The sequence below is a fragment of the Anabaena sp. WA102 genome (assembly GCF_001277295.1).
In the GTDB taxonomy this organism is placed as follows: Bacteria; Cyanobacteriota; Cyanobacteriia; order Cyanobacteriales; family Nostocaceae; genus Dolichospermum; species Dolichospermum heterosporum.
Genome location: NZ_CP011456.1, coordinates 403,701 through 519,043, shown reverse-complemented (window position 1 = coordinate 519,043; position 115,343 = coordinate 403,701). Strand labels below are relative to the sequence as shown.

Below are 115,343 nucleotides of genomic sequence, written 5' to 3'. Positions count from 1 at the left end.
GTGCATAAGATTCACCTAATAAAAGTGCATTTAAAGATTTTGATTGCAGCACAGCAATTAATAAACCTACACAAATAACTGGAGTTAAAATAGCTAATTGTTGCCAAGTTACCGCAGTGAAACTTCCAAAAGTCCACATTATATAACTTTGAATCCGTTCTTGTGAACTAAATTGCAACAAAATACTTACCATTGCACTAGTCGCATATCCAAATAATAAACCTAAAATTAATAAAGTCATTGTATCTTGTACACGACGAGAAACAACTAACATCAATCCTAATACTGAAGCTGCACCAAAACTTGCCGCTATGACTAAACTAAAATCACCAATCATTCCTAAATCAGTTAATAACGTCGGTACAGTCAAACTTGCTGTCAGTAAAACCAACGCTACTCCTAAACTTGCACCGGAACTAATTCCTAATACAAAAGGACCCGCTAAAGGATTTTTAAATAGAGTTTGCATTTGCAAGCCACTTACCCCTAAAGCTGCACCGGCTAACGTTGCAGTTAAGGCTTTAGGTAGACGAAATTTGAGAATAATATTTGTCCATGTTGTCTTTTCTGCTTCTTGTCCCAGCAAGATATTCATAACCTCATGAATGGGAATATTCACAGCCCCAAATCCTAAATCCAGCAAAAATGCCAAAATTAAACAGATTAGTAAAATTGAAAAAATCAAATATTTCTTATTAATAAATTTCCATAGTAAAAATTTATTAGTAACCTCATGCTTTTTAATTAACATTATTTATTCACTTTTTGATAGTAAAATAGGTTATAATTGGGTAATATTTCTGGATGAAATATTTTAATTAAATCAGATAAAACTACATCAGGGTTACTAATCCCACTTTGCCAATAATCATTACCACCATTGGCACTGAGGCGAGCATTATTATTATAGAGATTGCCTTTTTTGAAAGCATGAAAATCACCATAACGATTATCTTCAGTCACAACATCTTTTAAACTGTTCCAAGATTGTCTAAGATTCAACCAATAATCAGCATTAGCAGCCCGTTCAAAAACAGCTTCAAAAGATATAGGTAAACTACCAGAAGATTTATCCTCACTCCAGAGGTAATTTGCACCTGCGTCGGCTAGATATTTAGCCACATAACTATTACCACCTGGTGTATACCAAGTCCCTTTAAAATTGAAGCCTAAAAACACAGTTGGACGATTTTTAACAGCTTTAGCTTTAGTAGCAATATCTTCGTATTTCTTAGCAATTTTAGCAAATATTTTTTCCGCCTCTTCCTCCTTATTAAAAAATAAAGCAGTAAACTTTAACCATTCACTTCTTCCCAATGGAGTATCTTCCATATATTCAGCATTTATCGCCACCTTTAACCCAGCTTCCAACAACTTAGGAAAACTATCAGTTTGTTGATTTCCAGTCCCAAAAGTGGTAACTAACTCAGGATTAAGTTCTAAAACTTTCTCCACATTCACAGTAGAATTATTCCCAACAGATACCACCTTACCAGCCTTGATTCTGTCAATAAAATCTGGTGTAGTTACTTGTTTAATATCGCTAACACCGATTAAGTTATCAACAACATTTAACTTAGAAAAATGTGGTAAATGAGTTGTAGAAAGAGAAATCACAGAATTTACAGGTGTAGTAAATACTTGGGATTTCTCAAACCCTGGTGGTAGCGGCGTACCGCATTGAACCAAAACATATTTAAAACCTGTTTTAGCATCTTTCCAGGGATTTTTAATCGTCACGACTTTGTAGTTTTTATAATATTCAACTGCAAAGCCGATAGCATGATTAACCTTCACCTTATTGGGAAAATAATCAACATTAGAATCATACTTTTGAACACAGCCATTATCAACTGAACTAACAACCGGACTATTCTGAGAACCTTGACAAGAAACAACCAAAACAGCAACTAAAAACAACTGACATAAAAAGATAATAATCTTAGACTTGCCAAAAATCATCTTCCATATTCCTCTTTGCGCCTCTGCGTGAAAAAATCACCCTACCCAAACACCAACTAAGGATATATATATTCAACAACCTTATTCCCCTCAACCAAATGTTCCTGTACAATTCTTTCTGCAACTTCCGGTTTAACACGACTGTACCAAGTTCTATCAGTAGAATGATAAACAACAGGACCTAACTTACAAACCTGTAAACAACCACTTGTTCTCACTTCCAAATCTAATTCTGCCTTCTCAACAGCAGCCTTTAAAGCCTCAAAAGTAGGTTGCCATTTTCGAGAAGGATAACAACGTCCAGAAGTACAAACTGCAATGTAGGCACATTTGAGAGGATTTTTAGTAAAAGGAATGGGCTTTTTACCTAATACATAAATATCTCTAAGTTCCTGATAAAAATCCAACTTTTTAAAATCAGCCTTACCTTCAGGAAGCAAATTTTCATCTTCCACATAAGGATTAGGTAAAAATATCGTCATAGCCTTTTCACCAGCACCATTCCAAAATTGAATACCCCAACTTCTGGGTTCTCCTTCGGGATTTATCCTTCTATAAAATGCACCCTTATTAATCAAACGTTGCTGTCTTACTTCGATAGAAGTTTCAGCATTAGGACCACCTAAAGTTTCCTCAATACATAAATGAAAATGCCAATCTCTAGTAATAACAGTTAAATATCCATCATAGAGAACGCATTTTTTAGGTGCTTCGTGAAACTCCAACTCTAAAACACTACCTTGTTCCAAATGTCCTAAACCAACTTGATGCCAATTTTCCTGAAATAAAGTATAAGCTAAACAAGCCAGAACATCACCTTGACAATCAAAAAACTCATATTCAATTTGCCAATCATTTCCCGTAGCTTCAATTGTTTTTTCATTTACTGGTGTTACCCAACAATTAAAATCAGCCATAAAAAACTCTCCTTGTATTAAAACGTAGAACTCAAACCAACTTGAAAACCTCTCCCTCCGTCAGGAAAACCAGGAAACAACTGATAACGCTGATTCAAGAGATTTTCCAGGCTACCTGTAACCACCAGTTTATCATTTAAAGGTACACGCAGTTTAAAATCAAATGTGGTATAACCAGATAAAAATTCTGTATTTGTATTATTAGTAGGATATCCATTTAAGGAATTCATTAATAAACCCAAATACAAACCTTGAGGATTTTCATAAGAAACTCCCAAATTTAATTTATCCGCACCAGCAAAGCGCAGTTCTTTGTCAATTTCCGCCGCATTAGAACTTTTCAGAATACGTGGATCATTTGCCGTGTAATTAACAAAAGTATAAACGTTTTTGGCCAGTTGCAAATTCAAACTAGCCTCAATTCCTGTAGTTTCCACCAGTCCGATATTTTCCCAAGTTCCTGTATTACCATTTACTGGTGGTGTCAGTCTCTTAAAGGCAATTGTATCAGATACGCTATTTTTGAAAAAGGTTAATCTTAGTAAACCAATATCACCAAGTTTTTGATCAATGCCAATATCAAAACTATCACCTCTTTCTGGTTTAAGTTCTGGGTTGCCAATATTGCTAGGATTGACATTAAATAAATTAGCAATAGTAGGAACTCGGAAATTTTTGATATAATTTGCTCTCAAGGTAGTTGAATCAGAGACAGCAAATTTTGTTCCTACAGATGGAGATGTAACAGAACCATTTACTAAGCTACTAAAGTCTTGACGTAACCCTAAATTAATAGTCAACTTAGGAATTAATGCTACTTCATATTTGCCAAATAATGCCCCTTGATTAATATCATTATCATAGTTCAATCTTTCTACATTAGTAGCATAACTAAAAGAAGTATTTCGGACATTAACAGTCCGATAATCAAAACCGTAAACTAAACTTTGATTTTTAGCAAAATTCCAACTGTGTGTGGTTTGAATTCCGTAGGAAGTTTGGTTGGTTTCAAAGCGACTTGAACCACTAGGATCAAAACGAGTATTCAAAAGATCACCATAGACTCTTGCTGTTAATAAAGAATCATCCCCACTTCCTAATTTTGAATTCCAGGTTAAATCAGTTAAAACTTGATCTGTGTATTTGCGATTTTTATCTGTAAGTGAATTAAAAAAACCTTGTCCATTTACAGGGAAAGGAATTGGAACTCCTCCTGGTGTTCCTTGTTCTTTATTTAAGTATAAAGTCGAGAAACTGAGAGTATTTCGTTTTCCTAAATCTGCTTCTAATTTGACATTAAAATTATTATAAAGTGCATCATTATTTTTTCGAGTTCCTGAAAAATTAGCTTCAGGAATAGAAAAAGGATAATTATTTTCAGCTTGGGTACGGTTATAACCTACAACCCAAGAAATATCACCTTTTTTACCGCTATTTTGAATACTCTGTTGATTGAGTCCGTAAGCACCAAAATTGACTTTTGCTTCTGTGGTAATTTTCTCTGTAGGACGACGGGTGATAATATTAATTACTCCCCCAATTGCATCAGAACCATACAGAGTTGAACCTCCTCCTGGTAATACTTCAATTCTTTGAATATTATTAGTTGTAAATTCGGAAAGATCAAAACCACCACTTCCAGCATTATTAATTGGTCTACCATCAAGTAATATTAATACTTGACCAGTATTAGAACCACGAATTAATTGACCACTTAAAGCATTAACTTCTGTTCCTACTGTACCATCACCTAATATACCAGGCAGAAATTTAAGTGCTTCTCTGATAGTTCTCGCACCTTGCGCTTCCATTTCTTCACCCGTAATTACATAAATTGGCCGGGTAGAATCTTTCACTGTTCCTTCCTGACGAAAGGGTGAAAAAACAGGTTCATTTAATAACTTCTCAATGACATCTATTTCAATATCAGCTTCTTTTTCTTCAATATCTGCTGGTGTATTTTGAGTAATTTTCTCTGTGACTGGTTCTTCATGTTGGGGAATTTCTACTCCTATAACTTTGTAATTCTCACACCACATTCCCAAAGTCACACTAGACGCAATAATTTGAATTCCCAGTTTCGCAACTAAATTAGTAGACATTTTTTACCTAAACACCTGTATAACTAAAAATTTGACCAAGGTAAAAGTTGCAGTCTTTTTCGTTAACTAGCACGGTAATTTACTCAATTACACGGTAAAAAAGACTGCGACAATAAAGAAAAAAGCCGCACTGCACTTGAATGAGAATTATAATCATTATCACACAAATGGTAAAAATTGCAATAGCGGCTTGGCATCAATTTAACTAGTCACCAACAGCAAAATACTTTTTATACTGATATCTAGTGAACAATTAACAATAGTTGACGTTTAACTTTGCCACTTATTTTAGTGCAGGTATTTTCGCTAAAATACCTTTTTTCAATGGTTCTGGGCGTTCTGACCAAGGTAGCAAACCATCCGCTTTAGCATAGTATAGACTGGCACATTTTAGTATAGCAAATGTACTATTATCTACGGGTAAATCACCAAAGAGATAGGTTGATTTTCCTGCTGCTGCAAAAGCAACGACACAGGAATGACTGCAAGCACTCATACATTCAACCCCCTGAATGGAGAATTGATTGTGCAATTCACTGTCTGCTGCAAGTTGTTGAAGCTGTTTTAGTAGTTGTTCACCTTTACTTTCACCAACTCGCTTACCGTCTTCCCACTTACCACCACAAGTTGTGCAGACAAATAGATTATGTTTTTGATTGAGCATTGATTTAGAAATGTGTAAGAATCAGTTAAAAATGCAGACATGAAAGTTTTTACAGCAGCAACTTCTCCTGTAAATAAATAATGTTTGAAATCATTCCTTCCCAAGTTAAAAAAGGGCTGATATCAATTGGTGTATTTGATTGAATGGCAAACTGCTATGTCTATTTGAAATTGCCAGAAATCTATTGAAGATAGCAGTAAGCGTCAGTCATATACGCTTCCCGTTTTCTTGAATAAAAGGTTGTAAAAAATTAAATTGACTGTTGATTGTCTCAGAGTCATAGACAATCTGTAGAGAATCTCTGAAGCTAAAATGATTACTTTTGATGGAAATATTCATGATTTTACTCATCTGTACCACGCAGATGGATATGAGTTGATTTTACTTTCGGCGGGCATTCTGACTTAGAGAGATAAATCTCATTACAGCTGCGGGACAGCGTTGGATTTACACCAAACTTTCCCCCTTGCGTTTAATGGTTTTTGCCATTAAAACCGACGTTGAGGACAAACATACAATAATTATCGTTTATTGTCAATGGGAGTGGTAGGATAATTTTATTGAAGTCTTGCTGAATTGAACTGCAATTACAAAAGATTGTCGTTAAATATAGCAATTACGACATTTTTATTAACATCAAACTTGGTAAAAATGACTTTTGAGGCATTCAAATTACTACAAGTTGATGGTTTTTGAATTCCCTCAATTGCTTGACAACAAGTGCTACCTAAATGAATCGAGAAACCCTGAGATTTTTCACTTTTTTCACCATGCTTTACCTGAGAATCGTGAGTTTGGGTTTTCCAATCCAAACGAGCAAATTTATAACCAAATAGCCAATTCCACCATAAAGAAGTCAGATTTAATGGAGATGGTGCAGTGACAGAATCAGCATGATTAAGATTGACAGGAACACCTAAAGTAAATTGTAAGCCTTGATAAGGTTGTTTACCCACTCTTCCTTGAAAATTAATTGTTACTTCTTGGGTATTAGTAGTTTGAGCTACAGTTTTGGTAACACCACCAAAATTTCCAGCCAGAATAATTCCTGCTATTGTGGCAGATGTTAATAATAATTGCCGTTTCATGGTTATTTGTATAAATACACGAATTTAGTCTGAAGTAGTCGTACCTTTACCAGACTCAATTTTCAGTTAAATAAATCACTAAGTCAAAAGACAAGTTGTCAAACTTGATTTTTAATATGATTGGTTGCTATAAATTACTGAATCTTTAAATCAAAAGAAGTCTTAGTTTCAAAAACCAAGACTCCATTTGAGATTACTTAATATTTTCCTAATTTAATTGATGTTTTATCTGTTGATTCAAGAACTGATTTACAGGCTTGTCAACCATCCAATCAAGCCATTTCCTGTAATCGCTTCTACAGCTATGAGTGAGACAAAGCCAATCATGGCTAAACGTCCATTCAGCTTTTCTGCGTATTCTGTGAAACCTACTCTTGGTGTTTGGTCTACTTTCATGATTTTCCTACTTTAATTAATGTTTTGTCTGTTGATTCAAGAACTGATTTACAGGCTTGTCAACCATCCAATCAAGCCATTTCCTGTAATCGCTTCTACAGCTATGAGTGAGACAAAGCCAATCATGGCTAAACGTCCATTCAGCTTTTCTGCGTATTCTGTGAAACCTACCCTTGGTGTTTGGTCTACATATACTTTGGGTTCAATCGCAAAGCTGTTGAGTTGACCTAGTTCGTTGGTGGTAAAGCCTTTAACTGTCATGTTTTTTCTTTATTGTTCTCTTATGTAAACTAATATAACATTTTGTAAATATTTTTGACAAGGGCTTGACACTACAAAAAAGTACGTTAACCCGTACTTAAATCTATTGGGTATACCGTATAATCAAGTTGAATTAGGGCTAAAAGGTAGAAATTTTTGATTTGTAGAGGTCAACAAAGCCGTTGAGGAAATTACAGCACTTCCCTGTGTTATGGGTGCAAGAAACCCACCCCCCAACCCCTCCCTCACAAGGGTAGGTTTTTAATATTGTCTGTGAAGGCAAGACTGGGAAGACTTGGAGGGAACGTAGACAAGGAAGATTTTATCCGCACAATAGTCTTTTAACGGTGTGTTATTGTTGCCAAAAAACATCATCCTGTAGGGTTTTCCTCCCTTGTCACCTTGTCCACCTTGTCGCCCAAGTCTTGCCCTCACCAGAATGTAAAAAACCTAAACCTGTCAGCGGGTTGGGGGTGGGGTTCTTGTTCCAGGTTTGATGACAATTTGCTGTAAATTACCAAAAGATGGAGAAAACATCAAACGACCTATTGTCAAACCTTAAACGACCTATTGTCGAACCTTTCAAAGGTTAAAAATTTTGGAAGTAATACTCTATAAACAAATATTATTGTATATGATAAACATATATTTAATCGTTTTGCGTAACTCCTTCAAAGAGTATGGAAATTTTATCTAATACCCTAGCTTTATCACGGTTGCAATTTGCATTTACAGCAATTTTTCACATGATTTGGCCTGTCCTGACCACAGGTATGTCTATCTACTTAATTGTCGTAGAAGGACTATGGTTAAAAACCAAAAATCCCACTTATTATCATCACGCTCGTTTCTGGTCAAAACTGTATTTACTAAACTTTGGAATCGGAGTTGCATCAGGTTTACCAATGGGTTTTCAGTTTGGGACTAACTGGGCACCATTATCGGAAGCCGTGGGAGATTTCTTAGGTAGTATTCTGGGATTTGAAGGGTCAATGGCCTTTATGCTAGAGGCTTCTTTTCTAGGAATTATGATGTTTGGTTGGGAACGAGTTCCCCCTGTAATTCACTATTTAGCGACTATTCTCGTGGCTTTTGGGGCGAATCTTTCCACATTCTGGATTTTGGTTGCTAATTCATGGTTTCAAACTCCTAGTGGTGGACAAATGGTGAATGGTAAATTTATTGTTGATGACTATTTTCAAGCAATTTTAAATCCCTTCATGGTGAATAGTGTTCTCCATATGTTCTTAGCAACTTTGGAGACTTCTTTATTTGTCATTGGTGGTATTAGTGCTTGGTATATTCTCAATAATCGCCATTCAGAATTTTTCAGCAAATCATTTAAAATAGTTTTAGCAATATCTATTTTTGTTGCTCCCTTACAGGTCTACATTGGTCATGCTAGTGGTGATCAAGTTTATCACTATCAACCAACTAAATTAGCCGCAATTGAAGCCCAATGGGAAACAGTACCCGCTGGTGAATCTGCCAAATGGAATATATTAGCAATTCCGAATAGAAAAGCTGAGAAAAATGACTGGGAAATTTCTATTCCTAATGGTTTAAGTTACATTTTAGAACTCAAACCCAAACTTTCTGAACCAGTATTGGGACTGAAAGAATGGAAACCAGAAGACCGTCCCCCAATGATTCCTTTGATTTTTTATTCCTTCCGAATCATGGCAGGAATCGGCTTTTTCTTAGTAGGATTAATGCTGTGGAGTATCCTGCAATGGCTCAGGGGTAAACTGAGTTCGCACAACTTAACTCAACAAAAATGGTTGTTACGGGCTTGGATTCTAGCTGCACCTTTGGGCTATATTGCGATTGAATCAGGCTGGATTGTTCGCTGTGTGGGAAGACAACCTTGGACTGTATACGGGCAAATTCGTACTACTGATGCAGCTTCTCATTTAGAACCAAGTGAAGTGTTATTTTCACTCACGGTTATTGCCCTTCTTTACAGTGTTTTGTTTGTCTCAGCCATGTTTTTTGGTAGCCGCATTATTCGCAAGGGACCAGATTTAACTTTACCAATACCTGGAGGTGATATCAAAACAGTCATTGTCACTGAATCTGTAAGTCATATTCCCGATAGTCGTCCTCTGGAAACGCCACAATAGGAACAATTATATGGAAGCTTTATTGCATTTTTTACCACAAGTTTGGTTTGTAATTCTAGGGCTTTTTCTGTTCCTGTATGTGCTTTTAGATGGCTTTGATTTAGGCGTTGGTATCCTCTCTTTGACTTCTTCTGATGAAAAACGCCGTAGCCTATTAATGACCAGTTTAGGTAATGTTTGGGATGCTAACGAAACTTGGTTAGTTTTAATGGCAGGGGCATTATTTGGGGCTTTTCCTTTGGCTTATGGAACAATTCTCACTGCCCTTTATTTACCTTTGATGGTGATGGTTGTAGGGTTGATTCTACGGGCTGTTGCTTTTGAATTTCGGGAACATTCTGATAATAAAAGTTTTTGGAATTTTGCCTTTGGAATCGGCAGTTTTATTGCTTCTTTATTTCAAGGATTTGCATTAGGTGGTGTATTAGCAGGAATCAAAGTTGATGCTGCTGGGCATTTTATAGGTGGAATATGGGATTGGTTAAGTTGGCAATCATTATTAACAGCATTGACACTTGTACAAGGTTATGTGTTGATTGGTTCAACTTACTTAATTTTAAAGACTGAAGGCACATTACAAGAAACTCATTTTCGCACAGCAAAATTAGCAGCTTGGACAACTTTTATTGGGGCAATTTTAATTACAATTAGTACACCAATTGTCTATGAAAATGCCAGAAACAGGCTATTTCATCAACCAGAGGTTTATATTTTTGCCCTGATTCCTTTATTGGGTATGCTGTTGATTTGGTTGCTACTGAAAAGTTTAGATAGAAAAGAGGAAATTGCCTCATTTGTTTACACGGCATTAATATTTCTACTAACGTTTATTGGTTTAGGGTTTATTGCCTTTCCTTTCATTATTCCCCCATCTATTACCATTTATCAAGCTGCCTCTTCTGCCTCTTCAATGGTCTTTATGATTACTTTCATTGGGTTTTTGATTCCAATTATGTTGTTTTACAACATCTACAATTACTTTGTCTTTCGGGGTAAGGTAGTCATTAGTGAAGAGGGGGATTGACATTTTCAGAGAGAAAACCACACTCGTTGCTGCGGACAGAATTAAATTAATTTAATTCTCGCTACTTTTTGGGTAAATCTTAATTTATGCTTAATAAAGATAACTCTGTTGAGTTTCAATTTTGGTTTAACACAACTTTTAATTGTTTGTAATGTCTTATTCCTCTGAAGTTTCTATCAACCCAAACATTTGGGCAACTACCACTGATTTAACTACTCTCCGTCAAAAGTTACTAGATTTATTTTGCCGACTTGCGTATCAAGAAGGTGATTTTGTTCTTTCCTCTGGACAACATAGTTCTTACTATATTAATGGTAAACAGGTAACACTTGACCCCCAAGGTGCTTTGGCTATGGCTAGATTATTATTACCAATGTTACCTAAAGATACTCAAGCTGTAGCAGGTTTAACTTTGGGGGCTGATCCTATTGTATCAGCAGTTAGTGTAGTTTCTGTGTACGAAAATAGACCGATACCAGCTTTAATTATTCGCAAGGAAGCCAAGGGACACGGAACAATGGCTTATATTGAAGGTCCCAGTTTACCCCAGGGGGCAAAAGTCGTGGTTTTGGAAGATGTGGTAACAACTGGACAATCTGCGCTCAAGGCTGTGGAGAGGCTACAGGCGGCTGGTTATACGGTAGATAGGGTAATTTCCCTCATAGATAGATTGCAGGGCGGTGGGGAGCTATATGAGTCGGCTGGGTTGCAGTTTGAGGCTTTATTTACGATTGAGGATCTTCAAAAACACTATCGAGAAATTAAGTAGGGGCGGGGTTTCCCCCTCCAGGAGTTCAGGAGTATGGCTAACGCCACGCTGCGCTATCAGGAGGTAGGGGCGCAGGGCCTGCGCCCATTCAGGAGTTCAGGAGAAAGAAGAAAGAAGAAAGAAGAAAGAAATTTCTCCCCTACTCCCCTACTCCCCTACCCCCCCTACTCCCCTACCCCCCCTACTCCCCTACCCCCCCTACTCCCCTACCCCCCCTACTCCCCTACCCCCCCTACTCCCCTACCCCCCCTACTCCCCTACCCCCCTACCCCCCTACCCCCTATTCAAGACTGAGACATTCTGGAAATCAGATTGGTAATCTCCTGATAATACCGCGTATTTCCTGACTGAGAATAGAGATCAGCAGATTTACGAAAATCGGCGATCGCATCTAATTGATTACCCAAATGTTTATGGATATCTGCTCTGACTAAATAAGCTAAAGGATAACGGGGCTGTAATTGTATCGCTTGGTTTAAATCTGCTAATGCGGTATTTAATTCTCCAACCAGAAAGCGACTCCGACCTCGATTAAACCAATCTTCAGCTAAACTAGGGTTAATGCTGATAGCTTGAGTATAATCTGATATAGCTTTTTGATATTCTTTCAGGGCATAACGAGCATTAGCGCGATCGCTATAAAATACAGCAGACTGGGGATTCAAGCGTAAAGCCTCTGTGAAATCACTAACTGCACCAGCAAAATCCTTAACTGCATAACGACTATTACCTCGATGATAATAAGCAGCTAAAAAATCTGTATCTATTAGTAAGGCTTGATTATAGTCTTGAATAGCCATTTGTATATTACTTAACAACTTATGAGCATCACCTCGCTTACAATAAGCCGGGGCAAATTCTGGAGACACTTTTATAGCTTGAGTATAATCTGTAACTGCATTAACAAAGTCTTGCATAGCCTCTCGTACCATTCCCCGTCCATAATACGCTGTAGCTAAATGGGGATTGATTTGTAATGCTTGGTTATAATCTTGAATAGCATTTTCATAATTTCCTAATTGATGATGTGCATTAGCTCGAAAACCATATACTAAAGCTAATGTGGGATTGATTTGTAATGCTTGATTATAATCTTGAATAGCACTTTCATAATCTCCCAAATTGCTATAGACTAAACCTCTTTCAGAGTATGCTTGAATATCATCAGGGACTATTTTTAATGCTTGATTAAAGTTAGCGATCGCTTGGTGATATTCTTGAATACGAGCATAAACTAAACCGCGATTGTAGTAAGCTGCACCAAATTTAGGATTAATTTCTAGAGAAAAATTATAATTAGAAAGCGCATTTTCATATTCTTGCAAAGCATAATAGCTATTACCAAGATTATGATAGGCTTCCGCAAAATTAGGATTTATTTTTATACATTGATTATAATCAGCAATAGCTTTTTCATAATTCCCTAAAATATGAAAAATATTACCTCGATTAATATAAGCTATCGAAAAATCAGGGTATAATTCCAAAACTGTATCAAAATTAGCGATCGCTTGTTGATAATTACCATCCTGATAATGATCTAAACCCTGTTGGTGCAAAGCATTAACAACATCAAAATTGATATTTTTATTCATTTTGTCACTTGTAGGCGCACAAACTAGATTCTACCACAGATCCCCGACTTCTCAAAGAAGTCGGGGATCTGTTTTTTTGGTCAACTTATCAACACAGTTTCATACTGAGACTTCCTAGATAAATCCACTATTTCTCGTTCCATATTATGTAAAGAAGTTAACATCAAATCATCACGATGTTGCCAAACTGCAAATATTTTATTTCTACCATCATTGAGAGTTTCTAAATCAATTTTATAACCATCATTGACTTGTTGCAACTTCAAACCCAACAAACTTAAAAGTCTGTTTAATAACTTAATTCCCGCAACAGATTCCTTACCTCTAACTAAATCAATTCCTAAAGCGCGTTTAATATGTCTACTACTTTGTATGGCCACATTTTTCAACCAAATTAAGTCAGCATCATTTTCAGTAAATACCCTTTCTATTTCCAAAAATTGCATTATTCCCAAAGCCCGCATAGCTTCCACTTTGAGCGTATAAGTTCTTAAATCTGGCAGAAAAACCTTACCCTCACCCCACAATAATTGCTGACTCCATTCTTGTTGATCTTTAACATGAAAATATTCACTTTCATGAGTTAAATAATAATGAATTAACAATTGCCCATAATATCCTTTTTCGTCTTGTAATTTCAGTTGAGGAGTAACTACAATTCCATACCTTTGTCTGAGAATATATTTATTAACTTGATGACGTTCTGCATTACTGAGAGAATGTTTAGTCAATAGTTGTTCATATTCTACATAGTTAATATCTTTGGCTGTAGCTACAGAATTGGCTGCTGCTAATTGATTCTGCTGCTTAATGTCCTTGATTTTGCGTTTAATTTCTTTAGCTTTTTGACGACTTTGCGCCCAATCTTTTTGCACTTTCACAATTTCGACAATTAACCGTTGACGATTTTCTAAATCACTAGGTTCAGTGGCGAAAAAGGCTAAACGTAAATCACGGAGAATATTGTTTTGTACTTCATTACTTCGCATTTGAATATAATGACCATCAGCTATCAATCCATCTTGCATAGATTGCCGATAAAGACGAATAGAGGCATTTACCCTAGCAGATAATTTTGCCCAAGTGCGTAAATGAATGGGATCATAAACTAAAGGTAAATCTACATCTATTTTGTGTAAAGGACTTAATAAAGCCAAATTTTCTTTTTGATTTTCTTGATACCAATGAGATAGTAACCGATAATTTGTACTACCGCTACCAATTAAGCCAATACCGCGTTTAGCACACCAAATTACACGGGGAACATTATCTCTAACTCTTGCTAAAGCTTGACGGGCTTCTGAGTCAGGAATTACTCCTTGAAAAATACCATAAACTCGGTCAAAATGTTGGACATCAATACTAATTCCTGTTCCCAAACTAGGGGTAACAAAAACAGTGTCATAATCAGTAATTTTTTGATTTATTGCTGCTATTAAATTAACGGCTGCATGGCCAGGTGTATTTGTAGTATGACTGCTAACTACCAAGGTTTCAGGAAATTCTCTTCTGAGCTTTTGTAAACGTTCTCTTAAATAACGTTCAATGGTTTCACAACTGTAACGTCCAGAACGACTATCGGTAGTTACATAACATCTTCGCCCAGCAATTAAATCTAATTCCAATTGATGAATTAAGGGTGTAGGATTGGGTGAATCATAAAAAGTGGTATCCCAACCTTTTGCTGGTTTCCATTCATTAACAACTACCCAAGGTGTTAATTTAATTCCTGATAAAGTCTGTAAATATTCTAAAGATACATCTGATAAATCAGCATCTTGGGCAATGATTAATCCTCCAGTTGTGAGAATTGTAGAAACTAGTTGTTGAAAAATGCGGAGAATTTTAACTCGTTTTTGTTTACAGGTATTGCTATTGAGTAAATGCCATAAAGATTGTTCAACTTCGTCTAAAATTAATATTGCACCATGCCAATCTTCAGGTTTTAATTTCCAAATTGAATCTACACATAATCCTAAAGATGGGGTAATTGCTAAAGGATAAGTAACAGGTACTTCATCAGCTTCTATACTCCATGCTTCCTGTTCAAAACCCCATTTAATGCCGATTTTATCACATAAAAACCGTCCTAAGATGATTCTATGGGTAATTAACAAAACTGGTTGATTATTGTTTTTTGATTGTTGAAAAATGCTTTGTAGGGCTGTGGTTTTACCTGTACCTTTTGCTGATTTAACTCCCACTAAACCAGAGGTAGGAAAGGCAATATTTCCCAAATAAGGACGGTTAATAGTCAGTGTTGCCGGAATTGTTAACTCTGTGTGAGGTTTAGTTTGGGCAATATAAATATCTAAATCTAGACTTTGACGATAAGTTTTATCAAAGGCTGTTGCACCTTTGGCAATGATAAATTCATCAACTCCTTTTTCTTTTCCTGGAAGTTCGACAACTTTAACAGGGCAGTTTTGTTGTTGAAATAAATAACCGAGTTGGGAAATAGCATTATTGACAGCGGCAATTTTTTTGGCTTGGGTTTCAAAATCAAAACAAATATAAAAATCGCGTTTTGTATTTGTAAATGCGGCTAAATCAGGGATTAATTGCCGACGGGTAACTTTGCCAAATTCATCTTTAATGACCCGATAACCGCTATTAATGCCGGGAATCGCAATCGCAACATATCCCTGACTTAAAAGGGCTGCGGCTTTTTTCACACCTTCACAAATAACAATAGCTATTTTATTTTTAATTACCCATGACCAAAAACCTTCGGCTTCACCATCATGATTAATGGTGATATTTTCCGGTAAACTTAAGTTGTAACGTTGTCCAACTTCTTGCCAAATTTGTAAGGATATGCGTAAACAAAATATGCGTGTGGGTGTACTGGGAGGATGTTCATATTTGATGGATTTACCTTTTTGATTTTGTCGCGGTTGGTTGGGCTTAAAACATCCCCATTCCATATTGTGCCAATTGTTGAGGGGGTCTAGTCCCGAACACCACCAACCACCTGCGGTAACATGATGATAACGCTGCAACCAAGCATTTCTAATCATCCCTGTATTGGTGCGAGGGAGTTGGTCAGAAATTAGCAAATATTCATAAGCACTGATGCCCTGAAGCGATTTAAAGTTTAAAAGAATTAAGTCTAAGTTTATACCACTGTTCTTGACTAATTCTTCAAGGTGTTGTGGATGTAAAGAAGGCAGATACATAAGCTGAAGCAGCTAAGGAAGATAACAAGATCAAAACTTTAGCACGCCTCGGCTGATTTTTTATAAAAGAAATTTCTGTTTTTAAGTGTTATCTTTTTTACTTTGTTTTGATAAATACTTCTGTGAATATATCAATGTGTGGTTAGGGCTGTGCAACCGTAAATATAATAAATTTGTATTGTGATATTTATATATATATAATTTTTGGTTATAGGTATTAGCTGTGAGGCTAGTTCATAATTAACCTATCTATGAGTCATTTTCTTTAAAGTCTATTAAAGCCCTCTTAAGGTGGGCATTACCCACTTTACAATACTTAAATTTTTATGTAGATTATGGAACAACTTGAACCGAACCAAACTGACGAAAATGGTAATCAAACGCAAATGCTTTCATAATTCCCAGCTTTTCCATGACAACTTTACTACTAGAATCCGTAAAACTCCATTCTTTATCAGAATAATCACGAAATAGTTGCCAAGTTAAATGGATATCTTCCTCTGTTAAATAATAGATGGTTGCTAATTTACCTGAAAAGAAAGCTTCACCTAAAATAATAGATCGTTTTGTTTCTCCTCTTGCTCTTAATAAAGTCAATGTTTCATCAATTACGTAGTCAGTCGTTAATAAAGTTTCTTTGTTATTAGTTAACCATAAAATAGCATTTTGATGCTCGGAATCAGCAGGAACAATACTAGCAAACCAAGCACCCGTATCAACAAAAATCATAAACTATTTGGAATATAAAACTTGATCATGATCTAAACCTGAGAAAGTATCTGTTTTTCCTTCTAAAGGCAGTTCAGCAATCTCTTGTAAAATTTCTAAGGGGTTTTTATGTTGAGAATAAGATTCTAGAGGAATAATAATTACTTGTACTTTACTTCCTTCTGGTAGTGTTATTGGTTCTGATAACCTCAATGTTCCTTGTTCATAAATAGCTTCTACTGGCATAGAATTTATCCTGGAATTTGATTACTTAAATTATAGCATCATCTCGGAGGGATTTTCCGCATTTGGCAACGGAAGCATCCCTACGGTAATATAGCGGTTATCGCGCTTGATGCAATATAATTAAGGGCGGGGAAACCTAAGTAGGTGAACACAATAAAACCAAACTGTGTAAAGAAACGTAAAATCGCCCAAACCCTCTTCACTCTTGCCTCTTGCCTCTTGCCTTTTGCCTTGCCATAACGACAATTTTCAACGCCAACCTACTTACAGGTTTTGCGATTTATGTATCTCACAAAGAGTGCATACGGCTAAGTAGGTGAACACAATAAAACCAAACTGTGTAAAGAAACGTAAAATCGCCCAAACCCTCTTCACTCTTGCCTCTTGCCTCTTGCCTTTTGCCTTGCCATAACGACAATTTTCAATGCTAACCTACTTGTAGCAACTTTATCTATTAATTAATGTTGCTACGAATCTTAAACCAAATTCTTCTTCAAAAACTCCTTTTTTGTAATCTAAACTCCACATTTCTAAGGCACATTCATCATCAATGGTAGATGGAAATATGGACATCTTAAATTCTTTGAAGTTGGGAATATAGTCACATTGAACATGAGAAATAGCTCCTATTTGTCTTCTGTCTAAAGCCACAGCTAATCTTAAGATGGCGCTGAGTTGATTAACCATTGTCCGATGTTCTTTGTGCAGTAGATTTCGATAGCTGTCGTGCTTTTTCTTGGGTGGAGATTTGCGGTGATAACGGGCTATGTTGGCGATGATTTCGATTTCGGTTTCGTTATAACCGAGTAATTCACTATTTCTAATTAAGTAGTATGAATGTTTGTGGTGTGATGAATGGCTGATATAATGACCACAATTGTGTAAAATGGCAGCAGCCCATAGTAATTGGCGTTGATCTGCATTCCAATAATGTAGTTGTCCTTTGGTTTGGTCAAATATATCTAACGCAAAAGCGGTAACGCGAGCGCTATGTTCTAAGTTAGTTTGGTATTTTTTGGCAGTTTTTAATACACTGCGTTCTCGAATGGAACTTTGAAACCGTAGTCTGTTGTCAATGAAGCCATGAGTCAGCATCCAGTCTACAATTACGCCTTCTCGAAGAGAACGTTCACAGACTGTTAAGGATTCGACTCCTAATAAGGTCATTGCTTCCTGTAAAATTACTGCTCCTGAAAGTATCACTTCTGGCCTCTTTTCTGGCATTCCGGCGATCGCCGCCCGTTCTACATTGGTCATTTTGCGGAGGCGATTTACCCAGGTTCGCAAGTCTTGGAGACTGAATTGATAGCCGTTGAGGGTGGTGGGAATAAGACCTAATTTTTCCCGTGCATGGATGGTGGCAATGGTTTCTATTGTCCCAGATGTGCCGATTAACTGGGGAGAATCGCCAATTTTGAGTTTTCTTTGGACTTCTTCTACAGAACGTTCTAGCATTCCTCTAGCGTAAGCCTGGAGGTATTGAAATTCGGTTTCGGTGATGGGATCTGAGTTGACTAATTCTCCGGTGAGGCGGACTGCACCGATTTTGGTACTGGTGAGACTACGGGGTTCTTCGCTGTCTCCTAAAATTAATTCTGTTGAACCACCACCAATGTCAATGATGATGTGGGGTTTGTTGTTAAATTCCATCCCCGACAAGACACCTAAGTAGATGCGACGGGCTTCTTCAGGTCCAGAAATCAAGTCAACAATTAAGCCAACTTCTATTTCGATTTGATGAAGAAATTCTTTACCATTGGGAGATTCACGGACTGCACTTGTCGCTACAGCTACAATGCTACTTGTTCCTAAGCTTTCAGCAAGGGTTTTGAATCTGCCTAAACAGGCGATCGCTTTACTCATAACTTCTGGTTTTAAGTCGCCAGTAATTAAATTGCGATCGCCTAATCTCACCGTTTCCTTTTCTCTGGCAATAATGGTAAAAGATGGTAAAGTTGCTTCAATTTTTACCACCACCATGTGCAAAGAATTTGTACCAATATCAATGGCTGCAATCATCTGATTTTCTGGAACTGATTGACTGGGTGTGTTCTCCCAATTAGCCGAGACGGAATTTACCATTTTTTGTGCTTGCGAATAGGGACTGGAGGAGAAATAGCAAATAAGGATATTCTATAAATGTAAAGATATGTTAAATGACCAAATATGTTGGAGACACCAAAAACCAACCAAGAACCATTATGGCTTGTAATTATCCGGCTGTTAAGGTGGAATAAACCGGAAGGTAGGTTAATTCTGATGATACCCGCATTATGGGCTGTATTCTTAGCCGCTGGCGGTAAACCGCCTATCCCCCTAGTAGGAGTAATTATTTGCGGTAGTATGGCGACCAGTGCGGCTGGTTGTGTGGTTAATGATTTATGGGACAGAGATATTGATCCCCAAGTTGAGAGAACACGCGATCGCCCCCTGGCATCTCGCGCCCTTTCCGTTAAAATTGGGATTGTGGTGGGGATAGTCTCCCTCGCCTGTGCCGCAGTTATCGCCTTCTATCTTAATCCATTAAGCTTCTGGTTGTCTGTGGCCGCCGTTCCGGTGATCGTCCTTTATCCTGGCGCAAAACGGGTATTTCCTGTTCCTCAATTGGTGCTTTCCATAGCTTGGGGTTTTGCGGTTTTAATTAGTTGGAGTGCAGTTACAGCCAATATTACAGCACCGACGTGGTTACTTTGGGGGGCAACGGTACTATGGACATTAGGATTTGATACAATCTATGCGATGAGCGATCGCATAGACGATAAACGTATAGGTATTAATTCTAGTGCTATATTCTTTGGTAAATATGCCCCTACAGCGATCGCTATTTTCCTCATGGGGACAGTTATTCTCCTAGCTGGAGTAGGTGTATTAGTTCACTTAAAGACAGCATTTTGGATCAGTTTAATCTTCGCCACCATCGGTTGGATTTGGCAAATTACGCGCTTACAACAGCCAAAAATACCTCACTCTGCCTATGGGGAAATGTTTCGTCAAAACGTCTGGATTGGTTTTTTAATTTTGGCAGGAATGATCATTGGTTCTTTTTAAATTTGTCATCAATTTAACCAAATCAAAATTTTCCTGTCAATCTAACTCAGGCTAGATTAAAAACTATCAGGACTACTGTTTTAAAGGTTGGGATAGTAATCTACCAGCTAGATGCAACCCAACCAAATGAATCAATCTATTTTAGTTAAACTCGCTACAATAATTCTACTGTCCCTGGGTAGTTTTGGTCTAGTTATTGGCGGTTTCCTAATTAATAAAGCTACTACTAAAACCAAACAACTACAGCCAATTACTGATACATCACAATATCAGGAAATTCGTCATCACAAATGGGCTGATCTTCAACAAATTCAACATTTTCCCGGACAAATTCCTAGTGATGCTCAAGTTTTACAAATGGCTTATTCTCCCGGAATTACACCCGAAAGTAGTTCTTTACAAATTCGTCTCAAAGAACCACAAACAAAAATCAAAAACCTGCTGAAACAATACAAAAAAATCTCTCAGCATCAATACCAGGGTGGGAATACAAATAATCATAGTAACCAACCCAACGGCGTACCGACAACATTCTTTTATACTAGCGATTCAGAAACAGAAACTTTTCCTAGCAGTTATGAAATATTGGTATTAAAAGCTGAAGATAAAAGCCAACCCGGTACAAAATGGAATCATGGTAATAGTCATGGAGTCGCAATTGATATTGCATCTTCAGAAATTATCTACTGGGCGGAAAAATGGTAAAAGCATGAGGAAATTTAAGCACTGAAAAATAGAATTTATATTTGATTTGTGTTAGCGTAGAGTCCCGTAGGGATACATTGCAAAATTCAGATCCCCGACTTCTTAAAGAAGTCGGGGATCTTGTTTTATGTAGCCTTTAGATTTCCCTCCTCAACGAAGATGTCAGAAAGTAATACCAAAATTATAAACTGCTTATGATGATGGAACTTTGAAAGATTTAACTTGGGGTTATTCTGAAGCTGAAAATGATCCTGATGTAGAATTAAAAGCTTTTACTGCGGTGTTAAATGGTGACAGTGACGCTTCCAAAGCATTTCAAAATTCTTCTTTTGCGGTCAAAAACGGTAGTAATTTAACTTGTACTGTTGATATTTTCAAGGTATTTAAAGCCAGGGAATAAATTCCCTGTCTGAAAGCTAAAGTCGGTTGAAACCGACTGAATGGAAGAATTTTTTAGTCCGTTTTAACGGACTTGGGCTATTAGACTGGGAATTTATTCCCAGACGAGTTATGAAACAAACCAAAAATTAACCAATTACCAAATTATCAAATAACAGGAGTATCATCTATGAAATTACACAAATTATCCCATTTATTATTATTATTTGTTCTCTTATTTCCCGATTCTCCGATTATTATCACTGGTTGTATTTCTTCCCTATTCGCACGCAAACCAGGGATATTATCAGAATCAGAATTAAAGAATGTCTTAAAAGAAATTACAGTTAAAGTCCTAGTTGATGATAAGGAAACTGCATCAGGAACGATTATTAAAAAACAAAACGGTTTTTATACTGTTCTCATTAATTATCATGTGAGAGGATGTTTGAAAAGTATCAGAATTAATCGAGATCCCCCCAACCCTCCTTTGTAAGGGGGGCTAAATTCCTCAAAGTCCCCCTTTTTAAGGGGGATTTAGGGGGATCTGCGGGTGTCAGATCCCACACGAAAAAGTTTTCAAACAACCTCTGAGAGAAAATGGTAAATTTAACCGCAATGCTAACTCTAAATAAACCTACATTTATCTTTATTACCTAGTGATCCGATTACCATATCTGGTAAAGATGGAGATGATGCTAAACTATATATAGAAAAAGAAGTTACCGAAAAATTAGCAAAATTAGGCGTTGCTGAATCGAGGTATGAAATTCCCAAATTGAATCTTTAAAACTCAAACCTCAGTGCGTCTTTGCGCCTTTGCGTGAGACTAAAATTCATACCCTTAATCAGCAACGCCCAAAATTAAAATCAATTCAAGAAGAGGAGTCAGAAGAATGAATTTACATTACACAATTATTATTCAATGGAGTAGTGAAGATAAATGTTATTTAGTTCATTTACCAGAATTTCCTACTCAAAAATATCATACTCATGGTAATACTTATGAAGAAGCTATTAAAAATGCTCAGGAAGTTATAGAAATGCTAATTGCCGAATATCAAGAAGATGGTAAACCTTTACCTGTAGTTAAATCTTTGGAACAATTAATGAATGTGGCTTAATATTCAATAACATTAAAATATATTAGCAGGGTTTATCATTACTAAACCCTTACCATCTGTTATAAATTTTCCATAATCGCTGTAACTTGTCTTTTTAAATCAGATAAATTCTGTTCAATAATTTGCCAAACTAAATTAAGATTTACCTTTAAATAATCATGAATTAAAACATCTCGTAAACCTGCCATTTGCTGCCAAGGAACATCAGAATATTTACTTCTCAACTCAGGTGATAATCTTTTTGTTGCTTCCCCAATGATTTCAAAATTGCGAATTACAGCATCTTGAATCATCTTGGTTTGCATAAATTCTTCCTTACCACCTTTTGTATATTCTTCTATTCGTTCAATACATTCTTTAATATTACTTAAATATAAACGCTCATCTTTCATAACGGTACAGCTTCACCTAATACTTTATCTCTAATTAACTCATGTAAATTATCAGGTTCAGCAATATCCACTTTTCGTCCTAGCAATGCTGCTAAATCTTGCATTAAACCAATATAATCAAATAAACTACTTTGTGGTTTTAATTCTACTAAAAAATCTATATCACTATCTGGTGTTGCTTCACCTCTAGCAACAGAACCAAAAACCCGCAAATTATCAGCACCATATTTAGTGGCAATCTTTAATATTTCTTCTCGAAATGGTAGTAATAATTCTCCAATTCCCATAATTTATTTTTGATAAACCTTAACCCTCTCTATTCTATTAGATTACATCAGGAGTTGTCAATATAAAGAGAAAATTCAGCCATTGATAAATGAGAATAATACCGGAATATTATCAAAAAAATACTGAATATGTTTGATATTATGTCAGGGTAAAGCAAAAGCTAAACCCCTACTTCTGAATTCTTTTATAGCAGTATGCACTTGAATCATAAGCCCCCTCCTCGCACCCCCCTCATTCCCCCCGCAGCGGGGGGAAGAAAAGGATAAACTTTTGATATTGGAGGGGGTTGGGGGTGGGGTTCTTGTATTTCACCCAACCAATAACCGCTATATCTACATCCTTTCTAAAACCTTAATTCCCAACAAAGATAATCCCAACTTCAGCGTTTTTGCAGTTAAATCACATAACATTAACCGCGAAGTTCTAGCAGGTTCTTCAGATTTGAGAACAGGACAATTTTCATAGAACTTATTAAACTTATCGCTGAGTTGATACAAATAATCACACAAACGATTTGGTAATAAATCTTGTTCTACTTCCTTAATTACCTCATCAAGTTGCAGCAGATGTTTAGCTAAAGTTAATTCTGCATCTTCTCTTAGCAAGATTTGGCGATTTATTCCCAAGTTGGTAAAATCAATATTCCCTTGACGACTAATACCTTGAATTCTCACATAAGCATAGAGAAGATAAGGGGCTGTATTGCCTTTGAGAGATAACATTTTGTCATAACTAAAGACATAACTACTGGTGCGATTTTGGCTTAAATCAGCATATTTAACCGCACTAATCCCCACTACTTCAGCGACATTTTGAATAAACGCTTCTGTTTCTGTCCGTTCATCTTCTTGTAATCTCTTTTCTATGTCTGCACGGGCGCGGTTAATAGCTTCATCTAACAAATCCCGTAAGCGCACAGTATCCCCAGAACGAGTTTTGAATTTTTTGCCATCTTCACCTAATACTAAACCAAAAGGAACATGAACTAATTCCACATCATCAGGAATCCAATTTGCTTTTCTTGCGACTTGGAAAAATTGGGCAAAATGGTTAGATTGTCCTTCGTCTGTCACATAAACAATCCGCTTGGCTTTATCTTCTTGAATCCGATAACCTAAAGCTGCTAAATCTGTAGTTGCGTAGTTATAACCACCGTCAGTTTTTTGGACAATTAAGGGTAAAGGATTACCTTCTCTATTAGTAAAACCATCTAAGAAAACACATTTTGCCCCTTGACTTGATTCTAATAATCCCGTTGCTGCTAAATCTTCCACAACCTTTGGTAATAAGGGATTATAAAAAGATTCACCTCTTTCTATTAATTTGATATTCAGTAAATCATAAATGATTTTAAATTCTTGTCGAGATTGTTCACATAACAATTTCCACGCATGAAGTGTATCTTCCGCACCAGCTTGTAATCTCACAACTTCTTGACGGGAAGTTTCTTGAAAAACTGGATCTTCATCAAATCGCTGTTTAGCTTTGCGATAAAAATTAACTAAATCTCCAATATCTAAAGCGTTTGCAGTAGTAAGTGCTTGTGGATAAACTTCCCGCAAATAGGTAATTAACATCCCAAATTGCGTACCCCAATCACCAACATGATTTAATCGCAAAACATCATGACCACAAAATTCTAAAATCCGGGCAATAGAATCACCAATAATAGTCGAACGTAAATGTCCGACGTGCATTTCTTTGGCAATATTTGGACTAGAAAAATCAACAATTTGCTTTTGGGGATTTGTTGCTTTAGGTATTCCCAATCTAGCATCTACTTGAATCGCGTTAAGTTGTGCTTCCAAGTAAGATGTTTGTAATTTGAGGTTGATAAAACCAGGACCTGCAATTTCTGGAGGTTCACAAATATCAGATACATCTAGTTTACTGACAATTTCCCCAGCGATAATTCTCGGTTGCTTTCCTAACTTTTTACTTAAAGACAAAGCCACATTAGCCTGATAGTCACCAAATTTAGGATTACTTGCAGAAACCAAAATTGGATCTGTATTGGTATAATCTGTACCAAAAGCAGCCACTAAAGCCTGTGTTAATTTGAGTTTTAGTTGTTCTTGTGTAGCGTTCATTATGTAAATTGTATCTATGTCAAAAGTGCTGTAATGCTTGATTTTAGCTTAAAAATATAGTTATACCAAATTAAGATCAAGCTGCACAGAATCATAAAATCCATGAATTCATCGATCTTTATCTGCGTTTATCTGCGTTTATCTGCGTTTAATTTTTATTAATAATTTATGGCTTTTGAGTATTTATGTCCTCTCGTTGTGCTTGCAGTTTTAGCATGATTTCTGCGTGCATTTCGCGGGTAATGGGATAGAAGTAGACTAAAACCAAACCTGCAATTAAACAAACAGTTGGTATGGGTCCAACAGCGATACGAATGGCTAAAAGTGCTGATTCCGGTTGTATGGGTAAAGAACTTTGTCCAGCCACAGCTTCTTTAAAACCATAGGCTTGTAAAGTATTACCGACTAAAAATAGCCCAAAAGCTAAACCAAATTTTTGTAATAAAACCATGAAACCATAGAAAATACCTTCCCGTCGTTGTCCAGTTTGCAATTCATCTAATTCAATTACATCAGGTATCATAGACCAAGGAATTAGATAAGCTGTGGAAACTCCCACACCTGCCATTATAGCCATAACATACATCAAACCAATTTGATTTGGCTGTAGGAAAAATAATCCAGCAGCAGCAATAATCCAGGAACTCATTCCTAAGAAATAAACGATTTTTTTGCCAATCTTTTTACTTAAATAACTCCAAATAAATAACATAAACAAAGCCGTTCCCTGAACTGCAATCATGACTGTGGGAACATCTCCCTCTTTCAGTTTCATGCAGTTAACGACAAAATAAGGAATAATGCTGGCTGTGATTTGCACACCTAACCAAGAAAAAAGATAAATAGCAATAACAAACAGAAAAGGTTTATTACTAAAGACAATTTTTAGCTGTTCCAGAAAGGGAATTTCGGCTTCTTGTGGCAAAGAAATCCGTTTCGCTTCAAAAGCCAAAATGCGATCGCGCACCCCATAAACGCACCAATACAAGGATAAAACCGAAATCACGGTACACACAGCCGCTAAAACTAAATATTGTTGTTGGCGATCGCCAATTTGTGAGAAAATAATTTTTGATAAAATCAACGATAAAATACTGCCACCAATGGAAAACGTAAACCGAAAACTATTTAAACTAGTCCGTTCATCGTAATCCTGAGTTAATTCAGGAGTCATGGCTGTATAGGGCAAATTCACAACAGTAAAAAATGCCTGAGAGACAATGCCAATTACTACATAATACCAAAATAAACACCAAATATTAACACTTTTATCGGCAGTAAATTGGGGGACAATCCACTGCAAGAAAAAGAAAAAACCAAAAGGAATTGCCCCATATAAAAGCCAAGGTAAACGACGACCCCAGCGGCGGGATTGGGTTTTATCAGTCAGCATTCCCACCATAGGATCATTGATACCATCCCAAATTTTGCCAATCATCAAAATACTACCTGCCAAACCTGCCGGAATTCCTGCCACATTGGTAAAGAAAACCATCATGTAAAATACAGCAATATTTGCAGTAATCGCAGGACCCAAATCTCCTGCACCATAAGCTAATTTAGTTTTAAAATCTAATTTTTCACTGGACAGAGATTTGTGAAAATCGTTATTATCAGAATTATCTTTAACCATAAATTACACCCTTATGAATTGACAATTGACAACAGATAATTAACAATTATTAACACACTTATTTTAGTCTTATGTCAGACCTTTACATTTCTTGGTCAGATTATCACCACAAAATTGAACAACTGGCTGTAAAGATTTATCAATCAGGTTGGGAATTTAACCAAATCGTCTGTTTAGCCAGAGGGGGACTGCGAGTAGGAGATATTCTCTCCCGCATATACAATCAACCATTAGCAATTTTATCTACCTCATCTTATAATGGCGCGGGGACATATAAAAGAAGTAATTTAATTATTTCTCGTCAATTAACCATGACTAGCGAAAATTTAGGTTCACGGATTTTGCTAGTAGATGATTTAGTAGACTCTGGTATCACTATTCAACAAACAGTTCCCTGGCTACAGAAACATGATGATTTTCCCATTCAAGAAATTCGCACCGCTGTAATTTGGTATAAAGCTTGTTCGGTTGTTGTTCCTGACTACTACGTTGATTATCTGGCTGATAATCCTTGGATTCATCAACCTTTTGAACATTACGAATCTATTAGTCCTTCCGAACTGGAAAAAAAGATGAGTCAACGATAATAATTCTTATTATCTGTCATTTTGTTTGAAAGCGATAGCTGCGCTCGCCGAAGGCATCGCCTAATCCTTTGAGTGTCATATTTTGGGCGATCGCATCATGGGGTATCAACACATAAACCCAAGGCTTACCATTGTGTTGTAGCATATAGTCAGACGCATTTTGACACCATTTAACAGCTACATCTTTCTTAGCAACCACTTGAGGATTATCTATTTCATCTCGATTTTTGGGTTCAAGCATATAGATAATTTCTGCTGTTTCTGCTACAAAATCGGGTTGATATTCTAAATAATTTCCATCCCATTTGTAATAAATCTGAAATTGTCCTCTTGCTGGTTTAAACCATTTTATTGCATCTCGTTCCAAAATTATAGATAATACTCTTTCTGCTTCTGATTCAAATTTTTGTTCTGTATAGAGGCATTTAGAAAACCCTGTAAACAGATATTTGGACATATTGCTTTTATCTGGAGGCGAGGTTCTATAATCTAAGTAATGCTTCGTATTTGTGGTATATGCACTCTCTTTTAAGGATGTAAAACCTTTGCTAATTTCGTATTTGTACTCAACCTTATCATCTTCCCAGAAATGTTTTATCATCTGGTTATGGACAAAGTTAGCAATTTCGATTTGGTTATCAGATAAAACTTTCTGTGTCTCTTCTTCTGATAAGTAAGTGAGAAAATGACTAATAACCTGACTTGCTAAATCATAAAGTAAATCAGCATTTTCATCATAACAAATATCATCAAAATTGACTAAATTTTTGACAATATAGTTTTCTAACTGAAATTCTTCAGAATTGTCTGTTTTGATTTCTAAAGATGTAGAATCATCCGTTGCTAAAGATTGGATATATAATTCTTTTTTGGATGGAACACGATAATTCAAACCTGTCATATCTAAAGCAAAAGACCTAAAACCTGATTTTACTTCCCCTTGAGGAACAAAAATAATTTTGGGAATATCAATGGTTCGTTGAATAACTAAATCAGTGGTTTTAGCCACAATATCTGCAATATTTGGTGGTGTAGTTACCCCTTCAATTTCCAGTTGTTCTGGCTGATATTCTCTAGCTACAGCTTCCCGCACTATTGCTTGAACTTTTGGTGTTGAAAGATAAGATGCAGTTGGTACTTTTTCCGGCTGATTTTCTAATTTTTGAATTTCTTGACGAGTAAGAAATGTTATTTTCGCTTCTATTGGTGATTCAACTATAAATGGTTGAAGATTTTCGATCTCTGTTTCGAGCAAGTTGATAGTTTCTTCAGTCGTGATTCCTAAATATTTATCTAGTTTTGACTGTGAAACTACTGTTTTAGTTTTTTGTTCTAACTCTTCAGGTGTGAGAATAATTTGTTGTAATCTAATTTCTGATTCTGGGCGTTTTGCTTCTTCCACAATTTCTTGAAATTTGTCATGGGCAACAATATTTAAACGATCTACAATGGTGACACCTGTACGCTTTCCATAAGGTAAACGTAATCCCCTACCAATTGATTGTTTAATCAAAATCTCCGAATTTGCCGCTCTTAATGGTACAATTGTATAAAGGTTAGTAACATCCCAACCTTCTTTTAACATATTCACATGAATAACTATTTCTGTTGGTTCATCTGGATGTTCTACTTTTAGCAATCTTTCTACCATTTCATCTTCTTGAGTGCCTGTTTTACTAGAATCAACTTGAATGACTTTATCTTTGTAAAACCCTGCTGCAAATTCATCAGATTTAATCAATTCTAAAAGTTGTGTAGCATGGGTAGTGTCACGGGCAATAACCAGCATAAATGGCTTAACAATTGGCTTTCCTGTTTGGAGAGCATAAATTTTTAATTCAGCCTTAATATTTTCGTGTAAATAAATTCCATCTTCTAATTTGATTTGTTCAATTGCTGCTGGTGATAAACTGGCAGGATTAAAATCTTTACGAGTAACAACAGCAGGATCTTTAACAAAACCATCTGTAATTGCCTTTCCTAAAGAATATTCATAAATAACATTTTTAAAATATACTGGTTTTTTACTTGTTTCTATAGAAGGTGTAGCTGTGAGTTCTAAACCCATTAACGGTTTTAATTCATTAATTGCTCGAATACCTGCTGAGGCTCGATATCGGTGGGATTCGTCCATTAAAATTACTAGGTCTTTTAACTGGGAAAGATAATCAAAATAACTTTCACCAATATATTCAGATAGTCGTTTAATTTTAGGGGTTTTGCCACCGCGTACTTCAGAATTAATTTTTGAAATATTAAAAATATTGATTTTGCAGGTAATTTGTGGATCTAAAATTGTTCTCGCATTGGTTTCATAGTTTTCACCTGTGATAATAATTGGTGAATTGATTGCAAATTCAGAAATACCTGTAAATACATATTTGGGATTATTAGGTGTAAAATCTGTAATTAATTTATTATAAATTGTTAAATTAGGTGCTAAAACAAAGAAATTTTTGATGTCATAAGCTAGATGTAAATAACTAATAAAAGCCCCCATTAATCGAGTTTTACCAACACCTGTAGCTAGTGCAAAACATAGTGATGGAAATTCCCTTTCAAAATCTGTAACTGTGGGGAATTGTTGATTAATTTTCGCTAAACTTGTTTCTATATCTGATTGTCCATTGAGCGGCAAAATTTCACAAACCCGATCTAAAATTTCTAATGATTGTCTTTGCGGAGGGCGCAGACTGAGACGATTAGTAATGTTATTAACGATGTTATTCATTGTATGTTATCTATTTAAAATAGTGATTGTTGTATATGCTGTTGTTGTGGTTTTTGTGGTGATGGTTGTTCAATTTTTGGAGGTGTTTTAGGCAGATTTTCGGTTTTTAAACTGTAATCGTCGTGTCCCCATTCACAGCGTGAAAGTATTTGTTGAGGAATTTTTTTAATTGTCAGATTTGGGAATGTATCAACTTTGCCACGAAAAGCACTACATAAAACTAATAATGTGCGTTCTTGTCCTACTTCATCAGCAAGTTGAGATAATTGTTCATGACTGAGATTTTGGGTAGTGACATAAATAAAATCTCGTTCGGTGGAATAACCATGTTGCCAATAAAATGTATCTGATGGTGCATAAGTGAAGCCTTCAATTTTGCAGAGTGCTTCTGCTAACATAGCAGGGTTATATTCTTTATTAATAATCCAGTTACCCCATTTGTCTTTTTCTAACAATGATGGTGCAAGGCAATAATAACGAAATCCGCCGCCACCTTTCCAGTTTACTGCTTTGCTAATGCCACCTTGATCTTCGCCATCAATTACTTTTTTGAGTCGGGGAATGATATGGGTATGACAATGTTCTCCTAATTCTATCATGATCCAGCGTCTTCCCATTTTGTGTGCAACTGCGCCTGTTGTTCCTGAACCTGCGAAGGAATCAATAACAAAGTCATTAGGTTTTGTAGCTAATTCTAAAATTCTCTTTATTAGCTTTTCAGGTTTTGGAGTCGCAAATACTTCTTTAGAATTAAACATCATTACTTCTTTTTTTGCGTCTTGATTATCACTAACCTCAGTCCGAAGCCAAATTGTTTTTGCAACACTTCCTTCTTGTACTTCTGAAAGAAAACGCTTTAGAGCAGGGATATTATTTCCACCTTCCCCAAACCAAATACGATTATCTGTCAGTAATTCTTGAAATTTTTCGTAAGAAGCTGCCCAGCATCTTCCATTTGCAGGCATAACTTTACGCCCTGAAGGTGTTGTAATTTCGTATATATTAGCGGAAAATCCAGTCTTAGCAAATTGAGCGCCACGCTGTCCACCAGTAAGACTAATAGTAAAATCACTAGCTTTCCAATATCCACGTACATCATTATCAGGATTCTTGTAACGGTCATTCATTTCTTGACTGCGTGGAAGGGGATACGGTCGCCAGATATTTTTATTTTTTGCAAAGGCAAGTATATGATCATGACTATCTGAAAGCCATACAGCGTTATTCTGTGGTGAATATTTTTTCTGCCAAATTACATTGGCGATAAAATTTGAACGCCCAAAAATCTCATCACACATTACTTTTAAATAATGTGCTTCATTATCATCAATCGTAATCCACAAAGAACCATCCTCTGATAACAAATTACGAATAATTTCTAAACGATCTCTCATTAAAGAAAGCCAGATAGAATGCTCACGTCCATCATCATAATGTTCAAAAGCCGAACCTGTATTATAGGGAGGATCAATAAAAATACATTTAACTTTTCCTGTAAATTCCTGTTCTAAAGCCTTAAGAGCTAATAAGTTATCCCCAAAAATCAAACGATTATCAAAAATATCATTTTCACTGACTCGATGTGCAGCATGATAAGATTTTTCAGTATCTTCTAATAAAATTCGCGGTTCTAATTTGGGGCGAATTTCTTTACCAATCCATGTAAGTTCTAGTCTCTGTTTTTTAGTCATAATTAGTTTAGCTTTTATCTCAAATGTTAAATATTAAAAAACCTCTCCCTTACCCTCTCCTACAAGGAGAGGGAAAAAGAATAAAAATGAATACTCAATATTTTTTGGTAATCCCCCTTCCCTTGTAGGGAAGGGGGGTAGGGGGGTTAGGTTTTTCATATCTACTAATTTCCCAACATCTTCTAAGCATCCCTGTTAGCCAATTCTTGCATCACCGCACTGGTTAAATACTTAACATCAGTTAAACTTCTAAAAATAGCAAGATAGCCTTTTTCATCACTAGCAAACTGGGATTCAGCAAGAGTATAAATTAACTCAGCAATTTCTATACCAATTCTGGAAAACTCAGTCAAGTCATCTTGAGATAAATTAACTTCTGGTTTATTGATTAGAGATTTATAGCGTCTTGATAAAATATCTAATATAAACAATCTACCATGTTGATAGAAATTTTTACGCCGAGTTTCTGTTTCTGCTTTTCGAGAATCTTCAAAAATCTGATCAAGATATTCAAATATACGCACATAGCGACAAAGTGTAATTCCTGAAAGCTCATTACTAAAAAGTTTTGAATAATAACGCTTATAAAGCTGACTAATATCTTTCTTTGCGGCCACAATTATTTCAGGATTACTGCTAAAACAAGCCAGGGCTATTGCAGCTTGTTCAATGGTGATAGCACCCTGATTATCTGCTGATGGACGATATTGATAGACAATATTTGATACCATACATTCTTGCCGCAACCGTTCCTGATTGGGATCTAATGCTGCAAAATAAATATCACGGACTGTATTTTGTGTATTTCTCGCTTTGGTAATTTCTATACCTATAGTATCTGATTGTGTCCCTAATTCAATGATGGTAACTAATAATTTTGCATTGGTAGAAATAGAACCATTAGCATTAAATACAGATGCAATAGATCCCACTGTTTGCGCTCCATTGACTATCGAAAACCCCTCTAAAGTAAATTGAGTTGAGTCCTGATTGTGTCCAGATGGTAAACTAACCTTTGCACAAGTAATGGTTAATCCATTATTGAGATAAAAAAGTTCTGATGGTTGTTCTTCTACAGTTTCAGCAATTGCTAAGTTAACATCTTCTGTACCCAGATAATAACGGATATTATTCTCAAATAATAATTTATTATGCTGGTTATATAAATTAGCTAGTTCAGCAGCATTCACTAATCCATAAAAAGCTTTTCTGGGCTGTTCTAAACAATGCCATTTTTCTAAGGTTAATTTAACCTCAATAGGTGCATTTTCTTGTTTCGCTGTCAACCATCCATGAATATTTTTAATATTTAAATCTTGCCATTGAAAACGCGAATCAAACTTATTTAGTTCATTTTTTAATTGATTCAGATCATTAACTACATGAGAACCCAAGCTGCTTTCTAAATATATATTACAGCCAACTATAATTACGCCATTTTTGTCTAAAGCATCTTCAATATCTTGCTGCAACCGGGAAAAACTATAATTAAATTTTTGAAACCGTTTATGGACAAGATCCCTAATTCCATCACAAAATTTTTTATTATCACCCATGTCGGGCGCATTTCCCGCTTTAGCCTGTACTAACCAAAGCCGATTATTAACCCGATCAAAATAAATTGCGTCAATACCATTATCATCTCCTCCATTGATAATCGAATGAGCAGCTTGAGGGGGAGTAAGATCAGCAAGATTAGCGATCGCAAATGCAGCCAAAGAACGACTTAAACGATTTTTATAATGTTGTTCTGGTTTGTAATTTATCTGAAGTTGAGGGATCATCGGAAAATAATCCCGTGTCAAAATTTCAATGATTTGAGTCTTTTGGGCTGTGGTATTCGGCTTAGGCATTGAGCGATTAGAATTGTTTTTAATACATCATCCCAGAGTTGGGTACAGGTAAGATACTTATTTTCAAAACAACCATAACCAAACAGGAAGAGTAAACAACAAAACTATCATCCCTACAGCTAACGCAGTAACAGCCAAATCTCTATCCAAATCAAAGGTTTCTGCTATTACCAATGTAGCCAAAGCTGGAGGCATACCCATTTGCAAAACTATCACCTGTGCTGCATTACCTGTCACCCCAAACAGCGACAGCATACTGCCGAAAATCATCGGCACTAACAGCATTTTAATGAAGACACTACTCCCTGCTTCTGGTAATTTCCGCCAAGATTTTAGTTGGGAAAGTCTCATACCAATTAACATCAAAGATAAGGCAACTGCACCCCAAGCCAATTTCTCCAAACAAAATACCACTGGGGAGGGAAGGGTAACTTGATGCAATAATAAGCCAAATCCAAAACTCCATAAAGCCGGATTAATCAAAATTACCTTCGCTATTTGCATCTGATTTTGGATATTATTACCAAACTTAGCAGCAAGAAACACACCTAAACCATAAGCTCCAAACAGCGAACCCAACATATCGTAAAATAAAGCCCAGGCAAAATATTCTTTACCTACCATTGCTAAAGTAATGGGAAAACCCAGATAACCTGTATTACCTACCATTGCTGCTAGAATCAAACTACCTTGAGTTGTAGTGGGGGGAACTGAATGAGTAAAATAGGCTTGGGCTTTGATTCTTAACCAAGCTAACAATGCCCCCAAAAAGATTGCCAAGTGAGCTATTATCGGTGCAATCCAAATCTGTCCTGATAAATCTGTTTGTATTAAAAAACCAATAATACTGATAGGTACTCCCACCCAATAGAGAAACTGACCTACGTAAGTAGAAGTATTGTTAGGTAATTTACGTCCCAGTATAAATCCCACTAGGATTAATCCCACTAACTTGATATATAGTTCTAAAAGATTTATCAAAATTACACCATAATTCAAAATTAAGAATTAAAAAAACTCATTTCTTCTCTAACTAACTATTAAACACAAACAGGAGCAAAAACTTGAATAAAGCTGGGTTTCCTAAAAAACCGCACAATTCCTACCCTCTCTCTGGTGATGATATACCAGTGGCTTTACGTGATACAGATGATGCAGGAAGTAAGATCAAAGTCCAACCTGTGATTTTAATTATAGGTGGATTAACAGGATTTTTGCTACTGGCTATCACCAGTGGTTTTTTGTTCTCGTTGACGGCACCTAAGCCAACTGCTAATTCTGTAGCTACACCAATTAGTTCTACACCTGTAGCTACCAATACCCCAGTTAGCAATAATGATAATGATACAGTATTGGGACATTTTCCATACTCAGAAGCACCAGCATCAGAATTAGCACCAATTACGAGTGACGGCAGAATCAGAATGCGAAAAACTGCCGCTGTTCAATTTCAAGCAATGGTACAAGCGGCGAGAAGTGCAGGTGTAATTTTAGTACCAATTTCTGGGTTTCGGTCTGTACAGGAGCAAAAGCAGTTATTTTTTGGTGTAAGCGCACAGCGTAATCAAACTCCGGCGGAAAGGGCTGCCCTCAGCGCACCACCAAATCATAGTGAACATCATACAGGTTATGCGGTAGATGTTGGCGATCGCACAGTCCCAGGAACTAATCTCCAAGCCAACTTTGATAATACCAAAGCTTATCAGTGGTTACAAGCCAATGCGGCTAAGTTTAGTTTTGAAATTTCCTTTCCTAAAAATAATCTTCAAGGCGTGAGTTATGAACCTTGGCATTGGCGTTTTGTCGGTGATACTGATAGTTTAGAAACATTTTATAAAGCCAAAAATATCAAACCTGTAAAAACACCATAATGATAGTCAGAGAATATCCGATATCTGACACTGAAGCAATAATGAGACTGTTTTATGATGTTTATGGAATGAAAAGCCGACCTACTCCCAAATAATTATCAATATCTATGATAATCTCAACTATACGATCAACACATTGTTCTCGATAATCATATTCGTCAATGCGATCAAGATTCCCAATTGTAATCACAGGAAATGAAGTTGGTGTATTTTCTTCACGCATTACTTGTTCTAATGAATCCTCACCTTTCATATTCCGATTAGCGGTGAGGATCATCATTTGATTTGCTTGAGCATAACACCAAACTGCGCGGTCATTACTATCCATTGATAAATCCGCTTCTCGAAATGTGACAAAACGAATAGATAGTAACTCAAGCCAACCGTTTTTCGCCAAGATTCCCAGCAAAACTACAGCGTATCCATCAAGATTGTAATCCACTAAAAATATCATGGCTTTATTGAGGTACGTTGGGCTTTCTGCTCCTCAAGTTTCGCCCAAAGAGCCTGTTTTTCGGGCTTTTGTGGTTTTGCTGCCATTTTTGCAAAGTGTTCGCGGTTACGTTCTTCCCAGTATTGATAAATTTCTTCTCTAGTTTGTAGAACTTCTTGATATTCAGCTTCTACCTGAGTATGATTTGTGTCAATGTAAGATAAAGCTGCACTAATTTGTTCATCTGTGAGATTGAATTTATCTCGAATTAACTTCGGAGGATACTGAGCCTTGATCAAATCTATTACATCATAAAGGGTGATGCGCGTTCCCGCAATTGTGAGTCCTCGCTCAGTCCGAATAATAAATGCTTTTTCACTTGATAAGATGGTCTTCATATCTAAATTTATTTACCAACTACTATTCGTATTCTAATATTAATTAGATAACAATACCCTGTTTGAGATTGATCAGCCAAATACAAGCATTCAGCTTAATCAACAAAATCGGTGCAGTTTTCCCACACCGATTTACATAATTTAACTCTAATTTTCCGTGCCATATTCCTTAGGCTAATGCGGAAGCTTGGGGTTTGGCAAAAATCATCCTTCCAGCAGAAGTTTGTAAAGCACTGGTAACTACTACTCGCAATTCACCACCGACATAACCTCTACCTTCTTCAACTACTACCATTGTGCCATCATCTAAATAGCCAATTCCTTGAGTTGGTTCTTTTCCTTCTTTGAGAATTTTCAAATCAAGATTATCACCCGGTAAATAGGTCGGACGGACGGCATTTACTAAATCGTGAACATTCAAAACTGGGACTTTTTGTACACTGGCGACTTTAGATAAATTGTAATCATTGGTAAGTAATGTGCCATTGATTTCTTGAGCAAAACGGACTAATTTAGCATCAACAGTAGAAGTGTCTTCATAGTCTACAGGGTTAATTAAAATCCGTTCTGGGTAAGTTTCTCGAATGCGGTTAAGAATTTCTAGTCCTCTTCTTCCTCTCACCCGTTTTTGGTCTTTACTAGCATCAGCTACTTGTTGTAATTCTTGTAAAACAAATTGGGGGACAAGAATTAACCCTTCTAGAAATCCCGTTTCTAGTAATGTTTCAATCCGTCCGTCTATAATACAGCTAGTATCTAAAACTTTGGTGTTGGCAGGTTTGAGAGTTCCTTCCACAACCATGCTTTCGACAGTACTGGGGTTAATTAATCTTAACAAACCTCGTCCGTGAGTATCTGCCAAATTCATCCCTGTAACAGAGAGGATAATACTACCAACAACGGCGACAAGAGGTTTAATAAAACCAAAATCTGTGGGAATGGGTAATAAAAATAGCGGGGCTAACATCAGATTGGCAAGTAGTAGCCCAATTACTAAGCCAATAGCACGGGTTAAGATGACTTCTAGGGGCATTTCCCGGACTTGTGACTCTAGACGGCGGTATGTAGTCTGGAAACTCACCCCGACTGCACCACCAATAATGGCAGCAAAGACGGCTAGAATTAAGCGTAAGGCATCTAAATTGGTAACTCCAGTGAGAGTACCTGGTGGGAGTAGGTCGGTGCTGAAATAACCTATCCCCGCCGCTGCCAAGATAAATGAGAGAATAATAATGACATCCAGCATGGTTGTGTTGTGTTCCTACAACGATATTTATTCGATAGAGTAAAGTATGCTTGTTTGAGTCCTTTTTAGTGATGGAATGATCTTAGCTGTTTAGGCAGACAGAATATGCCAACATTATAACTAAAGGGTTTTTATCGCATATTATTTTTATTTTTAGGGAAAAAGGATAAAAAGTTGTAAACCAACTCCTCATTTTCATTATTTTTAACAGTCAAATCAAATTAACTTCACTATTGATCAGAATGATTCAAAAAGACGTTGGTTGGGGGATTCCCAGTTCTGCTTATGTACATATTCCCTTTTGTCGGCGACGATGTTTTTATTGCGATTTTCCGGTATTTGTAGTGGGCGATCGCTCACGGGGTGAAAATTCTGGGACAATTGCCGAATATGTTGAAGTTTTATGTCAGGAAATCAGAATTGCGCCAATTTATGGTCAACCTTTAGAAACAATTTTTTTTGGTGGTGGTACTCCTTCGTTATTATCTACAGCACAGTTGCAATCTATATTGACAACCTTAGAACAGCGATTTGGCATTGCCTCTAAGGTAGAGATCTCCATGGAAATTGACCCAGGGACGTTTGATTTCGCACATATCGCTGGTTATCGCAGTTTAGGAGTAAATCGTGTTAGTTTGGGTGTCCAAGCTTTCCAAGAAGAATTGTTAAAAACTGCTGGGCGATCGCATTCCCTTGTAGATATTTTTACAGCTATAGAGTTAATCCACAAGGTCGAGATTCCCGAATTTAGCTTAGACTTGATTTCTGGCTTACCGCATCAATCTTTAGAACAATGGCAAGATTCCCTAACCCAAGCAGTAGCAGCCACACCAACTCACATTTCCATCTATGACCTGACCATTGAACCAGGAACAGCCTTCAATCGTTATTACAAACCGGGAGATCATCCCTTACCCACAGATGAAACCACAGTCAAAATGTATCAATTGGGGCAAAAAACCTTAACTGATGCCGGGTACGAACATTACGAAATTTCCAATTATGCCCAACCAGGACATCAATGCCAGCATAATCGAGTTTATTGGCAAAATCGCCCCTATTATGGCTTTGGTATGGGTGCAGCCAGCTATATTTATGGTAAACGCTTCACCCGTCCCCGCAAAACCCAGGAATATTACCAATGGTTAAAAAACGGTGCTGTGATTGATTGTGAAGTCACACCAAAGGCAGATGTTTTGTTAGAAACTCTCATGTTAGGGTTACGGTTAGCCGAAGGAATCAGTTTAAATTCCTTAGCAACAAACTTTGGCAACCATCAAGTTGAGAGAATTCAAAGCTGTTTGCAACCATACTTTGCTCAGGGTTGGGTAAAGATTGTTGGGGATAGGTTGCATTTTAGCGATCCCGATGGTTTTATATTTTCTAATGTGATGTTAGCGAAGTTGTTTGAAAAGTTGGGAGAGTCAGTAACCCAGCCCTAAAGGGACTGGGCTTGCAAGAGTAATCAAGCAAGCCGTACTGACCAGACCACCCTAAGCTTAGTCTAAGGGTAGCCGTTATTTGAGTCACGACACCCACCGAATGCGTAGCCAGTTCCCTGCTCTGTCGCTTGTGATTAAACAGTTCTAAGGTCACTGGAACAGTGTTGCAAGCCTAACAAGCTCTTATAACAGGTCGAGGCTAACATTACCCCAGAAATGGGAGTTGGTTTCCAGATTCCAATCAAAAATCTGGTTTCAATTTTAATATCCACAGTGGTTAAAACCGCTCGTGTCGTTTCCCTCTCAGGGCTAAAGCCAGTGAGTTTCCCACTTACCGAGTATTCTTATGAATATGTCTCACGCAAAGGCGCAAAGGCGCAAAGAATTAAGGTTGCAAAGGTTAAATTTTCCAATTTCATACTTTATTCAGCAACGCTCGACTCCGTTTTAATGATTGATATTCCCACTTGAGTAAATGTCCAATTAAAACACTCAGACGATTTCTCAATTCTTGGCGTTCCTTTCTCCCCAAAGATTCAACTTCGTCAATTAAATTATCTAAATCAACTTGATGCCATTGCTGATAAAGTAATAAATTAGCCTGTTGTTGAGTCCAGGCGTAAAAATCAGTTTCATAAAGATGATCATTCAGGTTTACAGCGGATTCTTTCGCCTTTTGTGTCTGCATAATTAAAACCTAGTAACCTTGGATTAATTATAACTTCTTTCTTCCTTTGCGCCTTTGCGCCTTTGCGTGAGCCATAAAACCTAAAAAGTCACCACACTCCGAATAGATTCCCCCCTATGCATCAAATCAAAAGCATCATTAATCCTTTCAATCGGCATCACATGAGTAATTAAATCATCAATATTAATCTTTCCATCCATATACCAATCTACTATTTTCGGTACATCTGTCCGCCCTCTTGCACCACCAAAAGCCGAACCTTTCCAAACTCTTCCAGTTACTAATTGAAAGGGACGAGTGCTGATTTCTTTACCCGCACCAGCCACACCAATAATCACACTCACACCCCAACCTTTATGACAACATTCTAATGCTTGACGCATGGTATTAACGTTACCAATACATTCAAAGGAATAATCAGCACCACCTTTTGTTAAATCTACCAAATAAGGAACTAAATCACCTGCAACTTCTTGAGGATTGACAAAATGTGTCATCCCAAATTTTTCAGCTAGTTCGCGTTTTTTGGGATTAATATCCACACCAATAATCTTATTTGCGCCCACCATTCGCGCTCCTTGGATCACATTTAAACCAATTCCACCCAAACCGAAAACTACCACGTTTGCGCCTGGTTCTACTTTAGCTGTATATATAACTGCACCAATTCCTGTTGTCACACCACAACCGATATAACAAACTTTATCGAAAGGCGCATCTTCCCGAATTTTGGCAACGGCGATTTCTGGCAATACCGTATAATTAGCGAAGGTGGATGTACCCATATAATGGTGAATCCTGTCGCCACCAATACTAAAACGGCTAGTACCATCAGGCATTAAACCCTGTCCTTGTGTGCCGCGAATTGCTTGACAGAGATTGGTTTTGAAGCTTAAGCAATAATCACATTGCCGACATTCAGGCGTGTATAAAGGAATTACATGATCTCCAGGTTTAAGACTTTTGACATCAGCCCCCACTTCAATAACTATACCAGCGCCTTCATGTCCTAAGATTGCCGGAAATAAGCCTTCAGGATCATCACCGGAAAGGGTAAAAGCATCAGTATGACAAACCCCACTGGCTTTAATCTCAATTAATACTTCCCCTGCTTGTGGTGGTGCTAATTGTACGGTTTCAATTGTCAGGGGTTTACCTGGGGTGTAAGCTACTGCTGCTTTGACTTCCATTTGGTTCTCCTTTGGGAATTTAGGTAATTTTATCTCACGCAGAGGCGCAGAGTCGCTACAGAGGAGAATTTTTAATTACTTGTCAAATTATTCTCTGTATAGTACATTAGTATCTATCACATGAGAAACCCCCCACTTTCATCGGTGGGGCTTTATTAACTATCAGATTTTGTTAAAATCGCATTCATTAGTTTAGATTGGTTAAAGGTATTCGCTGTTTTGGCAACTATAATAAATTTTGTCTTAGCTGCAACCACCCAATCACTTATCCACTTTTGCGATTAATTCAGTCTATAACAAACATGATAAAACCTGCCCTTACGAAAATTGGCGCTCAAATGTCCAACTTAACTGGCGTAAGAGCGATTATGAAAGATATTAACGAAACCCTCAGAGCTAGTAAGGGACAGGAATTATATAATTTAAGCGCTGGCAATCCGTTGATTTTACCAGAGGTAGAACAGTTATGGCGGGATTGTACGGCAGATTTATTAGCTAGTTCTGAATATGGTGAAGTTGTTTGTCGTTATGGTTCTAGTCAAGGTTATTCACCACTAATTGAGGCGATTGTTCAGGATTTTAACCAGCGTTATGGGTTAAGTTTAACTGAGCGGAATATTTTAATTACTGCGGGTAGTCAAACTATCTATTTTTATGCCGCTAACGCTTTTGGTGGCTATACTGAAAATGGCGGTTTGAAGGAAATTGTCCTGCCCTTAAGTCCAGATTATACTGGTTACGGTGGTGTTTGTTTATTTCCAGAGGCTTTGGTTGCTTATAAGCCTACTCTAGATATTGATGCAGCCGCACACAGATTTAAATATCGCCCTGATTTTAACCAACTCTCGATTACAGAGAATACTGGTTGTGTGATCTTTTCCCGTCCCTGTAATCCAACAGGTAATGTTTTAACTAATGATGAAGTGAATAAAATCACGGATTTAGCAGCACCGCATCATGTACCTGTGTTAATAGACTCGGCTTATGCACCTCCTTTCCCAGCTTTGAATTTTACAGAAATGACTCCGGTATTTGGGGAAAATATTCTCCACTGTATGAGTTTATCAAAAGCAGGTTTGCCTGGAGAACGGATTGGGGTAGCCATTGGAGATGAAAACCTAATTCAAGTTTTGGAATGTTTCCAAACTAATGTGGGAATTCATTCTTCTCGATATGGTCAAGCGATCGCAGCAAGAGCGATAGAATCAGGTACATTAGCAAATATCGCGGAAAATGTGATTCGTCCTTTCTATCAGCAAAAGTTTGATGTCTTAGAAAGTACCCTAGAAGCAGCAATGCCTAAGAATATACCCTGGTTCTTACATCGTGGTGAAGGGGCGATTTTTGGCTGGTTGTGGTTGCAAGATTTACCCATGACTGATTGGGAATTTTACCAGGAATTAAAGAAAGTGGGTGTGATTGTTGTTCCTGGTAGTAGTTTCTTCCCTGGTTTAAAGGAGGACTGGGAACACAAACACCAATGTCTGCGAATCAGTTTAACTGGTAGTGATGAGGAAATTACTATTGGTATGCAGCGTTTAGCAAAAGTTGCTGAACGGGTTTATCAAGTTGCGGCTGTGAGTGTGTAAGAAAATGAACCACGAAGACGCAAAGAACACGAAGAAGAAGCAAGGGAGCAGGGAGCAGGGAGCAGGGGGAAAAAGTCAAAAATCACCTGTCCCCAGTCCCCAGTCCCCAGTCCCCAGTCCCCAGTCCCCAATTCCCAATCTCGATGATTGGTTGGAAATTGGCAAAATTGTCTCACCTCAAGGTTTAACTGGGGAGTTGCGGGTTTATCCTAATACGGATTTTCCTGAACGCTTTGAAGAACCGGGAAAACGCTGGTTGTTACGTCCTGGGGAAACGGAACTTGAAACTGTGGAGTTATTAAATGGGCGATATATTGAGAATAAGAATCTTTATGTGATTAAATTAAAGGGAGTGAGCGATCGCCATCAAGCTGAAAATATGCGTGATTGTCGGTTTTTCGTGCCTGTGAGCGATCGCCCGGAATTGGCAGAAGGTGAATTTCATGTGTTAGATTTGCTAGGGTTGCAAGTCTTTATGCAATCCTCTGGGGAATTTGTAGGAACGGTGGTGGACATCTTACCTTCAGGTCATGATTTATTAGAAGTTAAATTTGATCCTGATTTTGTCACTAACCATGAAGAATTTAAAACTGATAAAGAACAAAAAACAGTTTTAATTCCTTTTGTGATGGCAATTGTCCCTATTGTTGATCTAGCAACCCGTCGAGTTGAAATTACTCCTCCCCCCGGTTTATTGTCAGTTAATAATTAGGGCTTGCTGATAGCGTAGCGTGGCGTTAGCCATATAAACCTAAAACCATCTATTAACAAAGGGTTTCGCGGATTTTTACCACAAAAAAATGCCAGGTTTTGGCTAATGGTGTCTCAAAATCAATACCTTGTCCATTTTTTGTAGGTCGGGTTAAGCGACAGCGCAACCCGACGCATTGCCCTGACAGACAAGAATTTTCAGAGGGAACAGGGAACGGGCAACAGGGAACACTTCGACAAGCTCAGTGCATCGCAGGAAAAACTCATGTTTAAAAACATGAGATTGAAATAATGACACTGTTTTTTGAGATGCGTAGCACGAAAAAAACATCCTTTTTTTGACTGAGCTTTAAACTCAGAACTAAAGTTTCTTATTTGCTCCCTGTTCCCTGTTCCCTTATTTTATGAATTATTTGGTCAATATCTTGTAATCTTATCTCTAATGGTGAAGCTGTCATGCTGCCAAAATACGATATTTTGTAATTACTACGGTGTGAGCTTGTGCAATAGCTTCGCTCGCCGTAGGCATCGCACCAGAGGCAAAAACTTCTAAATTTAGAACTATGAAAGCAGTCGGTATTGATTTAGGAACAACAAATTCCGAAGTAGCAATTGTCGAAAACGGACAGGTGCGGGTATTGCCAGGGGAAGATGGCGATCTGATTTTACCTTCCTGTGTAGGATTTAGCGATACGGGTAAAGTGCTAGTGGGACGAGAAGCACTGCGTCAATATGCTGCGGCTCCCGAACGCACCGTGAAGTCAATTAAACGGTGGATGGGAACTGACCACAAAACCACTTTAGGAGATAAAGAATACTTACCTCATGAAGTTTCCGCTATTATTCTCCGCGCCCTCAAACAACGGGCTGAAAATGCTTTAGGAGAAACAATTACCCAAGCAGTAATTACAGTTCCCGCTTACTTTACGGATGCTCAACGACAAGCAACCAAAACCGCTGGAGAGATTGCTGGTTTCGAGGTACTGCAAATTATCAACGAACCAACAGCAGCCGCTTTAGCTTATGATTTGCGTTCCGAAGAGACAGAACGGGTTTTGGTTTATGATTTGGGAGGTGGTACTTTTGATGTGTCGGTAGTGGAAATTACAGGCGAAGTCACAGAAGTATTAGCAACTCATGGTAACAATCGCTTGGGTGGAGACGATTTTGACAGGCTGTTGCAACTTTATCTAGTGGATCTATTTCGTAAACAGCATGGTGTGGATGTTCCAGATGATGCTGTCACCCAAGCGCGTCTTTTACGAGCAGCCGAGCAGTTAAAAATTGATTTGAGTTCCCATGCTTTCGCCACAGTTCGAGAAGCCTTTTTAGGTAGTAAGGGCAAGACTGCACTCCATCTAGAAACAGAAGTAGCGCGAGCAGATTTGGAAAAGTTGATTCGCCCCCTATTAACAGAAACCTTAGAGGCTATTGACCGCGCTCTCACCGATGCAGACCTATTACCCGGTGATATTGACCGAATTATCTTAGTTGGTGGTTCAACACGCATTCCCCTAGCCCAACAAATGATATCAGAACATCTGGGACAGAATCCCAGTGATGGTATTCAACCCGACCTTTGTGTGGCCTTGGGAGCAGCCTTACAAGCTGGGGTGTTGGTAGGTGAATCTGTAGATGCCATTCTTGTAGATGTAATTCCCCATTCCTTGGGTATTGCTGCGGCGGTGTCTACACCAATGGGGATTATGCCCGGTTTCTTCAGTGTGATTATTCCCCGTAACAGCGTTGTTCCCGTTTCTCGCTCTCAGGTTTATTACACCGTGTCTGATGAACAAGAAGCCGTAGAAATTGAAGTTTTTCAGGGAGAAAATACCATCGCTGAAGAAAATGTGCCTTTAGGTGATTTTAGAGTCGAGAACTTACCACCCAAACCAGCAGGGGGTATTCAAGTTGAGGTTCACTTTGACTTTGACGTGAATGGCATTCTCACTGTTACCACTACTGAAAAAGGCAAAGGACAACAGGGAACGCTAGTAGTCAATAATGCAGGGATTGAGAAGCTTTCTAGCCATGAATTGAAGCAAGCAAGGGCAGATTTAGATGCCTTGTTTGAAGTTGATGAAACTATCGAAATCTCCACAGAAGAGACAATCTCAGTAGTAGAAATAGCTCCAGAATTAGCAGCACTTTTAGACCGCGCTCAACAAACACTGCCCACACTAGATTCTGAACAAGCAGAGGAATTACAAGACTTATTAGCCCAGATTGAAAATGCCAGTGCTAACAAGAGTGCAGAATTATCCCAGTTACAAGAAGAACTCTCAGATTTTCTGTACTACGCTAGTACGAATGATGAATAGGAAATAGAGAGTAGTAATTATGAAATGTCCTGTTTGTGGAGCAATTTATCGTCCGACAAGGGCAGTAGGGACGCAAGGGGGAGAAACTGACAGCCAGACTTCTCCATTGCCTCCCCACTCTCCAACTTGTAGACGCTGTAAAGCCGATTTATCCGACTTGATTACTCTCCATGACCAAGCTATCTGGTATCACAGACAAGCCCTGGATCTGTTTTCAAAAAAGCGTTATCCAGAAGCAGCAATGCACAACAATCAAGCTTTAGCTTTGTATTATAGTCATGCAGACTTTCATGCCTTAGCGGGGAAATTATCGGCATTGCAGGGAGAATGGAGAGAAGCGATCGCATCTTGGCAACAAGCACTCAAATTTGACCCAAAAAAATGCGATAGCGAAGCGCGACCTAGGAATCCCTTGTGATTGTCTATGATCAAGCTAAATTTAATTATCTGATTCAAACACTTCAACTTTTTAGTGTCTACTGTTAAAATTAAACCAATATGATTAGGTCAACAGAAAAAATTAAGGGTATGTGAAGAAAGGTAAAATCGCTCAAAACTTCTTCACTCTTGCATGAGTGTCTATTGCCTCTTGCCATAACGACAATTTTTAACGCCAACCTACTTACATCCTGGAGTTACTATGGAAACCACTCAAGCAGTGATTAATCCCACTACTCCCCCAAGTCAAGACATTCACACCAATAAATTCACATTACCAGATCATACGCAACTACCAGATTCAGACGGAACTTTCGTGAAAAATTTCCAGGAGCATCCACAAAGTATAGTCTTAACCAGTTCCATTGAGCCAGTATTACAGAAACTACATCCAGATGGAAACTACTGTATTGGTCAAGATAGCGGTATTTATTGGCGTTTAACTGAACCACCTGAAAAAGGTGCAGAAGCTCCTGATTGGTTTTATGTGCCTAATGTACCACCATTTCTCAATGGAGAATATCGTCGTTCCTATGTATTATGGAAAGAGTTTGTCGCACCATTAATTGCCATTGAGTTTGTTTCGGGAAATGGTTCAGAAGAAAGAGACGCAACTCCTCCGAGTGAAACAGAAAAAGCTGGTAAATTCTGGGTTTATGAACAAGCAATTCATATTCCTTTTTATGCAATTTTTGAAGCGAGAAAAGCATTACTGGAAGTTTATCGCTTAGTTGATGGGCGTTATGAAAAGATGCAACCAAACGAGCGTAATCATTTTCCAATTTATCCTATGGGTGTGGAATTAGGTTTAATAGAAAATGATGGTTTACCGTGGGTTCGTTGGTGGGATGATGTGGGAAATTTGCTATTAACTGGTGATGAAAGGGCTATTGTTGAAAGACAAGCTCGTTTACAAGCAGAAGACGCAAGACAACAAGCAACTTTAGCCCAACAACAAGCAGAGGAAATTGCCCAACAAGCAACTTTAGCCCAACAACAAGCAGAGGAAATTGCCCAACAAGCAACTTTAGCCCAACAACAAGCAGAGGAAATGGCTGAACAAGAACGACAACAAAAGGAGAAATTAGCAACTTACTTAAGATCATTAGGTATCAATCCTGATGATATTTGAACTGTAGGTGTGTGATTTCTGCACTTATTGTGGACATCACATCCCACATTCAAAAAACCCAGGTGTGTAGGAGTCTTAAAGAATGGTACAAACTGCGGCTAGAACGGCGATCGCCCTTGGTAGTAACATAGGTAACTCCCTAGCCATTTTCACAGGAGCTTTAGAAACCTTAGCCCAAACATCAGGCATAAGCATACAAGCCCAATCTCATTGGTATCGTACCAAAGCCATAGGCCCAACTCAACCAGACTACTTAAATGGTTGCGCGATATTATCAGTGCAGATTTCACCACAAGCCTTATTAGCACAATTACTCACCATTGAACAAAAGTTTGGGCGTGTGCGTCAGGAACACTGGGGTCCACGTACCTTAGATTTAGACTTATTATTATATGATGACTTAATTTTACAGCAACCAAATCTACAAATTCCCCATCCTCGCATGGCTGAACGAGCCTTTGTTTTAGTCCCTCTGGCAGAAATTGCTCCAGATTGGATAGACCCTATATCTCAACGAGTAATTCAAGATTTACTACTAGAGATCAACACAAATGATGTACATTTATTGTAGTGGGTAAAAAAATTACCATTTTTATAACCCAAAAAGAACTGATAACAACAGAAAACCCCCGTATAAGTTCTCTGTATTCACAGACGGTAGAATTTACTATGCCATTAGGTAGAGAATTACCACAGTTGCTCAAGCAACGCTTGTTTTATAAAGGACGCAAGTTTAACTTTGAAGTTAACCGCTTGCGTTTACCCAACAAAGCCGAAGGGGAATGGGAATGTATTCGTCATCCCGGTGGCGCTCTGGTTATACCCATAACCGCAGACGGTAAACTGGTACTTGTGCGTCAATATCGGTTTGCAGTGCAGGGAAGATTATTGGAATTTCCGGCGGGAACTGTAGAACCCAATGAAGATCCTTTAGAAACAGTCAAACGGGAAATTGCAGAAGAAACTGGCTATCATGCTCGTCAGTGGGATAAATTAGGAGAATTTTTCCTTGCTCCTGGCTATTCTGATGAAATTATCTATGCTTTTATTGCCAGAGATTTAGAAAAGCTAGAAACACCACCAGCACAAGACGAAGACGAAGATATTGAGACAGTATTACTAACTCCTGAAGAATTGGAAAAAGCCATTTTGGTAGGAGAACCTGTAGATGCTAAATCCATTGCTAGTTTTTTCCTGCTGCGTTCATTTTTAAAATAGGGAACAGGGAACGGGGAACAGGGAACAGGGAATTGGTAATTGGTAAATAATTTTCTTCTTCCTGACTCCTGGTATAGTTACCGGGAATAACTGGTCGCATAATCGCGGGTACGATAATCTGTAGCTTGAGCTAAGACTTTTTTTGTTGATGCAAACTCTCTTAATCGTCCCACATGATTCTGATTGTATTGAAATAAAGCCGTGAAATCAGCCAGACGAGAGACTTGTTGGATGTTTTGAGAGATAAAGATAATTGTCAATTCAGAACGCAAACACTCAATGAGTTCTTCAATTTTTGTGGTAGTGATGGGATCAAGTCCACTGCAAAGCTCATCCATGAGAATAACTTGGGGTTTTACAGCCAAAGCGCGGGCAATACACAGTCGTTGTTGTTGACCACAAGATAGTTCTAAAGCCGGCTTATAGAGCTTGTTTTTGACCTCTTCCCAAATATCCGCAGATTTAAGAGCTAACTCCACAACTTCATCTAATTCTGGTTTTGGTCGCCAACCAACTAATTTAATCCCGTAAGCAACGTTATCATAGATACTCATGGGAAAAAGATTAGGTTTGGAATAAATTGTACTAATTTGACGACGGAGACGATTGAGATTAATCCGTCTCTCATAAATATTTTGCCCAAAAAACTCTACTTTCCCTTCTGTGTGGACTTCTCCCTCCAAATCGCTCATGCGGTTGAGAGACTTTAAAAAAGTAGATTTCCCACAGCCACTAGGTCCCATAATAGCAATAATTTTATTTTGGGGAATATCCATTGACAGACTTTCCAGGATTTTTTGCTTGCTGTAGTAAAAACTAAAGTTTTTCACACTAATTGCCGGAATTATTTTACTCATATTAATTAAGAAAGGAGTCAGTAGTCAGGAGGAATAAGGCTGAATAACAGGAAGAAGAAGAAGAAATAAATAAAAAGTTAGTAAATCAGAATACTTGAAAAGCTTGATATTTGCTTATAACCTAAATTAAGTCATCTCATAACCTGCAATGCTGCGTTTAATTAGTGTAATAAAGGTAAACTCACCATGCTACAGCGTTTTATTTTCATCATTACCACTATTATTGTGTGGCATTTGTGTATTTTTAGCACCCTTGCCCAGGAAAAAAAGTTGAAAATATGGATAAGTTTCCTCCCAATCCCCTAGAAATGATTTTACCTGATCCACTGTTACCAAATTTACCAGATAAACGCCAATTAACATTAACAGAATTGCAAAAATTAAGGACAGATTTAGATGGGTTAAATCAAGAGGCACAGGTGACACTACAAGGAGGAGACAGAAAGAAAGCCTTTGAGGTTTGGAATCGTGAACTACGATTAAGACGTTATTTAGGTACATTGGCTGAGATAGAAGCGTTATCAGGGGTGGGAGAAATCGCCTGGAATCAAAATGAACGGGACGAGGTGCGATATATTAGTCAGCGATTACAAGTAATTCAAAAGGAGATAGGACAACAAAAAAGCGCGGATTTACAATTATGGCAACTCCTGGGTAAAGCTTATCAAAAAATCCGTCTTCCTAAATTGGGAATATTGGCTTATGAACAGGTTTTAATCTTAGTTAAACAACAAAAAGATTCAGTGGGAGAAATAGAGACTTTAAAGAATATTGGAGAATTATATTTAAGTTGGTTTGATTATGACCAAGCTGCCAATACTTACCAAAAACTATTAAATTTGGCAGTTAATCAGGGTGATAAAACTAATGAATTGGAATATTTACAACAGTTAGCTTATATCTATGGGCGAGGAAAACAACCCCAATCAGCAATAGATATATTAAATAAATTAGTCCTTCTTTATACTCGTGATCAAAATCTCGGTGAAATTCCCGCTTTAAAATTAGCCATAGCAGCAAATTATGAATATCTAGCCCAAAAAAATCCCACATTAAAACAACAGGCTTTCGATAATTATCAAGCAGCTTATACTACAGCATGGCAATTAGAGCAATACGCTAGGGCTGGAGAAGCACTAGAGAAATTAGTTGCTTTTTATCGGTCACAAAAACAAGTAGATGCAGCCTTGCAAACTGGCGCAATTCTTTTGGAAACACAAACATTAGCTCACAATTTTTATGGTTTAATGTCAGCCTATGACCAAATTGGCAACTTATATATAGAACGGCGAGAATATAACCAAGCATTAACAGCATTTCAGAAGGGATTAGCAATAGCACAACAACTTAAACATCAAGAATCATACTTTAATCAACAAATTGAAAAGTTAAAAACTGAGATAAAAATGTAAAAAATATCCAGATAAATAAAAAAGTCCGCGCAAGCGGACTCTAGATATTGGATAAGGTTAAGTTGTCACCAAGAGAGCCTACAAGATGTTAGACTTATTTGTATTTTTACGAATTAATTTCAGAAAATCAAGTGGTTTGATCTAAAAGTTAGGACATAATTTCTATATTTATGTCTGAGAAAAAGGGGATTTATTGATGATGATTGCTACAGGTGAATGTCTCCCGTTGCTTGAAGAGGTGGTAAATCTGGGAAATTGCGGACATAACTCAGATTGTTTTGTCTAGGATTTTCTCATAAATAGGGCAGGCTGAGTAAAGCTAAACCATTTAGAGAACTCCACAAAAAAAATGATCCAATTTTGTGGGATGGGCATCCTTGCCCGTCCTTGATGATTAGCGGGCAAGACTTGTACTGAGCTTGTCGATAGCGTAGCGTGGCGTTAGCCATAGTATGCCCGCACCACAAGAAATTTTGGGATATTTTTTTGATTGGAAGTCTCTAATAAACCTGTGCTGCATGAGTTGTCATTGCGAGTGAAAGGAAGCAATCTCTTGACAACCGATAAACCACCTAACGCAAAAATCCCTCAAACCCTTATTCCTCTGTGTCCTCTGCGCCTCCGTGGTTCGTTAATCAGGATAATTTATTTCTTGGAAGTCCCTTATTACAGCGATTTCCAATCTTATGAGGTACATCTTAGCCCCCTCATCGCTTGCGGGGAGGGGGTTGGGGGCGGGGTTCTTGTTCCGGGTTTGATGACAATTTGCTGTAATAAGGGTTTCGCGGATTTTTATCACAAAAAAGTACAAGGCTTTGGAATATCCGACTCAAAGCACTCAGAACCAACAATAAAGGAGTTAACCAATCACCCCAACGCACATATAAAGTCCGAGTTTGACGGGGATAAATAGTTTCTGCGTGGGTTTGATAGGTATTATAAGCCGATTTCCAGAGAGTTTGCCCATGGGGATTAATAAATGCCGAATAGCCTGTATTTGTTGCCCTCACCGCCCATCTATCAGTTTCAATTGCCCGCATGATATCCTGGGCATGATGTTGATCTGCCATTGCTGCCGTATAATGGGCATCATTCGACGAACTGAGAATAAATTTCCCACCCATAGAAGCTTGATAACGAAAATTTTCCGCAAAAGCAGATTCGTAACAAATACCAACAATTACCTTACCAAAAGGAGTATCAAAAATTTGCTGGGCTTTACCCGCAACTTGATGTGCTTCTAGGGGTGATAACCGTTGAATCAGTCCACCTAAAATATTTTCAAAAGGAATATATTCTCCTAATGGTACAAGTTTAGATTTATCATAACGGCTGGTAACTTCCCCATTACCAAGAACTGTAAATAAACTATTTGTATAACTATTTCCTCTTTCACCAAATGCACCTATCCAAGCTATTACACCCTTTTCTCGAATAGCAGCTAACAAAGGAGTTTGAAGTAAATCACGAGAAAAAATAGGTATAGAAGCCTCCGGGGTAAGAACAGCTTGCACACCTTGATTAGTTAAATTTAAATATCCTTCAGTATAACCAGTAATCGCCCGACGTAAACCTTGAGGAAGAACCTTAATTTTATTAGGAATATTACCTTGAATAACACCAATTTTTAAAGCCGTACTTGAGGTTAGATTTAGGGGTGCAGTGTAGAGAATAAAGCCGATAAAATGAGAAATAATTAATAAGGAAACAGCCAAAATTAAATAACCATTAACAAAACCTTTCCCTAAACTCCCCTCTTCCTTTGCGCCTTTGCGCCTTTGCGTGAGATATTCCGCAATTAACCCATTAAACGCCACAATTACCGCCGTGACAGAATTCGGACCAGAAAGCTGTCCTAAATGTAAAATTACCAGATTTTGCGGTGATTGAGTGTAAGCCAAAGAACTCCACCACAGAGGACTAGCGCTCCAGAGACTTTCTAACCCACACCATAAGGCTGTACCAAAGAGAACACGCAACCAAGGATTTCCCCTATCTAGACGCACCATTAAAGCCGCCCAAACAGTAACTAATATTCCTCCCCACAGGCTAATAAATGCCCAACAAAGGAGGGTAATAGTTAAACTAGGCAACCAAGGAACACCTAACCAATCCATAGGATGAATCCCTGTAATCCATGACAGAGCAACTCCGTGATAACCGATACCCCAAAGCAGGGCAAGGGGCAGGGGGCGGGGGGCAGGGGGATCTGTTTTGGATGTATAGTTAATAACTAATATCCACAAGGGAACAAGGGCAATCCAGGCCAAGAACCATGCACCAATAGGGGCTACGGTTACTCCCATGAGTATGCCACCGAGGAGAGATAAGGTATAATATATGATGGATTTGGATATCTTTTGCTGTCCGAGTTTGCTCATCTCCTTGTGTCCTAAAGCACCTAAAGGAATTCAGATCCCCGACTTCTTAGAGAAGTCGGGGATCTTGTTAATTGTCTATTCGGCTTCTTCTAGTTCTCCATTATCACCCGTGTCAGGGGGAACAATAGCAACTCCAGTAATGGCATCATCTTCGTCCAGACGCTGCACTTTAACTCCAGTAGCTGATCTTGATTGAATAGAAATGGCATTGACGGCTTGACGAATAATAATACCACGATTGGTGGCCATCATGATTTCGTCGTCGCTGTTAACAATTCTTAAGGTGGCGAGTTTGTCTTTGGTTTTGCGGTTTTTGAATTTGGTAGCCATTAAACCTTGTCCAGCACGGTTTTGCAGTCGGAATTGGGAAACGGGAACGCGCTTACCATAACCGCCCATGGTAATGACTAATACCCAGGGTCCAATACTGTTGGTGTTGGTGACTTCTACGATTTCTTCACTATTTTCGATTTCGGCAATTTCTGCGGTTTCTACAATTTCTGCGGTTTCTTCGCTATTTTCGATTTCTACAGTTTCTTCGATTTCTGCTTCTGTACCTGTGTCCAAGGTGTCGAGAATAGCTGCTGGCAGGATATCCATGCCGATGAGTTCGTCTTTGTTTTTGAGTTTCATGGATTTTACACCACGAGTGGCTCTCCCCAGGGGACGCAGTTGATCATGGGTGCAGCGGAAGTGAATAGCCATACCTTGACGTGAGCCGATAATTATGCTGTCTTCTACTCTGGCTCTTCTGACCCAGCGCAGTTGGTCGCCTTCTTCTAAGGATATGGCAATTAATCCGTTGGCGCGAATATGGCTAAATGCTTCTAGGACGGTTTTTTTGATGTTACCGCCTTTGGTGAGCATGACGAGATATTCTTCGCTGCTAAATTCGTCTACGGGGACAATGGAGGTAATTTTTTCTTCTTTGGGAATGGGCAACATTTGCACAATGGGTGTGCCGCGACTGGTGCGCGAACTCACGGGAATTTGATATGCTCTCAGGCAGTAGACGACTCCGCGATCGCTAAAGAATAAAATACTATCATGGTCGCAGCAGGTGAGGAAATGCTCGATGGTATCATCATCTTTGACTTTCGCACCGGCTTTGCCTCTGGTGGCACGGCTTTGAGATTCAAAGGTGTTAACGGGCATCCGTTTGATGTAACCTTGTTCGGTGACAAGAATAATTGCTTTTTCATTAGCAATTAAGTCAATATCATCTATATCTCCTTCCCCATGAGTAATTACTGTTCTCCGGGGTGTGGCGAAACTGGTTTTAATTTGACTGATTTCCGTTTCAATGATTTCTAGCACCCGTTCCCGTCTGGCTAAAATATCCTCTAAATCGCCAATTTTAACTTGTAAATCGTCGTGTTCCAGGCGAATTTTATCGGCTTCTAGCGCTGTTAGTCGCCGTAATTGCATTTGCAAAATTGCGTCTGCTTGCACTTCTGACAGTCCGTAAGTGGTGATTAATTCCCCTTTGGCTGTGGGTGCGTCCGGTGCATGACGAATTAAAACAATAATTGCATCTAATCGTGACAGGGCAATTAATAAGCCTTGTAATAGGTGATCTCGTTCCTGGGCTTTCCTGAGTTCGTAGCGAGTCCGGCGTTCAATGGAGAGAATACGGAAATCTAGGAAGACGCTGAGGAAACGTTTGAGGTTTAGGGTTTGGGGTTCACTGTTGACCAGTGCCAACATATTCGCCCCAAAGTTAGACTGTAAAGGGGTTTGTTTATAAAGATTGTTTAAAACGACGCGGGGATAGGCATCACGTTTTAATTCTATGACAATTCTCATGCCGTCGCGATCGCTCTCGTCCCGGATATCGGAAATACCATCAATGCGTTTATCATTCACCAATTCGGCAATTTTTTCGATTAATGCCGCTTTATTGGTTTGGTAAGGCAATTCGGTAATGATGATTGCTTCCCGTTCTGGACGGTTGCGTTGGGTAAGGGTTTCAATATTAGCCACACCCCGCATGGTAATTGAACCGCGTCCAGTGGTGTAAGCTTCTTTAATGCCACTCACCCCCAAAATCTGCGCCCCGGTCGGGAAGTCGGGACCGTGAATATACTGCATTAGCTGCATATCAGTGATTTCGGGATTGTGAATTAGGGCTACTAATCCATCAATCAATTCTCCCAAGTTATGTGGGGGAATATTTGTCGCCATTCCCACAGCAATTCCCGAAGAACCATTTAACAGCAGTTGGGGAATGCGGGAGGGTAAAACTGTGGGTTCTTGTTGAGAACCATCGAAGTTATCGGCAAAGTCTACGGTTTCGGCTTCAATATCTTGGAGGAGGGCAACACTGGTTAAGGCGTGCAGACGACATTCTGTGTACCGCATTGCTGCCGGCGGATCATTGTCCACTGAACCAAAGTTACCATGTCCACTGATGAGAGGCGATCGCATGGAAAAATCCTGCGCCATCCGCACCAGGGCATCATACACTGCCGTGTCACCGTGAGGGTGATATTTACCCAGCACTTCCCCGACCACACGGGCGCATTTCCTGAAGGGGCGATCATGTAGTAAACCCAGTTCGTGCATGGCATAGAGGATGCGACGATGCACAGGTTTGAGTCCATCCCTAGCATCTGGTAGCGCCCGACCTACAATGACGCTCATGGCGTATTCTAGATAAGACCGCGACATTTCACCTCGCAAATCCGTCGGGATAATCCTCTCCTGTGAGGTTGTCATAAACTCGAAAACTCCAAAAAAATGTAGATTTTAGGCTTCAACTTGACAAAAGACAAAATTATGTCAAATTAACTTTGAATAGTTGTCATATTTTGCTATAATTCTAACATATTCTCCCACAATTCACACAAATACTATCCAATCTCCAAAAATAGTCAATTTACAACTTACATAAACAGACTAGATAATTGACGACAATTTACAAATCTGATTAATTAATTGCATCTAAAAATAACTTTCTTTAAAATAGAAATATCTAAAATATTTTATAGATGCAATTGAAAAAATGGCGTTGCTGAATTGAGGTATGAAATTCCCAAATTGAACCTTTAAAACTCAAACCTCAGTGCGTCTTTGCGCCTTTGCGTGAGACTAAAATTCATACCCTTAATCAGCAACGCCGAAAAAATCAACTTAAACCTCTAACTGCAATCATTGGTAAATCCTGCCATTGGCTTGTCAATCTCACTTCAAAATTCGGATAGTAGATATGTTAATTGGCAGAGGAAATTTCATCTAGAAAAACTTTGGTGATACTATCTTCTGCTCTAGTATAAACATAGGTTTCTGGCTCTTTAATTTTCTGAGTCTTGAAAATTTTTTCAGCCCGCTCCCATAAATCAACGTCCTCTCCGTAAGCAATATTATTAAATCCCTTTAATTCAAAAAATATGCGTCTTTCTCCAAAAAATGTTCCCCCCGCAATACACTCTCTAATGCTAATTACCTGATCAGGTTGGAAATAATCAGCAACAAAAAATTCTTCTGCAATTTCAAATCCACCTACAATCAAATCAATCTCTGGATTAGCTTGCATAAATTCCAACCGTGACTGTAGATGATTGGGTTTATAGGTATCGTCACTGTCAAGAAATGTGATATACTTGCCAAAAGATGCTTGAATACCCGCATTCCTGGCATAAGCTAATTTCCGATTTTGATGTTTAAGATAACGGATATGATTAAATTTTCGTAAGTAATCATTGACAATTTCAAAAGTATGATCTTGGCTACCATCATCAACTACAATTAATTCAAAATCCTGAAAAGTTTGTTGAAGTACACTGTTTATGCAATCATTTAAGTATTCTGCTCGATTGTAAGTAGATAGAATAATCGAGATTGTAGGCTTAGGGTCAAAATTTATACTAGACATTTTTGAAGTTGAACAAAAGTTCCCTGAAATTAGGTATAACTCGCATATTATAACGCTTGGTTCGCCTATTTTTAACCTTCAAGATTTACAGCAGGAGTCAGGATAAACCCACCCTTACTCATAGTGAGATGTAAGCAAGGACGCTTTAGGGACTTCCAATTAAAAAAATACCCAAAAATTTCTCGTGGTGCGGGACGAGAAGCCTGCTAATCATCAAGGACAGGCAGGATGCCCATCCCACAAAATTGGGTAATTTATTTTTTGGTGTTCCCTTAGATTTAAATTCTGAAACTTTAGGTTCTTATCTGTTCCCTGCGATGCACTGAGCTTGTCGAAGTGTTCCCTGTTCCCTTGCCATAACGACAATTTTTAACGCCAACTTACTGAAGTGTATTAGTTAAAAACAATGAAAAAAAATATCATGTTTGTTTCCCTACCATTAAGGGGACACACCAATCAAATGATAGCGATCGCCCAAGAACTAGTTGAACGAGGATATCCAGTTAAATTTGTTATTTCTGAAGTTGCCAAGAACTGGATAGCTACAACTGGTGCTGAATTTATTCCTTGGGAAATCAGGCTAACTGAAACAGAAAATAACAATGATAATCAACCAGAAAATTTCTGGGGAAATGTTTCTCAAGAGAAAAACAATTTACGTGGTGAAAATATGATGTGGCAACACTTTATCAAGTTATATTCTCCCATGTATAAAAGTTTAATTCCTATTTTTGAAAAATATCATCCTGATCTATTAATTATTGATCGGGCTGTGATTCCAGCAATGGATTTAGCCCAACAAATGAATATACCTTATGTTATTCAAACTAGATTTTTAGGCAATTTTGTCAAAAAAAGTAGCAAAGATCCACAGTTTGGGACATCTTATTCTATGAACATGAACTTATGGGAACGCTGTCTTAATTTTCTCAGTCCAATTTTATCCCTACCTGATGTTATAATTAATACCAATAAACAGAATCAAGTGCGCCAAAGTTATACTAATAATAAAAAGTTAAATAATCTTTACGATAAAAATTTAATCATAGTCGGGACATCTTTTGGCATTGAAATTTCTAGAGAATTACCTTCTTGGGTACAAATGGTAGGGCCAATTTTTCCGAAAACACCTCCATCTCTTAGTTCTTCTTTAAGTCAATGGTTAGACGATAAACAAGGAACAAATGGCATTATATATGTTGCTTTTGGTACGCTTGTAAATATTGAAAAATGGCAGTTTCAAGCCTTATTAACGGGGTTGAAAAATACTAAATTAAAAGTTTTATGGTCATTACCAGCAAACCAACATCATCATATTTCTAATTTGCCAGATTCTTTTCGTATCGAAAATTTTGTTCCTCAACAAGCAGTTCTTTCCCATGCCAACGTTGTACTTTTTGTGAGTCATTGTGGTATGAATAGTATTAACGAATCTTTGTATTTTTCTAAACCAATATTAGCTCTACCTTTTTTTGGAGATCAACATTATAATGCGGCTCGTCTTGTAGATATTGGAGTTGCTTTAAGGTTAAACAAACAAAAATTTGATAGTAATGAAGTAACGAGAAAAATTAATAGTTTACTTGCTGATTCTACTTATCAAGAAGCCACGAATCGGATATCACATACTTTAAAAAACAGCGGTGGTTTAAAAAAAGCGGCTGATATTATCGAAACAATGTCGGTAGAAGGCATAAATTACTTCATAAAATCCTAGAAAAACCCAAAAATTTTCAGATTTGGCGTTGCTGAATCGAGGTATGAAATTCCCAAATTGAATCTTTGAAACTCTTACCTTTGCGTCTTTGCGCCTTTGCGTGAGACTAAAATTCATACCCTTAATCAGCAACGCCCAGATTTAATATTATTCTTGCGTCACTCTAATTCTTCCTTCTGACTTGCTGAGAAAGGGCGCAGGCCCTGCGCCCCTACCTCCTCTACCTCCCCTACCTCCTCTACCTCCCCTACCTCCTCTACCTCCCCTACCTCCTCTACCTCCCCTACCTCCTCTACCTCCCCAACCTCCTCTACCTCCCCAACCTCCCCTGCTTGCCTTCACCCCTCATTTTCGGGTTGACAGACTACTAGCTCAATATCCCATTGTCTCCATCTAGGGTTACTTTTATACCCACAGGTAAAGCAGCATTGGGGCTATCATGACCAAAGGGGAGGTTAGAAACTATGGGAATACCCAAATCACCCAAGCGATCGCGCAAAACTTCCTCTATAGTAAAACTAGGTATGTGAGGTGGGGCTTCACACTTGGTAAACCCTCCCAAAGCAATACCACGAACTTTAGATAAAGCCCTGCTCAACCGCCACTGTGTCAACATTCTATCAATGCGATAAGGTGTTTCTGTGACATCTTCCCAGGCTAAGATGACACCATCAAGGTTGGGTAAAATCGGTGTTCCTAAAAGATGGGTAGCGACTGTGAGATTACCAGGAAGTAAGATTCCTGTAGTTGTACCACCACCCCAACCACAACCTTTTAAAGGTGCGATCGCCCGACCTTCTACTATGTCCAATAACCGCTTGATTGACCATTCTGGCTCATTGGTTAGGGTAGTCATGACGGGACCATGTACACTGGCAATTCCGGCGTTGTAGAGACTCCAAAGCAGGGCTGTGATATCAGAAAAGCCAATTAACCATTTAGGGGTAATGGTATTTTCTTGCCAAGTCCAATCTTCTAAAATCCGGGTGCTACCAAAACCACCTCTCGCGCAGAGGATTCCCTGACATTCGGGATCTTGCCATGCTGTGGCTAATTGTTGACGACGGTGGGCATCTGTACCAGCTAGATAACCATGTCTATCATTGAGATTGTCGCCAATTTTAATCCGATAGCCGTGCGACTTCCAAATTTCCACACCTTGATTAAAAGCTTCAACTTCTCGCAATGCACCACTGGGGGCAATGACGCGCAGTAAATCACCGGGTTTGAGGGGTGGGGGTAGGAGGGTAGATTTGAGATTTTGAATGTTAGACATCAAGAGAATTACTGGCGGTTGTTAAATTCTGAGTAGATGTGGTATTTGTATCGGTGATAGTAGGTTTCTGATTTCCGCCGATATTTTCCCGTTGGTTAATTAAATAAATACTGATTAAGGTAAGAAAAACCCCAAACCATTGAATAGTAGTCAGGACTTCATTGAGAAAAATATAACCAAATATTAAAGCAAAAACGGGTGTGAGAAAAGTCAGAGAACTTAAACTGGTGAGATTACCACTAGAGGCAAAGTAGAAAAATAATCCGTAAGCGATCGCACTGCCAAATACAGTAGCATAACCTAATCCCATCCAGTCCGATAGGACAAGATTTTCCCACTGTTGAGATTCTAATACTGAAGAAATTCCCCACAAAGGCAAGCCACCGATAATCATGTGCCATCCTGTAGCCGTTACCGGATCTGCATAGCGGCAAACAAACCGAATCATCACTGTTCCCACAGCCATTGATAAAGCGGCGAGTAACATTAATAACTCACCACTATTAAATAACTCTTGCCAATTATCTATGGAAGTAGTGATCCCCGCCTCAAAAAGATGGAAAATCCACTCTTGGGGTAAACCAATCAGACTAATTCCTGTAATTCCCAAACCTAACCCCAACCATCCCCATAAACCAATATGTTCTTGAAATAGCCAGAGTGAAAGTAAAGCGACTGCTAAGGGTTGGGAGTCTATCATCACCGAACCTAAGCCGGCATTGGTTCTGACTAAACCTTCGGCTAAAAAGCCTTGAAATAATGTACCATCAACCAAAGCAAATATAATAATCCACAACCATCCTAACCAACTTTGAGGTTGGGGTTTACCCATGAATGCAGCCACTATGAGAATTAATACTCCCGCAGGTATCAATCTGACTCCAGCCATAAATAGGGGTGTAGTATGAGGAATTACGCCTTTCATTGCCACCATTGCTGTACCCCAAAGGAAAAAAGGAGCAATTAATAGCAGATACGCAAGGGGATTTTTAGATCCACTGAGTTGCACTTGCATGAGATAATTGTGGTTTTTATGAATAGTTGAAAAAATTAGTTTAACTGATTTTACGGTTTTTAAACTACCCACACTATAAACTTATAGAATAATTATTAAACGCAGATAAACGCAGATAAACGCGGATGAATAAATTTGAGGATTTTTATGAGGAGAATGTATGATTACAACTAAACCCAGGGTTGAAGATAGTTTTGGGATTACATTAGCTCCATTGTCTGTGGAAGAAATCTACAGTAAAGCAGATAATCCTGCTAATGGTGCTGTGGTGCTGATGAGTGGTATGGTTCGTAATCAAACTGATGGTAAGTCTGTGGTAGCTTTGGAATATCAGGTTTATGAACCGATGGCTTTACAGGTATTTTATCAAATTGCTGATGATATTCGCCATCAATGGTCTGATGTGAGTCGGGTGGTAATATATCATCGCATTGGCAGATTATTAGTTGGGGAAATTAGTGTGGTTGTGGCTGTGGGTTGTCCCCATCGTGGTGAGGCTTTTGCCGCTTGTGAGTATGCTATTGATACACTCAAACATAATGCGCCAATTTGGAAAAAGGAACACTACAGCTTGCTAGGTGAAGATGGTTCTCCCATAGCAGACTCTAGTTGGGTATCTATTAAAAACTGTAACCATTAAATAGGGGCAGAAGTTTGAGAACCTCCACCCCTACCAAACCCGTTACCTGTTAAGTAGGTAGACAAAATTAATGATACAGAAAAATTGGATTTAGTGTAGGGGTAGCACCCCCGTGCCTACCGCGATATTTGGGGCTTAATTAAAGGTTTTTACTGATGTCCGCAATTAATTGATCTAGTTCGCTGATTTCAACTAATATATCAGGGTCACTGAAGGATTTCAGAGCATCGGCTGTTCTTTGTATGATAAAAAAGTCCAGCTTCTAGCCGTTTTAAGTATAACATCCGTCAACCCAACTTACGAAATGAGATTATTCACCAATCATGGCAATAATAATAGATAAAGGCACATGAAAAAAATAATCTTGTTGAAATTGTTCTTCTCTGACTGCGGCTAAAAATTTGTTAATAACATGATCTGCTGGTTGGTAATGATATGTGGAATCCCAGATTATTTGTAGATGATTATCTTGACGTTGGATGATAAATCCTAAATGTTTTAATGCTTGAAAACCCAAATATAGGGTTTGATCACTAATACCTAGTTTCTCTAAAAGTTGGACTTGGGTAACAGGTTGATTTTTTCGACTCAGGTATTTAGAAATGCCTAATAAAGTTAACCAAATGTCCTTGGGAGTTAAATTATGGGGTTTTTTCCAAGCAATAACTAATTGTTTTTTCTGATTTAGTGATTGCTTTACCCACAAACGTAAATTATCCCAATTAGTAGGGCAATCTTGCATAATTAATAATGATTTTTCTGAGGTTAGTTCGGTTAAATTTTCCTGATTTCGCCAATCTAAAATTAATGCTGAATTTTTGGTTTTTAATTCACTTTCCGTATTAGGACGGACGGCGATTAATCTAATTTCATAACGTTTTTTAAAGCTGTTAAAATCAATTTCGGCAATACAATCACATCTACCAATAGGCAATTCTTCTTTATAGTGTCCCCACCAAATCCCCGGAAACGGATTGTTGGTAGAATTATCTCGAATATTGAAGTCAGTTTTAATATATTGGATTTTATTTCCTTTTAAATCTTCTTGATTTTTATGCCAAGAATTTTCAAACCAACAGTTTTTGATTAATAATTTGGGGATAGGATTGCCCATTCCACAGGGTTCTAATAGTTTTAATTCTAAAAATAAATCTTTGCCTAAATCGGCAACTGTCACCACCAAATCAGCTTGCACTGTTGGAGTGAGATTTATTCCTCCTAAAGATTGACGTAATTTCTGGTTAATGGCGGCTGTAAATAGGGGAATATTTTCTACTAATAAACTCAAACCCGCAGCAAAGGGATGTCCTCCAAAACGATGTAATAAATGGGCTTGTTCTTGAACTAATTGATATAAATCAACGGAGTTAATGGAACGGGCAGAACCTCGTGCTAGAGATGGGCTAGAATCCGTCTTATTTTCTTTTGCTTCTGTACTTAACAAAATTGTCGGTCGCCCTGTTTCTTGGGCAATTTGTCCGGCAACCAGACCTAAAACACCACCTGCCCATTGAGGATCTTCTAAAACGATGACGCTGGTGGTTGATAAGTCTAATTGACTGAGTTTTTTAGTAACTTGGACTTGGACATCTTTTTGTAAAGATTTGCGACGGGAATTAGCTAATTCTGTTTCTTCTGCAAGTTGTTGACAACGCTGCATATCTCTACTGGTTAATAATTCTATACAGAAACTAGCATCACCATGAATGCGACTAACGGCGTTAATGCGGGGTCCCAAACCAAAGGAAATATCTGTGGGGCGATCGCCACTTTTCTGGCATAATTCTAATAATTTCCCCACTCCTGGTCTTCTTCTGGCTGATGGGATTTTTTTAAAGTCTGTGTGTAATTGTTGAATTCCCAACTGTGCCAAATAGCGACAATCACCACTTAATTGGACTAAATCGGCAATTAATCCTACTGCTACTAAATCTAATAAATCTGTTAATGGATGTTCGGGAATATCTGGCAAACTTATATATAATGCTTCCACCAATTTATAAGCAACTGCCACACCAGAAAGATGATATAAAGGATGTTCTTTTGCTAAATAACGCGGGTTAATAATGGCGACAACCGGGGGGCGTTCTGGTGGTAATGTATGATGGTCAGTCACAATTACATCTATCCCTAAATTTTGGGCATAGATGATTTCTGAAATATTTGTACTGCCTGTATCACAAGTAATAATTAATTTACAACCTTGGGCGGCTAAATTATCAATTCCTGGCTGATTTAAACCATGAGATTCTATTAAACGATTGGGAATATAATAACTTAATTGACGATGTTGCTGAAAAAATTCACCTAAACCATCCCATAATACCGCAGTCGAGGTAATTCCATCGGCATCAAAATCTCCCCAAATAACAATTTTTTCTCCTGTTTTCCCCGCAGTTATTAACCGTTGTACAGCCAAATTCATTTCTTGTCCAAATTCAAAAGAATTGGCAGGTTGATAACTTTGATAATTAATAAAAGCCGCTAACTTTTCTTGATCTTGAATTCCCCGTTGCCAAAATAATTGAGCAGCAAAGTTACCACCTGTTGTTGGTACGTATTTTTTCACTAATTCGATAAACCAATCAGGAGGTTGTTCCGTTCCTGTTAAAATCCATTCCATTTTAAACCACATTCTAACTTCTGTATTTCTTTCTTTGCGCCTTTGCGCCTTTGCGTGAGACAATCTTATTCATTAATTTAAAGTGATACTTCAGCAATATTTTCTAAATTAGGAAATTGCTGGTTAATATCTTCTGTTGCTTGTGTGATTTTTTGACGTTGACACCTCATGGCATATTGACAAGATTCACATATTTTCTGGGATTTGGCAATTTGGGGTAATGATATATTATTCTGATAATCTTTTACCCATTGTGTGAGATTGTTTAATAGTTGATTTAATTCCTGTGCTGTTTTCTGATGTTCTTTCTCATTATAACAAAATTTAATATGTTTAGTTTGCTCTTTTGATTGCACAAACCAGTAGGTTAGGGAAATATTTTCTAATAAATAGTTGCTAGTTTCTGCCATGACGTACAGATAAAGTTTTGTTTGCCAATTTTCAGCTAATGTTGCTCTTTTTGGTGGTTGGGGATAGGTTTTCCAGTCGAGAATTTGAGATTGATTTTGGTCAGCAATTAATAAATCATAAATGACAGTCAGGAGATAATTACCAATTTGTAATGTTCGATAATGTTCGCTTTCTCGAAAAGTTTGATTATGAATATTAGTTATAAATATTTCTGGAGCAATTTTGCTAAAGTCAGTCATCCAATTTTGTAATTGAGGATCTGCTTGTAGTAATTTATTAATAGGTAAATCCATTTCTCGCTGCTGCATAAGCAAGTGAAACCGACTACCTAAAATTTGATATTCTTCGTGTTTAGGATCTAGAGGAGTATTTAGTTGTTCTAAGTAGCTATGTTGGAATCTACGGGGACAAGCTGCGAGTAAGTTTAGATGTCCTTGGGAAAGTCGGAGTATGGGGGTAGAAGTTGGTAGCATGATTCTATTTTATTGATCTAAATCCAAAAATAAAGATTCTATGTCCTGACTTGCCCCTACAGATAGAATATACTCCATTATTTTTTATTCTCACGAGCAATTCTAATTTTTTCTTGTAATCTAGCCATAACAACATCACTACTAACCACTTCACCTCGGTCAATTTGGGCAAGTCCTACAGCGACTTTTTTGCGTGTTCCTTCCATTCCTGATCCTCTTTTTTCCACTCCGATAACACTTTAAGTGCTTTAATTATCACATCGTCGGCATTGGTATAATGACCTGTGGCAATATAGGACTGGATCAGTTCTTCAGTTTCTGGTTTTAGTTGAATTTTCATGATTTATAATCATCAATTACTTAGTAAAAAATAAAAGGTAAAAGGGTGAAGTGTGCATTCCTCATTCATCCTCTTACCTTTTTCATATACCTGATGCTTATCCTATATTATCTCGTGCATCCCTCACTGCGGCAATAAAAAAGAATACGGTGAGAGGAATGCTCAAAGCTAGGATAATGGCAGTGGTTGGGACACCAAAATCTGGTTCTCCATAACTCAATTCAAAAACTGAACCAACAGCGGCGATCGCTGCAACACAAGCACCACCTAAAAATAAACCGCTTTTTGGAGTTAAATACACTACTAGACCACCCTATACTACTGGTTTCACTGCCTGATACGAGAAGCCATTTTTAGATAACTCTTCGTTTAAAGTCAAGGAATTTTCTACACGATCTACAAATACCACACCATTAAGGTGATCCAATTCGTGAAGAATACAGCGACCGAGTAAATCACCTGCTGTTAATGTTTGGGGACGACCATATTCGTCTTTATAGGCGATTGTTACCACTTCTGGACGTTTTACATCTAGAAAGACATTAGGAATACTTAAGCACCCTTCCTGAGCCACACAGAGCTTACTGCTAACCTGTTTAATGGTAGGGTTAATTAACACTAATGGCGGATGATTGGGTTGATCTGGTTCGCAGTCAATAACGATAAGTTGTTTATTGATGCCAACTTGAGGTGCAGCCAAACCAATGCCATCTGAGCTATACATAGTTTGCAGCATTTCGCGCACTAGTTGGCGGAGTTCGTCATCTATTTTAGTAACCCGCTTTGCCGGTTGACGCAAAACGCGATCGCCTAAGTAGTGCATTTGCAAAGGTGGATTTTTTAATTTTTTCTTCTCGACAGCAATATCAGACGGCATGGTTTTTGATGGCTTGATAGTGAACAATATATTTTAATTCTATCGTTAGTGGGGAGTGGGGGGGTGGGGGAGTTGGGGAGTGGGGGGAGTGGGGGGAGTGGGGGGAGTTGGGGAGTGGGGGGAGTTGGGGGAGTGGGGGGAGTGGGGGGAGTGGGGGGAGTTGGGGAGTGGGGGAGTTGGGGGAGTGGGGGGAGTGGGGGGAGTGGGGGGAGTTGGGGGGAGTTGGGGTAGGGAGCCTTTTGCACAGGTTAATTTATTCATGTAGATGTGTATTTTTGTTTTTATTTTTATCCCATCCCCCTGGATAGGATATTATGCTACAAATTGATAGAGATAATCTAGTAATTGTCTAGGCTTGTCTCTCTGTTTTGGTTATCTTGAGGAACTCATTGTGGTTGCAACCCCCGAAAAACTGCACGCTACCCATAGCCACGATCATCTACCCAGTAAAGACCGTGTAGCCGTGTTACTTATGGGCTATGGCGAAGTTGAAAGCTATGAAGATTTTGCTAACTATAACGAACAAGCTTTAAATTTACTGACGGCTAAATTCGCTCCTGTTCCCACTTGGATTTATCCCCCTTTAGCAAAGCTTTTGGCATTATTCGATCGTCATGAATGGGGACACACACATCATGATTTTATTTCCCCTCATAATGCCATTTTTGAAAGACAAAGAGCGGGTATTGAACACGAATTACAACATAAATGGGGTAATGGTGTTCAAGTTTTTAAAGCTTTTAACTTCTGCGCTCCTTTTTTACCAAACCAAGTTTTAGCCGAAATTAAAGATCAAGGCTTTAGCAAACTGCTGATTTATCCATTATTGGTTGTTGATTCCATTTTTACCAGTGGTATTGCGATTGAACAGGTGAATAATGCTCTGGTAGAATTAGCTGATGGTGATGAACATTGGATTAAAGCCCAAAAATACATTCCCTCGTTCTACAATGAGCCAAAATATATTGATTTAATGGCGCATTTGGTAGAAGAAAAAATTCATACTGATTTGGCTACAGGTTATTTACCTTCGCAAATTGGGATTATCTTGATGAATCATGGTTGTCCCCACAAAGCGAAAGGCTTTACCTCTGGGATTGATGAAAGTCAAGCCATGTATGAGTTAGTCAGAAGTAAGTTAATTAACAATTACCCATTAATTTCTGTGGGTTGGTTGAACCACGATACCCCATTAATTGAATGGACTCAACCAAATGCTACCCAAGCTGCTCAAAATTTGATTCAATTGGGTGCAAAGGCATTGCTATTTATGCCTATTGGTTTTGCTACAGAAAATCATGAAACTTTGTTAGATGTACATCACATTATTCATGATTTGGAAAAACAACATCCAGATGTAGATTATTTACAAATGGCTTGTGTTAATGATGATCCACAATTTTTAGCGATGGTTGCTGAATGGGCAAATTCACATATTGCAGAGTTGATGGAAACTGAAGGTATGGCTGTTAATTCCCAATCAGCTATTACTCACCACCATCACCATCATTAGGTAATTAGGGCGGTTAGAAACCGCGTCTACACAGGCAAAACCCACCTGCGTGGGTTGAAAATATTTAATTTTTTATTAGTCCATTTCGGTGGACTTTTTTTGTAGTGTAGCAATGTCAGACTTTGGCGTGGGTTTTAGTTGGGTTATGTCAGTTGGGAATCATAGAGTAAGAAGACGATAATACCTTTTAGTTTTATGGAATTCCCACATCATTCAAGCATTCATCAACTAAAGGAGTTTGCATCCGAATAGCAATATACCAGTAGTCCCTAAGTCCAGGTTGTATTTGTCTTCCATTAACCCGAACCTTTTCATCCTGAGTACGCCAACGCTTTTCTCTCATTCTATTTTCAAAAGGTTCTCTTTTAGAAACGTCTCCATCTAAAGAATAAAGATGAATAATTCGTAAAGCGCATTTAAGTCTCACAGAAAACATACTTGTTGAAGTGCCAGTCCAGCAGTGATCTATTACTTTTATTACATCTAGAATTGCTGTGGCGCAGTGCATTGGATCAATGGTTGATGCTGCACTCGCGTGTTGCATATTATTTCTTGTATTGCGATAACCTACAACTCGTATTTTTAAATCTGCGGGTAAAAGGACACCTGGTGCAGTACAAGCATCATGAAAGTTACAGGCCATATTAAATCTATAATCATCCTGTTTTGCCTTTGTCTTGCACGTCATCTCTACAAGATTATCGCAAAGGATAAAAGCAGCCCTTTCTCGATGTCGAACTCCTGAAAAGTAAATTTCTAAAACTGATTCAAGAGCATCAATGATTTCAGGAGGTGTAGACATTTTGAAATTTAACCCCCTAATATTATTTGTTCAACTTGGTGTTTGGCTTGTTCTAACAAACTTTTAGCTTCTTTTAGAGTTTTTTCGGCGGCTCTTATCTTTGCTTCAACTTCATTTTGTAAATCAAGAGATACTATTGGGATAATAATCTTCTCCAGACAATAATAAGGTAGAGCATCACGAGTTGCACCGTATGATTCTCTATCAGTTTGTAAAAGTCCGGCTTTAGAGTTGAGAAATACTGATAAATAGTATGGATTAATTTGATTATTATGTATTCGTAATCGAACACTGTGTTGATTCATATTAGCATCTATAAGACTATCAGGGATAACAGCAGCAGTTCCAATCCGCCCAGTAATTGTTATCAAAACATCTCCTGGTTGAAGTTGAGAACGTTTAAGGATGCGATTATGAATTTTTTTATCAATGTAGACAACATCATCAAGATTTAAAAGATTTTTACCTATATTTTGAATTCGTAAAAAAGGAATTCCTTTTTCTAAATATTTTGCTCCAGTGGGAGTAGCACCGTTAGAAAAACTTGCGATATAACCTAATTTACTGTGAGGGATATTGTGAAGATAATTTATTAAAACTGTATATTTGGGATTATAATATTCAGCATCTAAGCGATCGCTCTCTACAGTCTCACTAAAATTTGCTACATAACTTTTCTGTGTAGAGAGGTCGAGGTTATCTAATCCAAGTTCATGAAGTAATAAAGCCTCAGCTTGAGCATAAATTTTTTCACTATCTTTATAACGATTGAGTGCCGCAAGCACTTTTTCTTTAACTTTTCTTTGAAGAATAGATGAAATAAATGGTATCTTCAGCCTTTTTAGTCCTTCTAAATTAATTCTCTGCTGTATTCCTCCTTGACTTTCACGTTCTCTTAAGGCAATACCTATTTTGGACTCAAGATAAGCTGCTATGAAATATGGATCAAATGCTGACTCTTCTTGAAATCTAATAATTGCTACTGCTCGATTTGCTGTCATTATTTCAGAGTTTTCAGGCACAATAGCAATATTACCAATTGTTCCCATTATTGATAATAAGATGTCATTTGGTTTAATATGTGAACGTTGAATAGTTTGAAAATACTCTTCAGAGATATATATAGAATCAGAATTATCAATCTGAAAATTTTGCAAATCTTTAGCCCGTAAATATCTTTTTCCTGAATCAAAAAGTTCAGGCATTACAGCATGATCACCATCAGAAATTAAAGCAACAGAACCTAGCTCAACATAGTTTTGCTTCTCTAAAGATGAAGAAATCTGTAGATAGAAAGGTTGATAATATTCTGGATCTAGCCGAGTAGAACCTTCCAGTTTCGATTTGAGAACCACACTCCAAACTGCCAAAATTTAACCTTCCTTTTGCTGAAACTGGTTTAATAACCAAGCGCCAACTTCAGATTGACTCATTTCACGACTACGGCGTAAAGCTTCCTCTAAAATTGCAATTACTAAACCAGGAAATACCTGTGATTCTCGAATACGTTTACTACCTTGATCTGCCATAGCATAAGCGATGATTTGGGCATTTTGGACATCTACCACCCAATATTCAGCAACACCTAAATCTTCGTAGAGAGTTCGCTTTGTCCCCAAGTCATCAAGGAGAGAAGATTTAGCAATCTCAATCACCAAATCGGGTGCAGGATATAGATCAAGTTTGATAATACCTGTACCAGTGGGGATAGATTGGGCGCGTTCTCGCAAGTAATAGGCCACATCAGGCTGACAGTCCTGAATACCAGTTTTACGAAAGGTAGTAGTGTCTAAACCTGTAGCTAGAATCCCTCTAATTGTCGCAAATAGAGTTACTGCAAAAATAATTACAACATGGTCTTTACCATGATCAAAACTAACTGGTGCCATTTCCAGCCTCATATACCCTTTATAGTAGTAACTCTTCGCTTTTTCGTTGAGCAAATTGATAATTATCTGCTCATAATCTGCCCAAGAAGTGTAAATCCATGTATCTGTGGGTAACTGGGTTTGTAACTCAATCATTTTCTAACCCTCCCGCCAAAACGAAAATTTTTGTTTCTTTGCAAAATCTATAAATGCACTTCCAATCTCATCCAAATCATGATCAATAATCATGTGTCCATGATCATCAATCCTTGGTCTGCCGTCTTTCCCTGGTTTGTAAATATACTCACCAGAGTTATCTTTACCACTATTTTCGCTGGTGGCAAAAAATATAGGATAGTCCTTAATTTTAGGACAGTAATGTTTAGAATTAGGATCATCATCCCACTTTTGGAGAAATAAAACACTGGTTTTTGTGCCAGTATGTGGCTTAAAAGTATTTACGTGCAGTCCTACCACTGCTAAAATTCTGGCTCGCTCACTAATCCAAGTCCGCACATGAGCATCAGTAATATTATTAAACCGTCCTTGAGGAAGAACAATTGCCATTCGTCCCCCTGGACATAAAAATTCTAAATTACGCTCAATAAATAAAACATCTCGACTTTGTTTCGTTTGCCAATTTCCTGAATCTTCATAGCGTTTACTCTCAATAGCACCAGCTTGTCTTTCCCGTTCTTCTGGATCAGCTAAAGCATCAACATCAATCGCTTTCCACTTTTTAGCAAGTTGATATTGATACAAAATTTTACTATCTACAATATCTCCTGCAAATGGTGGATTAGTCATCAGCACATCAAAATTGAAGTTGCGGAAATTTTTCTGATTCCAGTCATCATCTGTACGATTATCAAATCTTTTTAAATGGCGGCGTAGTGCAACTCGTATTTCGTCACTCCAATTTCTTGGATCAAGGGTATTGGCTCGATAAACATTAGTTTTGCCATCACCCGCAATCAAATTCAGTGCTTTAGCAACCTTTACACTCCGAGCATCAAAATCAATACCATATACCATTTCACTCGCATATTCTGCTTGATCTTTAGTGGGTCCATCTGATGTCATTTCCCCACCCCAAACGTGAAAAATAGTATGAACTGTAAACCCACAACTGCCAGCAGCCGTATCAATCATATACTCTTCCCATTTAGGATTGAGCATTTTCACACACATATCAATCACATGACGGGGAGTAAAATATTGCCCTTTTGCTCCCTTGTAAACTTGCGTTACCAAATATTCAAAGGCTTCATCAATGACTTGTAAGTTGGAATTAAACAGTTTAATGTCTTGCAAAAACGAAACACACACAGCTAAATGATCGGGTGTTAAATCAATGTTTTCTCCTGGTAGAAAAACACCTTGCCATTTTTCCCTAGCTGCATGAAATAGGTTATTAATTTTGTCATATAATTCTTGACGAGTTTCACCAGCAGCGCGAAATTCTACAACTTTACCTGGTCGTCTTTTTGCTTGTGCTTCATCGTAAAGCTTGGCATAAATTAATTTAAATACTTCTTCAAATTGATCAACCCCAGCGTTTGCTAAAACTAGGTTTTCCAAATCTAAAATTACATCACGTAAAGATAGGCGTTCTACAACCAGTTTGTTACGTTTCTCAAGCTCTTGGAGGGTGACACGCTCGTTGATGACTTCAGCTAGTGTTTGGTTTGCATGAGGTAAATCAGAAATACTGCGGTAAATATTTGGATCTTCCCGATGTAAAATAACAATTTCACTGCCATTTGTCCAAACTGCAATAGGCGCACCTTCAGCATTACAGTAAGATTTTAGTTGTTCTAGACCATCTCGACGCTTTGGCTTCTTAACTTCAATAATAATATATGCTGTATTGGGATGATCCTTTTCAGAAATGACGATATCTGCTCGCTTATCCCCCACGCTAGAGCCAAAATATACACCCTTTTCTACGGCAATTCTAGCGGTAGGATAACCATAGGTATGAATTAAGCGATATAGAAACAGTTGGCGGACAATTTCCTCTGGTTTAGCTGGACGTTCCTTAGCATCTACGAAATCGCGCAGATACGGTTTCCCTTTTTTGTCAAAAATTTGAAGTGCTGGAATTTCTTTATCTTTATCAAAGATATCGAGAGCATAATCAGTAGATTTGAGGATATCAATTAATGTATAAGTTGGATTAGTTTTATCTGTCATGAATGTTAATTTTGAGCGTCAAAGTCTCCTTATTATTAACCCTAAGCACTGAATTATTAACTCAAAAGCTTTAGTTTCAATGCTCACAGTAAGACAAGAATCATAACATAAGTTACATCTCTTTTAACTCAAGTATCTAGCTTTTCACTGAATTTCTTAACCTTGTGTTCATATTTTCAGTACGAAACGCTACATTAATTGTAAGATAGCGATCTGCTTGTAGCAGCGCTAGTTCCCTCCGAGACGCTCCGCGAACGCTATCGCTCTTTTTTTCCTAAATCATTTTCTTCTTCTTCAATCTGGGAAGAAGTCAGATTTTATCACCATATCAACATCAAAGAGACATTCAACCGGAAAAACACCAAGAGATAAACCAGTTTCCGATGATGCTAAATCTCTAGCTTTTTGATAACATTCATTAAATACTTCTAAAAAATAATTCTTTAAACTAGGACTATCAGCAAAATCATCCTCTAAGCGGTTGCGATGTTCCTTAATGGTTGTACGCCAACTGTTTGTATGTTTGTCTGGTTGATACTGCCATTTTAACAGGTGCATCAACAAAATTCGTAAATTACTTTTAATTGATTTCTTATCATTATTTCCCATACTTGCTACTTCAGCAATTAGATTTTTAATATCTAATTCATCAAATCTTTTTTGTTGCAATAATTCAATGGTTGAATTAACCCATGAATTAAAATCTTCATCATAGAGAACAGGAGATGAGGTGGTTAATGTCGTTTTCACAAATGCCTCGTGTTTCTCACATAAATTACAAATTGGGGTAATTCATCAATTACTCCAATTTTCCTTATTATACGCTAAGTCCACATCAATTCCCTACCAATGGTGCATTTAAAGTCTTCTCAATGCGATCGCGTGTTTCTAATAAGAAAGCCTGAGTATATTCATCTTCAGAATTTACCCGTTTTAATTTACTATTTAACTGCTTGAGTTTATACCAAGCTAAAGTTCGGGCATCTTCAGGAACAGATTCCTTTCGCAAGACCATTCCCATCATTATTTCCAGGTATTCCCGTTGTAAACCTCTCCGCAAACTAGAAATTTGTAATTTACCTTGGGGTTGCAGAACTTCCGACCAAATCCCAGATTGTAAAGTATCAAATAATTCTGGCAAGGTGAGAGATTTTCCTGGTTCACTTTTTAATTCTAAATCCTTGAGACGAGTGAGGCGATCGCTTGCCAATAAATCCCGCAACACGGCAGTCTGCACCAACAACACTAAATCATGAATCGGATAATCTAACCGTCCTTGCTGAATACTAGTCCCCCAATGTAACCACCGCGAAGGTACTAACTTATTCAGTAATTCCGGGGGAAATTTCAAAGCATCTTCCGCAAAAACATAATTTTGCATTGTCATCAATGCTTGTCGCTGTTGTTCTACCGACACAGGAACAAATGGTAATTGTCCTTTAGTATCACTTGGTTTAACTCGGTAAAAAGACTGACCACCAATATATTTACTGGTATAGTATAAATTCCGTAAATAATTCCTCAAAATACTATTGAAACGCTCTTCTACATCGCTGGAACTCTCTTCATCTATAGTATATCCCTGATTTAATCGTTCCCACATCCGCCGCGCATTAGCCAATTGTGACTGAGAATAAACCAATACATTACCACTATGATCCCAAGGATTCACAGTGGGATCACTATTAGATAAATCCTCATCAGGAGCATAACTCAATTCCCGTTGATTAGATTGTCCTGCAATTGCCGCTAAAAACGACTTTTCTCCCAGGGTAGTTGTTGCTTGACTAGGACTATAACCATACTCAATTGCCCATTCATCATAAGGTCCCACCTGATTGGGAAAATAATCTCCCTGCTTGACACCATCAGGAGCAATATTAGGAGGAATATAATCCATAACCGATGCTGTCATCCCTTTAGTCCGGGTAATTTCTGAATTATTCATCTCAACAGGAGAGAGTAAGGTACTACCCCGGAAATTATGCCGTAAACCCAAAGTATGACCAACTTCATGGGTAATAATTAAACGTAAATATTGATGGATATAATCTTTTAACTCCTTTGGACTTGGTGGACTATTTCCTAACATAGAGATTGCCAAAGAACCAAAAGCTAACTGATTAGATGCTTCCATGCCGTAGCATAAATCATAATTTGTCGCCAGTTTAGACAAATTGCCTAATGATTTGGGAGATTTTTGATTACCTTTGTCACACAAACGCCCATTGTTAACTAATGCTGATAAAGAAGTGCGAGTTTGTGAATTTTGAGGTTGAATAATTTGCCGATAATCATTTTTTAACAACCGGACAAAACTACCATCAATCAAAATATCTGCATCTAGAATTTCCCCAGTTAAGGGATTAACACGGGATGGACCCATCGCAAAAAAACCATCCACAGTATTAATCCAACGGATAGTATTATAGCGAATATCTGCCGGGTCCCAAGTAGCATTATCGGGCATTTGTTGGACTTGAATAGCATCCTTAAATCCCGCTTTCAAAAAGGCTTGATTCCACATCAAAACTCCCTCTTTGATAGCATCACGATATTCTAGAGGCACAGCATTATCAATCCAAAAAACAATCGGTTTTTTCGGTGGAGAAATTGCGGCTGTAGGATCTTGTTTTTCTAAATTCCAGCGATTAATATAACGAACAAAAGGATCTCTCCGTTCATCTTTAGATAAATCTTGATAAGCTGTGAGGAAATAACCTACTCGTTCATCAGCTAACCGAGGTTGATATTTACTTTTTGGTAATTCCGATAAACTATAATGCACCTTTAAGGTAAAACCGCGACTATCAGGTAAAACATCCGAATTATTGCCTTCATACTTACCCGCATTAGCAAAATTGAAAATCGCTTCGAGTTCTAAATTACCGGGAAATACTTTCGCATTACCAAGATAAGCTTGTTCGGGACTAGCAGCTAATTCTAAATTACTAGCTAATCCGGCTAAGTCTGTAAGTAATAAATCACCTAAATCAATAATAATGGTTTTTCTTTCTGAATGAATACTTTTAATAGGAATAGTGTAAAGCACGGAATCACTAAATGATCTAGCTACTGATTTGGCTTGGGGATCTCCTTCACGAGTCCGAAAATTGACATTACGAACCACAAACTGGATTTGATTATCTATCTTTTGAAAATAGAATAAGAAGTCTTGTAATGGCATTCCACTATAAATACCCTTTTCACCAATTCCTGATTCTAAAGTTGAAGTTGCAAGAAAGTTTTTTTGGAGTTGTTCTGGTTTAATTTCTAGATAAATTTTATTTTTATGCTGATGACGATAAATAGTAAAGATTCCCTCTGACTTTTGAGTATCTTTGATAACCTCTGCAAAATCTTCCAATTCATCTTCTTTCGGTGATTTAGCATTAGATTCAGGCTTAGTTTTCGGTTTCTCTGTTTCCTTCTTAACTTGGAGAAATGGCTGTTTACCAACTTCCTTTAAATCCTTAAATACCCAAACAAAATTTTGTTGTTTGACCTGATGATTCTGATCAATAACTGCTATTTTTGAATGTGGCAGTTTTAATTGTTGGGAAATTTCATCCACATTAGGGGTTTTTCTTTCTATTCCTATATCTGAATTACGATGATTATTTATTAATGATTGAGCGTTAGCAGTTCCTATAGATACAAATAGACTATTTAAAAAAATGAGAGATAAAGTAAATTTATTCATTCCCAAAGTTCCTAATAATTATTACTTGATAGAGGGATGAAATTCAAACTCTTACTCTCTGCGACTCTGCGCCTCTGCGTGAGAGATTATTTGAAAAGTTTTTGGCGAATATAATACAACTGCGCCACGCCAAAGGCGAACGCCTTAATTTGTAACCGATTGGGCTTCCTGATACATAATTTCTTGGAAATGAATCATATCTTTTTGGGGATCAGCCAAACTAACTTTCACTAATAAATTTTCTCCCAAACTGACAGAACGCCGGAAGGACATAGGCAACTGTAACCCCAAATCTTCTAGTAAAATTAGTGCTAAATTGCTATCCTCTCGTAACCACATTAATACTGTCACCTGCCAAACTTGTTCAGGATGACGACGTAAATATTCTAAGGCGTAATATCTATTAGTTTGTCGTTCCACCATTGTTGCTTCTTGGGTGGTACTCATGACTGTCATCATCACTTCTTTGAGTTGTTCAGCAGAGAAAGGTAAACCTTCACCGCGTAAATGTGCTTTCAGTTGGAAGTGGGTGAGTAAGTCGCTATAACGACGAATGGGAGAGGTTGCTTGAGTGTAGGTATCTAAACCCAGCCCAGCGTGACGCATCGGTGTAATGCTCATTTCACTCTTAGGCATACAGCGACGCATGGCACAGGAACGCACAAAACCAGCGGGGAGTTGCAGTAATTCCTCGTCTGGGGGTAATTCTGGTTGGGGTTGACCACGAAAGGGGAGAGGGATATTATGGGTTTGACCATAACGCGCTGCTACTTCGCCAGCAAGAATCATCATTTCTGCGACTAATTGGCGGGATGAAGAATCATCTAAAACATCAATATTAATATTATCGTCTTTGACTTTGATCATGGCTTCGGGCATATTGATACTGATAGCGCCTTGACCATAACGCCAATTTTTGCGGATTTTTGCCCAATTAGCGATCGCCTCAATTTCCGGTTCAGCCTGTACTCCCAACTCCAACATCTCATCAACATCCTCGTAGGTAAGACGATAGGTAGGCTTGATCAAACCAGCGTGGATACAATAATCTTCAACCGCCCCAACTTCATCTAAAATCACCCCAAAGCTGAGGGCGCAACAGACCTTCCCCTGTACCAAACTCATGGGACCTGTAGCCAACACCTCTGGAAACATAGGAATCATCCCCGTCGGTAAATAAACCGTACTCCCCCGTTTTCTGGCTTCCAAATCCAACTCATCATCCGGTATTAGTAACCGGGTGGGGTCAGCAATATGTACCCATAACCGTTGCTTACCATCTGGTAATACCTCCCAACTCAAACCATCGTCTATTTCCGTAGTGCTTTCATCATCAATGGTGTACACCTTGAGATGTGTAAGATCAAGACGGTTTGTGTCCAAATCTGTAGGAGGAAAATCCCAACGTTTTTGCGCCACTTCTAATACCTTTTGCGGAAATTGAACGGAGATTGATGAACGGCGCAGAAACAGATTCTCATGGGAAGTCCACCAACCCAAATCTATCAAAAGTTGAAATGCCGCCTGGGGCGTAGCAGAACGTCCCAGCATATTCATAGTTTCTAATACTGGGGCTGAAGGCGGACAAGCACGAGCTAAAGAGTCGTAATTTACCTTGAGCATGACAACATCAGCTAACAAAGTCGCATACTTTTCTATGGCTTCTAAGCGTTGGCGGTCTAGTCGTTGCCATTCTACTACTTGTCCCTGAAGTGCCTGTTCTACACGGGCTAAAAATTCCTGCTGTCCCCTGGCTTTTTGGGATTCTACTTCAATCTGGTGTTTGCGTTCTGCTACTTGTGCCGTGCTGCGGGGTTCGTAAGCGTCTCCTTTTTGTTTGAAATAGAGTTTATCCTCCGATAACAAATAATGGGCTGCATAACACTGAGGAAGCGTGGATTCCGAAAATAATATATTTGCCAATTGGCTAGGAGTGACAGTTTCTCCATCTTCAATGAGTAGTTCCCACGCTATCTCTAGACTTGATGGATCTAGATAAGGTTGGACTTGACTTAAGAAATCAGCGATTTCGCCTGGTTTATAGGTTTGTCCATTCACTGTGTAGGTAAATTGGCGAGGTGCAAGACTGTGGGATTGACCACGTTCATCTACTACAAACCAACGAGTTTTACCGTCTGGACGATCCACCACTCCTAGACGGCGATCGCTTTGAACCCTAAATTCAACTAACGTCCCCTTATCCACAACTGTCGCACTTTAATATTTTTAGATTTTTAGACTGGAGATTGCGGATTAAATAACGGGTATTTAATCCTTTATTTAATAATTTGCTATGAAGAATGCTATCACCTTTGACAATTTCATTCTCAAATTTAGCGATATCGTACCATTTTTGAGAATGAATTAATTAAATGTTTTTGGCAATTTCCTAACATTAAATATTAAATTTTAGATTTTGGACCCAAAGTAACCAGGCAATATCCATGCAAATGCTACTTTTTTTGGACAATCCAAAATCCAAAATCCAAAATATTCTGGTAGAGTCGAGGGGGAATATTATTTCCCGCCCCTCTCTGTTAAATCTGGGCGTGCGACTTTCACCGCACCCAGCTTCCGATGTTCTTAGCTTGCGCTTTTGCTCATGTGTATGTAATCGTGGCAGCTTTCGTGGATTGCTAGAAGGTTTTTAGTTTTCCAGCTTTGGTGGTTTCCATCTATATGATGTAAATGTACCTTCTCGTCACTAAGCATTTTTAGTCCACAATGACCACATTTATGGCTTTGCCGTTTGAGGGCTTTAGAGGTATGGTTGTCATAGAGCTTGCTGTTACGTTCGCTCCAGTAACTTAAATCTCCGTCGTAGGGTGATTTCTCACCTTTGACATTGATGTGTTTGTTTTCGGAGTAAGGGACTGATGGAAACGCCTTATCTAGTAATTGTTTACTAGAGTAGCGTTTTTGTTTTGATTCCTTGTTGAATACCCTGAAAGCTCTTGTTTCGATGTGGAATAACGAGTTTCTAGACCCGTCCATCTTGCAGAAGCGGTGGTAATTCCTCCAACCTCTAACTACAGGGGCTAATTTCTCCGCCTTTGTGGTAGCGCCATAATTCGAGTTGTTGACGATGAATTTTACTTTCTTGCGAAAAGCTTTAAAGTTGTCCGCTGATGGGGCGCATCTAAACTTCCCGTTTTTCTGGACTTTGAAATGCCAGCCGAGGAAATCAAACCCATCTGTCGCGGCGGTTAGCTTTGTCTTTTTCTCACTGACTTTCATTCCCCGCTCTGCTAGGAACTGACTGATTTTGTCAAGTATTTCGGTGGCATCATCTTGGAGTCGGAGTATTATCACCATGTCATCCGCGTAACGGATTGTTGGCTCAATAATATGTTCCTTTGGGGTTTTGTCTGTGATTCTGTAACCTTGATTATGGTATCTATGAATACTTTCAATCCCATTTAAGGCGATGTTAGCTAATAGTGGACTTACCACCCCGCCTTGAGGTGTTCCTTGTTCGGGGAACTCTGGATTGACTCCGGCTTTGAGACATCGGAAGATTCCTTGTCTTATACTCTTGGGGGCGATGAGTTTATCAATGATTGCGGTGTGGTTTATCCTATCAAAGCATTTTTCGATATCGAGTTCTATAACTCGTTTATCTTTTCCATTGCAAAATGAGCGTAAGTTGAGGAACAGGATTTTCTGTGCGTCATGAGCCGAGCGTCCCGTTCTAAACCCATAGCTATTTGCATGGAAGGTTGCTTCGTGGGCTGGTTCTAATGCGTATTTGATAAGGCATTGATATGCTCTATCTGCAATAGTGGGGACTTTCAACATCCTGTTAGTACCGTCCTTTTTGGGGATGGGTATTTCTCTTAGCTCCTGGTGTTTCCAGTTGCTAACGGATGCCTTTAGCAGTTCATTAAGCTCAAAGCGTTCCTTAAAGTTAAGGGACTTTTTGCCGTCAATTCCTGCGGTCTTTTTCCCAGCATTTAGCTGTGTTACTTGACGGATAGCCAGTAATCTTGCTGCGGTTGATTTCAGAATCAGCTTTTGTAGGGACTTAGCTTTACGCTTGTCGCCAACTTGAACCGCTTTATACACTCGTTTTTGTAGGCAGAATATGTTGCGGCGAAATTTCTTCCAGGGCAACGTCTTCCAGGATTCACTAGAGTTTTCTCTGTGTCTAATCATGCTCTGCTCCAATTTGTGTATTCTGAACACCTCAGACCAATTACGGTCTGTCCTACCCGAATTGAAGGAATTACGCTGCTCGTCCAGCCTACTTATAGGGTTCGACCGCCCTTAGACCCTCAATCCGTTTTTATTCGTTCCCTCGGTTGATTGTTAGTTCCGTTAGGTGTAGCCAATTCAACCACTGGATTCCCTAGACTCTTGCCGCTATCAGGTTAAGATGCGGCGGGTATTAACTCCAGTGAGGTCAGGTTTTGCTGTTGTGTCCTGCCTCGCCGTAGGTTGCTTTTCTAGGCTCTGTTTCACCATAGGAACTCCCCGTTAACGCCAAGTGTCATCCCACAACGGATGTCTGATTGCGTCCTGTTCCCAGCTTCGACCTCCCGAAACCGAGTCGGGTCATCGTGGGCAGTTAGGGAGTCATACCTGAGTCTGGTAGATGGGACTTTCACCCATATCAGACCGAGAGTTCAACCTTTCTCCATGATTGGATTGGGTTGGTTAGCTTATGTACGGACTGATTACCGTGATTCAGCTAACAACGAATCGCACTAACCTTCGGCGTTAATGAAGGGTAACAAAGCCACAATCCGGGCGCGTTTAATGGCTAAAGTCAGGGCGCGTTGTTGCTGACAGGTTAAACCAGTGATTCTCCGAGGCAAAATTTTACCACGTTCGGTAAGAAACTTCCGCAACAAATCTACATCTTTGTAATCAATGGCATCTCCGGGCTTAATTGGAGAAAGGCGACGACGATAGTAACTCATTCTTACTTAATTTCCTTGTGAACTGTGTGTTTATTGCAGTGGGTACAGAACTTTTTCAGTTCTAAACGGTTGGTTGTGTTCCTACGGTTCTTGGTACTGGTATAACGAGATACGCCAGGGGAACGTTTATCTGGATTTGTCCGACACTCGGTGCATTCTAGTGTCACTATTATGCGCGCACCTTTACTTTTAGCCATAATCTTACAAACTGTAAAGCCTGGAGGATAATTAACACAAATGGTTATTATCTCATATTTCGGGGAAATTTTTCAACCAACCGTTTAATTTTTATATCTAATGAATAACCCCGACGGGAAGAAACTATAACCGTCCGAAAAAAGCGGTCATGGAAAGCCTGACGCATCTGAGTATCAGATAAAGCCGCACCCCCGTCAATGATTAAGGGAAGCAATAATACAACAGCAGCGGGGTTGAGGATGATATTCCCCAGGAAAATGGATAATAATAAGCTAGAAAAGCAAATAATCCCTTCTCGCAGTAATAATGTCTGAAATTGCGGGATTCTGTTGACTATTTCCCCATTTACGACTTCTAGGATCTTTAAATCAAACGCCCAACGTCCTAAACTTTGTCCCTGATTGTTGTAAACTACGACTACGCGAAAAATTAACCAAGCAAAAATAAACACAAAGATTTGGGCAAATTGAATACCAATTTCATTACTTCTCACTATAGAACTCAGTAACCATGCACCGAAAAAGTCCATAGCTAAAGCCATTCCTCGACGAGTAAGATCCCCTTTGGGGTAGTGTCTTTGATTTGCTTTAACAAGAGTCATCCTCTTTACCTCGCTAGTGGTAGAATTTAAATTTATTTAAATCTGTGTAGACTTACAGCATATTTCTTTGTCGGATCTGGAAAATTGAGGATATGCAGATAGTTGAAACTGTTCCCTCCCTTCACAGAAGGTATTTAAAGGATCTGTATCAATTTTTATTCCCTGAAATAAACAATACAACAAATAGTTGATTCTGATACGGCATTTATATTTATATTAAGAGATAATAATTAAATCAGATTGCAGATTAATAAGGTACAGGATCTAAATTCAAAACCAGACAGCAAACTCTTTTTACTTCTGACTCCTGACTCCTGACTCCTGACTCCTAAATTCTGCTGTAAATCTTCACTCAATCTTGATGACCATCTGACACAAAATTAACAATTAGTTTCATAACTAATAACTAATAACTAATTAGGTCTTGTTCTGATGTCAAATATTTACAATACCCAAGAGTTAATTCAGATTTTGGCAATCGAACGCCAAGCTTGCTTAAAAGGAGAAAGGTTAAAGTTAGATATAACTGTTGCTAGTAATCCTGTCATAGATCCGTTTATTAAAACCGACGGAGTACAAAGATTCACAGCTTACCAAGATTTTAAAGCCTCTATTCATGAATATCAACGAGAAAATCAAGTTTCTGGCATTATCTGGAAAGATATTCAAGTGAAAGGCAAAAATCTTCATTATCCAGAAATTGATCCAGAATTGATTGCCTTAGAAAGCGATTTAGAAATCTTGAAACCTGCCAAAGATTCTCTTTTGGAATTTTGGTATCTGGTGACAGAAGACATGGATTTATATTTAAGTCTTAGTAATGGTAAACAACATCAAAAAGTAAACACAGTAGATGTAGAAAGAATTGTCCAAAGAACAGAATGGGCAACTTTATTAAAGTGGGAAAATCCGAACTTTCTAGAAATTATTTTACAACTAGGTTGGGGACAACCGCAAGAAGCAGCTTATAAACGGGGAAGACCATTAGCCGGTAGTGAATTTATCCATGCCGTCAATCCGGGATGTTATCCTATCGGTTAATACAGCAGGAGTTAAGAGTCAGGAGTCCGTCAGATGTTTGGCTTGTTAACCATACTGTAGTTTCTGTATTAGAATCATAACAGAAGTATATTAACTTGAATTGGAAGGTTCTCTCTATGCTTAACCCTAAAATCAGTGGTGAAGAAATTACCAACCGGGGCAAAGAAATCTATGAAAAAATCATTCGTCCTTTAGCAGAGAAAACAGAGAACATTGGCAAAATTATTTCAATTAATGTAGAAACTGGTGAATATGAAATTGGTGATGATTTAATTATTACAAGTCGCCGATTGCAAGCAAAACAACCTGATGCCCCAATTTGGGCAGGAAGAATCGGCTTTAATGCAGTTTATGCTGTTGGTGGTACATTAATTAGGACAACATAGTGATACATGGAAACGTATTTGGGCTTCAAGCTCGAATTAATTTGATTATTTGTTTATCAGAACCTGCAAATATAGAAATTGAATGTGTTGTTGATACGGGTTTTGAAGGTTTTTTAACTTTACCCCCAGTTGTAATTACAGAACTTGGGCTGCCATACATTGCTCGAATTGATGCAAATTTGGCTGATAATTCCAGTATTGGAGTCAATGTTCATTTGGCAACTATTCTCTGGCAAGGTATAGAACGCGAGATTGCAGTATTGGCAATGGGTAGTCGTCCTCTGATTGGAACTGCGCTACTTGCAGATTATCATCTCAGTATAGATTTCTGTGATGGTGGTACGGTTATCGTTGATGATATTTTGTAACTTTGAGTATGTCTCATCAAGTAACCGACTCTTGCGCTTCCCGATACAATCTTTTCGCTATCCGAAATAATTCTTGTCCTGTGTGCAAATAACGATCATCATAGCTTAATGGGAAGTAGGCTAACTCCTCTATTCCATCTGCCACTTGACTCATACAATAGTAAATATGGGCTGCTGCGGCTGCAAAACTAGTAGGATTTGGCAAAGAACGAAACTTAATTTGTGCGTCTCGTAAATCTTCCCGACAGGATGCTAAATAATCTTGAAATTCGTCTAAAAGATCATCATCAAAAGGATCTGCGGCTAATTCGTCAATTTGTGATTCTAAAGAATTGAGAATTGTCGAAAGTATCCGATTTACTGGTTTATAAACTAAACGTAACCATTCTTCGACGTTTTCATCAACATCTTTTCTCGTTTTCCTAGTTGCTTTGTGGTGCTGTTGGGCAGACTCGGCACGTTTTTGGCGAACTTGATGAAATTGTTGCTGACTGTGACGGAGTTTTTCATCATAATTAAAACGACTTTTACTGTCACTTAAAACCTCATAGGCAGCATTAACACGAATAATTTGTTCATTGTCTGTGATTTCTTGATTACTATCAGGATGAAAAATTTTCACCAAGCGGCGATAAGCTTGTTTAATCTCCGCAAGACTTGCATTGTTACTAACTTTTAGGAATGTGGATTAAATAACTTACAATTCTAAATGTTGTTGTGGTTTAGCAGTATAGTTCCACTGTGGCAAAAAATCATCAAAGAAAATCTCCATTGTTTCTTTAAAACCCTCAGCAACTTTCTTACCGGTTTGGTAGGCTTTATCAATGATGGTCGTAAAAACCTGTAACCCTTTCTGAGTAGTAGCTTTTGCCATCAGTTTAGCTACAGTGTTAACACTGTCGAAAATAACACCTTTACAAGCCCGACTTAGATGTGGAAACAGCCGATGCTCAATCGGATTGTACTTAGATGTATAAGGAGGATAGTGAGCAATGCGAATTTCAATTCCAATTTCATTCACCAAAGCTTGTAATGCTTCTTTGAATACATAGTAACGAGAACTGTTGCTACCACCACCATCACATAACAGTAGTATAGAGGTAGCCAATTGGTAGCGGTTTTTGCCATAATTATTCCACCAATAACGGATTGAATCACAGGCAAATTCGCTGGTGTCATGGCTAGTACCAATTTGTATAAAACCAATGTTATCCTTTAAATCATATAACCCATGTGGAATTGCTATTCCTGTTGCCAAAGATGGAAAGTCGTGGTCTAATACCTTGATTGGAGCATCAGTATAAATACTTCCTTCTCTATATAAATTGCCAATTAACTCTTTTTTTTACTGTCCATACTAATCACTGGGTTACCCTCAGCAAAATACTGGGTTTTAAGGCTTTCAATCTTCTCAAACTGCTCATTACGATTTTCGCTACTTCCACACGCAATCATTTTCACTGCTTTGCGTTTACGAAATTTATGTTCCCAGAGTAATTGGTCTACAACTGTAACACTGATATTTATGCCTTTTTCGGCTAATAAGTCTGCTATTTGTTGACGAGTTAAGTTTGTCCATTTAATATCCTCGTCCATTGGCGAACCTGCTGTGTGTGTTTCTATTACCGTCAGGAATGCTTCATTGATTCCAGGTATCGTTAACAGTGCTTTTTTTCTTCCTCCTCCTGGACGGCGAATTCTTGGACTGCTGGTTTTACTCGGCTGTTCCAGATCCTCCATCCCTCTATTGATTGTTCTGTAGTTACATCCCAACAATTTACTTATGTATCCAATCCCCCCGTACCCAAGCTTTTTTGCTTCAATCGCTGCATACCGCCTACGGTCTTTCTCCGATAGAGATTCATAGTAATCTTGCATCTGCTTTTCTAGCATTGGAGAGTAGATTTCTATCACGATATTGTTCCCTAATACCTACTTCTTTAGTCTACTATACCCCTGTCACAACTTCTGCATTTTATTTAATCCACATTCCTTAGGGTGTCGTAGTGGTTAAAATCGGACATGAATCCAATAGATTGTTAACTGACGCTAGTTGCTGTTTTGGCTTCTAGGTCTTGGAATAAAGGTGTACTTAAATATCTCTCACCGAAACTAGGCTGAATCATCACTATTAAGCGTCCCTGATTCTCTGGACGTTGGGCAACACGCACCGCTGCACAGAGGGCTGCACCACTGGAAATGCCCGATAGTAGCCCTTCCTCCCTGGCTAATTTGCGACCAAAGGCGATCGCCTCCTCATCTGTCACCGTAATTACCTCATCAATCAATTCTACCTTTAAGACTTGGGGAATAAAACCCGCCCCAATGCCCTGAATTTTATGGGGACCCGGTTTACCTCCCGATAATATCGGGCTATTAGCTGGTTCGACAGCGATCGCCTGAAAACTCGGTTTCCGGGCCTTCAAAACTTCCGCCACCCCAGTAATCGTCCCCCCAGTCCCCACACCCGCCACAATCATATCCACCAATCCATCCGTATCCTCCCAAATTTCCTCCGCCGTAGTTTCCCGGTGAATTTGGGCATTAGCCGGATTGCGGAACTGTTGCAACATATAAGAGTATGGTGTTCTATCCACAATCTCCTGCGCCCGCCGAATCGCCCCACTCATCCCCGCAATTCCCGGAGTGAGTTCCAATTGGGCCCCATAAGCCCTTAACATCGCCCGCCGTTCCGCACTCATCGTTTCCGGCATAGTTAAAATTAATTGATACCCCTTAGCCGCCGCTGCCATAGCCAAAGCAATCCCAGTATTTCCCGATGTTGGTTCTACCAGAATCGTCTTCCCAGGGGCAATTAATCCTTCCTTTTCCGCCGCCATAATCATACTTACCCCAATGCGGTCTTTTACCGATGACGAAGGGTTCATACTTTCCAATTTCACGAGAATTGTAGCCACACAACCTAATTCTTGAGGAATCCGGTTTAACTTAACTAGAGGTGTCCGTCCCACCAATTCCGTAATATTTTCAACAATCCGCATCATAAAATTTTCTATCTTCAAATGTAGTACATGATATCCAACTGCTTCCGGGAATCCCGTTTTTCACAAAGATCCTGAAGCGAATAATTTTGTAACACTGAATTTGCCGCCTGACGTGCTTCTTGCCAAATTTCTGACACCACAGAATTATCTAAACTTGTGGGGTTAGTATTTTGTTCACCAGTCTGCACATCTAAACCTTCCAAACATTCTAAAATCTCAAAGATACTAATTTTCCGAGGTTCTCGCGCCAATAAATAGCCGCCTTTTGAACCCCGTTGACTTTTAACTATACCCCCCCGCCGCAAAGTTGCTAACAGTTGTTCTAAATAGCGATCAGGTATCTTTTGTTGCAGAGCGATTTGCCGAATTTGCATCGGTTCACCGTTTTCATAATGAGTAGCCATCTCTAATAACGCCAAAATTGCGTATTCAGATTTACATGATAATTCCACAAGCAGTAGTCCAAGATCAAAATTGAAGGATGAAAATGAGCAAAACCTCACAGTTAGAGACTTCCAAGAAATAAATTATCCTAAGAAACGAACCACAGAGGCACAGAGTACACAGAGAGAGAATTTCTGCATCAGTTTTGGGACATTTTTTTATTTGGAAGTCTCTTAAGCTCTTTTCCAGTATACTCCGGTTCTTAACTGGGGTTTTTCTCTCCACAAAAAAACCCCGCCATGAGGCAGGGTCAAATCACGTTGAAACTTATCAACAAACTTTTAACTATTTAGAAGCTAAAAGTTGTTCTGAGTGTACCAACAAAGGCATCATTACTGGTATTATTTTGTCCAGGAGATGTCATCCAAATAACTCCAGGAGTTACGGATACATTTTCAGAAACGCGATACTTATAGAAGCCTTCTACTTGGTATGGAGTCTCTCTACCAGTCGCACCTAGTGAGTAAGGTTGAGCGCCACCGAAGATACCCAAGACGTTACCTTTCTTACCAAAATCAGGTAAAGCTAAACCTGCACCATAGCTCCAAGCTTCTTTATCATCATTAGCTCCAAAGCCTGTAACATCATGGTAGGAAACGAAACCACTCAAAGACAGTTTATCGCTAGGCTTGATAGCTGCGGAAATACCGTAGGAGTTGCTGGAAGAGGCACTAGCAGCACCTGTTGCCGAATTAACGCCTAAAGTATTCGCTTGTGCAGTGCCTACTAAAGCACCACCACCAAGTCCTGAATCAAACAATGTGCTACCTGCTTTTTGATAACCATGTACATAGGTGGCAGCCAAAGCAACGCGATTACCAACGTTAAAGTTTAACTGACCTAAAGCTGCATAGTTGCCATCAAACAAGCCATTGCTGGGACTGGGATCATTAGCGTTTGCAGCTAAGTAACCTAATGTGAGAGAACTTGGTTTCAAGAAACTATCACCGGGTTTCCCAAAGGGTACATTCAAGGCAATACCAGAACCACCACCAATCCGGTAGATAGGGTTTTCAGATGCGAAGGTACTTAAAGCCCCTTTACCACCATCTGTTTTATCAAAAAAGTAAGGATTGTTAACAGCGGCATAATCACTATGTTGCCCACCACTAGCTGAAAGATAAACTCTTGCAGGTCCTACAGGTGCTTCATAGGTTAACTTGTCAATTTTAACGCTGTTAGCTGGGTTAGTTGCACCAACTTCAAAGGTTTGTTTGCCAACTCCACCAGCAGCAATAGGATTATTCGCATTATCTCGGAGATTAAAGCCTGTGGCATTACCAGCAGCCAAACGGGTGGTTAATATATCTCTACCTGTAAAGCTGGTTTCTAAACCTAAGCGCACTCTATCCTGGAAAACTGCCCGGTTAGCTTTGCCTGTTTCACCACCAAAAACGTCGGTGACAGCAAAAATAGCTTCACCTTTTAACTTAGTGGTAGTGGAGAATTGATTGGCTTCTAGTTCAGCAGTCCGCCCTTCTAAAGCATCTACTCGACCGCGTAAAGTTGCCAATTCAGCAGAAAATTCTTCTTGCAAACGCTGCAATGTTGCTAAATCCTGCTTTGTTACCATATCAGCAGTTGCTGTGGCAATCAATTCGTTTACACGATCTAAACAAGAATTTAAACCAGCGGCAAATTCGTAACGGCTTAAAGCCCGATTACCGCGATATGTGCCATTGGGATAACCTGCAATACAGCCATAGCGCTCTACCAAAGATTGCAAAGCTTGGAATGCCCAATCTGTAGGTTGCACGTCAGAGAATTGGGAAACTGATGTTACCTGATTTAAAGAAGTATTGTTTTCGTTGCTGTAGCGGTTAACCTGAGCCAAAACTTGGGCTTCTTTGGTTTCTGTTGCCAATGTTGTTGGCTTTTGAGAAACTTCTGTTGTAGAGGAAGTTTCTATTGCCGATGCGTCCTTGCTGGTACTGGGTGCGGCGATCGCTGTTGAAGATACTAACAGTGCTGCTCCCAAAATTGCTGGGCTAACCACCAAGGATTTCCACAAAATATTAGACATTTTTCCTTTTCTCCTCACACCTTTATATGGATAACTTGAGTTCGCTGTAACCAACTGGTTACAAATGCGAAGTCTTGTTGAAACCTGTGTAATAGGCATGGCTGCCACTATTACCACAATCATAGCTTTCACAAGGCTAACAATTGATTAACTAATTGTTAAACTTTAATGCAATTAACTTATGCAAAAACTTTTAACTATATCCTGTGGTTATATTATCACTTTTTCTAATAACCAACATAAGATTTTCTGTTCAAGTACGTATGTATACTAAACACGGGTGAGATTTAAACTTTTGCCAAATGACAAACAACCCAGATGTGTAGGGGTAAAGCAAGAGCTTCATTGGTGTCAACTTAAGCTCAAATCCCTACCACATCTCGTTCCTAGTCTCTGACTAGGAATGCAGTTGATGAGGCTCTGCCTCTAATATCATTGAAGGCAGAGCCTTCTAGAATTCATTCCCAGTCAGAGACTGGGAATGAGATGAACTTAAGCTCAAATCCCTACCACACCTCGTTCCTAGTCTCTGACTAGGAATGCAGTTGATGAGGCTCTGCCTCTAATATCATTGAAGGCAGAGCCTTCTAGAATTCATTCCCAGTCAGAGACTGGGAATGAGATGAATGAGATGATTAAAAAGCCTATACTGTCTTCGTTTTGACTTTTGACTGGTTACTGAGCTTGTCGAAGTATTGACTTTTGACTTCCGCCCTGCGGTACTAGTTCCTTCCGGGACTTATTAGATATCCTATTCTTTGCTCCAAAAAAAATTGTAGAGCCGAGAATCCCTACCCATGGAACGTCTCTACAAGGGTTTCAGCTTAAGGATCTTTAATTTCTGGAGATGTCCGTTGATCGGAAGTTAATCGCCAAAAGCCTGAAACAACGGATTTTTTTAACTTCGCTGTGTACCGATCTAAAAAACACCCTTAAAAACTATCCGCCCTGATTTAGATTAGATAATCTAAGTCAGGGCGGTCTAGCGGGTCTTCAAGTTGCAACCAGACTGCCGGAAGGAACTCCGATGTTAAGCCTAGTTAGTTGAGCTAACTTAGTATCTCAAGAGAACTAAAGCTAACTTTTAGAGAACAGCCCCGGCACACAGCCGGCTAACTGCAACTTGATGACCCATGCGTATACTACTTTCTATCATGGGCATCACCTCCTTGTTGCCTAAATGGTCTTAGTTTCAAAAGGGGCAAAGCAAAATGCTTTGGGTTTCTAACCTGGGACTACTATAACACAACTGCGAAAATTTGCAATACCCTGATTTCAATTTCTGCCACAAAAAAACCCTCACCAATGAGGTAAGGGCTAACTAACAAAGATAAATTCAGGGTAAATTCCAGAGTTAGAGAGCGTTACCACGTGGTAATACTTCTTCTGGGAATACGAACTGTTCGTGGGGTTGATCTTGAGGAGCCATCCAAGCGCGGATACCCTCGTTCAGTAAAATGTTTTTGGTATAGAAAGTTTCAAACTCTGGGTCTTCTGCTGCCCGTAATTCTTGAGAAACGAAGTCATAAGCCCGCAGGTTTAATGCTAAACCAACGATACCGATAGAACTCATCCACAAGCCTGTCACAGGGACAAACAACATGAAGAAGTGTAACCAACGTTTGTTGGAGAAAGCAACTCCGAAAATCTGTGACCAGAAACGGTTTGCTGTCACCATGGAGTAGGTTTCTTCAGCTTGGGTGGGGTTGAAGGCGCGGAAAGTGTTTGAACCTTCACCGTCTTCAAATAGGGTGTTTTCTACTGTGGCACCGTGAATGGCACAAAGTAAAGCTCCACCTAAGATTCCCGCTACACCCATCATGTGGAAGGGGTTAAGTGTCCAGTTGTGGAAACCTTGGAGGAATAAGAGGAAACGGAAAATTGCGGCTACTCCAAAGCTGGGGGCAAAGAACCAGCTAGATTGTCCCAAAGGATACATCAGGAACACGCTGACGAATACGGCGATAGGACCGGAGAAAGCAAGAGCGTTATAAGGACGCAGACCGACAAGACGGGCTACTTCAAATTGGCGTAACATGAAGCCAATCAAACCGAATGCGCCATGTAGGGCGACGAAAGGCCACAAACCACCAAGTTGAATCCAACGGGTGAAGTCACCTTGAGCTTCAGGACCCCACAGGAACAACAGGGAATGTCCCATGCTGTTTGCTGGTGTGGATACTGCTACTGTTAAAAAGTTAGCTCCTTCTAAGTAAGAAGATGCTAGTCCGTGGGTGTACCAGGAGGTGACGAAGGTTGTACCGGTTAGCCAACCGCCTAATGCGAGGAAGGCACAGGGGAATAGTAATATTCCTGACCAACCTACGAATACAAAGCGATCGCGCTTTAGCCAGTCGTCTAATACGTCAAACCACCCTCTACTGGGGGCGCGTCCAACTGCGATGGTCATGAGAGCAAATCTCCAAAATGTTTTATAAGTACGGATTTTATGCGTTTATGGCAGGCGAATATTATCCATCTACACAAATCTAACCAGATTGTCAACCTAGTTTACAATTTTTTACGCTTTCTATCATAATAGGTGAAAATCTCTAATTTTGCTAGTGGGCTAAGAAAAAAATTTTATTTGGGGATGATTATAGAGACGTTCTAGTAACTCGTTGAGAGAGGGAACAGGGAACAGGGAACAGGGAATAGGGAATAGGGAACAGGGAATAGGGAACAGGGAATAGGGAATAGGGAACAGGGAACAGGGAATAGGGAATAGGGAACAGGGAATAGGGAATAGGGAATAGGGAATAGGGAATAGGGATACTGAAAACGGTTCATAGTTTAACCAAATATGAAACCCCTCTCCAAACCTCTCCCCGCAACGGGGAGAGGCTTTGAACTTGTTCCGGGTTTGATGACAATTTGCCAGATGTAAAAAAGTAAAATCCATCAAAACCTATTGCCTATTGCCTATTGCCTATTGCCTATTGCCTATTGCCTATTGCCTATTGCCTATTGCCTATTGCCTATTGCCTATTGCCTATTGCCTATTGCCTATTGCCTATTGCCTATTGCCTATTGCCTATTGCCTATTGCCTATTGCCTATTGCCTATTGCCTATTGCCTATTGCCTCTTGCCTTGCTATAACGACAATTTTTAACGCCAACCTACTTAGAAAACTTATGTCCAACTAGATAAAGAGGGAACTTGCATCAATTCCTGACTGAGTTTTTTGTGAATATGACCGTTAGTAGCCAGAATTCTCCCCGAATCAATGTTTATCGGAGTTCCATCATAGGCAGTGACGTTACCTCCCGCTTCCTGAACCAATATTATTCCAGCCACAACATCCCAAGGTGCAATTCCCCTTTCCCAATAACCATCAACTCTCCCACAGGCTACATAAGCTAAATCCAAGGCTGCTGCACCATCACGTCTGACACCTTGGGTAAGATGGGTAAGATGACAAAACTCTGCATAATTGTTGTCAGCAGTTTCCCGGCGATCATAAGCAAATCCACTAACTAACAAGCTTTTACCTAATTCCGCTGTTTGGGAGACCTGAATAGGGCGACGGTTACGAGTTGCACCTAAGCCAGCAGCAGCCCGAAATAATTCATCACGAAAAGGGTCATAAATTACCCCTACCTTGGGGACACCGTGAATCAGCAACCCAATGGAAACAGCGAAACAGGGGTATTGATGGGCGTAATTAGTCGTACCATCGAGAGGGTCAATAGCCCAGAGAAATTCATTATCTTGGTTCCCCAGTTTTCCCGACTCTTCAGCGAGGATGGAATGCTGGGGAAAATGACGACGCAATACTTCTAAAATTACCTGTTCAGAAGCTTTATCAGCAGCGGTAACTAAATCACCAGGACGACCTTTTTCGGTGATTACGTTTTCTAATTTACCTAAATAATCTTGTAAAACTACACCTGCGGCTAAAGCTGCTTCTGTAGCAATATCTAGAAAAATTTGCATATTTGTTAGTTGTTAGTTGTCAGTTGTGCAATAGATGGCATAGCAAACCTTTACGTCTACGTCCTATCTCTAACTCTACATTTAACGAGAGAGACGGCGAAATTCTCCAGGAGTCACCCGCATGGGTTTATCTGTATTCCAAATGCCTTTTCCCATGATTCTCGCCCATTGTTGAGCGTGTTCTAGCCGTTGGTCGTATTTGTGATTAGGCGATCGCGCTACAAATAAAGCATATCCTTGTTTGACAACTTCTTCATTTAACAACAGTTTATCTTTCCATACATAAGCCAAGGTTCGGTTAAATTTATCCTTAGCTTCTAAGTCAAATTCCAGATTAACAGCCTGATTTGCACCGCCAATTAAACTTTCAACAAATTGTTTAGCATCCTCACCCCAAGGAATTTGGCGGATATCAGGTGCATCTAAACCAATTAACCGCACCGGGGAAATTAAATTCGGTTGTGACTCCATTCCCAATACTTCCAAACTTTGTCCACTCACAACCCGTGCTACCCTGACACTAGCGGGAGTTATTGAAGAGTTGCTTTGGCTTTGACAACTCACCAAAAGTGAAAAACTAGCCAATATAATTATTTTTGGCACAAAAACGCGAAGATTGACCACTACAGCAGTCATCCTCGCCATCAAATTCATTAACCTAAACACACAAAAAATATTAGTCCTCATCTAAGGGTAAACCTGCTTTAACTTTGCCCTTACCAAAAAACCGCCCAAACTGAAGTTCATAAACCTCATCTTCATCTTGTGTTTCCACTTCCAAATCAGAACGAGCATAACTTACGCATAATAAAGCGTAACCTTGACGGCGTAAATCTGGAGACAGACCAATGGCTTCCGGTTGGTGAATTTCTCCTGATATAACTCTGACAGCGCAAGTTGTACAAGCCCCATTCCGACAAGAAAAGGGGAGTTCCGTCCCGTTATGTTCAGCCGTGTGTAAAATATAACGGTCTTCAGGAACTTCCAGAGTATGTGATGTCCCAGTTTGGCGATTGTAAACTTTAATTTTGTGGGTTTGAACCATCTTAATTTTCAGATTTGCGGATTTGGAGTTTCACACCTAATTATAAGAAGATTGTTGGAAAACTTCGTATTTTCAGGTCAGGAAGTGGTGATAGCCCAGCGTAGCCCTAGTAGTCTGTCAACCCGAAAATGACGGGTGAAGGCAAGCAGGGGGTAGGGGATGTAGGGGATGTAGGGGGGTAGGGGGGTAGGGGATGTAGGGGAGGTAGGGGATGTAGGGGATGTAGGGGAGGTAGGGGATGTAGGGAGGGAAGAACAGAAGTTTTCATTACCCGTCAAAATAAATTTGACGAACTACTAGCCATAAAAAATCTCTTTTCTAAAAAGGTTGCCTTTTTTTTAATTCTGTTATAAGATTGCAAAGCGAGACAACTGGAGAGATGGCCGAGTGGTTGAAGGCGCAGACCTGGAAAGTCTGTTATGCAGAAATGTATACGAGGGTTCGAATCCCTCTCTCTCCATTTACCAATAATAATTAAGTTTGATTTAACAATCCTTGCTTTTAGGCGCACAGAGTAGATTTTACCAACGAAACTCAAGGACAATTTCTGGATATACAGCGATTTCCAATCATATAAGGTACATCTTAACCCCCTCCCCGCAAGCGATGAGGGGGTTGGGGGTGGGGTTCTTGTTCCGGGTTTGATGACAATTTGCTGTAAATAGTAAATTTCGCCTAAAGGTGTGCATATTGTGTAAAGTATATGCAGGTAGACGGACAAATATCATATTCACCTAGAAGAAATTGGCTAAAATCTAGCTTATAGGTATTAATTCAACCAAGGCAGTATCAAGAAATTAGTTAAAATTTAGCTATTATCAATTTACTTACAACAACATCCCCACTTTAATATTTAGAGGTATCAATGCAGTTTGAAAATTTTAGCAAGAAAACAAACGAATATAAAGAACTTAAAGAAAAACCTCATTGGCAAGGTCCCGCAACCAAAGGCAATATTAAGCCTAAAGAACCTAATCCAGCTAATAATACTGGCTTTAATGAGGATGACAATCGTGGTCGGGTAGCAATTTTTATTGATGGATTAAATCTATTTCATGCCGCATTACAACTGGGAATTGAAATTGATTATGTTAAATTGCTTTGTCGTTTAACGAAAACTTCTCGATTACTACGTGCCTTCTTTTACACAGGAATGGACAGTGGCAATGAAAAACAACAGGGATTTCTCTTATGGATGCGTCGTAACGGCTATCGTGTAGTTACTAAAGATATGAGTGTAGTTGTAGATAATTACAAAAAACCAAATCTGAATGTCGAAATTGCCGTTGATATGATTACTTTAGCGCCCTATTATGATACCGCTGTCTTAGTCAGTGGAGATGGAGATTTAGCCTATGCTGTTCATGCAGTTAGTAATGTAGGCGCTAGAGTAGAAGTAATTGGTTTGCAAACAACTACTAGCGACAGTGAAGCGCGGTCTAGAAATCATCTGATTGATGTGGCTGATGAATTTATAGATTTTGACAGTATTAAACAACACATTCAAAAAGATGCTGCTATCGGTTATAGTTATCGGACTTCTGCAAATTACCATCTGCAAATTCCCAATATATAACTCCCGGTTCGCCTATTTTAAATTGAGTTAGAAAAAACCTGAACGATTTAATAGGGGTTTTAGCCTGTAATTCAAATGTACTATGACGTAGGCGATAGCGAAGCGCTGCTGCAAGCAGTTCGCATAAAAATAGAGTTTTTAGCACCGAGGGTAGTTCAAGCTAAATTTCGGGAAATCGCTAAAACCATTACGAAACCTAGATTTTCTATTTTTTTGGCAATTTCTCGAACTCCAAAAAAAATGAGCGAACCGGGAGATATAAATCAATGGTTTTGGGAATATTCAATGTTGACACCATCAAAAATTGGCGTTGCTGATTAAGAGTATGATTTTATTATGCCTACGGCACGCTGCGCGAACATGCAGAGGCGCAGAGTCTCAGAGAGTAAGAGTTTCATTTTTTTGATTTTCCAATTTCATACCTCAATTCAGCAACTCCCAAAATTAATAGCTATTCCCTCAACAATTTTAGCCGTGAATTTGCTCAGAAATGATCTAATTTGAGCGATCGCAAAAATTTCCTATTGACAAATTGACAAAAAAGTGATAGTAAACCTATCAATGTTATTAATTTTAGTGATATTTAGGGTTTGCTGATAGCGTGGCGTTAGCCATAGTATGCCCGCGCCACAAGAAATTTTTGGGTATTTTTTTAATTGGAAGTCCCTTAGCCATATTCCTGAATGGGCGCAAGCCCTGCGCCCCTACCTCCTGATAGCCTAGCGTGTCGATAGCTTGCGTAGCGACGCAGGAGTATTAAATGCTGCATTCTATTTGGCACTTTTTTCATATCTATGCTATATCAGTGTGGAACTAGCTAATTAATATCAATAAGTATACAGCATATGACAGATTAATGAGGTACAGGATCTAAATTCAAAGCCAGACAGCAAGCCAGTTTTACTCCTGACTCGGTAACTCCTGAATTATGCTGTAGCTACCATACTTCAAAATTCAGATTTGAATCAAGTATGATTGCTTGTTAATTTATTTTTAGCATTCACTTAAAATGTATCTGAAATAGCTATTTTTTTAAGAAATTAAATCATTGAAGGAGTAGGTGTAGTGAATCAAATCCAGTCAACTTTAGTTATTAGCTATGTCTTAATGACTGGCTATTTTCTTACCAATTGGTTAACATTTTCTCTCCGTAACCCTACATCTTCTCCAGCGGATAAATTTCTATCTTTTGTCATGGTCATTATTACTACTATTTTATGGCCTGTAGTTATCGTTATCTATTGCTTAGAAATATTAAAAAAAGGCAAGTTAGAATTTACTACGGTAGTTCCTGTACTTTTGGCAATATTTGCATTTAGTATTTCCTACTATTTGAGTTCTTTACATGAACATTGGTTGTGTTATTACGATCTATTTTGCCATATTTAAATTCGGCGTTGCTGAATTGGCGTATGATTTTTGGAGGTAGAGACGTTCCATGGAACGTCTCTACAAAAGTCTTGAACGTATGCAAAATTATTTTCATCCCTAAAATCAGCAACGCCTTAAATTCCTATCAGCAGCAGGTTTAAATTTTGCAATTTTTTCGGCAACCGTTCTATAAAACTTACCCAAAATTACCAAAATCTAGACACATCTGGACAGCGATAATTTTGGTGTTTACTTTCTGCTTCATCGTGGTCTTAGAATGACTTCTAAGAGGTTTTTCCACTCGACAGACAATCTCGGTAGAACTTACCGTTTCTGACCGTAGTTCCTAAAAGGAACCGCTACGCTACAGGGATAAAAATATCCGCAAACCATCGGTCAATGTTCCGCGCTGCATTTAAGTCCCTATCGGCTTTATAGCCACAATCAGGACAAACATAAACGCGGTTTTTTAATGGCATTTTATGACGATGATTCCCACAGTTAGAGCATATTTGAGAACTAGGGAAGAACCTATCCACAAGGATTAATTCACTCCCGAACTTCTCGGTTTTATACTCTAACTGTCGTTTGAACTCATACATCCCACAATCGGCGATAGCACCCGCTAATTTGTGGTTCTTCAAAAATGCCTTAACGTGCAAATCCTCTAGGTAGAGTCGAGGAGGGATATTATTCCCTGCCCCTCTCTGTTAAATCTGGGCGTGCAACTTTCACTGCACCCAGCTTCCGATGTTCTTAGCTTTCGCTTTTGCTGATATGAATATAATCGTGGCAGCTTTCATGAATTGCTAGAAGGTTTTTAGGTTTACCATTCTTATGGTTTCCATCTATATGATGTAAATGTACCTTCTCATCACTGAGCATTTTTAAACCACAATGACCACATTTATGGCTTTGCCGTTTGAGGGCTTTAGAGGTATGGTTGTCATAGAGCTTGCTGTTACGCTCGCTCCAATAACTCAAATCTCCGTCATAGGGTGATTTCTCACCTTTAACGTTGATGTATTTGTTTTCGGAGTAAGGAACTGATGGAAACGCTTTATCTAGTAATTCCTTGCTAGTGTAGCGATTCTGTTTGGTTTCCTTGTTGAATACCCTGTAAGCTCTGTGTTGAATGTGGAATAACGAGTTGCGTGACCCTTTCATCTTACAAAAGCGGTGGTAGTTCCTCCAACCTCTAACTACAGGGGCTAATTTCTCAGCCTTAGTGATAGCACCATAATTCGAGTTGTTGACGATGTGTTTTACTTTCTTGCGAAAAGCTTTGAAGTTATCCACTGATGGAACGCATTTAAACTTCCCGTTTTTCTGGACTTTAAAGTGCCAGCCGAGGAAATCAAACCCACCTGTCGCGGCGGTTAGCTTGGTCTTTTTCTCACTGACTTTCATTCCCCGCTCTGCTAGGAACTGACTGATTTTGTCAAGTATAACGGTAGCATCGTCTTGAGGTCTAAGTATTATCACCATGTCATCCGCATATCGGACTGATGGTTCTATTACGTTGTTTCCGGCATCTTTATATCTGTGGATACTTTCGATGCCGTTTAAGGCGATGTTAGCTAATAGTGGACTTACTACCCCGCCTTGAGGTGTTCCCTGTTCTGGGAATTGAGGATTAACTCCGGCTTTGAGACAGCGGAATATTCCCTGTCTTATGCTATAAGGAGCGATGAGTCTATCCATGATGGCGGTGTGGTTTATCCTGTCGAAGCATTTTTCGATATCGAGTTCTATAACTCGTTTATCTATTCCTTTTCGTGTAGAGCATAGGTTGTTGTACAGGTATTTCTGTGCGTCATGCGCTGAACGACCCGTCCTAAACCCGTAGCTCCTGGCGTGAAAGGTTGCTTCGTGTGCTGGTTCTAATGCGTATTTGACAAGGCATTGGTAAGCTCTGTCTGCAATAGTGGGGATTTTCAGCATCCTCATAGTACCGTCCTTTTTGGGGATTGGTATTTCTCTTAATTCCTGGTGTTTCCAGTTGCTAACAGATGCTTTTAGCAGTTCATTAAGCTCGAAGCGTTCCTTAAAGGTAAGGGACTTTTTGCCATCAATTCCTGCGGTCTTTTTCCCAGCGTTTAGCTGTGATACTTGACGAATAGCCAGTAATCTTGCTGCGGTTGATTTCAGAATCAGCTTCTGTAGTGACTGCGCTTTCCGCTTGTCTCCAACTTGAACCGCTTTATACACTCGTTTTTGTAGGCGGAATAAGTTACGGCGGAATTGCTTCCAGGGTAACGTCTTCCAAGATTCACTAGAGTTTTCTCTGTGTCCAATCATGCTCTGCTCCAATTTGTGTATTCTGAACACCTCAGACCAATTACGGTCTGTCCTACCCGAATTGAAGGGATTCCGCTGCTCGTCCAGCCTACTTATGGGGTTCGACCGCCCCTAGACCTTCAATCCGTTTTTATTCGTTCCCTCGGTTGATTAATAGTTCCGTCAGGTGTAGCCATTTCAACCACTGGATTCCCTGGACTCTGACCGCTATTTAAAAAAGATGCGGCGGGATTTCGCTCCAGTGAAGTCAGGTTTTTGAGTTGTGTCCTGCTTGCGTGTAGGTTGCTTTTCTAGGCTCTGTTTCACCGTGGGAACTCCCCATTAACGCCAAGTGTCACCCCACAACGGATGTCTGATTGCGTCCTGTTCCCAGCTTCACCCTCTAGAAACCGAGTCTAGTCAGTGTGGGCAGGTAGGGAGTCATACCTGAGTCTGGTAGATGGGACTTGCACCCATATCAGACCGAGAGTTCAACCTTTCTCCTTAATTGGGTTAGGTTGGTTAGTTTATGTACGGACTGATTACCGTGATTCAACTAACAACGAATCGCACTCTTTATCACGCTGTGGTTTTTAGCTAGATAGTAGGTTAATTTGTGTATGGAATCCTTGCGAATATTAGAAACTTTGGCGTGTAATTTAGCCAATTTTCTTACAGCTTTCTTGCGATTATTAGACCCCTTCACCTTTCGGCTAACGCTACGCTGTAAGCGTTTCATGCGTTTACTCATGCGGCGGTAGGCTTTAGGATTCTCGAATACTTCACCATTACTGCAAACGGCTAACTCAGTAAACTCAACGAGGTTGTCGCCAACCCCGTTGGTCTTCAAAACCGTGCTTGAGACTTTCACCTCACACGGCTCCTCAATGATTTGGTGCTTGTCACGCATACCTCATTACCCATTTGTCCGCGACTTTTTCAAGTTTTCTGGTGGGCTTAGGCTCGGCACTATTACAGCCAGATTTTATGCCAGGATTGCCATCATTGGCTGTCTTTATGTCGTGGCAATGTCTGTGTAAAAGTTGAAGATTTTTATACTCATCCTTACCACCTTTCGATATCGGGATGATATGGTCAACTTCCATCACATCGTCTTCACGGAAAAACATTCCACAGTGGGTACATTTCCCTTTTTGCTTTTTCAGGAGTTTTGATACTCTGGTTGGCATTTCTAGGTTATTACCCATTCTTGAACTCCAGTAAACCAGATTTCCGTCGTATGGTGACGATTCGCCTTTGACTTTCACATGACGCACTATTGGTGTGTCGGCATGGTTTATTAACCGAAGTGGGGTTAAACCTTCCTTCCTGGTTGCGAATACCCAGTTATCACCGTCTATGGATTGCCAATACCTTTTTGACACCCATTCCCCGTTCTTTTTGGGGTGGCGGCGTTTTGCCCAAGAGCTTAACTTTTGGTACGTGAGGTCATCTATATCTGAGAAAGCAACCTTACTTACCGCAGTCGCGTAGTAGTTAGCCCATCCCCTAATAATTGGGTTTAAACGGCTAATTAGCGCCGCCTGCGGTGCTGCCTTGTGAGCCTCGATAACCCTAGCGATTTGTTCGTAATGTACCTTTTGCTTCTGCTTGCTTGGGGTGATGATTGTCTTAAATCCCTGCTTTGAGTGATACTTTCCTTGTGGAAATTGTTGTATCGTAAAACCGAGGAAGTCAAACCCTGGTTTTTCTTGCTCGTACTGTGTGAGAGTATGGGCGAGTCTCGTCTTACTGGGATTTAATTCTAAACCCATGCCTTTTAACCATTCAGAGATAATCTCTTTACATCTTTGGACAACGGTTAGGTTTTCGTGGAGAATCACGAAATCATCGGCGTATCGGATTAAACTTAGGCTTCTACGGTTATCCCGTTTACCATGACTACTTCGGGTAGGCAAGGTTTCTGCATACTGTTTAATCCGTTCTTCCATCCCGTGGAGGGCAATATTTGCCAATAATGGAGAAATAACACCTCCCTGTGGCGTACCCTCGGATGTTGGAAACATTTGCTTACCGTCCATCACTCCCGCTTTTAACCATGCCCGGATTTGTCGGCGGATGGTGGGGAATGTATTTAATTTTATTAGCAGTGCTTCCTGGTCGATGCGGTCGAAACACTTTGCAATATCTGCGTCTAGTACGTATTTAGGCTTGAGCCTAATTGCACTAAATATTGCCTCTACCGCATCTTGGCATGAACGTCCGGCTCTGAACCCGTATGAGTTAGGTTCAAATCGCGCTTCCCATTCTGGCTCTAGTGCCAGTTTGACTAACGCTTGCAAGGCGCGGTCTTTCATTGTAGGTATGCCCAAAGGTCGCTTCTCTTCCGTTCCAGGCTTAGGAATCCATACCCGCCTGGTTGGGCTGACTATTGAACCCAAGTTTAAGTTACCAGTAAGTTCTAAACGTTGCTTTGGAGTCAGCGAATTAACACCGTCTACCCCTGCCGTCTTTTTCCCCTGGTTATCCTGGGTAACTCTACGAACCGCTAAAGCTCTTGCTGACCATGACCTCATCAGCGTCTTTTGGAGTCTGCGATATGCTTTCACATCACCACGGACAGAGGCTTGATAAATTCTCTTTTGGAGCTTATACACGCTACGCTCTAGCTTGCGCCAGTTAATAGAGTGCCATTCCACCATCAGTTGTTGAGACTGTGTATTAGACATATATACTCACTACTAGGGACTTTATCATCCAAATCACCGTAAATCTGTCAGCATATTCTGGGCATTACCCCAGACATTCGCTTCTGACTTAATCTCTCCTACTCGCTGCATACGGTTAGCACCTACTCAGGGATTCGACCACCTGAGAGCATACGAGAGGTTATCTCGTTCCGAATGACCATACTATGTACCTTTAGAGTGATGCTGTTCGCCGGGTTTATAGGAAGTGCTTGTTGGTCAAATCAAATCTTGCCAACTCCTTATCCTGTGCCTTTTGGCTCCAGCGCATTAAGCCTTATTTCGCTGGTTCATCGTAACGACGATTCAATCGCATCTTCAAGCCTGGGCTTTACTCATGGGTACTTTGCTCGATGCTTACCGACTTAGGCTATCAGTAATAACACCTTTTCTCCTCGCTTCAGGCGTTGATAGCTAGTCTCAAACCTGGGGGTGATGCTTTCACCGTTGCACCTACGGGGTAAGATTTGAGGGTTCTAGGATACTGGCTCTCACCTACATGGTCATTCAGTTGTCAAGGTTCATTACCTTGCGGCTAATCCCCCTAATCCTTTACAGGATTGGTTTCTAGCCAACGATTCGCACTTTGATTCCAATGTCAACGCCGATGGTCGGTCTATCTGCAAGTATGGGAGGTTTTTCAATCTCGTACTTGACAGAAATAAACCATTTATCAGCTTGTCGGGAAATTACACAGTTATGAGTTGCGGTAATTGGTAAAGGTATGGCTAATCGTACCCAACCGATTGACGGTAATTTAATTCTTTTACCATCGTTTTTAATTAACGGTTTCGCCTTAGTCCCTGACTCTAAATAAAAAGAATCGTGCTGTCCTTTTTTCTTGAATCGGGGTTGTTTCGATGTCTTTCTGAAGCATCGGTCCCATGCTTGGCGTAAGTCAGTTAACGCCTTTTGTGGGACATTTTTGTTAACTTCGTAATACCAAGCGTGTTCAGATTTAACCTCGGCGACTAACTTTTTATGCAAGTCAATCGCTGATGGTCAGAGGGAACAGGGAACAGGGAACGGGCAACAGGGAACAGGAAAAACTCATGTTTAAAAACATGAGATTGAAATAATGACACTGTTATATTATAGTAAGTATACCAACGATTAAGGTTAATGTCAATGAGATTTGAGAAAAATAATAAACTTGGTGCTAAAAAAATCCTCAAAGCTGAGTTAGACGCTCAACCAATTTGTTTTAAAGGTCGGAAAGGGCAAAGGGAGAAAATTAAAACCGTCCCTGACTGGCCGCAACGGTTAAGGGATTTTGTTGATCAACTTATTGAAGACTTAGACAAACAGTAAGATAAGGATAGTTATGGGTAGAAATTATCTAGCTGTTTCTACCCCCTAACTATGCAATTTAACCTAAATTTGTACTTTAAGTAGGTGAACACAATAAAACCAAACTGTGTAAAGAAACATAAAATCGCTGAAAACTTCTTTACTCTTGCCTCTTGCTTCTTGCCTTGCTATAACGACAATTTTCAACGCCAACCTACTTACTTATATTAACTCAATCTTTACAGGAATATCCGGTAAGCGTAAAGCTCAGTGGCTTTAGCCGCTGAGAGTGTCAAGCCGTTCTCAGCGCTACCATTGGATCAAGTTGAGCCGCACGACGGGCAGGAACGACACCAAAAAATAAACCAATCCCACCAGAAACACTAGCGGCTAATATAACTGCACTTGGTGAAATTGTAGCCTGTAAAGGGGTAAATATTCCCACTAAAATGATGCTACCACCGCCTAAAGCAATGCCGATTACACCACCAGCTACTGATAATATCACGGCTTCAATCATGAATTGCAAAAGAATGTCCTGTTGAGTTGCACCAATAGCTTTACGCAGTCCAATTTCTTGGGTACGTTCGGTGACAGAAACTAACATAATATTCATAATACCAATACCGCCAACAAATAAGGAAATACTGGCGATCGCAGCCAACATGATTGTTAATGCTCCGGTAATTGTATTCGTGATTTCTAAAAGGTTCTTTTGGGTTTGAATAGTAAAATCATCTTCACGGACAATTTTGTGCCGGCGACGGAGTAAGTTTGTCATTTGAAATTCTGCGGCGGAGATGCTATTTTCATCTTGAGCAGATACAGAAATTAAAGAAACATTAATACCAAAGGGGGATGTTCTTCCCACCAGCCGACTAAACATAGTATTAATAGGAATAAAAACTGCATCATCACTGTTATTACCAAAGGAAGAACCTTTAGCTACTGTTAAGCCAATCACCTCAAAAGTAGTATTTTGAATGCGGATTTTTTGACCAACAGGATTTTGATTATCAAATAGTTTGGTGGCTAAATCTGGAGCTAATACTGCTACTCTTTTATTCCGTTTAATATCAAAGTCATTAAAAAATCTGCCTTCTTCGATTTCAAAACTACGAACTGTTGTATAATTAGGAGTAGTGCCGATCACTGTACTAGTTGTACTTTTATTTCGGTAATTGATTGTGCTTCTGTTATTAATTTCTGGGGCAACTTCTTTAACTGCACGCACTTGTTTAGCGATCGCCTTAGCATCTTGTAAAACTAAAGTTCTGGGCATTGTTGTCACTCTTCCCCGGCTTCCTGGACTCCCAGGGATAATAAATAAGGTATTTGGTCCCAATGATGAAAATTGCTTAGTTGCCAATGTTTGTGCGCCTTCTCCAATGCCAATCATGGCAATTACCGAAGCATTACCAATAATAATTCCTAACATGGTTAAACTACTTCGCAACTTATTAGCTAATAAGGTAGTAGTCGCCATTTTCACACTTTCTAAAATGTCCATATTTTGTATTTAATTATGATTTTATTTTTCCGGTTCTTTATTTCCTTTGCCCTTGGTTTTAGGTAGATCAATAAATATGCGATCGCCTGCTTTTAAGCCTTCTAAAACCTGGATTTGGTTATCAATATTTGCGCCAATTGTGACTAACTTAAATTGGGGTTTATTTTTTTCACCCAATAACCACACACCAGTTTTTCCCTTTTGAGTAACAATTAACTCTTGAGGTATTAACAGCGCATTTTGGATATTATTACCAATAAATGTCACTTCACTAACATTCATTCCCGAACGCAGTTTATTTGCTGTCTTATCAATAGCCACCCGCACCTGAAAAGATGTGACATTTTGCTCAACTACCGCTTCGGGAGCAATCAACCGGACTCGTCCCTGAAAAACTTCGTCAGGATAAGCATCAATGGCAATTTCCACTTTTTGTCCCTGTTTAATTTGGGGAATATCCACTTCAGGAACTTTAGCCAGCACTTCTAAACCTTTAGCTAAAGCAACTATAGAAGTAGATGTTGCCGAAGCATCACTAGAAGCAGAAATAGCCGGACTCACATAAGCCCCCACTGTCGCGTATCTTTGAGTTACAATTCCCGAAAAAGGAGCGCGGATAATTGTATCTTCTAATTGAACTTGTTGTTGTTTTAACTGAGCTTCCGCACTAGCTACTGCTGCTTTCAATTTGGCAATTTCTTGGGGACGATTACCATTTTCTAATTTTCGTAATCCTTCCTTTTCTTGATTAACAATTGCTGCTTGCTTTTGAATATCTTGGTTGCGGTTGCCCACTTTTAGTAAAGATAATCGGCGTTGTGCTTCTTCTAAATTAGCCTTAGCTTTACTATTTTCACTCACATATTGTTCTAAACTATCTTGGGAAATAGCCCCATCTTTAGCTAAATCTTGATAACGTTTGACTCTAGATTGGGTCAGTGCCACAGAAGCTTTTGCTGAGTCTACTTGAGCCTGTGCCTGTTGAATTTCCTGTAAACGATTACCATCTCGAATAATCGCTAATTGAGCCTGTGCTTGGTCTACACGGGCTTTTCCTTGGGCAATTTCTTCGGGACGACTGCCGGCTTCGCTATCTGCTAATTGTGCTTTTGCTTGGTCTAAATTAGCTTTATATTGGAGAATTCGCATTTTAATTTCCGAATTATCCATGCGAGCAATTATTTGTCCTTGTTTGATAGTATCTCCCTGTTCAACATTTAAACCTGCCAATAATCCTGGACTTTTAGGACTAATATTCACACTTTCAACTGGTTGAACTTTGCCACTAGCAGTAATGCGGACAGTTACGCTTTTTGCTTCTACAGGAACAGTTAATTTACTAATATCTAGGGGTTTATTTCTTTGCTGGATGGTTTTGATCGTGGCTGTTGTTCCCACAATTAAAACACCACTAGCTATCAAACCCATTAACCACCGCAATGGATATTTAACTTTTTTGCCAATTAAGGGAATTTCAATGTAAAAAGTCATGATTGAAAAAGGTTAGGAATAGAAGTTGGCAAGAATCTTTTATAGTTGAAAATCTATGATAATCATTTGATTTATTTAATTCATCATCTGATTGAGTGAATTTTCAGTTTGTATAGTTTTCTATCTCCGTCCTGGCTATATTAACACATTTTTCTAGGACTTACATATTAACAAAATCAAGCAAATATGTGGTCTTATCTTCTTTGATTCGTGATCAATTCCTATTTATTTATATCCCCGACTTCTTTGAGAAGTCGGGGATCTGGTATTTTGGTATTTTGTTATTAACGGTTTTTTAATTCATTAAGTTTATAGACTAATAAACTTTCTTGTTTACTATCTTCTAATTTCTGGGCTATGGAAATAGCTTGTGTATATAAATCCTTAGCTTTGGTAAAGTTGCCCATTTTCTCATAAATTTCTCCAGAGACAAATAAATATTTTAGATCTTCTGCGGGATTGTTAATAGAATCAGTTAGTTTAACACGATTGTCTAACAGTTTCAAAGCTAAATCGTAACGACCTAATGCAGTATTAGCTGTGACTAAACCATCAATTGCTCGTAATTGATTGGGACGTTCAAAACTTTTTTCAGCTAACTGCATTGCCAAACTATAACTACCAATAGTCTTTTGATAATCGCCCATAGCTAAATAAGCATCACCAAGATTATTTAGGGTATTAGCTTCACCAATAATATCACCAATCTGGCGGCGGAAAGTTAAGGCATATTCGCCAATTTTCACGGCTTTATGATAATCACCTATGCGGAAAGCAACCAAGCTTAAATTACTTAAAGATAGCCCTTGTCCTTCTGGGTTAATAATATTACGAGCCACTACTAAAGCATCTTCAAGAGTTTCTTGGGCGGCGATATTTTCGCCTTTTTGGAGAAATAATGTAGCTAGATTATTTAGGGCAAAAATTTGATTTTGAAAATCTTGATTATCGCGGGCGATCGCTAACTGTCGGCGAATGGCATCTTCAGCATTATTGATATCATTTAATTGTAGATAGGTATTAGCTAATAAATCATAAGTTAAACCCTGGGCTTTTAAATCACCTAATGAGTGATAAATTTCCAAAGCTGCTAAGGATAATTTTAGGGTTTTTTGGGGAAATCCTTGGGATAATTGCTGTCTACCTTGTCTGAGTAATTTATCAGCTACATTTCGTGATGATTTATTTGCGGGATTATTTAAAGGACGATGAATTTGTTGGGTAATATCAATCGCTTTTACACCTGTGGTAGTCAATAAACAGGTGAGTAGTACCATATAAAAAGTCAAAAATGGTAATTTTAAGAAATTGCTGATATTAATTAGATTTCCTGATACTAAATGCCGCTGTTTCATAATATATAACCGGGAAATTCCGGCTGTAAATAGATGGTATAAGGAACTTCCAAGAAAAAAATTATTCCAATAAATGAACAAAAGAACCACAGAGGCACAGAGAACACAGAGAGAGAAGAAATAGAGAGAGTTTTTGCGTTAGTTTTGGGACATATTTTTATTTGGAAGTCTCTAAGACAAGTTTTGTCTGAGCAAGCCAAGAACTAACGAGAGGGATTTTTTCTATGGTTCTGTACCGTAAATGGGCGACTGTGATTATTATAGCTAAAGTTAGGATTAAATCCCAGCTTCACCTAAGTAAATAGCCCGAATATCAGCAGGTAATTTATCTTCTAGCATCTCATATCCTTCTTGGAGAGAAATTGCGACTTCCGAAGGGGAAATTTGTTCTCCTTCAGCTTGCAAATAGGCAGCAATTCTGGTTTCACTCCAGTGGAAGGTTTGCGCCATTAAAACGATTAATCGTGATATTGGTGGTAGTTGATCTAATGCCTGTTCTACATAGCACCATAGTGGTGGGGATGTATCCTTGAGGGAATAATGAATGGCTTCTGTGGGTGGAAGCTTAATCTCGTTAATATGGAATGCAGTAATGTTAATTAACCAATTTTGTAAGGTTAAGGATTCCGTTTCTGTGGATGCTTGGTTTAAGTCCAGTCCCCCTAATTCATAATAGATATTTCGCCAGATAAGAGCAAATAAATAATCAGCTTGCACAGGCGATCGCGCCGAATGCCGAATTAAGGTGTAAACTATGGGACTATAACGGCAAAAAATCACCGTAAAATACTTGCCATAATCTGGATATCGCTGAAATAGACTCAGTAGTTCTTGATCACTGTGATGAAATAGCGACTTCACCAATGGGTGATTAGCTTCGGGAAAGTGGGGAATTTGCACAATCTCTGAACTAGATAACTGTTAAAATATACTAGGGAATGGTGATGCGATCACTAATAATATCAGAAAGCAATACTTGTCGGTTCAGGAAATGTAGGTTGGGTTAAGCGAAACCCAAGAAAATCCTTGATAATGTTGGGTTATGGCTGATGCCTCCGGCGATAGCGAAGCGCTGCTGCAAGCAGTTCGCCGGGATACCCCAGGCTTCGTGAACGTTCCTCAACCTACCATATAATGACTTTTCAGGCTTGACCGAGCAGTATCGTATTGGAAAGTCAGTTAGTTTGTAAAGTCAGACTGCGAGACTCTTGATAAACTAGAAACAATGTTAGTCTTAACTGACAATACTCAAAGCGTCTCCTTTATTGTGATTCTGTTTGTTCATGGTTATAGAAGCTAGTTCCATAATGTTCCTGCTGAGTCCACTCACTTTCGGCTCTTTCTTGCCCTCCCTGCCCTTGGATAGCCTGTTCTCCACCCAGGGGATTATGATTATGCTACTGGCAGCTTACGCTGGCGCTATGTGGATGTTTCTCAGCAGCGCCCCTAAAGTTTATACTGTCATGGTATCGGATTTAGAAGTTGCCCGACAGTTATATGCAGGATTGCTAGATTTACCTGTAGCGGAAGTCCCTTTGCACTACTATTACAACTACGAGCAAACCATTGGTGCAACAGGTATTGACCCGCTGTATATGTCCGCTGGTCCCAGTTGGTCTAATAGCACCATGAATAATGGTAATGACGGACTGTGGTATCAACTCAAGAAAAATACTCAATTACATATTATCACTGGTGCAAGTTTAGGCAAAAAAGATCAGCATCGTCATGTTTGCTTTGATCATGATTGTCTAGAATTAATTTTAATGCGGGTAGAAGTCAGAGGTTTAAAGTTCAAAATTCGCAACCAAAAGCCTTTGAATTTTTTAGTTAAGGATTATGAAGGGCGTGTCATTGAAATGGCTGAAGTTGCTAATTAGTCATGATGGGTGTGTTGGGTTTTCCTAATGCACCCTGAATAATATGAATTAGGGTTAATTTAACTTATCACAGAAGGAAATTACAGAGAGAAAAAACTCAAGTGAGAATAAAAACAAATAAACATATTGAGTAAAAAAAGGCAGATGAGAAACATTAAATCACCAAAAATGGGATTATTTTCCTTCCTTTTCCTGTCCTAAAAGTAAAATCTTGTCATATAAAAGCGGAGAAATCCAAAAAGTAGAATTTTTAATCAACTTATCCATCAAACTTGTATTTCGCTTAAAAATAGAGGATGACACCTGGATAATTCTTCATAAACTGCTTGAGGAATAATCACCCTTTCATAAAGTGCCTGCAACAGAAAAATATGTTCAATACTAATTAAATTAAATTAGTAATCACAGAAGTATCACTAATGATCACAATCTTCCCAACTCCTGTAAATTCTGTAAATCAATCTCAAAATCCTCCAAATCATAATGATACAAAGGTATTTTACGTGTTTTCAGTAAATCTCGAAAAGTATTTAACTCCATTTGTGCCATTTTAGCTGCATAATCACAAGTTAATCGCCCCGACTCAAATAAATGTAATGCAATCTCTTGTAAAAATTCCGTAGGGGTTAACTGGGAAGCGTCTAAAAATTCATCTGCAATCACTAATGACATTACCAGAATCTCTTAATTCTATATTTACATTTTAGCGAACAATGTCCACTTTAAAACAAATTAATGCTTCTGTTCCCCAAGAAACAATTACGGGAGTAGTGGCAAGACTCACTTTTTACTCAGATGAATATGGCTACACAGTGGCACGCCATTTTGCATAAATGTTGAAAGTATGCGGCAATTATCACAGCGTTATATCAAGTAGGTTGGCATTAAAAATTGTCGTTATGACAAAGGAACAGGGTGGAGGTTCTAACCCACATTGGGACGGTCTACCACTTCCTCTAACATACCTCTAAGATACAGGGTTGGGTTGAAGCATGAAACCCAACAAATGCGTTGGGTTGCGCTGTCGCTTAACCCAACCTACATTCTAACCCTCTTTTTGTTCTTGGAAAAACTTCTGATCAATAGTTTTCCTATATTCTCTATTAGCAGAAGTAGCCATTATATGATAGTCAACTGAATTATCCACAAAGGGGACAGTTAACTTAAATGTACCATCAGGATTGACCTTGACTTTTTGACCATCAATAGTGACATTTGCACCTGCTTCTGTAGCACCATGAAGAACCAATTCTGTATCAACGATAACCCAGAAATCTGTACTGGGACGACTAAAAATACGAACTGTTCCAGAACGCGCTAAACACAACCACTGATTATCACGATTCACATAACCGATTTCTGTCATGTAGTCCCGTTCACCTTTGGAAATAGGTACATAACGATCATTGATTGCGGTTTCACATTCGTATTGTGCATCGAACTGAGGACGCTGATAGCTCAGATCAAGATTGGTAACATCATAGACGCGGATAGCCAACATGGTAAATCCTTGATTGTGTAATGCTTGTTGATGATCTTCAGAAATATACCAAGATAGGTAAGCCCATTTGGGAGTGCGGGGTGTGAAAATAATTCTAGTATTTCCAGTCGCATTGATGGGATTAATATTAGTCCAGGCTTCTATCTCAGCATCTAATTCCATTGCTATAGCTTCATTTGTAGCTGGAAGAGGCAAGGGAGTAGGATATATCTCTTCTTCTATTTCCGCGGTATTGAAGGTAATTTCACTAGTAATGGCGTTTAAAGCCTCCCCTAACTCGAATGGCAAGTCAGATGATAAATCAGATAATAAATCTTGAGTTTGTGGTGATTGGCTGACTGGTTGAGGTGCTTGGGTTAGGTTGAGAACTTCTGTTATGCTGTTATCTGACTTAACTGGTGTGGAGGTAATACCAAGTAATTCTGATAAGGATGTAATCTTTTGATTAGATTTAATTACAGGCGTTTCTGGTGCTTCTAATGGAATATTACTGACTTCATTGCTGGAAATATCTGCATTAATTGGCTGGTGGTGAATATTCGGGATTTGTGGAAAGTAACTATTGACGACAATAACAGGGTCTTCTGTCTCCCAAGCAACTTCATCATAGTTGAGATCAAGATTAATTTCAGACATTTCCTGAATTTGATTATTGGGGTAAGTTGTCTGTGGTACATCTATAATGGCTATATTACTCACTGACGTTATTTCCTGGTTATCATCATCTTTGTGGTAATTTGGACCATTAAGTCCATTACCATTACTATTCCCATTACTATTTAATATTGATGCAAATGCTTCTGAATCTGACCGAGTAAACATTGTCTCTGGAAGAGAATCACTTTCTTGATTTGAGGATGTCTGTGCTTTTTCAATCGGTAGCGAAGCGCTGCTGGTAACTGTTCGCTTTCTTCTTCTCAACCACAATGGCAAAAAGCTACTGAATCCCGCAATTAGTAATAAAGGCATTAGTAATAAAAACCTCATATTTTTGGTAATCATGGAGGGATTATCAAAGAGGTTTATCAACTGTATTTCCCTTCTAGCGTCTTGAGGTTCGGGTATAACTAATTTTTCAGGCGTTGGTGTTACTAAAGATGGACTTTGAGAAACGGAAGGAGTTACTGTGGGGGTGGCTGTAGGTATTTCTGAAGGAGTTGTTAAAGGAATTTCTGAAGGGGTGGTGGTAGAGATATTAGCCACAGGCAGAGACATAGTTTGTATGGATATGGCTGCAATAGCAATTGCTTCTGCTTCTTTAGCCGCTTTTATAGACTCTTCTCCTGGTTTGGCTAAAACAAAACCTAGAAAATCTCTAACTTTAGGACTGGGATTTTCTTTATAAACGTAAACAAAAGACTGGAAAAAAGGATATTTAGAATTATCTGGCAAAAAATCTTGTACTTTTAATACCCGCACATCCGGTAGTTTAGAAATTTGACTTGCTAACACATAGCTAATGCCGTCATTACTTAATTCTTTAACAATGTTAGGTGTGTCGTCTTTCACCAGTTGCACCGCATTAGTACCTGTCAATACTTGTCTAGACTTGAATACTGAATACTCACTAAAGGAATTACGAGTATCACTATCGAAGGGACGATCTATAAATCTAATTTTACCTTTGGCATTTCCCAATTCTGACCAATCTGTAATTTCTCCTCGAAAAATCTTAGCAAATTGCTCAGTAGTCAAACCATCATAGAAGGGATTATTCATACCAACAATGATGGCAATTTTTTCTTGACGCACTAGCACCTCTTTTAGACCTTGTGCTTTTTCTTCTGGAGTGAGTTTGCGACCAAGGGATGCTAGATCAGCTTTACCATCTAAAACCGCTTTTACAGCATCTTCATTGCCGTTAATTGCAATTTCTACTTTAGTTCCCGAAAACTGGGTTTCAAAGTTTTCTTTTAAGCGTTGGTTGACAAGTAGGGAGTTACGAGAACTATCAACTTTAACTACAGTCCCATTTTCTACTTTTTCTGGTAGGGGAAAATCTGGAGTCTCATTCTTGGATTCTGCTTGGATGGGTAGGGAAATTAAGAAATTTGCTACCATTGGACTGGTAACTATAGCCATTACTAAGGCCAGTTTGATAATTACAGGATTTTTTTGTTGTTGTTGCCACATATATCTCTGATTTAGCTAATATAAATGAACTACTCGCCAATAATCAAAATATTATTTGATTGAGTAATGCTTTGTCCAAATTGGAAAAAGCCTTGATTTGTAGGTTAAATTGTTCGCCTTAGCGTTGCCCAGCCATAGCATGAAACTTAAAAAATGCGTTAAGTTACGCTTTGGCTTAACCCAACCTACAGAAAATGGCTAAGGTATTGATTGAGAAGATGGGTTAATTATACAGCGTGAGTTATTTTTATCTGTAATAACACAAGTGATTAAATTAAAACAGGAATTAGGAGTAATCAGGAGGAATCAGCAGGGATTTAGCAATTCTCAATCTAAACTCCTAGACGAAGGTGCAATGAATACAGTATTTATAATTGCGCTTTACATTTAACTAAAGTTTTATTGTAACTAATCACTACTAAGTCAAAGATGTGCTATAACCCCAAAGGAACTCCACAAAAAGAAATGCCAATTTTCCAAAATATGTCTCAATACCTTGTCCAAATTAGAAAAAGCCTTGATTTGTAGGGTTACAGTCATTGCGAGCGAAGGGAAGCAATCACAACCCTTGGAATTGCTTCATTTCACTTCGTCCCATATGGCTAACGCCACGCAACGCTTACGCAATGACATTGTGTAATTAATTCTGTCTCACGACTTATTGGTTATATATAAATTTTCAAGTATACAATTTGATCATACGATTAAGATTTAAACAATATCCCTATTAAGGAATGTGGATTAAATAACTTACAATTCTAAATGTTGTTGTGGTTTAGCAGTATAGTTCCACTGTGGCAAAAAATCATCAAAGAAAATCTCCATTGTTTCTTTAAAACCCTCAGCAACTTTCTTACCGGTTTGGTAGGCTTTATCAATGATGGTCGTAAAAACCTGTAACCCTTTCTGAGTAGTAGCTTTTGCCATCAGTTTAGCTACAGTGTTAACACTGTCGAAAATAACACCTTTACAAGCCCGACTTAGATGTGGAAACAGCCGATGCTCAATCGGATTGTACTTAGATGTATAAGGAGGATAGTGAGCAATGCGAATTTCAATTCCAATTTCATTCACCAAAGCTTGTAATGCTTCTTTGAATACATAGTAACGAGAACTGTTGCTACCACCACCATCACATAACAGTAGTATAGAGGTAGCCAATTGGTAGCGGTTTTTGCCATAATTATTCCACCAATAACGGATTGAATCACAGGCAAATTCGCTGGTGTCATGGCTAGTACCAATTTGTATAAAACCAATGTTATCCTTTAAATCATATAACCCATGTGGAATTGCTATTCCTGTTGCCAAAGATGGAAAGTCGTGGTCTAATACCTTGATTGGAGCATCAGTATAAATACTTCCTTCTCTATATAAATTGCCAATTAACTCTTTTTTTTACTGTCCATACTAATCACTGGGTTACCCTCAGCAAAATACTGGGTTTTAAGGCTTTCAATCTTCTCAAACTGCTCATTACGATTTTCGCTACTTCCACACGCAATCATTTTCACTGCTTTGCGTTTACGAAATTTATGTTCCCAGAGTAATTGGTCTACAACTGTAACACTGATATTTATGCCTTTTTCGGCTAATAAGTCTGCTATTTGTTGACGAGTTAAGTTTGTCCATTTAATATCCTCGTCCATTGGCGAACCTGCTGTGTGTGTTTCTATTACCGTCAGGAATGCTTCATTGATTCCAGGTATCGTTAACAGTGCTTTTTTTCTTCCTCCTCCTGGACGGCGAATTCTTGGACTGCTGGTTTTACTCGGCTGTTCCAGATCCTCCATCCCTCTATTGATTGTTCTGTAGTTACATCCCAACAATTTACTTATGTATCCAATCCCCCCGTACCCAAGCTTTTTTGCTTCAATCGCTGCATACCGCCTACGGTCTTTCTCCGATAGAGATTCATAGTAATCTTGCATCTGCTTTTCTAGCATTGGAGAGTAGATTTCTATCACGATATTGTTCCCTAATACCTACTTCTTTAGTCTACTATACCCCTGTCACAACTTCTGCATTTTATTTAATCCACATTCCTAAGTGGGTGGAGAAAAATTAAA

At 38.8% G+C, this 115,343-nt stretch carries 95 protein-coding genes, 1 tRNA gene, 4 pseudogenes and 1 riboswitch (1 of these 101 only partly in view); of the genes and pseudogenes, 31 read left to right on the top strand and 69 right to left on the bottom strand.

Annotated features, from left to right (window positions below; all coding sequences use genetic code 11):
- From AA650_RS02090 to AA650_RS02055, 8 genes are all read right to left on the bottom strand, one after another.
- Window positions 1–751 carry the 5' portion of an iron ABC transporter permease gene (locus AA650_RS02090; protein WP_053537770.1) on the bottom strand. The gene continues 338 nt to the left of window position 1, outside the view, so the window shows 751 of its 1,089 coding nt (coding positions 1–751); its start codon is at window positions 749–751; its stop codon lies off the left edge, out of view.
- Complete coding sequence (locus AA650_RS02085; RefSeq protein ID WP_053537769.1) at window positions 751–1,962, bottom strand: ABC transporter substrate-binding protein; 1,212 nt, start codon at window positions 1,960–1,962, stop codon at window positions 751–753. Before AA650_RS02085 ends, AA650_RS02090 begins: the two co-directional genes overlap by 1 nt.
- Before the next feature lie 56 nt (window positions 1,963–2,018).
- Window positions 2,019–2,879, bottom strand: coding sequence for a (2Fe-2S) ferredoxin domain-containing protein (locus AA650_RS02080; RefSeq protein WP_053537768.1), 861 nt, complete (start codon window positions 2,877–2,879; stop codon window positions 2,019–2,021).
- A 17-nt stretch (window positions 2,880–2,896) separates the two neighbouring features.
- Window positions 2,897–4,981 (bottom strand): TonB-dependent receptor plug domain-containing protein, encoded by a 2,085-nt coding sequence (locus AA650_RS02075; protein WP_053537767.1) that lies wholly within the window; start codon window positions 4,979–4,981, stop codon window positions 2,897–2,899.
- A 283-nt stretch (window positions 4,982–5,264) separates the two neighbouring features.
- Window positions 5,265–5,645: a DUF1636 family protein gene (locus tag AA650_RS02070; protein WP_053537766.1), complete on the bottom strand. Its 381-nt coding sequence runs from the start codon at window positions 5,643–5,645 to the stop codon at window positions 5,265–5,267.
- Between the two features lie 372 nt (window positions 5,646–6,017).
- Window positions 6,018–6,159, bottom strand: a riboswitch (cobalamin riboswitch).
- Window positions 6,160–6,232: 73 nt separating this feature from the next.
- Window positions 6,233–6,733, bottom strand: a complete 501-nt coding sequence (locus AA650_RS02065; RefSeq protein ID WP_053537765.1) for an MbnP family protein — start codon at window positions 6,731–6,733, stop codon at window positions 6,233–6,235.
- Between the two features lie 249 nt (window positions 6,734–6,982).
- Entirely contained in the window at window positions 6,983–7,129 is a 147-nt protein-coding gene (locus tag AA650_RS02060; protein ID WP_039204925.1) for a chlorophyll a/b-binding protein, read from the bottom strand.
- A gap of 48 nt (window positions 7,130–7,177) precedes the next feature.
- Complete coding sequence (locus tag AA650_RS02055; RefSeq protein WP_053537763.1) at window positions 7,178–7,390, bottom strand: chlorophyll a/b-binding protein; 213 nt, start codon at window positions 7,388–7,390, stop codon at window positions 7,178–7,180.
- A 680-nt stretch (window positions 7,391–8,070) separates the two neighbouring features.
- Between AA650_RS02055 and AA650_RS02050 the strand changes: the two genes are divergently transcribed.
- From AA650_RS02050 to pyrE, 3 genes are all read left to right on the top strand, one after another.
- Window positions 8,071–9,513, top strand: a complete 1,443-nt coding sequence (locus AA650_RS02050; protein WP_053537762.1) for a cytochrome ubiquinol oxidase subunit I — start codon at window positions 8,071–8,073, stop codon at window positions 9,511–9,513.
- Between the two features lie 10 nt (window positions 9,514–9,523).
- Window positions 9,524–10,537 (top strand): cytochrome d ubiquinol oxidase subunit II, encoded by a 1,014-nt coding sequence (gene cydB / locus AA650_RS02045; protein WP_053537761.1) that lies wholly within the window; start codon window positions 9,524–9,526, stop codon window positions 10,535–10,537.
- A gap of 151 nt (window positions 10,538–10,688) precedes the next feature.
- On the top strand, window positions 10,689–11,306 hold the full coding sequence (gene pyrE, locus AA650_RS02040) for an orotate phosphoribosyltransferase (RefSeq protein ID WP_053537760.1): 618 nt from the start codon (window positions 10,689–10,691) through the stop codon (window positions 11,304–11,306).
- 284 nt (window positions 11,307–11,590) lie between these two features.
- Here the strand turns inward: pyrE and AA650_RS02030 are convergent, their stop codons facing one another.
- The 5 genes from AA650_RS02030 to AA650_RS02010 form a co-directional block, all read right to left on the bottom strand.
- Window positions 11,591–12,901 (bottom strand): tetratricopeptide repeat protein, encoded by a 1,311-nt coding sequence (locus AA650_RS02030; RefSeq protein ID WP_053537758.1) that lies wholly within the window; start codon window positions 12,899–12,901, stop codon window positions 11,591–11,593.
- An 80-nt stretch (window positions 12,902–12,981) separates the two neighbouring features.
- The gene (locus AA650_RS02025; RefSeq protein WP_053537757.1) at window positions 12,982–16,080 is read right to left on the bottom strand and encodes a plasmid replication protein, CyRepA1 family; all 3,099 of its coding nucleotides are present in this window, start codon (window positions 16,078–16,080) and stop codon (window positions 12,982–12,984) included.
- Window positions 16,081–16,413: 333 nt separating this feature from the next.
- Window positions 16,414–16,809 (bottom strand): type II toxin-antitoxin system VapC family toxin, encoded by a 396-nt coding sequence (locus AA650_RS25965; protein WP_081424112.1) that lies wholly within the window; start codon window positions 16,807–16,809, stop codon window positions 16,414–16,416.
- A gap of 3 nt (window positions 16,810–16,812) precedes the next feature.
- On the bottom strand, window positions 16,813–17,034 hold the full coding sequence (locus tag AA650_RS02015; RefSeq protein WP_039204950.1) for an antitoxin family protein: 222 nt from the start codon (window positions 17,032–17,034) through the stop codon (window positions 16,813–16,815).
- Window positions 17,035–17,481: 447 nt separating this feature from the next.
- On the bottom strand, window positions 17,482–19,116 hold the full coding sequence (locus AA650_RS02010; protein WP_053537756.1) for a Ppx/GppA phosphatase family protein: 1,635 nt from the start codon (window positions 19,114–19,116) through the stop codon (window positions 17,482–17,484).
- Window positions 19,117–19,200: 84 nt separating this feature from the next.
- Here AA650_RS02010 and AA650_RS02005 point away from each other — a divergent pair, with 84 nt between their 5' ends.
- The 5 genes from AA650_RS02005 (at window position 19,201) to AA650_RS01985 (ending at window position 22,289) form a co-directional block, all read left to right on the top strand.
- Window positions 19,201–20,082, top strand: a complete 882-nt coding sequence (locus AA650_RS02005) for a 4-hydroxybenzoate solanesyltransferase (protein ID WP_053537755.1) — start codon at window positions 19,201–19,203, stop codon at window positions 20,080–20,082.
- A gap of 126 nt (window positions 20,083–20,208) precedes the next feature.
- Entirely contained in the window at window positions 20,209–20,787 is a 579-nt protein-coding gene (locus AA650_RS02000) for a hypothetical protein (protein ID WP_168635372.1), read from the top strand.
- A 208-nt stretch (window positions 20,788–20,995) separates the two neighbouring features.
- The gene (locus AA650_RS01995; RefSeq protein ID WP_053537753.1) at window positions 20,996–21,187 is read left to right on the top strand and encodes a hypothetical protein; all 192 of its coding nucleotides are present in this window, start codon (window positions 20,996–20,998) and stop codon (window positions 21,185–21,187) included.
- A 168-nt stretch (window positions 21,188–21,355) separates the two neighbouring features.
- The gene (locus AA650_RS01990; RefSeq protein ID WP_053537752.1) at window positions 21,356–21,661 is read left to right on the top strand and encodes a hypothetical protein; all 306 of its coding nucleotides are present in this window, start codon (window positions 21,356–21,358) and stop codon (window positions 21,659–21,661) included.
- Window positions 21,662–22,061: 400 nt separating this feature from the next.
- Window positions 22,062–22,289 (top strand): type II toxin-antitoxin system HicB family antitoxin, encoded by a 228-nt coding sequence (locus AA650_RS01985; RefSeq protein ID WP_053537751.1) that lies wholly within the window; start codon window positions 22,062–22,064, stop codon window positions 22,287–22,289.
- A 59-nt stretch (window positions 22,290–22,348) separates the two neighbouring features.
- Here the strand turns inward: AA650_RS01985 and AA650_RS01980 are convergent, their stop codons facing one another.
- The 4 genes from AA650_RS01980 to AA650_RS01965 all read right to left on the bottom strand — a co-directional run bounded on the left by AA650_RS01980 (window position 22,349) and on the right by AA650_RS01965 (window position 26,692).
- Complete coding sequence (locus AA650_RS01980; RefSeq protein WP_053537750.1) at window positions 22,349–22,681, bottom strand: HepT-like ribonuclease domain-containing protein; 333 nt, start codon at window positions 22,679–22,681, stop codon at window positions 22,349–22,351.
- Window positions 22,678–22,968 (bottom strand): nucleotidyltransferase family protein, encoded by a 291-nt coding sequence (locus AA650_RS01975; RefSeq protein ID WP_053537749.1) that lies wholly within the window; start codon window positions 22,966–22,968, stop codon window positions 22,678–22,680. The genes AA650_RS01980 and AA650_RS01975 overlap by 4 nt, the downstream gene beginning before the upstream one ends.
- 333 nt (window positions 22,969–23,301) lie before the next feature.
- On the bottom strand, window positions 23,302–25,059 hold the full coding sequence (gene argS / locus AA650_RS01970) for an arginine--tRNA ligase (protein ID WP_053537748.1): 1,758 nt from the start codon (window positions 25,057–25,059) through the stop codon (window positions 23,302–23,304).
- A 166-nt stretch (window positions 25,060–25,225) separates the two neighbouring features.
- Window positions 25,226–26,692, bottom strand: a complete 1,467-nt coding sequence (locus AA650_RS01965; RefSeq protein ID WP_053537747.1) for an MFS transporter — start codon at window positions 26,690–26,692, stop codon at window positions 25,226–25,228.
- A gap of 71 nt (window positions 26,693–26,763) precedes the next feature.
- Here AA650_RS01965 and AA650_RS01960 point away from each other — a divergent pair, with 71 nt between their 5' ends.
- Window positions 26,764–27,279, top strand: a complete 516-nt coding sequence (locus AA650_RS01960; protein ID WP_053537746.1) for a phosphoribosyltransferase — start codon at window positions 26,764–26,766, stop codon at window positions 27,277–27,279.
- A 16-nt stretch (window positions 27,280–27,295) separates the two neighbouring features.
- On the opposite strand, the gene AA650_RS01955 is transcribed toward AA650_RS01960, so the two are convergent.
- From AA650_RS01955 to AA650_RS01940, 4 genes are all read right to left on the bottom strand, one after another.
- Window positions 27,296–30,010, bottom strand: coding sequence for a DEAD/DEAH box helicase (locus AA650_RS01955; protein ID WP_053537745.1), 2,715 nt, complete (start codon window positions 30,008–30,010; stop codon window positions 27,296–27,298).
- 14 nt (window positions 30,011–30,024) lie between these two features.
- A complete protein-coding gene (locus AA650_RS01950) occupies window positions 30,025–31,701 on the bottom strand; it encodes a site-specific DNA-methyltransferase (RefSeq protein WP_053537744.1) in 1,677 nt (558 codons plus the stop codon).
- Window positions 31,702–31,883: 182 nt separating this feature from the next.
- The gene (locus AA650_RS01945; protein WP_053537743.1) at window positions 31,884–33,554 is read right to left on the bottom strand and encodes an AIPR family protein; all 1,671 of its coding nucleotides are present in this window, start codon (window positions 33,552–33,554) and stop codon (window positions 31,884–31,886) included.
- A 63-nt stretch (window positions 33,555–33,617) separates the two neighbouring features.
- A complete protein-coding gene (locus tag AA650_RS01940) occupies window positions 33,618–34,535 on the bottom strand; it encodes an AEC family transporter (protein ID WP_053541160.1) in 918 nt (305 codons plus the stop codon).
- A gap of 83 nt (window positions 34,536–34,618) precedes the next feature.
- Here AA650_RS01940 and AA650_RS01935 point away from each other — a divergent pair, with 83 nt between their 5' ends.
- Entirely contained in the window at window positions 34,619–35,425 is an 807-nt protein-coding gene (locus AA650_RS01935) for a M15 family metallopeptidase (RefSeq protein ID WP_053537742.1), read from the top strand.
- 61 nt (window positions 35,426–35,486) lie between these two features.
- Here AA650_RS01935 and AA650_RS01930 read toward each other — a convergent pair whose 3' ends face one another.
- The 3 genes from AA650_RS01930 to AA650_RS01920 form a co-directional block, all read right to left on the bottom strand.
- A complete protein-coding gene (locus AA650_RS01930) occupies window positions 35,487–35,879 on the bottom strand; it encodes a DUF5615 family PIN-like protein (RefSeq protein ID WP_039201951.1) in 393 nt (130 codons plus the stop codon).
- Window positions 35,876–36,256 (bottom strand): DUF433 domain-containing protein, encoded by a 381-nt coding sequence (locus tag AA650_RS01925; RefSeq protein ID WP_039201952.1) that lies wholly within the window; start codon window positions 36,254–36,256, stop codon window positions 35,876–35,878. Before AA650_RS01925 ends, AA650_RS01930 begins: the two co-directional genes overlap by 4 nt.
- Window positions 36,257–36,425: 169 nt before the next feature.
- A complete protein-coding gene (locus AA650_RS01920) occupies window positions 36,426–37,502 on the bottom strand; it encodes a PIN/TRAM domain-containing protein (RefSeq protein WP_053537741.1) in 1,077 nt (358 codons plus the stop codon).
- 242 nt (window positions 37,503–37,744) lie between these two features.
- Between AA650_RS01920 and hemW the strand changes: the two genes are divergently transcribed.
- Window positions 37,745–38,944 carry a radical SAM family heme chaperone HemW gene (hemW, locus tag AA650_RS01915; RefSeq protein WP_053537740.1) on the top strand — a complete coding sequence of 400 codons (1,200 nt, stop codon included), beginning with the start codon at window positions 37,745–37,747 and terminating at the stop codon, window positions 38,942–38,944.
- A 427-nt stretch (window positions 38,945–39,371) separates the two neighbouring features.
- Here hemW and AA650_RS01910 read toward each other — a convergent pair.
- Window positions 39,372–39,632 (bottom strand): annotated as a pseudogene (locus tag AA650_RS01910) (DUF29 domain-containing protein); the annotation flags it as partial.
- 80 nt (window positions 39,633–39,712) lie between these two features.
- Window positions 39,713–40,822: an S-(hydroxymethyl)glutathione dehydrogenase/class III alcohol dehydrogenase gene (locus AA650_RS01905; protein ID WP_053537739.1), complete on the bottom strand. Its 1,110-nt coding sequence runs from the start codon at window positions 40,820–40,822 to the stop codon at window positions 39,713–39,715.
- A 305-nt stretch (window positions 40,823–41,127) separates the two neighbouring features.
- Between AA650_RS01905 and AA650_RS01900 the strand changes: the two genes are divergently transcribed.
- From AA650_RS01900 to AA650_RS01870, 7 genes are all read left to right on the top strand, one after another.
- Window positions 41,128–42,411 (top strand): valine--pyruvate transaminase, encoded by a 1,284-nt coding sequence (locus AA650_RS01900; RefSeq protein ID WP_053541159.1) that lies wholly within the window; start codon window positions 41,128–41,130, stop codon window positions 42,409–42,411.
- A gap of 4 nt (window positions 42,412–42,415) precedes the next feature.
- On the top strand, window positions 42,416–43,123 hold the full coding sequence (gene rimM / locus AA650_RS01895; RefSeq protein WP_053537738.1) for a ribosome maturation factor RimM: 708 nt from the start codon (window positions 42,416–42,418) through the stop codon (window positions 43,121–43,123).
- Between the two features lie 562 nt (window positions 43,124–43,685).
- Entirely contained in the window at window positions 43,686–45,443 is a 1,758-nt protein-coding gene (locus tag AA650_RS01890; RefSeq protein ID WP_027403686.1) for an Hsp70 family protein, read from the top strand.
- A gap of 19 nt (window positions 45,444–45,462) precedes the next feature.
- Entirely contained in the window at window positions 45,463–45,861 is a 399-nt protein-coding gene (locus AA650_RS01885; protein WP_053537737.1) for a tetratricopeptide repeat protein, read from the top strand.
- A gap of 222 nt (window positions 45,862–46,083) precedes the next feature.
- The gene (locus AA650_RS01880; protein ID WP_053537736.1) at window positions 46,084–47,013 is read left to right on the top strand and encodes a Uma2 family endonuclease; all 930 of its coding nucleotides are present in this window, start codon (window positions 46,084–46,086) and stop codon (window positions 47,011–47,013) included.
- Window positions 47,014–47,095: 82 nt separating this feature from the next.
- Window positions 47,096–47,584, top strand: a complete 489-nt coding sequence (gene folK / locus AA650_RS01875; protein WP_053537735.1) for a 2-amino-4-hydroxy-6-hydroxymethyldihydropteridine diphosphokinase — start codon at window positions 47,096–47,098, stop codon at window positions 47,582–47,584.
- A gap of 98 nt (window positions 47,585–47,682) precedes the next feature.
- Entirely contained in the window at window positions 47,683–48,231 is a 549-nt protein-coding gene (locus AA650_RS01870) for an NUDIX hydrolase (protein WP_027403682.1), read from the top strand.
- 77 nt (window positions 48,232–48,308) lie between these two features.
- Here the strand turns inward: AA650_RS01870 and AA650_RS01865 are convergent, their stop codons facing one another.
- Window positions 48,309–49,088, bottom strand: coding sequence for a phosphate ABC transporter ATP-binding protein (locus AA650_RS01865; protein ID WP_053537734.1), 780 nt, complete (start codon window positions 49,086–49,088; stop codon window positions 48,309–48,311).
- Between the two features lie 278 nt (window positions 49,089–49,366).
- On the opposite strand from AA650_RS01865, the gene AA650_RS01860 reads away from it, so the two are divergent.
- A complete protein-coding gene (locus tag AA650_RS01860) occupies window positions 49,367–50,500 on the top strand; it encodes a tetratricopeptide repeat protein (protein ID WP_335337414.1) in 1,134 nt (377 codons plus the stop codon).
- A 707-nt stretch (window positions 50,501–51,207) separates the two neighbouring features.
- On the opposite strand, the gene lnt is transcribed toward AA650_RS01860, so the two are convergent.
- From lnt to AA650_RS01845, 3 genes are all read right to left on the bottom strand, one after another.
- The gene (lnt, locus tag AA650_RS01855) at window positions 51,208–52,881 is read right to left on the bottom strand and encodes an apolipoprotein N-acyltransferase (RefSeq protein ID WP_053537733.1); all 1,674 of its coding nucleotides are present in this window, start codon (window positions 52,879–52,881) and stop codon (window positions 51,208–51,210) included.
- A gap of 75 nt (window positions 52,882–52,956) precedes the next feature.
- Complete coding sequence (gene gyrA, locus AA650_RS01850) at window positions 52,957–55,599, bottom strand: DNA topoisomerase (ATP-hydrolyzing) subunit A (protein WP_053537732.1); 2,643 nt, start codon at window positions 55,597–55,599, stop codon at window positions 52,957–52,959.
- Between the two features lie 493 nt (window positions 55,600–56,092).
- On the bottom strand, window positions 56,093–56,755 hold the full coding sequence (locus AA650_RS01845) for a glycosyltransferase family 2 protein (RefSeq protein WP_053537731.1): 663 nt from the start codon (window positions 56,753–56,755) through the stop codon (window positions 56,093–56,095).
- Between the two features lie 406 nt (window positions 56,756–57,161).
- On the opposite strand from AA650_RS01845, the gene AA650_RS01840 reads away from it, so the two are divergent.
- Window positions 57,162–58,472, top strand: coding sequence for a glycosyltransferase (locus AA650_RS01840; RefSeq protein ID WP_053537730.1), 1,311 nt, complete (start codon window positions 57,162–57,164; stop codon window positions 58,470–58,472).
- Between the two features lie 367 nt (window positions 58,473–58,839).
- Here the strand turns inward: AA650_RS01840 and AA650_RS01830 are convergent, their stop codons facing one another.
- Window positions 58,840–59,748 (bottom strand): S66 peptidase family protein, encoded by a 909-nt coding sequence (locus AA650_RS01830; RefSeq protein ID WP_053537728.1) that lies wholly within the window; start codon window positions 59,746–59,748, stop codon window positions 58,840–58,842.
- Window positions 59,741–60,763, bottom strand: a complete 1,023-nt coding sequence (locus tag AA650_RS01825; protein ID WP_053537727.1) for a DMT family transporter — start codon at window positions 60,761–60,763, stop codon at window positions 59,741–59,743. The genes AA650_RS01830 and AA650_RS01825 overlap by 8 nt, the downstream gene beginning before the upstream one ends.
- Before the next feature lie 160 nt (window positions 60,764–60,923).
- Between AA650_RS01825 and AA650_RS01820 the strand changes: the two genes are divergently transcribed.
- Complete coding sequence (locus tag AA650_RS01820; RefSeq protein ID WP_053537726.1) at window positions 60,924–61,403, top strand: molybdenum cofactor biosynthesis protein MoaE; 480 nt, start codon at window positions 60,924–60,926, stop codon at window positions 61,401–61,403.
- 310 nt (window positions 61,404–61,713) lie between these two features.
- Here AA650_RS01820 and recJ read toward each other — a convergent pair whose 3' ends face one another.
- The 5 genes from recJ to def form a co-directional block, all read right to left on the bottom strand.
- The gene (gene recJ, locus AA650_RS01815) at window positions 61,714–64,026 is read right to left on the bottom strand and encodes a single-stranded-DNA-specific exonuclease RecJ (protein ID WP_053541158.1); all 2,313 of its coding nucleotides are present in this window, start codon (window positions 64,024–64,026) and stop codon (window positions 61,714–61,716) included.
- 77 nt (window positions 64,027–64,103) lie between these two features.
- A complete protein-coding gene (locus tag AA650_RS01810; protein WP_053537725.1) occupies window positions 64,104–64,910 on the bottom strand; it encodes a PD-(D/E)XK nuclease family protein in 807 nt (268 codons plus the stop codon).
- 77 nt (window positions 64,911–64,987) lie between these two features.
- Window positions 64,988–65,137, bottom strand: coding sequence for a hypothetical protein (locus AA650_RS29255; RefSeq protein ID WP_335337412.1), 150 nt, complete (start codon window positions 65,135–65,137; stop codon window positions 64,988–64,990).
- Between the two features lie 210 nt (window positions 65,138–65,347).
- Window positions 65,348–65,551 (bottom strand): hypothetical protein, encoded by a 204-nt coding sequence (locus tag AA650_RS01800; RefSeq protein ID WP_027403670.1) that lies wholly within the window; start codon window positions 65,549–65,551, stop codon window positions 65,348–65,350.
- A 12-nt stretch (window positions 65,552–65,563) separates the two neighbouring features.
- Complete coding sequence (gene def / locus AA650_RS01795; RefSeq protein ID WP_027403669.1) at window positions 65,564–66,127, bottom strand: peptide deformylase; 564 nt, start codon at window positions 66,125–66,127, stop codon at window positions 65,564–65,566.
- Window positions 66,128–66,518: 391 nt separating this feature from the next.
- On the opposite strand from def, the gene AA650_RS01785 reads away from it, so the two are divergent.
- On the top strand, window positions 66,519–67,640 hold the full coding sequence (locus tag AA650_RS01785; protein ID WP_053541157.1) for a ferrochelatase: 1,122 nt from the start codon (window positions 66,519–66,521) through the stop codon (window positions 67,638–67,640).
- 193 nt (window positions 67,641–67,833) lie between these two features.
- On the opposite strand, the gene AA650_RS01780 is transcribed toward AA650_RS01785, so the two are convergent.
- From AA650_RS01780 to AA650_RS01735, 11 genes are all read right to left on the bottom strand, one after another.
- Window positions 67,834–68,442, bottom strand: coding sequence for a hypothetical protein (locus AA650_RS01780; protein WP_053537723.1), 609 nt, complete (start codon window positions 68,440–68,442; stop codon window positions 67,834–67,836).
- 8 nt (window positions 68,443–68,450) lie between these two features.
- On the bottom strand, window positions 68,451–69,812 hold the full coding sequence (locus AA650_RS01775; RefSeq protein WP_053537722.1) for a restriction endonuclease subunit S: 1,362 nt from the start codon (window positions 69,810–69,812) through the stop codon (window positions 68,451–68,453).
- 3 nt (window positions 69,813–69,815) lie between these two features.
- Window positions 69,816–70,466, bottom strand: coding sequence for a Uma2 family endonuclease (locus AA650_RS01770; protein ID WP_053537721.1), 651 nt, complete (start codon window positions 70,464–70,466; stop codon window positions 69,816–69,818).
- Between the two features lie 3 nt (window positions 70,467–70,469).
- Window positions 70,470–72,506 carry an N-6 DNA methylase gene (locus AA650_RS01765; RefSeq protein WP_053537720.1) on the bottom strand — a complete coding sequence of 679 codons (2,037 nt, stop codon included), beginning with the start codon at window positions 72,504–72,506 and terminating at the stop codon, window positions 70,470–70,472.
- Window positions 72,507–72,800: 294 nt separating this feature from the next.
- The gene (locus tag AA650_RS01760; protein ID WP_053537719.1) at window positions 72,801–73,256 is read right to left on the bottom strand and encodes a DUF29 domain-containing protein; all 456 of its coding nucleotides are present in this window, start codon (window positions 73,254–73,256) and stop codon (window positions 72,801–72,803) included.
- A gap of 85 nt (window positions 73,257–73,341) precedes the next feature.
- Window positions 73,342–76,209 (bottom strand): zinc-dependent metalloprotease, encoded by a 2,868-nt coding sequence (locus AA650_RS01755; protein ID WP_053537718.1) that lies wholly within the window; start codon window positions 76,207–76,209, stop codon window positions 73,342–73,344.
- Window positions 76,210–76,353: 144 nt separating this feature from the next.
- On the bottom strand, window positions 76,354–78,414 hold the full coding sequence (locus tag AA650_RS01750; RefSeq protein ID WP_039202383.1) for a ribonuclease catalytic domain-containing protein: 2,061 nt from the start codon (window positions 78,412–78,414) through the stop codon (window positions 76,354–76,356).
- A 378-nt stretch (window positions 78,415–78,792) separates the two neighbouring features.
- On the bottom strand, window positions 78,793–80,364 hold the full coding sequence (locus tag AA650_RS01745) for a group II intron reverse transcriptase/maturase (protein ID WP_053537717.1): 1,572 nt from the start codon (window positions 80,362–80,364) through the stop codon (window positions 78,793–78,795).
- Between the two features lie 551 nt (window positions 80,365–80,915).
- On the bottom strand, window positions 80,916–81,131 hold the full coding sequence (gene rpsR, locus AA650_RS01740) for a 30S ribosomal protein S18 (protein ID WP_027403663.1): 216 nt from the start codon (window positions 81,129–81,131) through the stop codon (window positions 80,916–80,918).
- Between the two features lie 2 nt (window positions 81,132–81,133).
- Window positions 81,134–81,328 (bottom strand): 50S ribosomal protein L33, encoded by a 195-nt coding sequence (gene rpmG, locus AA650_RS25955; RefSeq protein ID WP_010998585.1) that lies wholly within the window; start codon window positions 81,326–81,328, stop codon window positions 81,134–81,136.
- 47 nt (window positions 81,329–81,375) lie between these two features.
- A complete protein-coding gene (locus AA650_RS01735) occupies window positions 81,376–81,930 on the bottom strand; it encodes an RDD family protein (protein WP_053537716.1) in 555 nt (184 codons plus the stop codon).
- Between the two features lie 432 nt (window positions 81,931–82,362).
- Here AA650_RS01735 and AA650_RS01730 point away from each other — a divergent pair, with 432 nt between their 5' ends.
- From AA650_RS01730 to AA650_RS01720, 3 genes are all read left to right on the top strand, one after another.
- The gene (locus AA650_RS01730) at window positions 82,363–82,971 is read left to right on the top strand and encodes a hypothetical protein (RefSeq protein ID WP_053537715.1); all 609 of its coding nucleotides are present in this window, start codon (window positions 82,363–82,365) and stop codon (window positions 82,969–82,971) included.
- Between the two features lie 116 nt (window positions 82,972–83,087).
- Window positions 83,088–83,357, top strand: coding sequence for a hypothetical protein (locus AA650_RS01725; protein ID WP_039202387.1), 270 nt, complete (start codon window positions 83,088–83,090; stop codon window positions 83,355–83,357).
- Window positions 83,357–83,725, top strand: a complete 369-nt coding sequence (locus tag AA650_RS01720) for a clan AA aspartic protease (protein WP_053537714.1) — start codon at window positions 83,357–83,359, stop codon at window positions 83,723–83,725. The genes AA650_RS01725 and AA650_RS01720 overlap by 1 nt, the downstream gene beginning before the upstream one ends.
- Window positions 83,726–83,741: 16 nt before the next feature.
- Here the strand turns inward: AA650_RS01720 and AA650_RS01715 are convergent.
- From AA650_RS01715 to AA650_RS01675, 9 genes and pseudogenes are all read right to left on the bottom strand, one after another.
- A pseudogene (locus tag AA650_RS01715) lies at window positions 83,742–84,404 on the bottom strand (DnaJ domain-containing protein); the annotation flags it as partial.
- A gap of 18 nt (window positions 84,405–84,422) precedes the next feature.
- Window positions 84,423–85,321, bottom strand: a pseudogene (locus AA650_RS27495) (ISAzo13 family transposase).
- Between the two features lie 443 nt (window positions 85,322–85,764).
- Complete coding sequence (gene cysK / locus AA650_RS01705; protein WP_053541156.1) at window positions 85,765–86,727, bottom strand: cysteine synthase A; 963 nt, start codon at window positions 86,725–86,727, stop codon at window positions 85,765–85,767.
- 17 nt (window positions 86,728–86,744) lie between these two features.
- Window positions 86,745–87,182: an RrF2 family transcriptional regulator gene (locus AA650_RS01700; protein ID WP_039202393.1), complete on the bottom strand. Its 438-nt coding sequence runs from the start codon at window positions 87,180–87,182 to the stop codon at window positions 86,745–86,747.
- Window positions 87,183–87,463: 281 nt separating this feature from the next.
- A complete protein-coding gene (locus AA650_RS01695) occupies window positions 87,464–89,197 on the bottom strand; it encodes an iron uptake porin (RefSeq protein WP_053537712.1) in 1,734 nt (577 codons plus the stop codon).
- 1,354 nt (window positions 89,198–90,551) lie between these two features.
- A complete protein-coding gene (gene psbD / locus AA650_RS01690; protein ID WP_015080309.1) occupies window positions 90,552–91,607 on the bottom strand; it encodes a photosystem II D2 protein (photosystem q(a) protein) in 1,056 nt (351 codons plus the stop codon).
- Window positions 91,608–92,330: 723 nt separating this feature from the next.
- Window positions 92,331–93,134, bottom strand: a complete 804-nt coding sequence (locus tag AA650_RS01685; RefSeq protein WP_053537711.1) for an inositol monophosphatase family protein — start codon at window positions 93,132–93,134, stop codon at window positions 92,331–92,333.
- An 81-nt stretch (window positions 93,135–93,215) separates the two neighbouring features.
- Window positions 93,216–93,770 carry a thermonuclease family protein gene (locus tag AA650_RS01680; protein WP_081424343.1) on the bottom strand — a complete coding sequence of 185 codons (555 nt, stop codon included), beginning with the start codon at window positions 93,768–93,770 and terminating at the stop codon, window positions 93,216–93,218.
- Window positions 93,771–93,810: 40 nt separating this feature from the next.
- Window positions 93,811–94,179, bottom strand: coding sequence for a 2Fe-2S iron-sulfur cluster-binding protein (locus tag AA650_RS01675; RefSeq protein ID WP_027403653.1), 369 nt, complete (start codon window positions 94,177–94,179; stop codon window positions 93,811–93,813).
- 373 nt (window positions 94,180–94,552) lie between these two features.
- Between AA650_RS01675 and AA650_RS01670 the strand changes: the two genes are divergently transcribed.
- The 4 genes from AA650_RS01670 to AA650_RS01655 all read left to right on the top strand — a co-directional run bounded on the left by AA650_RS01670 (window position 94,553) and on the right by AA650_RS01655 (window position 97,144).
- Window positions 94,553–94,639: transfer RNA gene (locus AA650_RS01670), tRNA-Ser, on the top strand.
- Window positions 94,640–95,044: 405 nt separating this feature from the next.
- A complete protein-coding gene (locus AA650_RS01665) occupies window positions 95,045–95,755 on the top strand; it encodes a LabA-like NYN domain-containing protein (RefSeq protein ID WP_053537709.1) in 711 nt (236 codons plus the stop codon).
- Window positions 95,756–95,830: 75 nt separating this feature from the next.
- Window positions 95,831–96,076, top strand: a complete 246-nt coding sequence (locus AA650_RS01660) for a hypothetical protein (RefSeq protein WP_053537708.1) — start codon at window positions 95,831–95,833, stop codon at window positions 96,074–96,076.
- 744 nt (window positions 96,077–96,820) lie between these two features.
- Entirely contained in the window at window positions 96,821–97,144 is a 324-nt protein-coding gene (locus AA650_RS01655; RefSeq protein WP_039203988.1) for a hypothetical protein, read from the top strand.
- Between the two features lie 341 nt (window positions 97,145–97,485).
- On the opposite strand, the gene AA650_RS25945 is transcribed toward AA650_RS01655, so the two are convergent.
- The 5 genes from AA650_RS25945 to AA650_RS01630 all read right to left on the bottom strand — a co-directional run bounded on the left by AA650_RS25945 (window position 97,486) and on the right by AA650_RS01630 (window position 103,101).
- A complete protein-coding gene (locus tag AA650_RS25945) occupies window positions 97,486–97,770 on the bottom strand; it encodes an RNA-guided endonuclease InsQ/TnpB family protein (RefSeq protein WP_233455509.1) in 285 nt (94 codons plus the stop codon).
- A gap of 112 nt (window positions 97,771–97,882) precedes the next feature.
- The gene (locus AA650_RS01645; RefSeq protein WP_053537706.1) at window positions 97,883–99,427 is read right to left on the bottom strand and encodes a group II intron reverse transcriptase/maturase; all 1,545 of its coding nucleotides are present in this window, start codon (window positions 99,425–99,427) and stop codon (window positions 97,883–97,885) included.
- Window positions 99,428–99,962: 535 nt separating this feature from the next.
- Entirely contained in the window at window positions 99,963–100,277 is a 315-nt protein-coding gene (locus tag AA650_RS01640) for a transposase (protein ID WP_234413182.1), read from the bottom strand.
- A 31-nt stretch (window positions 100,278–100,308) separates the two neighbouring features.
- Complete coding sequence (ltrA, locus tag AA650_RS01635; protein WP_053537704.1) at window positions 100,309–102,096, bottom strand: group II intron reverse transcriptase/maturase; 1,788 nt, start codon at window positions 102,094–102,096, stop codon at window positions 100,309–100,311.
- 585 nt (window positions 102,097–102,681) lie between these two features.
- Entirely contained in the window at window positions 102,682–103,101 is a 420-nt protein-coding gene (locus AA650_RS01630; protein ID WP_234413181.1) for a hypothetical protein, read from the bottom strand.
- Window positions 103,102–103,242: 141 nt separating this feature from the next.
- On the opposite strand from AA650_RS01630, the gene AA650_RS01625 reads away from it, so the two are divergent.
- Window positions 103,243–103,425, top strand: coding sequence for a hypothetical protein (locus AA650_RS01625; protein WP_027401740.1), 183 nt, complete (start codon window positions 103,243–103,245; stop codon window positions 103,423–103,425).
- Between the two features lie 271 nt (window positions 103,426–103,696).
- Here AA650_RS01625 and AA650_RS01620 read toward each other — a convergent pair whose 3' ends face one another.
- From AA650_RS01620 to AA650_RS01605, 4 genes are all read right to left on the bottom strand, one after another.
- Entirely contained in the window at window positions 103,697–104,914 is a 1,218-nt protein-coding gene (locus AA650_RS01620; protein ID WP_053537703.1) for an ABC transporter permease, read from the bottom strand.
- Between the two features lie 21 nt (window positions 104,915–104,935).
- A complete protein-coding gene (locus AA650_RS01615) occupies window positions 104,936–106,405 on the bottom strand; it encodes an efflux RND transporter periplasmic adaptor subunit (RefSeq protein WP_053537702.1) in 1,470 nt (489 codons plus the stop codon).
- Window positions 106,406–106,689: 284 nt separating this feature from the next.
- Window positions 106,690–107,760, bottom strand: coding sequence for a tetratricopeptide repeat protein (locus AA650_RS01610; protein WP_081424110.1), 1,071 nt, complete (start codon window positions 107,758–107,760; stop codon window positions 106,690–106,692).
- 276 nt (window positions 107,761–108,036) lie between these two features.
- Window positions 108,037–108,660, bottom strand: a complete 624-nt coding sequence (locus AA650_RS01605) for an RNA polymerase subunit sigma-70 (RefSeq protein WP_053537701.1) — start codon at window positions 108,658–108,660, stop codon at window positions 108,037–108,039.
- A gap of 383 nt (window positions 108,661–109,043) precedes the next feature.
- Here AA650_RS01605 and AA650_RS01600 point away from each other — a divergent pair, with 383 nt between their 5' ends.
- Complete coding sequence (locus AA650_RS01600) at window positions 109,044–109,640, top strand: glyoxalase-like domain protein (protein ID WP_053537700.1); 597 nt, start codon at window positions 109,044–109,046, stop codon at window positions 109,638–109,640.
- Between the two features lie 423 nt (window positions 109,641–110,063).
- Here the strand turns inward: AA650_RS01600 and AA650_RS01595 are convergent, their stop codons facing one another.
- The 3 genes and pseudogenes from AA650_RS01595 to AA650_RS27485 all read right to left on the bottom strand — a co-directional run bounded on the left by AA650_RS01595 (window position 110,064) and on the right by AA650_RS27485 (window position 114,923).
- Window positions 110,064–110,312, bottom strand: coding sequence for a UPF0175 family protein (locus tag AA650_RS01595; RefSeq protein ID WP_053537699.1), 249 nt, complete (start codon window positions 110,310–110,312; stop codon window positions 110,064–110,066).
- Window positions 110,313–110,685: 373 nt separating this feature from the next.
- Window positions 110,686–113,274 (bottom strand): substrate-binding domain-containing protein, encoded by a 2,589-nt coding sequence (locus AA650_RS01590; RefSeq protein WP_053537698.1) that lies wholly within the window; start codon window positions 113,272–113,274, stop codon window positions 110,686–110,688.
- A gap of 750 nt (window positions 113,275–114,024) precedes the next feature.
- Window positions 114,025–114,923: pseudogene (locus tag AA650_RS27485) on the bottom strand (ISAzo13 family transposase).
- Between the last annotated feature and the right edge of the window lie 420 nt (window positions 114,924–115,343).

Excerpts from the sequence above, each read along its gene's own strand:
- AA650_RS01865 (WP_053537734.1), bottom strand. The coding sequence starts at position 49,088 with ATGAGTAAAATAATTCCGGCAATTAGTGTGAAAAACTTTAGTTTTTAC.
- gyrA (WP_053537732.1), bottom strand. The coding sequence starts at position 55,599 with ATGACAACCTCACAGGAGAGGATTATCCCGACGGATTTGCGAGGTGAA.
- AA650_RS01950 (WP_053537744.1), bottom strand. The coding sequence starts at position 31,701 with ATGACTAAAAAACAGAGACTAGAACTTACATGGATTGGTAAAGAAATT.
- AA650_RS02050 (WP_053537762.1), top strand. The coding sequence starts at position 8,071 with ATGGAAATTTTATCTAATACCCTAGCTTTATCACGGTTGCAATTTGCA.
- AA650_RS01660 (WP_053537708.1), top strand. The coding sequence starts at position 95,831 with ATGTACTATGACGTAGGCGATAGCGAAGCGCTGCTGCAAGCAGTTCGC.
- argS (WP_053537748.1), bottom strand. The coding sequence starts at position 25,059 with ATGAACGCTACACAAGAACAACTAAAACTCAAATTAACACAGGCTTTA.
- AA650_RS02065 (WP_053537765.1), bottom strand. The coding sequence starts at position 6,733 with ATGAAACGGCAATTATTATTAACATCTGCCACAATAGCAGGAATTATT.
- AA650_RS01830 (WP_053537728.1), bottom strand. The coding sequence starts at position 59,748 with ATGTCTAACATTCAAAATCTCAAATCTACCCTCCTACCCCCACCCCTC.
- AA650_RS01695 (WP_053537712.1), bottom strand. The coding sequence starts at position 89,197 with ATGTCTAATATTTTGTGGAAATCCTTGGTGGTTAGCCCAGCAATTTTG.
- lnt (WP_053537733.1), bottom strand. The coding sequence starts at position 52,881 with ATGAGCAAACTCGGACAGCAAAAGATATCCAAATCCATCATATATTAT.
- AA650_RS01595 (WP_053537699.1), bottom strand. The coding sequence starts at position 110,312 with ATGTCATTAGTGATTGCAGATGAATTTTTAGACGCTTCCCAGTTAACC.
- AA650_RS01780 (WP_053537723.1), bottom strand. The coding sequence starts at position 68,442 with ATGTCTACACCTCCTGAAATCATTGATGCTCTTGAATCAGTTTTAGAA.
- AA650_RS01840 (WP_053537730.1), top strand. The coding sequence starts at position 57,162 with ATGAAAAAAAATATCATGTTTGTTTCCCTACCATTAAGGGGACACACC.
- AA650_RS01930 (WP_039201951.1), bottom strand. The coding sequence starts at position 35,879 with ATGATATTTTTAGTGGATTACAATCTTGATGGATACGCTGTAGTTTTG.
- AA650_RS01965 (WP_053537747.1), bottom strand. The coding sequence starts at position 26,692 with ATGGTTAAAGATAATTCTGATAATAACGATTTTCACAAATCTCTGTCC.
- AA650_RS01590 (WP_053537698.1), bottom strand. The coding sequence starts at position 113,274 with ATGTGGCAACAACAACAAAAAAATCCTGTAATTATCAAACTGGCCTTA.
- AA650_RS01820 (WP_053537726.1), top strand. The coding sequence starts at position 60,924 with ATGATTACAACTAAACCCAGGGTTGAAGATAGTTTTGGGATTACATTA.
- AA650_RS02000 (WP_168635372.1), top strand. The coding sequence starts at position 20,209 with ATGAATCAATCTATTTTAGTTAAACTCGCTACAATAATTCTACTGTCC.
- AA650_RS02085 (WP_053537769.1), bottom strand. The coding sequence starts at position 1,962 with ATGATTTTTGGCAAGTCTAAGATTATTATCTTTTTATGTCAGTTGTTT.
- rpsR (WP_027403663.1), bottom strand. The coding sequence starts at position 81,131 with ATGAGTTACTATCGTCGTCGCCTTTCTCCAATTAAGCCCGGAGATGCC.
- AA650_RS01645 (WP_053537706.1), bottom strand. The coding sequence starts at position 99,427 with ATGATTGGACACAGAGAAAACTCTAGTGAATCTTGGAAGACGTTACCC.
- AA650_RS01960 (WP_053537746.1), top strand. The coding sequence starts at position 26,764 with ATGTCAGACCTTTACATTTCTTGGTCAGATTATCACCACAAAATTGAA.
- AA650_RS01665 (WP_053537709.1), top strand. The coding sequence starts at position 95,045 with ATGCAGTTTGAAAATTTTAGCAAGAAAACAAACGAATATAAAGAACTT.
- AA650_RS02030 (WP_053537758.1), bottom strand. The coding sequence starts at position 12,901 with ATGAATAAAAATATCAATTTTGATGTTGTTAATGCTTTGCACCAACAG.
- AA650_RS01810 (WP_053537725.1), bottom strand. The coding sequence starts at position 64,910 with ATGCTACCAACTTCTACCCCCATACTCCGACTTTCCCAAGGACATCTA.
- AA650_RS01735 (WP_053537716.1), bottom strand. The coding sequence starts at position 81,930 with ATGACTCTTGTTAAAGCAAATCAAAGACACTACCCCAAAGGGGATCTT.
- AA650_RS01975 (WP_053537749.1), bottom strand. The coding sequence starts at position 22,968 with ATGGGAATTGGAGAATTATTACTACCATTTCGAGAAGAAATATTAAAG.
- AA650_RS02025 (WP_053537757.1), bottom strand. The coding sequence starts at position 16,080 with ATGTATCTGCCTTCTTTACATCCACAACACCTTGAAGAATTAGTCAAG.
- AA650_RS01980 (WP_053537750.1), bottom strand. The coding sequence starts at position 22,681 with ATGAAAGATGAGCGTTTATATTTAAGTAATATTAAAGAATGTATTGAA.
- AA650_RS01615 (WP_053537702.1), bottom strand. The coding sequence starts at position 106,405 with ATGACTTTTTACATTGAAATTCCCTTAATTGGCAAAAAAGTTAAATAT.
- AA650_RS01860 (WP_335337414.1), top strand. The coding sequence starts at position 49,367 with ATGGATAAGTTTCCTCCCAATCCCCTAGAAATGATTTTACCTGATCCA.
- rpmG (WP_010998585.1), bottom strand. The coding sequence starts at position 81,328 with ATGGCTAAAAGTAAAGGTGCGCGCATAATAGTGACACTAGAATGCACC.
- AA650_RS01885 (WP_053537737.1), top strand. The coding sequence starts at position 45,463 with ATGAAATGTCCTGTTTGTGGAGCAATTTATCGTCCGACAAGGGCAGTA.
- AA650_RS01725 (WP_039202387.1), top strand. The coding sequence starts at position 83,088 with ATGCTTAACCCTAAAATCAGTGGTGAAGAAATTACCAACCGGGGCAAA.
- AA650_RS01890 (WP_027403686.1), top strand. The coding sequence starts at position 43,686 with ATGAAAGCAGTCGGTATTGATTTAGGAACAACAAATTCCGAAGTAGCA.
- AA650_RS01845 (WP_053537731.1), bottom strand. The coding sequence starts at position 56,755 with ATGTCTAGTATAAATTTTGACCCTAAGCCTACAATCTCGATTATTCTA.
- AA650_RS01745 (WP_053537717.1), bottom strand. The coding sequence starts at position 80,364 with ATGATTAGACACAGAGAAAACTCTAGTGAATCCTGGAAGACGTTGCCC.
- recJ (WP_053541158.1), bottom strand. The coding sequence starts at position 64,026 with ATGGAATGGATTTTAACAGGAACGGAACAACCTCCTGATTGGTTTATC.
- AA650_RS01755 (WP_053537718.1), bottom strand. The coding sequence starts at position 76,209 with ATGAATAAATTTACTTTATCTCTCATTTTTTTAAATAGTCTATTTGTA.
- AA650_RS25965 (WP_081424112.1), bottom strand. The coding sequence starts at position 16,809 with ATGATTTTTGTTGATACGGGTGCTTGGTTTGCTAGTATTGTTCCTGCT.
- AA650_RS01905 (WP_053537739.1), bottom strand. The coding sequence starts at position 40,822 with ATGGAAGTCAAAGCAGCAGTAGCTTACACCCCAGGTAAACCCCTGACA.
- AA650_RS01620 (WP_053537703.1), bottom strand. The coding sequence starts at position 104,914 with ATGGACATTTTAGAAAGTGTGAAAATGGCGACTACTACCTTATTAGCT.
- AA650_RS01880 (WP_053537736.1), top strand. The coding sequence starts at position 46,084 with ATGGAAACCACTCAAGCAGTGATTAATCCCACTACTCCCCCAAGTCAA.
- AA650_RS02010 (WP_053537756.1), bottom strand. The coding sequence starts at position 19,116 with ATGGTAAATTCCGTCTCGGCTAATTGGGAGAACACACCCAGTCAATCA.
- AA650_RS01945 (WP_053537743.1), bottom strand. The coding sequence starts at position 33,554 with ATGCCTAAGCCGAATACCACAGCCCAAAAGACTCAAATCATTGAAATT.
- AA650_RS01920 (WP_053537741.1), bottom strand. The coding sequence starts at position 37,502 with ATGCTGGATGTCATTATTATTCTCTCATTTATCTTGGCAGCGGCGGGG.
- AA650_RS01730 (WP_053537715.1), top strand. The coding sequence starts at position 82,363 with ATGTCAAATATTTACAATACCCAAGAGTTAATTCAGATTTTGGCAATC.
- AA650_RS02055 (WP_053537763.1), bottom strand. The coding sequence starts at position 7,390 with ATGACAGTTAAAGGCTTTACCACCAACGAACTAGGTCAACTCAACAGC.
- AA650_RS01990 (WP_053537752.1), top strand. The coding sequence starts at position 21,356 with ATGAAATTACACAAATTATCCCATTTATTATTATTATTTGTTCTCTTA.
- pyrE (WP_053537760.1), top strand. The coding sequence starts at position 10,689 with ATGTCTTATTCCTCTGAAGTTTCTATCAACCCAAACATTTGGGCAACT.
- AA650_RS01600 (WP_053537700.1), top strand. The coding sequence starts at position 109,044 with ATGGTTATAGAAGCTAGTTCCATAATGTTCCTGCTGAGTCCACTCACT.
- AA650_RS01765 (WP_053537720.1), bottom strand. The coding sequence starts at position 72,506 with ATGACAGATAAAACTAATCCAACTTATACATTAATTGATATCCTCAAA.
- AA650_RS01610 (WP_081424110.1), bottom strand. The coding sequence starts at position 107,760 with ATGAAACAGCGGCATTTAGTATCAGGAAATCTAATTAATATCAGCAAT.
- AA650_RS01680 (WP_081424343.1), bottom strand. The coding sequence starts at position 93,770 with ATGACTGCTGTAGTGGTCAATCTTCGCGTTTTTGTGCCAAAAATAATT.
- folK (WP_053537735.1), top strand. The coding sequence starts at position 47,096 with ATGGTACAAACTGCGGCTAGAACGGCGATCGCCCTTGGTAGTAACATA.
- AA650_RS01625 (WP_027401740.1), top strand. The coding sequence starts at position 103,243 with ATGAGATTTGAGAAAAATAATAAACTTGGTGCTAAAAAAATCCTCAAA.
- cysK (WP_053541156.1), bottom strand. The coding sequence starts at position 86,727 with ATGCGGATTGTTGAAAATATTACGGAATTGGTGGGACGGACACCTCTA.
- AA650_RS01825 (WP_053537727.1), bottom strand. The coding sequence starts at position 60,763 with ATGCAAGTGCAACTCAGTGGATCTAAAAATCCCCTTGCGTATCTGCTA.
- AA650_RS02070 (WP_053537766.1), bottom strand. The coding sequence starts at position 5,645 with ATGCTCAATCAAAAACATAATCTATTTGTCTGCACAACTTGTGGTGGT.
- AA650_RS02005 (WP_053537755.1), top strand. The coding sequence starts at position 19,201 with ATGTTGGAGACACCAAAAACCAACCAAGAACCATTATGGCTTGTAATT.
- AA650_RS01955 (WP_053537745.1), bottom strand. The coding sequence starts at position 30,010 with ATGAATAACATCGTTAATAACATTACTAATCGTCTCAGTCTGCGCCCT.
- cydB (WP_053537761.1), top strand. The coding sequence starts at position 9,524 with ATGGAAGCTTTATTGCATTTTTTACCACAAGTTTGGTTTGTAATTCTA.
- def (WP_027403669.1), bottom strand. The coding sequence starts at position 66,127 with ATGCCGTCTGATATTGCTGTCGAGAAGAAAAAATTAAAAAATCCACCT.
- AA650_RS02015 (WP_039204950.1), bottom strand. The coding sequence starts at position 17,034 with ATGCCAGTAGAAGCTATTTATGAACAAGGAACATTGAGGTTATCAGAA.
- AA650_RS01985 (WP_053537751.1), top strand. The coding sequence starts at position 22,062 with ATGAATTTACATTACACAATTATTATTCAATGGAGTAGTGAAGATAAA.
- AA650_RS01770 (WP_053537721.1), bottom strand. The coding sequence starts at position 70,466 with ATGATTGAGTTACAAACCCAGTTACCCACAGATACATGGATTTACACT.
- AA650_RS02080 (WP_053537768.1), bottom strand. The coding sequence starts at position 2,879 with ATGGCTGATTTTAATTGTTGGGTAACACCAGTAAATGAAAAAACAATT.
- AA650_RS02075 (WP_053537767.1), bottom strand. The coding sequence starts at position 4,981 with ATGTCTACTAATTTAGTTGCGAAACTGGGAATTCAAATTATTGCGTCT.
- AA650_RS01925 (WP_039201952.1), bottom strand. The coding sequence starts at position 36,256 with ATGAAGACCATCTTATCAAGTGAAAAAGCATTTATTATTCGGACTGAG.
- ltrA (WP_053537704.1), bottom strand. The coding sequence starts at position 102,096 with ATGTCTAATACACAGTCTCAACAACTGATGGTGGAATGGCACTCTATT.
- AA650_RS01685 (WP_053537711.1), bottom strand. The coding sequence starts at position 93,134 with ATGCAAATTTTTCTAGATATTGCTACAGAAGCAGCTTTAGCCGCAGGT.
- AA650_RS02060 (WP_039204925.1), bottom strand. The coding sequence starts at position 7,129 with ATGAAAGTAGACCAAACACCAAGAGTAGGTTTCACAGAATACGCAGAA.
- AA650_RS01870 (WP_027403682.1), top strand. The coding sequence starts at position 47,683 with ATGCCATTAGGTAGAGAATTACCACAGTTGCTCAAGCAACGCTTGTTT.
- psbD (WP_015080309.1), bottom strand. The coding sequence starts at position 91,607 with ATGACCATCGCAGTTGGACGCGCCCCCAGTAGAGGGTGGTTTGACGTA.
- rimM (WP_053537738.1), top strand. The coding sequence starts at position 42,416 with ATGAACCACGAAGACGCAAAGAACACGAAGAAGAAGCAAGGGAGCAGG.
- AA650_RS01675 (WP_027403653.1), bottom strand. The coding sequence starts at position 94,179 with ATGGTTCAAACCCACAAAATTAAAGTTTACAATCGCCAAACTGGGACA.
- hemW (WP_053537740.1), top strand. The coding sequence starts at position 37,745 with ATGATTCAAAAAGACGTTGGTTGGGGGATTCCCAGTTCTGCTTATGTA.